General features: G+C 51.8%; 14 protein-coding genes. 4 read left to right on the top strand and 10 right to left on the bottom strand.

From position 1 onward, the window contains the following. Positions 1-101 precede the first annotated feature (101 nt). The 7 genes from C6H66_RS22320 to C6H66_RS26170 all read right to left on the bottom strand — a co-directional run bounded on the left by C6H66_RS22320 (position 102) and on the right by C6H66_RS26170 (position 87,919). Entirely contained in the window at positions 102-521 is a 420-nt protein-coding gene (locus C6H66_RS22320; protein ID WP_105396766.1) for a DUF1795 domain-containing protein, read from the bottom strand. A 2,199-nt stretch (positions 522-2,720) separates the two neighbouring features. Further along, positions 2,721-31,418: a non-ribosomal peptide synthetase gene (locus C6H66_RS22315; RefSeq protein WP_146111100.1), complete on the bottom strand. Its 28,698-nt coding sequence runs from the start codon at positions 31,416-31,418 to the stop codon at positions 2,721-2,723. Next, on the bottom strand, positions 31,387-39,120 hold the full coding sequence (locus tag C6H66_RS27065) for a non-ribosomal peptide synthetase (RefSeq protein ID WP_105396765.1): 7,734 nt from the start codon (positions 39,118-39,120) through the stop codon (positions 31,387-31,389). Before C6H66_RS27065 ends, C6H66_RS22315 begins: the two co-directional genes overlap by 32 nt. A 1,073-nt stretch (positions 39,121-40,193) precedes the next feature. Then, positions 40,194-56,564, bottom strand: coding sequence for a non-ribosomal peptide synthetase (locus C6H66_RS22300; RefSeq protein ID WP_105396763.1), 16,371 nt, complete (start codon positions 56,562-56,564; stop codon positions 40,194-40,196). 1,282 nt (positions 56,565-57,846) lie between these two features. Then, positions 57,847-65,823 carry an amino acid adenylation domain-containing protein gene (locus C6H66_RS26175; RefSeq protein WP_422615630.1) on the bottom strand — a complete coding sequence of 2,659 codons (7,977 nt, stop codon included), beginning with the start codon at positions 65,821-65,823 and terminating at the stop codon, positions 57,847-57,849. Beyond that, positions 65,775-86,912: a non-ribosomal peptide synthase/polyketide synthase gene (locus C6H66_RS22295; protein WP_219847638.1), complete on the bottom strand. Its 21,138-nt coding sequence runs from the start codon at positions 86,910-86,912 to the stop codon at positions 65,775-65,777. Before C6H66_RS22295 ends, C6H66_RS26175 begins: the two co-directional genes overlap by 49 nt. A gap of 869 nt (positions 86,913-87,781) precedes the next feature. Continuing rightward, positions 87,782-87,919, bottom strand: a complete 138-nt coding sequence (locus tag C6H66_RS26170) for a hypothetical protein (protein WP_181150268.1) — start codon at positions 87,917-87,919, stop codon at positions 87,782-87,784. A gap of 663 nt (positions 87,920-88,582) precedes the next feature. On the opposite strand from C6H66_RS26170, the gene C6H66_RS22290 reads away from it, so the two are divergent. From C6H66_RS22290 to C6H66_RS22275, 4 genes are all read left to right on the top strand, one after another. Beyond that, positions 88,583-90,703 (top strand): type I secretion system permease/ATPase, encoded by a 2,121-nt coding sequence (locus C6H66_RS22290; RefSeq protein WP_105396762.1) that lies wholly within the window; start codon positions 88,583-88,585, stop codon positions 90,701-90,703. Then, positions 90,700-92,091 carry an HlyD family type I secretion periplasmic adaptor subunit gene (locus C6H66_RS22285; protein ID WP_181150267.1) on the top strand — a complete coding sequence of 464 codons (1,392 nt, stop codon included), beginning with the start codon at positions 90,700-90,702 and terminating at the stop codon, positions 92,089-92,091. Before C6H66_RS22290 ends, C6H66_RS22285 begins: the two co-directional genes overlap by 4 nt. Next, a complete protein-coding gene (locus C6H66_RS22280; RefSeq protein WP_105396761.1) occupies positions 92,091-94,247 on the top strand; it encodes a type I secretion system permease/ATPase in 2,157 nt (718 codons plus the stop codon). The genes C6H66_RS22285 and C6H66_RS22280 overlap by 1 nt, the downstream gene beginning before the upstream one ends. A gap of 97 nt (positions 94,248-94,344) precedes the next feature. Beyond that, positions 94,345-100,719 carry a TcdA/TcdB pore-forming domain-containing protein gene (locus tag C6H66_RS22275; protein WP_105396760.1) on the top strand — a complete coding sequence of 2,125 codons (6,375 nt, stop codon included), beginning with the start codon at positions 94,345-94,347 and terminating at the stop codon, positions 100,717-100,719. Between the two features lie 485 nt (positions 100,720-101,204). On the opposite strand, the gene C6H66_RS22270 is transcribed toward C6H66_RS22275, so the two are convergent. The 3 genes from C6H66_RS22270 to C6H66_RS22255 form a co-directional block, all read right to left on the bottom strand. Then, positions 101,205-101,420: a putative hemolysin gene (locus C6H66_RS22270; RefSeq protein WP_065391735.1), complete on the bottom strand. Its 216-nt coding sequence runs from the start codon at positions 101,418-101,420 to the stop codon at positions 101,205-101,207. A gap of 448 nt (positions 101,421-101,868) precedes the next feature. Then, entirely contained in the window at positions 101,869-102,057 is a 189-nt protein-coding gene (gene tnpA / locus C6H66_RS26430) for an IS66 family insertion sequence element accessory protein TnpA (RefSeq protein ID WP_219847637.1), read from the bottom strand. 162 nt (positions 102,058-102,219) lie between these two features. Then, on the bottom strand, positions 102,220-102,422 hold a 203-nt coding region (locus tag C6H66_RS22255; RefSeq protein WP_146111099.1), incomplete at its 5' end, for a transposase domain-containing protein.

The raw sequence follows: 102,422 nt of genomic DNA, 5'->3' as shown, positions 1-102,422 counted from the left end.
CCCTGTGGCGGGGAGACGTGCACCGCGTGCTGGGCGCCAACCCGCGCTATCCGGGTGACGATTTCATCGCCAAGTGACATGGTGTTCCTCCTGTCAGGTCATCAGACCGCCTGAAAACTGTGGACAATTGCCAGCAGGGTATCACGCTGACCGTCTTCAAAAGGCGCGGGGGAGGTCAGGTTGAAGGTCAGCAGCAGCGGACCCCGGATTTGCAGTATCACGGTCTGGTACATGTCGCCTTCCGGGCTTTTCCACTGGTAATCCAGACGGCAGGCGGGTTGCTGGCTGAGGGTGATTTCGCCGCGCTGATGCTCCTGGTACCCGGGCAGATGGGTGCAAAACTGTTCCAGGGTCTGTTCATAGTAAGCGTGGTTATCCATGCCGGCGGGGACCGGGGTGCGGCTGACCACCAGATTGATGCCGCTGTCGTCCGGCAGCACAAAGACATTCATGGATTCATCCCGCCAGTTGTCTGGGATAGTCAGTGAGCCTTCATTCATTTGATAGGGGGTGTTTTCCATGTTTTTTCCGTTGTTGATTGAAACAGGTTGTCATGTTCCAGTGAACTTACCTGGCGCGGTCAGATAATAACAATCAGATAACAAGGTTAACTGAACGCATTATCAGGCCAGGGGAGCAGCTCATAAGCTGCCCCAAAGGTTAAAGCGCCTCGGGCAAGTTATGTCAGAACGATGAAAGCGCTGGCAGTTTGTGGCTGACAGTCTTATTGATAACCTGTATGAACAGGCAACGTCGGGGATATGCTATTGCTGTTTAAGCGTCTGGTTAAGATAACTCATCAGCCGTTTTATGTGTTTAATATCCAATCAAGAACATATAATAAAAAATTCAGATTGTCCCGTCTGTTTGGGTGATGAATATTTGATTAACTTAATAAATGTGACATAAATCCCAAATTTTTTACCCCGTTACGTTCACCCAACATCCGAATTTTATTAAACGAAAGCAACAGATACTGTATTAGGCTGTATTTACTTTTAGCGCTTCGATTATCACGGTGGAGTTTTCATTAATCATAAAACGAAAAAAGGTGTACTGACCGTTTTCATGGCCATGAAACTTCTTTTTTATCGCTTTTTGCTACCACCGGCAGGGTTTTAACGCTGTTTTTACTGTCTTTGATTTTTCGTTTTAGTGTTTTTTATTGACTTCGTAACGTTAAGATTCGCTCAGATTAAATCATGTGAGGTGGCGTTTTTCATCTTGTTTGAAAGCAAGGCGTGTCAGAAGTTTTCACTCATTCAGGTAAGATGAGAGACGCTTTATCCGCATATGATAAAACCGTTATTAAAAAGGCGTTTATGGTTTGTCAGTGTCGTTTTAAAAGCTGGAAAACATAGTCAGTGTGTGATGAAAAAACAGCTGAAAACTTTAATGATTAATGGTGAAAATAAGTGATTAAGGCTTTTAAAAACGGGTAAAAAATTCGCTGCTATATTGATATTGGCAGAGAAAACATCAGGCAAAACCGGTCATGAGTTGATTTAACAAAGTGACCGCGTTAATCCAATAATAAAAGTAAAAATATTTAACAGGATTAACCGAATGAAGTTTAAATATTATTAGCCTCTCGGTTATCTGCTCGGGTTTTAACGTTGAGGAGTGAAATACAGGGAAAACAGAAAACCTAAACATCAGTTTAATGGAAACGGGGAAGTTAACTACGTATCAGGAAACGAAAGAACATTAGGTTGATAAAAACTGCTTAATCAAAACCATCTATTAGATGCATTTTTGCTTTAAAAAATAGGAAAAACCCAGGAATGATGGTTGTTTTACCGATGCCATTTTTTTTTAACGTGATTAATTTTCTCTTTTTACTTGTATTTCCAGTTATTAGTGAATGCAAGCGTTTTTTTATCGCTAATTAATTCATCTGGGGATTTAAAAAGTAGGTCTCCCATTAATGCCCATTTTTTAAAAAGTACAGCGTGAATAAAGAGATTTATTCCCTGCTATAATGATTTAAAAGTGAGTATACAGAGAGATTAAAGATTTATATCAAAGGAAAATATGGGTTTAACTCAATAGATACTTTTTTATAAGGATAGTAACTTTCTGGTATTAAAAGTCCATTAACCATTAACAGAAAATTGAAAATAAATCAGCAGGTAAAATAATGTTATTCGGCCTGTTGATATTAAAATATTTTCTCACTGTTATTTTACTGAGTAAGTTATAAACATAACGCAATAAAAAGGAGGGTAAAACGGTTAATGTGACAGGATTTAACTTCTAAACAGCGCGTTGATTATCCGAAAAAGTATAAGGGGGTATCTTTAATCTCATCAAGCCATTGACTGGCCTAATTTATGCGAAAAATAACCTATAGAAATCGCTCAGAATTGAGCGTAAACAGCCTCTGCAAAGATAAAAAGCGGGTATGATTCACGTTGGTTAAATGTAAAACACGATATACCATGATGATTAAACTGAATAAAAACCAGGTATTAAAAGTGATAAAAACAACGGTTAAAACTTGATGCCGATTAAAATCAGAGATTAAAACAATGTTTTTAAAAACAGTTTAAAACCTGCCCGTCATAAAGCTATCAGTGAAAAATGAAAATCGGCTTTGTTTTTGTTAACGCGCATGCACCTTGGGAAAAGGATAAACAAAGAAAAATAATCCGGTATAAGAAATACACCGGATTATCATATCAAGGTTAAATTATTTAAAACGCCTGACTATATCAGTATTACGATGTCTCCTCATCACAACTGATTTCCAACGCCCTATTCAAAGCCTGAGCTAAAACAGTTTTATTCTCATCATCCTCCAATAAACTAAAATGGTTACCCGGTATCGCAATCAGCTCAAGCGAAGTATCAGCTATTATCTGCGCCCAACCTAACGACGGTTCCATGCTCACTGACTCCGATGTTTCATCCTCCATAAAAGAAATAGCGGGAGAAGGCTCTACCGCATAGAACTGATGCAGCGTTATTGCTAATGCTGGCGGCTCATAGTTCGCAACTATTTGCGCGTAATGTTCGATCTGCTCCCAACGTTTTGCGATCACATCAGCATGCAGATTTGCAGGATATAACGCCAATTCTTGTGCCGCTTCAATAAACTGCACAAAATTCAACTCATCGATTCTTCGGTATAACGCCGCAATCTCTTCCGTGTGCCCCTCCCCTGACTGTCGAGCCAGTTCAATAAAGAACCGATATTTAGGTTGTATGATCTGTTCCCCTAAATAATGAGGCGCAGGCACATCAATCAACCCAAGGAAATTGACTGCTTCACCCGCATTCAAAAGCTGCTGAGCAATAGCATAAGCCAATATTCCACCAGAAGAGTAACCACATAGCCGATAAGGTCCTTCCGGTTGAACAGCCTTTATCAAGGTGATCATTCTCGCCGCCTGTTGCTCCATTGTTGCCATCGGTTTTTCGTTAATAGACGGCCAAGGCAGCGCATAAATCGGGTGGTCCGATGGAATATGTCGAGCCAGCCCGAAGACATAGGAGTAATCACCCATGCCACTCGGCACAAAGAACAGCGGCAACCCTGCTCCATCAAGTCGTACCGATATGGCGCTGTTTTGCGGCTGAGACAACAGATCTGAGGTAATTTTCGCAGCCAGTTCAGTCAGCACCGGAAATTGGAACACAGCATTCAATGTGCAAACCAAACCCCGACCAGCGGCAAGATTTATCATTCGCATGGCAAGCAGTGAATGGCCGCCCAACGTGAAGAAGTTGTCATGCCGACTTATTTGTTCAACCCCCAGCAACTCACGCCAGATAGCCGCCAATGCGATTTCCGTTTCCCCTTGCGGCGCTTCATAACTCTGACGGGCAAACGCCTCATTGTCGGGAGCCGGCAAGGCCCGACGATCCAATTTACCGTTCGGCGTTAGCGGAAAAGCATCCAGCCGCACAAAAGCTGACGGCACCATATAGTCAGGTAAAGTGACACTCAAGTGGGTACGCAGGTTATTGGTCAGCCCCTCATCCGCTGGTACCACGACATAAGCAACCAGCCGTTTGTCCTGCCCATCCCCCAGCGCCAACACCGTCGCCTCACGCACCCCCGGATGCTCTATCAGACGTGTTTCAATTTCCCCCGGTTCAATGCGGAAACCACGGACTTTAACCTGCTGGTCGTTGCGGCCCAGGAATTCCAGGTTGCCATCCGGCAGGTAGCGGGCTAAATCCCCGGTACGGTACATACGAGCGCCCGGTTGATCACTAAACGGGTCCATCAGGAAACGTTCAGCGGTCAATTCCGGCCGATTCAGGTAGCCACGAGCAACAGCGACTCCCCCAATGTAAAGTTCACCCGTGACGCCCATTGGGACAGGTTCCCCGTAAGTATCGAGAATATAAATTTGGGTATTGGATATTGGGCGGCCAATCGGTACGTTATCAGCAAAACAGCTCGGGTGATTGACATCAAACACGGTACAACCCACGACGGTTTCGGTTGGGCCGTACTCGTTGATGATGCGTGATCCAGGCGATAATGTCCGCCAAAGTGCAATAGTGGAACTAGGCAGTGTCTCTCCACCCACGATAAAGCAGTGAGCGGGGCATTTTTGTCCCATAGTTTGCAATTTCTGCCCCATTGCCGAAAGATGACCGGGAGTAATTTTAACCAAAGCGCCTGATTCCATTGACAACAACGCAGAGAGCAATTCAACCAGCTCCTGCCCGTCACGGAGCAAATGGATCTTGCCGCCGCACAGTAAAGGCAGGTAAAGACTGGTGACCGTGGCATCAAAAGCTATCGATGACGAAACGATACTATTGAATTGCCTTTCAGTGAGGTAATCACTCCGCGCCCATAGCAGGTAGTTGCAGACACCACGATGTTCCAGCATCACGCCTTTCGGTGTTCCTGTCGAACCCGAGGTATAAATGACATACGCCAGATGTCGTGAAGTGAGTGCCGGTATCTGCGGGTTGTCGTCCTGCTGGTTGAGCAATGCATTTGGGTCAAGTACGGTGCGTTCTGCCAGTACCTTCTCACCCAACGCAGCACGCCCGGCTTTATCCGCCAGCAAAATAACCGGAGCGGCATCAGTCAGAATATGTACCAGACGCTCCCCGGTATAGACCGGATCTAGCGGCACATAGGCGCCGCCGGCTTTCAGTATCGCCAATATCCCCACCACCATTGCCGGTGAACGTGACACGCAAATCGCTACCCGTTGGTCCGGCTCGACGCCCAGAGCAATAAGTTGATGGGCCAGCCGGTTAGCACGGGCATTTAATTCCACATAACTGAGGGTGTGATCTTCATACACTAATGCTATCGCATCAGGGGTTTGCGCCACCTGCTGTTCAAACAATTGATGAATACACAACGTCTCTGGATACGCGGTTTTCGTTGCGTTCCAGGTTTCCAGCAACAGTGTACGCTCCGCTTCCGGCAGAATATTCAATGTCCGTACCGGTGTTTCCGGGGTCTGTTCCAATGCTTTCGCCAGGCTCTCCAGTGCCTGCTGCATATAACTGCATACTCGTTCCGGTTCAAACGGCTGAGCAACTTGGACGGTTAACCCCAAGGATTCGCCAAAATCCTCCACCGACAGCACTAATGGATAATTGGTTCGCTCCTGCGCATCAAGGAATTCAATGCCGTTTACAAGTTCATCCAACGTTGTCGAAAATGCATTGTGTCGATAGTTCAGCAAGCTGCTAAAGAGGGGGATCTCTCCCCGCACACCACTGCAACGCTGGGCCAACGCCAGTGACGCATGTTCATGCGCCAGTAATCCGGCCAGTCGGGTATGGGCGGCCAGCACACTCTCCCGTACCGGCGTATCATCGATGTCCAGCCGCAGCGGCAAGGTATTGATAAACAGCCCCATGCCATTGTCGGCGCCTTCACCTGCCTGCATCCGCCCAAACAGCACGGTGCCGAACACCACTTGCTCCTGATCGCTGGTACGCGACAACACCTGTGCCCAAGCCAGATGGCACAAGGCCGCCAGACTGACCCCCAAACGCCGGGCCTGACCACGCAGACGGTCATTCAGTTCAGGCGCCAGCATCCAGTGGGATTCCGTTACCTGTGAACCATCACGATGCACCTCCGTCAATCCGAATGGCAGCGTGGGGTCGTCCACCTCCGCCAACATTTCAGTAAAGAAGCGGGTATGTTCCTCCTGACTCATTCCCAACCGGGCCTCAGCCACTAAATTACGGAAAGAGACTGGGGAGGTCAGACTCTCCTCCCGTTCGGTAAGATACGCCTGAACCTCACTGTTCATCACGTCCAGCGTGGTATGGTCGCCAATCAGATGATGCAGCAATTGCAGTACTACCCAACGACCATCACTCTCCTGCGCCACCACAAACCGCAACAATGGCGCTTGATCCAGCTCAAGACGATAATGACGGGGATTAAAACGTTGAATCAGCTGATCACAAATCGGCCCATCCGCCGGGTCTAGCGTCAATTCAGTAACCGATAAAGGCGCCTGACGCCAGACGACCTGAGCCGGCACAGACAACTCTTGCCAGATAAAGGCGGTACGCAAAATATCGTGGCGATCAACAACTTGTTGTACTGCCGCCAGATAACGGTCCAGTAGAGTCCGATCAGCAAAGACCATCTGACCGGCTAACAAATAAGGGTCCCCTGCGTTTGCCAGTAAGTGGTGGAACAAAATACCGTCCTGCAACGGCGACAGGGCATAGATATCCTGAATGTTGCTTACTCCGCCCGGCACCTGTCTGACGATGCGGTCAATGTCAGCCTGAGTCAAATCAATCAGCGGCAACATCGCCGGCGTCAGGGCCGTAGTTGCCGAAGTGATGACGTTAGGCGGCACTATCACAGCCTGATGCTGTCCCAATGTTTTCGCCAGGTCTGACAGCACCGGTGATTGGAACAGATCACGCGCCGTCAGCGTCAATCCCAAGTGACGCAGGCGTTCAACCATCCGTATCGCAAGCAGCGAATGACCACCCAAGGCAAAAAAGCTGTCATACCGGCTGACCTGCTCAATCCCCAGTAATTCACGCCAGATAGCCGCCAACGCTATTTCTGTTTCTCCCTGAGGCGCGGCGTAAACTTGGTGGACAAAGGCGTCATTGTCCGGTTCCGGCAACGCTTGATGATCCAATTTACCGTTCGGCGTTAGCGGAAACGCATCCAGTCGTACAAAGGCCGACGGCACCATATAGTCAGGCAAAATGGCGCTTAGATGGGCACGCAAGCTGCTCGCCAGTCCGTCACGGGCTTCCGCCGCCACATAGGCCACCAGCCGTTTCTCCTGCCCTTCACCTCGTACCAATACCGCCGCCTCACGCACCGTTGGGTACTCTGCTAACCGGGCCTCAATTTCCTCCGGTTCAATGCGGAAACCGCGGATTTTAACCTGCTGATCATTGCGGCCCAGGAATTCCAGATTGCCATCCGGTAGATAGCGGGCTAAATCCCCGGTGCGGTACAGGCGGGCATCTGGGTTATCACTGAATGGATCAATCAGGAAACGTTCAGCGGTCAATTCTGGCCGATTAAGATAGCCACAGGCCACGCCATCTCCCCCGATATAAATCTCACCGACCACGCCTAACGGCGCCGGCTGACCATACGCGTCCAACAGATAAACCCGCGTGTTGGCTACCGGTCGACCGATAGGAACGCGAGCGGCTCCCGACGCTAATGCAGTGATACGGTATGTTGCCGTAAAGGTGGTGCCTTCACTCGGTCCATAGCCATTTAATAGCTGTTGTGGCGGACTGGTGTTCAGTACCTGGCCGATAACATGGGGATCAAGGGCATCTCCGCCGACAATCAGCAGCCTTATCTGTGGAAGAACCGGAGACAGCTCCGTCGCTAACTGGTTAAACAATCCGACGCTCAACCACAGAACCGTGATTCGTTGAATTTGTAGATCTTGTACAAACGCCTGCGGCGTCAACAAAGTAGCATGATCGATCACCACTAATGCGCCGCCATTGAGCAACGGCGCCCAGACTTCAAAGGTGCTGGCATCGAAAGCGGGATTGGCGGCAAAGGCTACCCGATCATCCGGCACGATTTCAGCATAGCCATTATTGATAACCAGCCGGACCACCGCACGATGCGGCACCAAGACGCCTTTAGGCATCCCGGTAGAACCGGAGGTGTACATGATATACGCTAATTCGGCGCTGGAACGCGGTAAGTCAAGGTTAAAGCGATCTTCTTCGCAGCCCGTATCTATTTCATCCGCGAGACGAAGCAGCGGCACAGTCAAGTTAGCCGGAATACCCGTCCGCATATCGGTAAGCAACAACTTGGCTGAACAATCACTGATCAGCCAGTTTTTCCGCTCATCCGGCACACTAGGATCTATCGGCACGTAAACGGCGCCGGCTTTAAGAATCGCCAATTGAGCCGCTACCAGTTCCATCGAACGCGCTAGCAGGAGCGCAATATGATCACCGGGACAAACTCCTTGTTCGATCAGTTGACGAGCCAGCCGGTTAGCACGGCTATTTAATTCGGCATAACTGAGGGTTAGCTCTTCATACACTAATGCTATCGCATTAGGCGTTTTCTCCACCTGTTGCTCAAACAACTGATGGATACATAACTTCTCAGGATAGGCGGTTTCCGTGGCGTTCCAAGTTTCCAACAACAACCTACGCTCCGCCGGGGACAAGATATCAATTTCTCCGACCGGCTGTTGAGAGTCAGCCGCCATCGCTTGCAATACTGCATACAGATATCCTACCTGCCGCTCCATTGTCGATGGATCAAACAGGGAGGCGGCAAAATTCAACTCCCCAACAATCCTGCCCTCCTCCTCTGACAAGCTTAGTTCAAGATCAAACTTGACAACATCAACGGCTTGATTGACCGGCGACACCGCCAGCCCCGGTAATCCCCACTCCGTGTTCTCATTGTTCTGCCAGACAAACATCACCTGGAACAATGGGGTATGCGCCAGTCGGCGCGGCGGTTGCACAATTTCCACCACCTGTTCAAACGGTAAATCCTGATGCTCCTGAGCTGTCAATGCGGTTTGCCGAACTCGCGCCAGTAATTCCGTCACCGTCAGTTCACCCGATAAATCCATGCGCAACGCTAACGTATTGACAAAGAAACCAATCAACGGCTCTACTTCCTGACGATTGCGACCCGCGCTCGGGGTGCCAATCACCACATCTTCCTGACCTGACAAGCGCGATAGAACCACCGCCCACGCTGACAACAGCGTCATAAATAAGGTGACGCCGTGCTGTTCACTCAGGCGCTTAAGGGTGGTCGTTAACGCCGCATCCAAGTTAATCGGCACGGACTGCCCAACAAACGACTGCTCCGGCGGTCGAGGCCGATCTGTCGGCAAATCTAGCAAGACTGGCGCATCAGCCAACATTGTCCGCCAATAGTCTGACTGAACCTGAATACGTTCAGCCGATAACCACTGACGTTGCCAGGCGGCGTAATCCGGGTATTGAATCGCCAATGGCGGCAATGGATCGGATTGCCCATCCATAAACGCCGTATAGAGTGTGTTCAGCTCCTGTATCAGCACATTGGCAGACCAGCCATCGGAAATTATGTGATGCAGGGTCAGCAAAAACTGATATTCGTCATCGGTGATACGGATGAGCGCCGCACGAATAAGCGGGCCGCTTTCAAGGTCAAATGACGCATGGGCTTCCTCTACGCTCAAACGCTCAAGAACAACATCAGCATCCGGTATCCCGCGCAGGTCATATTGAGATAATAGTAAGCCGCTATCCGGCTCCAACAGATGTACTTGTGGCTGACCATCTACAGAGACAAAAACCGAACGTAACGCTTCATGGCGGTCAAATAAGGTATCCAGCGCTTTTTGCCAAGCCATGACATCCAATTGTCCAGATAAACGCAGGGCCATCGGGATATGATAAGTTTCACTGACGCCCTCAAGCTGTGCCAAGAACCACAGGCGCTGTTGAGCAAATGACAACGGTAACGCCCCATCACGGGATATCGGCAAGATATTATCCGGTTGACCGGGCCGGGCCTTCATAACCTCAGCAAACGCCCTTAACGAAGGAGACTTAAACAAGGTCGTTAGCGGCAGTTCGATACCCAAAGCCGCTACCCGGTTCATCACCCGCACCGCCAGCAACGAATGGCCGCCCAGAGCAAAGAAATTGTCATACCGGCTGATCTGTTCAACACCTAAGACTTCACGCCAAATCGCCGCCAGAGCCATTTCCATTGCTCCCTGTGGCGCTTCGTAAATCTGACGGGCAACGGCTTCATTGTCTGGCGCCGGTAACGCTTGACGATCCAATTTACCGTTCGGCGTCAATGGCAGTGCATCCAGCCGCACAAAGGCCGACGGCACCATGTAATCAGGCAACTGAATACTCAGATGTTCGCGTAAACGGTTAATCAACCCCTCATCGGCTTCCGCTACCACATAGGCCACTAGTCGTTTTTCCTGCCCTTCCCCTTGCGCCAATACCACCGATTCACTCACCGCCGGGTGTTCCACCAACCGGGATTCAATTTCCCCCGGTTCAATGCGGAAGCCGCGGATTTTAACCTGCTGGTCGTTACGGCCAAGGAATTCCAGATTGCCGTCCGGCAAATAACGGGCTAAATCCCCGGTGCGGTACATCCGGGCATCCGGCATATCACTAAACGGATCAATCAGGAACCGCTCCGCCGTCAAGTCTGGGCGATTGAGGTAGCCACGCGCCACCCCCGCGCCCCCGATATAAATTTCCCCCACTACACCCAACGGCACCGGTTGACCATACTCGTCCAGTAAATAAAGACGGGTGTTGGCTATCGGACGGCCGATACTTTCAATGATTCGGTCGCCTCGCTGTATCGGCAACCAGGCTGAATAGGTGGTCGTTTCAGAAGGTCCATAGAGATTACACAGCCGCTGTATTTGTGTTTCTGCGAAAATCTGTTCAATTAAGGCGCCTTTGAGCGGTTCCCCCGCCAGATTGACAGTATGAACCGACGCCATCAGCGCCTGAGCCTGCAATAACGGTTTCATTGCTGACGGGACTGAGTTGATCAAGGTCACCGGCAGGGCATGCTGCATCAATGACAAGGCACCCTCTACCAGATGAATCGCCGCGCCACGAGACAACGGCATAAAACATTCGAAAATGGACAGGTCGAAACTCATCGACGTCGAGAAAAGCACCTCGTGGATCTCTTCCGTCTCAAAGGCCCGCTGCGCCCAGTACAGGAAGTTAACCGCATTGCGGTGCTCAATCATCACCCCTTTGGGCACCCCCGTGGAGCCGGAGGTGTAAATCACATAGGCCAGATGCCGGGAAGTCAGCGCAGGCACCCGCGGATTATTGTCCGGCTGATCAGGCAGAGTATTCGGGTCCAGTACCGTTAGTCCAGCCAGCGCTTCCTCACCCAGTACAGCCCTGCCAACCTCATCCGCCAGCACCACCATTGGGGCCGCATCATGCAGGACATGTGTCAGACGCGCGCCAGGATAAGACGGGTCTAGCGGCACATAGGCTCCGCCCGCTTTCATCACCGCCAGCAATCCCACTACCATTGCCGGTGAACGCGCCACACAAATCGCCACCCGTTGGTCAGGTGCGACGCCCAGTGCGATAAGTTGATGGGCCAGACGGTTGGCGCGGGCATTTAATTCGGCATAACTGAGGATTTGTTCTTGATACACTAACGCTATCGCGTCAGGGGCTTGCTCCACCTGTTGTTCAAACAACTGGTGAACACATAACATCTCAGGATAGGTAGTTTCCGTCGCGTTCCAAGTTTCGAGCAACAGCGTACGTTCCGCTTTCGGCAAGATTTCCAATGCCCTCACAGGCATGTCCGGCACTCGCTCAAGGGCATCCACCAGACTTTCCAGCGCTCGCTGCATATAACCGCATAGACTTTCAGGATCAAACGGTTGCACGACCTGAGCCGTCAGCCCCAAGGATTCGCCAAAATCCTCCACTGATAGCATTAACGGATAGTTAGTCCGCTCCTGCCCACCAATAAATTCAATACCGCTGATGATGTCATCCGACGCTGCCAGCAAGGTGTTATGCCGATAGTTCAGCAAGCTATTAAAGAGAGGAATTTCACCTTGCACACCGCTGCAACGCTGGGCCAGCGCTAGCGACGCGTGCTCATGTTCTAATAGTCCGGCTAGTCGAGCATGGGCGGCCTGCACGCTGCTCCGTACTGGGGTCTCATCGATATCCAGCCGCAACGGCAAGGTATTAATAAACAGCCCCATGCTATTGTCTGCCCCTTCCCCGGCCTGCATACGCCCAAACAGCACCGTACCAAACACAACATTCTTCTGACCGCTGGTACGCGCCAACACCTGCGCCCAAGCCAGATGACACAAGGCCGCCAGACTGACGCCCAGATGTCTCGCCTGATGACGCAAACGGTCATTTAATCCAGCTGGCAACATCCGGTGAACTTCCGCCACTTGCGAACCATCACGACGCACTTCCGTCAAACCAAACGGCAGAGTCGGTTCATCTACCGCCGCTAACATGTCAGTAAAGAAACGAGTATGCTCTTCCTGACTTACCCCCAACCGGACCTGAGCCACCAGATTGCGGAACGGTGTCGGCGCAGGCAGATTATCCTCCTGGCCTGTCAGGTACGCCTGCACTTCGCGGTGCATCACCTCCATCGTTTCATGATCGCCGATCAAGTGATGATGCAATTCCAGCAACAACCAACGACCATCGGTTTCCCGAGCGATGACAAAACGCAACAACGGCGCTTCGCTCAGGTCGAGACGATGATGACGCGGATCAAAACGCTGGGTTAACTGCTCGCTGACCGGGCCGTCCGCTGGATTTAATGTCAATTCCGTCACCGACAATGGGGCCTGACGCCAGACCACTTGCGCCGGGACTGACAATCCCTGCCAGAGAAACGCGGTACGTAGAATATCGTGCCGATCAATTATCTGTTGAACCGCCGCCAGATAACGATCCAATAGCGCTCGGTCAGCAAAAACCATCTGCCCCGTCAACAGATACGGATCACCTTCATTTGCCAACAGATGGTGGAACAAAATGCCATCCTGCAACGGCGACAGCGCATAGATATCCTGAATATTGGCGATCCCGCCCGGCACTTGCCCGACAATGTGATCAATATCAGCTTGGGTCAAATCAATCAGCGGCAACATCGCCGGCGTCAGCACCGTAGTATCCGGTGTAATACGGTTGTCAGGCACCTGAATTTCATTATGCTGAACCAGAGATTGTGCCAAAATACAGAGTGTCGGATGCTGGAATAATGTTTTTACCGATATACTCAGACCAATACGCCGCAATCGTTCAATCATGCGCACAGCAAGCAGCGAATGACCACCCAGCGCAAAGAAACTGTCATGTCGGCTAATCTGCTCAACACCCAGTAACTCACACCAGACAGCCGCCAACATCGTTTCTATCTTCCCTTGCGGGGCTTCATAGATCTGACGGGCAAACGCCTCCTCCCCCGGCGCCGGCAACGCCCGGCGATCCAACTTGCCATTCGGGGTCTGCGGTAAAGTATCCAGCCGCACAAAAGCTGCCGGTACCATATAGTCAGGTAAAACCGCACTCAAATGTTCACGCAAACGGACTGCCAACCCTTCATTCGCTTCCGCCGCCACATAGGCGACCAGCCGTTTGCTCTGCTCATCCTCCCACACCAGCACCGCCGCCTCTTGCACCGCCGGGTGTTCCTCCAACCGGGTTTCAATTTCTCCCAGCTCAACCCGGAAGCCGCGAATTTTAACCTGATGGTCGTTACGCCCCAAGAATTCCAGGTTGCCATCCGGCAAGTAGCGGGCCAAATCCCCAGTAACATACATCCGTGCGCCAGATACCGGGCTAAAAGGGTCCGGTATAAAACGTTCCGCGCTCAGTTCCGGCTGGTTAAGATAACCCCGCGCCACACCCACGCCGCCAATATACATTTCGCCAACGCCACCCAACGGCACTAACTGACCGTATTTGTCCAGCAAGTAAACGCAGGTATTTTTAAGCGGCCGACCGATAGAACAATCATCGGTTGGAGATAAAATCTCCTTACAAGTCGCTGTTACGGTATTTTCCGTCGGGCCATAAGCGTTCAATAGTCGGGGTCGGTGGAGTTCTCGCACAAACCAGTCCTGAATGGCGCTCTTTTTGACCGCCTCACCGCCAATGATAATGAGCCGGAGACAATCCGGCAGCGGTAATGCATTATCGTCTCTGGCAACCAGTTCGGACCAAAATAACGCCGGTAAAGACAGCACTGTGATACGGTGCTGCCAGGTTAAGGCAATAAACTCCGACATCGACGTCAGCCAACTATCATCACGCATGACCAGCGTGGCTCCGTTGCATAATGTCGAGAAACACTCTTCCACCGAAACGTCAAATGCAAAAGAAGCAAATTGCAACATCCGATCTTGTGCCGTAACCGCATAAGACTCATTAAAACCCAAATGACGCTGATACACCGCCTGATGTTCCACCATCACCCCTTTCGGCTGTCCCGTTGAGCCGGAGGTATAGATGATGTAAATCAGATGCTGCGGCGTCAACGCAGCTACCTGCGGGTTGCGATCCGACTGATCTGGCAAGGTATTCGGGTCAAGTACCGTCAGCCCGCTCAACGCTTCGTCACCCAGCGCTGCCCGTCCAGTCGCATCAGCCAATACCACTGACGGAGTAGTATCATTCAGGATATACGCCAAACGTTCTAGCGGATAAGTTGGGTCCAGCGGCACATAGGCGCCACCGGCTTTCAACACCGCCAACAGCGCCACCACCATCACCGGTGAACGTGACACACAAATCGCCACCGGCTGGTCAGGTACGACACCCAATGCGATAAGCTGATGGGCCAACCGGTTAGCGCGGGCATTTAATTCGGCATAACTGAGGGTTTGCTCTTGATACACCAGCGCCGTGGCTTCCGGGGTTTGCTCCACCTGTTGTTCAAACAATTGATGAATGCATAACGCCTCAGGATAGGTGGTTCCCGTCGCGTTCCAGGTTTCCAGCAATAGCTTGCGCTCCGCCGGGGCCAGAATATCAATTTCTCCGATCGGCTGTTGAGGGTTAACCACCATCGCTTGCAACACCGCGTGCAGATATCCCACCTGTCGTTCCATTGTTGCCGAATCAAACAGGGCAGAGGCATAACTCAGCGCCCCAACAATCCTGCCCTCCTCCTCTGCCAATCCCAGTTCAAGATCAAACTTGACAATATCAAAAGCTTGATAGACCGGTGAGACTGCCAGCCCCGGTAATTCCCATTCCGAGTTCTCATTGTTATGCCAGGCAAACATCACCTGGAATAACGGGGTATGAGCCAGTCGGCGCGGCGGCTGCACAATTTCCACCACCTGTTCAAACGGCAAATCCTGATGCTCCTGAGCCGTCAATGCGATTTGCCGAACTCGCGCCAGTAATTCCGTCACGGTCAGCTTGCCTGATAAACCAATACGCAACGCCAACGTATTGACAAAGAAACCAATCAACGGTTCCACTTCCTGACGACCACGGCCTGCGCTCGGCGTGCCAATCACCACATCTTCCTGACTTGACAAACGTGACAGAACCACCGCCCAGGCTGACAACAGCGTCATGAATAAGGTGACGCCCTGCTGCTCACTCAGGCGCTTAAGGGCGGTCGTTAATTCAACATCTAAGTTAACCGGCACGGCATCTCCGGCAAACGACTGCTCCGGCGGACGGGGCCGGTCAGTGGGCACATCCAATAGAACCGGCGCGTCAGCCAACATTGCACGCCAATAGTCGGATTGAACCTGAACCCGTTCAGCCGACAACCACTGACGCTGCCAGGCGGCGTAATCCGGGTATTGAATCGCCAACGGCGGCAACGTATCCGGCTGCCCAGTCATAAACGCCGTATAGAGCGCGTTCAGTTCCTGTATCAGTACATTGCCAGACCAGCCATCAGAAATAATATGATGCTGAGTCAGTAAAAATTGATATTCGTCATCGGTGAGCCGGATGAGAGCGGCACGGATAAGCGGGCCGCTTTCGAGGTCAAATGACGCATGGGCCTCCTCCGTGCTCAGGCGCTCAAGAACTTCATCAGCATCCGAAACTCCGCGCAGGTCATATTGAGATAACAGTAAGCCGCTATCCGGTTCCAACAGTCGCACTTGCGGTTGACCATCTACAGAGACAAAGACAGAACGTAACGCTTCATGGCGGGCAAACAAGGTATCCAGCGCCTTTTGCCAAGCCATGATATCCAGTTGACCAGACAAACGCAGGGACATCGGGATATGATAAGTTTCACTGACGCCCTCAAGCTGCGCCAGGAACCACAGGCGTTGTTGAGCAAATGATAACGGTAATTCCCCTTCACGGGATATCGGCAGGATGGACGGCAGAATAATGTCCGGCTGTCCCATCCGGGCTTGCATAACCTCAGCAAATGCCTTTAATGAAGGGGATTTAAACAGAGTGGTTAATGGTAGTTCGATACCCAAAGCGGCTACCCGGTTCATCACTCGCATCGCCAATAACGAGTGACCGCCCAGAGCAAAGAAATTGTCATACCGGCTGATCTGTTCAACACCTAAGACTTCACGCCAAATCGCCGCCAGGGCTATTTCCGTTTCCCCTTGTGGCGCTTCATAAGTTTGACGAGCCACGGCGTCACTGTCCGGTGCCGGTAACGCCCGACGATCCAGCTTGCCATTCGGCAGTAACGGGAATGTATCCAGCCGCACAAAAGCCGTTGGCACCATATAATCAGGCAAAACAGCACTCAGGTGGGCACGCAGGCTGTTCACCAGCCCATCATCCTCTGGCGCCACGACATAGGCAACCAGCCGTTTCTCTTGTCCTTCACCCTGCGCCAATACCACCGATTCATTCACCGCCGGGTGTTCCGCCAACCGGGCTTCAATTTCCCCCGGTTCAATGCGGAAGCCGCGGATTTTAACCTGCTGGTCGTTACGGCCCAGGAATTCCAGATTGCCGTCCGGCAGATAACGGGCTAAATCCCCGGTGCGGTACATACGGGCATCTGGGTTACTACTGAATGGATCAACAAGGAAACGTTCGGCGGTCAATTCAGGGCGGTTCAGATAGCCACGCGCCACACCGGCGCCACCAATATATATTTCGCCAATACTGCCTAATGGCACAGGCTGGCCATATCTGTCCAGCAAGTATATGCCAGTATGGCTAACTGGTCGGCCTATAGAACACGCATCTTCCGCGGATAATATCGCCTGACAGGTCGCAATGACGGTATTTTCCGTCGGGCCATAAGTATTTAATAATCGTGGACGAGGCTCTGCCTGCGCAAACCACGCCTGAATGGCGCTCTTCTTCACCATCTCGCCACCAATAATGATTAATCTGAGGCAATCCGGTAGCAATAATGTCCTGTCTCTGGCTGCCAGTTCAGACCAGAACAGGGTTGGCAGAGACATCACGGTGATTTGATTCTGCCGGGCTAAGGTGATAAACGCCGACACAGAAGCCAGCCAACTATCATCACGAATCACCAGCGTGGCGCCATTGCATAATGACGAAAACAATTCTTCGACGGACGCATCGAAAGCAAAAGAGGAAAATTGCAGCATCCGGTCTTGTGCCGTGACGGCATAGGTCTGATTAAAACCGAAATAGCGTTGATAAATAGCCTGATGTTCCACCATTACACCTTTCGGCATGCCGGTAGAGCCAGAAGTATAGATAACATACGCCAGATGTTGTGGAGTCAGTGCAATCCCTTGTGGATTGCTGTCCGGTTGGTCAGGCTGAATATTCGGATCTAATACCGTTAACCCGACCAATGCCTCTTCGCTCAGAGCCGATCGTCCAATCTTATCCGCCAACACCACTGACGGGGCAACATCATTCAGGATATGCGTCAGACGTTCCCCCGGATAAGTTGGGTCCAACGGCACATACGCCCCTCCGGCTTTCAGTATCGCCAACAGTCCCACTAGCATCGCTGGTGAACGTGTTGCACAAATCACTACCCGCTGGTCCGGTACGACTCCCAGCGTAATCAGTTTGTGAGCAAGACGGTTAGCTCTGCTATTGAGTTCAGCATAGCTGAGGATTTGTTCTTGATACTCTAACGCCGTGGCCTCTGGGGTTTGCTCCACCTGTTGTTCAAACAACTGATGAATACATAACATCTCAGGATACGCGGTTTCAGTGGTATCCCACATTTCCAGCAACAGCTTTCGCTCCACCTCTGGCAAAATATTTAATGCCCGCACCGGCGTCTCAGGCCGCCGTTCAAGTGCTTCCGCCAGACTTTCCAGCGCCTGCTGCATATAACCGCATATGCGATCCGGATCAAACGGCTGGACAATTTGAGCCGTCAGCCCCAGAGCATCGCCAAAATCCTCCACTGACAGGGTAAACGGATAGTTAGTCCGCTCCTGCCCACTTAAGAATTCAATGCCCTTCATTGTTTCATCCGGCGCTACCAGAGAGAGGTTATGCCGGTAGTTTAATAATGCGTTGAAGAGCGGCGTACCACTAGCGACACTGCTGCAACGCTGCGCCAGCGCCAGAGACGCATGCTCATGAGCTAATAATCCAGCCAATCGGGTATGAGCGGCCTGCACACTGTCTCGTACCGAGGTCTCATCGATATCCAACCGCAGCGGCAAGGTATTAATAAACAGCCCCATGCCGCTGTCGGCCCCATCTCCCGCCGCCATGCGCCCAAACAGCACCGTGCCAAACACCACTTGTTCCTGCTCGCTGGCGCACGATAGTACCTGTGCCCAGGCCAGATGACACAAGGCCGCCAGACTGACGCCCAACTGTCTCGCCTGATGACGTAAACGGTTATTGAGTTCGACTGACAACATCCGGTGCGATTCCGTCACCTGTGATCCATCACGATATACCTCCGTCAAACCAAACGGCAAGGTCGGTTCATCTACCTCGACTAACATGTCAGTAAAGAAGCGGGTATGTTCTTCCTGACTGACGCCTAACCGGGCCTGTGCCACCAGATTGCGGAAAGGTGTCGGCACTGGCAGACTCTCCTCCTGCCCGTTCAGATAAGCTTGTACTTCACGGTTCATTACGTCCAACGTGGTATGGTCGCCAATCAGATGATGCAACAATTGCTGTACAATCCAGCGGCCATCAACCTCTTGCGCCACCACAAAGCGCAATAACGGCGCCTCGCCCAAATCGAGACGATGATGACGAGGGTCAAAACGCTGGGTTAACTGATCACAAGCTCGCCCATCCGCCGGATTCAAATCCAGTTCCATCACTGACAAAGCGGCTTGACGCCAGACCACCTGAACCGGTACAGACAACTCTCGCCAGATAAAGGCGGTACGCAGGATATCATGGCGATCAACCACCTGTTGTACCGCCGCCAGATAACGGTCTAGCAAAGCGCGATCAGCAAAGGCTATCTGACTGACCACCAGATACGGATCACCTTCGTTTGCCAATAAGTGGTGGAACAAAATACCATCCTGCAACGGCGACAAGGCATAAATATCCTGAATATTGGTCATCCCGCCCGGCACTTGCCCGACGATACAGTCAATGTCAGCTTGGGTCAGATCTACCAGCGGCAACATCTCCGGCGTAATTGTCGTCGTCGCTGACGTAATCACATTCGGCGGCACTGCCACAGCCCGATATTGCCCTAACGTTTGGGCCAGTTCAGATAACACCGGTGACTGGAATAGGTCACGCACTGCCAGTGTCAGCCCCAGGTGACGCAGACGTTCAATCATCCGCACAGCAAGCAGAGAATGGCCGCCCAGCGCGAAGAAGCTATCGTACCGGCTAATCTGTTCTATACCTAATAACTCACGCCAGATAGCCGCCAATGCGATTTCCGTTTTCCCTTGGGGCGCTGCATAAATCTGACGGGCAAAAGCCTCGCCGTCCGGCGCCGGTAGCGCCCGACGATCCAGCTTACCATTCGGCGTTAACGGGAAAGCATCCAGCCGCACAAAGGCTGACGGTACCATGTAGTCAGGCAACATTTTACTCAGGTGAGTACGCAAACTATTCACCAACCCGTCATCCACTGGCGCCGCCACATAAGCAACCAAACGTTTATCCGGCCCATCCCCCAGTGCCAGCACAGCCGCCTCACGCACCGCCGGGTGCTCTATCAGACGTGTTTCAATTTCCCCCGGCTCAATGCGGAAACCACGGATTTTAACCTGCTGGTCGTTGCGGCCCACAAACACTAAATCCCCCTTCGGCAGGTAACGGGCCAAATCTCCGGTACGGTACATCCGGGCATCCGGTCGATCACTAAACGGATCAATCAGGAAACGTTCCGCTGTCAGCTCTGGGCGATTCAAATAACCACGGGCCACACCGGCACCACCCACATACAACTCACCCTCCGCTCCTAACGGCACCGGCTGGCCATATTTATCCAACAGATAGAGGGTTAAATCCGGAATACGCGCACCAATAGGACTGGTTATCTGTTCCACATCATGCGGATTCAGTTCCCGATAAGTCACATGAACCGTTGTCTCCGTGATACCGTACATATTCACTAACTGCGGTGACGTCTCTTCACGCAGGCGATACCACGGCCGTAACATACCGGGTTCAAGAGCTTCTCCTCCAAAGATGATATAACGCAACTGGTCCGGTAATGGGTTATCAACATAACTGGCAATAAAGGCTTTGAAAGCGCTCGGCGTCTGATTCAATACCGTGATACCGTGCTGGCACACGAATTGATGCAGCTCTTGAGGGGAACAGGCAATCGCGTGCGGCACCAGAACCAGTTTAGCGCCGTAACGTAACGCCCCCCATAATTCCCACACCGAGAAGTCAAATGCAATGGAATGGAACAGGCACCAAACATCTTGCCGGTTAAAGTGATACCAGGATTCAGTCGCCTCAAACAAACGCAGAATATTACGATGTTCGACCATCACCCCCTTCGGCGTGCCGGTTGAGCCAGAGGTGTAAATCACATACGCCAAATGCCGGGAAGTCAATGTAGATAGCTGTGGATTACCATCCGGTTGATCAGGCAAGATATTGGGGTCGAGTACAGTCAGACCAGCCAGCGTTTTCTCGCCCAGTGCATCATGTCCGATATCATCCGCCAGCACCATAGCCGGAGCGGCATCGGTCAGAATATGCGCCAAACGCTCCCCGGTATAAACCGGGTCCAACGGCACATAGGCGCCACCGGCTTTCAGTATTGCCAATACTCCCACCACCATTGCCGGCGAACGTGACACGCAAATCGCCACTCGCTGATCCGGCTCTACGCCCAACGCAATAAGCTGATGGGCTAACCGGTTAGCACGGGCATTTAATTCCGCATAACTGAGCGCCTGATCTTCATACACTAACGCTATCGCATCAGGGGTTTGCTCCACCTGTTGTTCAAATAATTGATGAATACATGACACATCAGGATATGTGGTTTCCGTTGCGTTCCAGGTTGTTAACAACAATGTACGCTCCGCTTCCGGCACAATTTTTAACTGATGTACCGACATTTTCGGCGCCTGTTCTAGTGCTTCTACCAAGCTCTCCAGTGCCTGTTGCATGTAGCCGCATATCCGTTCTGGTTCAAACGGCTGGACAACTTGAGCGGTCAATCCCAATGCTTCGCCAAAATCCTCCACCGACAGTACTAACGGGTAGTTAGTTCGCTCATGTGCCTCAAGAAACTCAATACCGTCTATCTGTCCATCTGACGTTGCCGACAAGGCATTATGTCGATAGTTCAGCAAGCTACTAAAGAGGGGGATCTCGCCCTGCACGCCACTGCAACGCTGGGCCAGCGCCAGTGAAGCATGTTCATGTTCTAATAATCCGGCCAGTCGGGTATGAGCGGCCCGTACACTGTCCTGTACCGGCGTATTATCGATGTCCAACCGTAACGGCAAGGTATTGATAAACAGCCCCATGCCATTGTCGGTACCCTCTCCCGTCGCCATGCGTCCAAACAGCACGGTACCGAACACCACTTGCTCCTGATCGCTGGTATGCGACAACACCTGTGCCCAGGCCAGATGGCACAACGCCGCCAGACTGACGCCCAAACGCCGAGCCTGACCGCGCAGGCGATCATTCAGTTCAGGCGCCAACATCCGATGGGATTCCGCCACCTGTGAACCATCACGATGTACTTCCGTCAAACCAAACGGCAGCGTCGGTTCATCCACACCAGCCAACATCTCGCTAAAGAAGCGAATATGTTCCGTTTGACTGACACCCAACCGAGCCTGTGCCACCAGATTGCGGAAAGGCGTCGGCACAGGCAAGCTCTCCTCCTGTCCGTCCAGATAAACTTGAACTTCACGGTTCATCACGTCCAGCGTGGTATGGTCGCCAATCAGGTGATGCAGTAATTGCTGTACCATCCAGCGCCCATCATCCCCTTCCTGTGCCACCACAAACCGCAACAATGGCGCTTGATTCAAGTCAAGACGATAATGACGGGGATTAAAACGTTGAGTCAGTTGATCACAAATCAGGCCATCCGCCGGGTTCAGCGTCAATTCAGTGACCGATAAAGGCGTCTGACGCCAAACCACTTGAACCGGCACAGATAATCCTTGCCAGAGAAAAGCAGTACGCAGGATATCGTGACGTTCAATCACCTGTTGCACTGCCGCTAAATAACGGTCTAGCAAAGAGCGATCAGCAAAAGCCATCTGACTGATCACCAGATAGGGATCACCTTCGCTTGCCAATAAGTGGTGGAACAAAATACCGTCCTGCAACGGCGACAGGGCATAAATATCCTGAATATTGGCCATCCCACCCGGCACTTGCCCAACGATACCGTCAATGTCAGCCTGAGTCAGATCTACCAGCGGCAACATTCCCGGCGTAATTGTCGTCGTCGCTGACGTAATGACATTTGGCGGTACCACCACAGCCCGATGCTGCCCCAACGTTTGCGCCAATTCAGACAACACTGGAGACTGGAACAAGTCACGTACTGCCAGTGTCAGCCCCAGGTGACGCAGACGTTCAATCATTCGTACTGCCAGCAGAGAATGACCCCCCAGCGCGAAGAAGCTATCGTGCCGACTGATCTGTTCAATACCTAACAACTCACGCCAGATAGCCGCCAATGTGGTTTCTGTCTCCCCTTGCGGCGCTGCATAAATCTGACGAGCAAAAGCCTCGCCGTCCGGGGCCGGCAAGGCCCGACGATTCAATTTACCGTTCGGCGTTAGCGGAAACGCATCCAGCCGTACAAAGGCCGACGGCACCATATAATCCGGTAAAATAGCGCTTAGGTAGGTACGCAGGCTATTCGCCAGCCCCTCATCCGCGGGCGCCACGACATAAGCAACCAGACGCTTATCTCGCTCTTGACCCAATGCCAACACCACCGATTCACTCACCGCTGGGTGTTCTACCAATCGAGCCTCAATTTCACCCGGTTCAATGCGGAAACCGCGGATTTTAACCTGCTGGTCGTTGCGGCCCACAAACACCAAATCCCCTTCCGGCAGGTAACGGGCTAAATCTCCAGTACGATACATACGAGCGCCCGGTTGCTCACTAAACGGATCAATCAGGAAACGTTCCGCCGTCAGCTCCGGGCGATTCAGATAACCCCGTGCGACACCACCCCCTCCAACATACAATTCACCTGTTACCCCTAACGGCACCGGCTGACCGTATTTATCCAATAGATAGAGGGTTAGATCCGGAATGCGCGTACCAATAGGACTGGTTATCTGTTCCACATCATGCGGATTCAGTTCCCGATAAGTCACATGAACCGTCGTCTCCGTGATACCGTACATATTCACCAGCCTTGGTGAGGTCTCTTCACGCAGGCGATACCACGGTCGCAACATACCCGGGTCGAGGGCTTCTCCCCCAAAGATGATATAACGCAACTGGTCCGGTAATGGATTGTCAACATAACTGGCAATAAAGGCTTTGAAAGCGCTCGGTGTCTGATTCAACACCGTAATACCGTGCTGACACACGAATTGATGCAGCTCTTGAGGGGAGCGAGCGATCGCATGCGGCACCAGAACCAGTTTAGCGCCATAGCGTAACGCCCCCCATAATTCCCATACCGAGAAGTCAAACGCAATGGAATGGAACAGGCACCAAACATCTTGCCGGTTAAAACGATACCAAGATTCCGTCGCCTCAAACAAACGCTGGATATTACGATGCTCGACCATCACCCCCTTCGGCGTCCCCGTCGAGCCCGAGGTGTAAATGACATAAGCCAGATGCTGTGCGGTTAATGCCGGTACCTGTGGGTTACTATCCGGCTGATCAGGCAAAATATTAGGATCGAGCACCGTTAGCGCAGCCAGCGTTTTTTCATCCAGCGCACTACGCCCGGTATCATCCGCCAGCACCATAGCCGGCGCGGCATCAGTCAAAATATGCGCCAAACGCTCCCCGGTATAAACCGGGTCCAACGGCACATAGGCGCCACCGGCTTTCAGTATTGCCAATACCCCCACCACCATTGCCGGCGAACGCGACACGCAAATCGCCACTGGCTGATCGGGCACAACGCCCAGTGCGATAAGCTGATGAGCCAACCGGTTAGCACGGCTATTTAATTCGGCATAACTAAGGGTTTGATCTTCATACACTAACGCTAGCGCGTCAGGGGTTTGCTCTACCTGTTGTTCAAACAATTGATGAATACACAATGTCTCAGGATAGGCGATTTCCGTCGCGTTCCAGGTTTCCAGCAACAACTTGCGCTCCGCCGGAGACAGGATATCAATTTCTCCGATGAGCTGTTGAGGGTTAGCCGCCATCGCTTGCAGCACCACGTGCAGATATTCCACCTGCCGCTCCATCGTCGATGGATCAAACAGGGCGGTGGCATAATTCAACGCCCCAACAATTCTGCCCTCCTCTTCTGACAAACCCAGTTCAAGATCAAACTTGACAACATCAACGGCCTGATCGACCGGTGAGACTGTCAGCTTCGGCAGTTCCCAGTCCGTGCTCTCATTGTTCTGCCAGGCAAATATCACCTGGAATAATGGGGTATGCGCCAACCGGCGCGGCGGCTGCACAATTTCCACCACCTGTTCAAACGGTAAATCCTGATGCTCCTGTGCCGTCAATGCGGTTTGCCAAACTCGCGTCAGCAACTCAGTCACGGTCAGCTCACCCGATAAATCCATGCGCAATGCCAGCGTATTGACAAAGAAGCCAATCAACGGCTCCACTTCCTGACGACTACGGCCCGCGCTCGGGGTGCCAATCACCACATCTTCCTGACCTGACATACGCGATAGAACCACCGCCCAGGCTGACAACAGCGTCATAAATAAGGTGACGCCGTGCTGTTCACTCAGACGCTTAAGGGCGGTCGTTAATTCAACATCTAAGTTAACCGACACGGCATCTCCGGCAAACGCCTGCTCCGGCGGACGGGGCCGGTCAGTAGGCAAATCCAACAGAACCGGCGCGTCAGCCAACATTGCCCGCCAATAGTCAGACTGAACTTGAATACGTTCAGCGGACAGCCACTGACGCTGCCAGGCGGCGTAATCCGGGTATTGAATCGACAACGGCGGCAACGGATCGGATTGCCCGTCCATAAATGCCGTATAGAGTGTGTTCAGTTCCTGTATCAGCACATTGGCGGACCAGCCATCGGAAATTATGTGATGCAAAGTCAGCAAAAATTGATATTCGTCATCGGTGAGCCGGATGAGCGCAGCACGGATAAGCGGGCCGCTTTCAAGATCAAATGACGCGTGAGCCTCTTCCACGCTTAGACGCTCAAGAACAACATCCGCATCCGGGAGTCCGCGCAGATCATATTGCGATAACAGTAAGCCACTATTCGACGCCAACAACCGTACTTGCGGCTGACCATCAATAGAGACAAAGACAGAGCGTAACGCTTCATGACGGGCAAATAAGGTATCCAGGGCTTTCTGCCAAGCCATGATATCCAATTGACCAGACAAGCGCAGGGCCATCGGGATATGATAAGTTTCACTGACGCCCTCAAGCTGCGCCAGGAACCACAAGCGCTGTTGAGCAAATGATAATGGTAATTCTCCTTCACGGGATATCGGCATGATGGCCGGCAGGATAGTATCCGGTTGCTCCTTCCGGGCCTGCATGACTTCAGCAAATGCCTTTAACGAAGGGGATTTAAACAGGGTGGTTAATGGCAGTTCGATACCTAAAGCGGCTACCCGGTTCATCACCCGCACAGCCAGCAACGAATGACCGCCCAGAGCAAAGAAATTGTCATACCGGCTGATCTGCTCAATCCCCAGAACTTCACGCCAAATCGCCGCCAGCGCCATTTCCGTTTCTCCCTGAGGCGCTTCGTAAACCTGACGGGCAACAGCTTCATTGTCCGGTGTTGGCAACGCTTGACGATCCAGCTTACCGTTAGGTGTTAACGGAAACGCATCTAGTCGCACAAAGGCCGCCGGCACCATGTAATCAGGCAACTGAATACTCAGATGTTCGCGTAAACGGTTAATCAACCCCTCGTGAGCTTCCGCCGCCACATAGGCCACCAGCCGTTTTTCCTGCCCTTCCCCTTGCGCCAATACCACGGCTTCACTCACCGCCGGGTGTTCCACTAACCGGGCCTCAATTTCCCCCGGTTCAATGCGGAAGCCACGGATTTTAACCTGCTGGTCGTTACGGCCCAGAAATTCCAGATTACCGTCCGGCAAATAACGGGCTAAATCTCCGGTGCGGTACATACGGGCATCCGGCACATCACTAAACGGATCGATAAGGAAACGTTCCGCCGTTAAGTCAGGACGATTGAAGTAGCCACGCGCCACTCCCGCGCCCCCGATATAAATTTCCCCCACCACGCCCAACGGCGCCGGTTGACCATACTCGTCCAGTAAGTAAAGACAGGTGTTGGCTATCGGACGTCCGATGCTTTCAATAATCCGGTCCCCCCGCTGTATCGGCAACCAGGCAGAATAGGTTGTCGTTTCAGAAGGCCCATAAAGATTACATAATCGCTGTATTTGTGTTTTCTCGAAAATCTGTTCAATTAAAGCGCCTTTAAGCGGTTCCCCCGCCAGATTAACGGTATGAACCGACGCCATCAGCGCCTGAGCCTGCAATAACGGTTTCATCGCAGACGGGACTGAATTGATCAAAGTCACCGGCAGGGCATGCTGCATCAATGACAGCGCATCCTCCACCAGATAAATCGCCGCACCACGGAACAATGGCATAAAACATTCAAAAATGGACAAGTCGAAATTCATCGACGTCGAGAAAAGCACCTTGCGACTCTCTTCCGTTTCAAAAGCCTGCTGCGCCCAGTATAGGAAGTTAACCGTATTCCGATGCTCAATCATCACCCCTTTAGGCATCCCCGTGGAGCCGGAGGTGTAAATCACATAAGCCAGATGCCGTGAAGTCAGCCCAGATATCTGCGGGTTGCCATCCGCTTGGTTAGACAAAATATTAGGGTCCAGTACCGTTAATCCAGCCAGCGCTTCCTCGCTTAGCGCCACCCTGCCAGCCTTATCCGCCAGCACCACAGCCGGGGCCGCATCACTCAGAATATGTGCCAGACGCCCGCCAGGATAAGTCGGATCTAGCGGCACATAAGCCCCGCCCGCTTTCATCACCGCCAGCAATCCCACTACCATTGCCGGTGAACGCGACACGCAAATCGCCACCCGCTGATCCGGCTCTACCCCTAGTGTAATAAGCTGATGAGCCAACCGGTTAGCACGGGCATTTAATTCAGCATAACTGAGGGTCTGCCCTTCACACACCAAGGCCATCGCCTCCGGAGTTTTCTCCACCTGTTGTTCAAACAATTGATGAACACATAACGTCTCAGGATAGGCGGTTGCCGTGGCATTCCAAGTTTCCAACAACAACCTGCGCTCCGCCGGAGATAGAATATCAATTTCTCCGACCGGCTGTTGAGGGTTAGCCGCCATCGCTTGCAGCACCGCATGCAGATATCCGACTTGCCGTTCCATTGTCGCTGGATCAAACAGAGCGGCGGCATAACTCAACGCTCCAACAATCCTGCCTTCCTCTTCTAACAGGTTAAGCTCAAGATCAAACTTGACAGCATCAACGGCTTGATCGACCGGCGACACCGCCAGCCCCGGTAATCCCCATTCCGTGCTTTCATTGTTCTGCCAGGCAAACATCACCTGGAATAACGGGGTATGCGCCAGTCGGCGCGGTGGTTGCACGATTTCCACCACCTGTTCAAACGGTAAATCCTGATGCTCCTGTGCCGCCAATGCGGTTTGCCGAACTCGCGCCAGTAATTCCGTCACGGTCAGCTCACCGGATAAATCCATGCGCAACGCCAGCGTATTGACAAAGAAGCCAATCAACGGCTCCACTTCCCGACGACTACGGCCCGCGCTCGGGGTGCCAATCACCACATCTTCCTGACCTGACAGGCGCGACAGGACTATCCCCCAGGCTGACAGCAACGTCATAAATAAGGTGACGCCCTGCTGCTCACTCAGGAGCTTAAGGGCGGTCGTTAATTCAACATTCAGGTTAACCGGCACGGCTTGTCCGGCAAACAACTGCTCCGGTGGGCGAGGCCGATCTGTCGGCAAATCCAACAGAACCGGCGCATCAGCCAACATGGCGCGCCAATAGTCAGACTGAACCTGAATACGTTCAGCCGACAACCACTGACGCTGCCAGGCGGCGTAATCCGGGTATTGAATCGCCAACGGCGGCAACGGATCGGATTGTCCGGCCATAAACGCTGTATAGAGCGTGTTCAGTTCCTGTACCAGCACACTGGCAGACCAGCCATCAGAAATTATGTGATGCTGGGTCAGCAAAAACTGATATTCATCATCAGCGATTCGGATAAGACAGGCGCGGATAAGCGGACCACTGTCAAGGTCAAATGACGCATGGGCTTCCTCCACGCTCAAGCGTTCAAGAACCCCATCCGCATCCGGAACCCCTCGCAGATCATATTGAGATAACAGTAAGCCGCTATCCGGCTCCAACAACCGCACTTGTGGCTGACCATCTACAGAGACAAAAACAGAGCGCAACGCTTCATGGCGGGCAAATAAGGTATCCAGCGCCTTTTGCCAGGCCACGATATCCAACTCACCACACAAACGCAGGGCCATCGGAATATGATAAGTTTCACTAACGCCCTCAAGTTGTGCCAAGAACCACAAGCGCTGTTGAGCAAATGACAACGGTAATTCCCCTTCGCGGGATATCGGCACAATAGCTGGCAGGATAGTATCCGGTTGCTCCTTCCGAGTCTGCATAGCCTCAGCAAATGCCCTTAACGAAGGAGACTTAAACAGGGTGGTTAGCGGCAATTCAATACCCAAAGCCGCTACCCGGTTCATTACCCGTACCGCCAGCAATGAATGACCGCCTAAGGCAAAGAAATTGTCATATCGGCTAATCTGTTCAACGCTCAGAACTTCACGCCAAATCGACGCCAGCGCCATTTCCATTTCTCCCTGTGGCGCTTCGTAAACCTGGCGGACAAAAGCGTCATTGTCCGGCGCCGGTAGCGCTTGACGATCCAATTTACCGTTCGGCGTTAACGGAAACGCATCCAGCCGCACAAAGGCCGACGGCACCATGTAGTCAGGCAACTGAACGCTCAGATGTTCGCGTAAACGGTTAATCAACCCCTCGCTCGCTTCTGCCGCCACATAGGCCACCAGCCGTTTTTCCTGCCCTTCCCCTTGCGCTAATACCACAGATTCACTCACCGCCGGGTGTTCCACCAACCGGGATTCAATTTCCCCCGGTTCAATACGGAAGCCGCGAATTTTAACCTGCTGATCGTTACGGCCCAGAAATTCCAGATTGCCGTCCGGCAAATAACGGGCCAAATCCCCGGTGCGGTACATCCGGGCATCCGGCACATCACTAAACGGATCAATCAGGAACCGTTCTGCCGTCAAATCAGGGCGATTGAGGTAGCCACGCGCCACTCCCACGCCTCCGATATAAATTTCCCCCACCACGCCCAACGGCGCTGGTCGACCATATTCGTCCAGTAAGTAAAGGCAGGTGTTGGCTATCGGACGGCCGATACTTTCAATGATCCTGTCGCCCCGCTGTATCGACAGCCAGGCAGAATAAGTTGTCGTTTCAGAAGGTCCATAGAGATTACACAACCGCTGTATTTGCGTCTCTTCGAAAATCTGTTCAATTAAGGCGCCTTTAAGCGGTTCCCCCGCCAGATTGACAGTATGGACCGACGCCATCAGCGCCCGAGCCTGCAATAACGGTTTCATCGCAGACGGGACTGAGTTGATCAAAGTCACCGGCAGGGCATGCTGCATCAATGACAACGCATCATCCACCAGATAAATCGCCGCACCGCGAGATAACGGCATAAAACATTCGAAAATGGACAGGTCGAAATTCATCGACGTTGAGAACAGCACTTCGCGGATCTCTTCCGTCTCAAAGGCCCGCTGCGCCCAGTGTAGGAAGTTAACCGTATTGCGGTGCTCAATCATCACCCCTTTTGGCACCCCCGTGGAGCCGGAGGTATAAATCACATAGGCCAGATGACGAGAAGTCAGCTCCGGTACCTGTGGATTATAATCCGGTTGATCAGGCAAGGTATTTGGGTTCAGTACGGTCAGCGCTTCTTCACCCAGTGCAACCCTGCCAGCTTCATCTGCCAACACCACCGCCGGAGCCGCATCGGTCAGAATATGAGCCAGACGCGCGCCAGGATAAGCCGGATCTAACGGCACATAGGCTCCTCCCGCCTTCATTACCGCCAGCAATCCCACCACCATAGCCGGTGAACGCGCCACACAAATCGCTACCCGTTGGTCAGGTGCGACGCCCAGTGCGATAAGTTGATGGGCCAGACGGTTGGCGCGGGCATTTAATTCAGCATAACTGAGGGTTTGTTCTTGATACACTAACGCTATCGCGTCAGGGGTTTGCTCCACCTGTTGTTCAAATAACTGATGAATACACAACTGGTCAGGATAAGCGACTTCCGTGGCGTTCCAAGTTGTTAACAACAAGGTACGCTCCGCTTCCGGCAGAATTTCCAACTGTCGTACCGGCATTTGCGGTGCCTGTTCCAGCGCTGTCACCAAGCTCTCCAGTGCTTGCTGCATATAACCGCACAGGCTTTCCGACTCAAACGGCTGCACGACCTGAGCCGTCAGCCCCAGAGCATCGCCAAAATCCTCCACCGATAGCATTAACGGATAGTTGGTTCGCTCCTGTGCGCCAAGAAACTCAATACCGCTCATCAAATCATCTGACGTTACCGGCAAAGTATTGTGCCGATAGTTCAACAAGCTATTAAACAGGGGTATCTCACCCCGTACGCCGCTGCAACGCTGGGCCAGCGCCAGTGACGCGTGTTCGTGCGCCAGTAATCCGGCCAATCGGGTATGGGCGGTCTGTACGCTGTCCCGTACTGGGGTATCATCCATATCCAACCGCAACGGCAAGGTATTAATAAACAGCCCCATGCCATTGTCAGCCCCATCTCCCCGCCGCCATACGCCCAAACAGCACCGTACCGAACACCACGTGATCTTGTCCGCTGGTACGCGCCAACACCTGCGCCCAGGCCAGATGACACAAAGTCGCCAGGCTAACACTCAAGCGTCGAGCCTGACTGCGCAAACGATTATTTAACTCAGGCGCCAGCATCCGGTGAGATTCAGCCACCTGCGAGCCATCACGATGCACTTCCGTCAACCCGAACGGTAATGTGGGTTCATCTACCCCCGATAACATCTCGTTAAAGAAACGGGTATGTTCCTCCTGACTCATCCCCAACCGGGCCTGCGCCACCAGATTACGGAAAGGCGCCGGCGCAGGCAGGCTCTCCTCCTGACCTGCCAGATACGCCCGCACTTCACGGTGCATCACTTCCATCGTTTCATGGTCGCCAATCAGGTGATGCAACAGTTGCAACAGAACCCAACGGCCATCAGTTTCTTGTGCCGCCACAAAACGTAATAACGGCGCTTCCCTCAAATCAATACGATGCTGACGCGGATCAAAACGCCGGGTTAGCTGGTCACTAACCGGACCATCAACTGGATTCAGTGTTAGTTCCGTCACCGATAAGGCGGCCTGACGCCAGACTACCTGCGCCGGCACTGACAATCCTTGCCAGAGAAAAGCGGTACGCAAAATATCGTGGCGATCAACCACCCGCTGAACCGCGGCCAGATAACGATCCAACAGCGCCCGGTCAGCAAAGGCCATCTGACTGAACAATAGATAGGGATCGCCTTCATTCTCCAGCAAATGGTGGAACAAAATGCCATCCTGCAACGGCGACAGGGCATAGATATCCTGAATATTGGTTATCCCTCCCGGCACCTGCCCGACGATGCAGTCAATATCAGCTTGAGTCAAATCAATCAGCGGCAACATTGCCGGCGTCAACTCTGTGGTTGCTGGCGTAATGACGTTAGGCGGCACTTTCACAGCCTGATGCTGTCCTAATGTTTGCGCCAGATCTGACAGCACCGGCGACTGGAACAGATCACGCGCCGTCAGTGTCAATCCCAAGTGACGCAAGCGTCCAATCATACGTACAGCGAGCAACGAATGACCACCCAAGGCAAAAAAGCTGTCATACCGACTTATCTGCTCAATGCCCAATAATTCACGCCAAATCGCCGCCAGCGCTATTTCTGTTTCTCCCCGAGGCTCAGCGTAAACCTGACGGGCAACAATTTCATTGTCCGGTACCGGTAACGCCCGATGATCCAACTTACCGTTCGGCGTCAACGGAAAAGCATCCAGCCGCACAAAGGCCGCTGGCACCATATAGTCAGGTAAAATGGCGCTCAGATGAGTATGCAAGCTGTCCGCCAGCCCGTCATCCGCTGATTCCACCACATAGGCCACCAGCCGTTTATTCTGACCTTCCCCCTGTACCAACACCGCCACTTCACGCACCGTTGGATGCTCGGCTAACCGGGCCTCAATTTCTTTTGGCTCAATACGAAAACCGCGGATTTTAACCTGCTGATCATTACGGCCCAAGAACTCCAGATTGCCGTCCGGCAGATAACGCGCCAAATCTCCGCTGCGGTACATACGGGCATCCGGGTTATCACTGAACGGATCGACAAGGAAACACTCGGCGGTCAATTCAGGCCGATTAAGGTAACCATAGGCCACCCCATCTCCACCCACATAAATCTCTCCGACTACCCCCAACGGCACCGGCTGACCATAGGCATCCAACAGATAAACCCGCGTGTTGGCTACCGGTCGGCCAATTGGGATGTTGGTCGCTCCCGGTGCGACTGCATTGATTCGATACGTTGCCGTAAAAGTGGTGCCCTCACTCGGCCCATAACCATTTAATAGCTGTTGTGGCGGATTCGTGCGCAGTACCTGACCGATGACATGCGGATCAAGGGCATCTCCGCCGACAATCAGGAGCCTTATCTGCGGTAAAACCGGAGATAGTTCTTCTGCCAGCTGGTTAAACAATCCGACGCTCAACCACAGAACAGTAATTCGTTGAGCCTGTAGAACCTGTACAAACTCTAGCGGCGTCAGCAAAGTGGCGTGATCAACAACCACTAACGCGCCGCCATTCAGCAACGGCGCCCAAACTTCAAACGTGCTGGCATCGAAAGCCGGGTTAGCGGCAAAGGCCACCCGGTCATCCGGTTCGATTTCAGCGTAGCCATTGTTGATCACCAGCCGGACCACCGCACGATGCGGCACCAAGACGCCTTTAGGTATCCCGGTCGAACCGGAGGTGTACATGATATACGCTAACTCAGTGCTGGAACGCGGTAAGTCAAGGTTAAGGCGATCTTGCTCGTTGTCTATCTTTGTCTCATCTGAGAGACGAAACAGCGGCACAGCCAGATCCGCCGGAATGTCCGCCTGTGTATCGGTAAGCAGCAATCTGGCGGAGCAATCATTTATCAGCCAATTTTTCCGCTCATCCGGCACATTAGGATCTATCGGCACGTAAACAGCACCGGCTTTGAGAATCGCCAATTGCGCCACTACCAGCTCCATCGAGCGCTCTAGCAGAAACGCGACATGATCACCGGGACATATCCCTTGTTCTATGAGTTGACGAGCCAACCGGTTAGCGCGGGCATTTAATTCGGCATAACTGAGGGTCTGATCTTCATACACTAATGCTATCGCGTCAGGGGTTTTCTCCGCCTGTTGTTCAAACAACTGATGGATACATAACGCATCAGGATAGGCGGTTTCCGTGGCGTTCCAATTTTTTAACAGCAACGTCTGTTCCGCTTCCGGCAGAATTTCCAATGCCCGAACAGCCATATCCGGGGTTTGCTCAAGAGCCTCCACCAGACTCTCCAGCGTCTGTTGCATATAACCACATACCCGTTCTGACTCAAACGGTTGCACTACCTGAGCTGTCAGTCCCAGTGCATCGCCAAAATCCTCCACTGACAGCACTAACGGGTAGTTGGTTCGTTCCTGTATGCCAAGGAATTCAATACCGCCAATCAGTTCATCTGATGCTGCCGATAAGGCATTATGCCGATAGTTCAACAGGGCGCTAAAGAGCGGCGTACCGCTGGCAACCCCACTGCAACGCTGAGCCAGCGCCAGTGACGCATGCTCATGCGCCAGTAATCCGGCGAGTTGAGTATGAGCAATCTGTACACTCTCCCGTACCGGGGTTTCATCGATATCCAACCGTAATGGCAAGGTATTAATAAACAGCCCCATACCATTGTCGGCGCCATCCGCTGCCTGCATACGCCCAAACAGTACGGTGCCAAACACGACTTGCTCCTGACCACTGGTTCGCGATAACACCCGCGCCCAAGCCAAATGGCACAACGCCGCCAGACTGACCCCCAAACGCCGGGCCTGACCGCGCAAACGGGTATTCAACTCAGGCGCCAACATCCGGTGAGATTCCGTCACCTGTGAACCATCACGATGCACCTCTGTCAAGCCGAATGGCAGCGTCGGTTCATCCACTTCCGCCAGCATCTCGGTAAAGAAGCGGGTATGTTCCTCCTGATTCACCCCCAGCCGGGCCTGAGCCACCAGATTGCGGAAAGGCACCGGTACAGGCAGGCTCTCCTCCTGACCTGTTAGATATGCCTGAACTTCGCGGTGCATCACTTCCATTGTTTCATGGTCGCCAATCAGGTGATGCAGCAATTGCAGCAGAATCCAACGGCCATCGGTTTCTTGCGCCACGGCAAAACGCAATAACGGCGCTTCACTCAGGTCGAGACGATGCTGACGAGGATCAAAGTGCCGGATTAACTGCTCTCTGACCGGACCATCAACCGGGTTTAATGTCAGTTCAGTCACCGATAAAGTGGCCTGACGCCAGACCACTTGCGCTGGGACTGACAATCCTTGCCAGATAAAAGCGGTACGTAAGATATCGTGGCGATCAACCACCCGTTGCACCACCGCCAGATAACGATCCAACAACGCCCGATCAGCAAAAGCCATTTGCCCCGTCAACAGATAGGGATCACCTTCGTTTGCCAGTAAGTGGTGGAACAAAATACCATCCTGCAACGGCGACAGGGCGTAGATATCCTGAATATTAGCGATCCCGCCCGGCACCTGCCCGACGATGCGGTCAATGTCAGCCTGAGTCAAATCAATCAGCGGCAACATCGCTGGCGTCAGGGCCGTAGTTGCTGGCGTAATAACGTTAGGCGGTACTATCACCGCCTGATACTGTCCCAATGTTTGCGCCAGGTCTGATAACACCGGCGACTGGAACAGATCACGCGCCGTCAGTGTCAATCCCAAGTGACGCAGCCGTTCAACCACCCGTATCGCGAGTAGCGAATGACCACCCAGAGCAAAAAAGCTGTCATACCGGCTTATCTGCTCAATCCCCAGTAATTCACGCCAAATCGCCGCCAGCGCTATTTCGGTTTCTCCTTGAGGCGCTTCGTAAGTCTGACGGGCAAAAGCCTCATCGTCCGGCGCCGGTAACGCACGACGATCCAATTTACCGTTCGCCGTTAGCGGAAACGCATCCAGCCGCACAAAGGCTGACGGCACCATATAGTCAGGCAAAATAGCTTGCAGATAAGCATGCAGACTGTTCACCAGCCCGTCATGGGCTTCCGCCGCCACATAGGCCACCAGTCGTTTATCCTGCCCTTCCCCCCGCGTCAACACCGCCGCCTCACGCACCGTTGGATGCTCGGCTAACCGGGCTTCAATTTCCCCGAGTTCAACGCGGAAGCCGCGGATTTTAACCTGCTGATCGTTTCGGCCCAGGAATTCCAGATTGCCGTCCGGTAGATAACGGGCCAAATCTCCAGTGCGGTACAGGCGAGCATCCGGGTTATCGCTGAACGGATCGGTAAGGAAACGCTCAGCAGTCAATTCAGGCCGGTTAAGATAACCACAAGCCACCCCATCTCCACCCACATAAATCTCTCCGACCACCCCTAACGGCACCAGCTGACCATAAGCATCCAACAGATAAACCCGCGTGTTGGCTACCGGTCGACCGATCGGGATATTAGTCGCTCCCGGTGCGACTGCATTGATTCGATACGTTGCCGTAAAAGTGGTGCCTTCACTTGGCCCGTAACCATTTAATAGCTGTTGCGGCGGACTGGTGTTCAGTACCTGGCCGATAACATGGGGATCAAGGGCATCTCCGCCGACAATCAGAAACTTTATCCGCGGCAAAACCGGTGACAATTCCACTGCCAGACGGTTAAACAACCCGACACTTAACCACAGAACCGTTATTTGCTGAATTTGTAAAGCTTCTACAAACGCCTGCGGCGTCAGTAAAGTGACGTGATCAACCACCACTAACGCGCCGCCATTCAGCAACGGCGCCCAAACTTCAAACGTGCTGGCGTCAAAAGCCGGATTAGCGGCAAAAGCCACCCGATCATCCGGCCCGATTTCAGCATAGCCATTATTGATAACCAACCGGACTACCGCGCGATGCGGCACCAAAACCCCTTTGGGTGTCCCGGTAGAACCGGAGGTGTACATGATATACGCTAGTTCGGTGCTGGAACGCGGTAAGTCAAGGTTAAGATGATCTTCCTCGCGGCCCGTATCTGTCTCATCCGAGAGACGAAGCAGCGGCACAGTCAGATCCGCCGGAATATCCGCCTGTGTATCAGTGAGCAGTAATCTGGCGGAGCAATCACTTATCAGCCAGTTTTTCCGCTCATCCGGCACACTGGGATCAATAGGCACATAAACGGCTCCGGCTTTGAGAATTGCTAATTGCGTCACTACCAGTTCCATCGAGCGCTCTAGCAGAAACGCGACATGATCACCGGGACACACTCCTTGTTCGATAAGTTGACGAGCTAACCGATTGGCGCGGGCATTCAGTTCCATATAACTGAAAGTATTATCTCCCGCTATCAGTGCTATTGCCTCCGGGTTTTTCTCCACCTGTTGTTCAAACAACTGATGAATGCATAACGCCTCTGGATACGCGGTTGCAGTAGCGTTCCAGGTTTCCAGCAACAACTTACGTTCAGCCTCAGGCAACAAATTAAGCTGCCCCACGGGGATTTCATCACTCATCCTTTTTGATGACGCCAACACCTGCAAATGTTCACTCATCCGCAGAATAACTTCCGGGCTCAGTCGATTTTCATCATAGATCCAGCGGAAACCACCCTGCGCATTGATCTGCAACGTCAGCAATTCGCCGGATACTGTCTGATCACACGATTTGTCATCCTGTATCACCGAAACGGCGATCTGCCACGGTCGGCTTGTTCTTAATTCCGGGATAGAGCGCAGTGAAGGAGAACGGGAAAGAAGATCACGACTAAATGTGCGGTGCCGCGCCAATCGAACAAACTCGTTATCCATCCAGTCAGCTACCACAGACCACGGCTTATCAAACGCCACCTCAACAACCATCGGCGCCACCGATGACAAGCCTGTCAATATATCTGGTTTATCTTTTGCCTCGTCCACACACCAGCCGATTTGGAACTCAGTCTGCTGAGTCAAACGCGCAAGATAGATAACGAATACCTGCAACAGTGTCTGTAATGGGTCTTCTCCACCATTTTTTGGCAATGAAGGCTGCCAGGGGCTGATTCCCCATCGGGGTTCTGCCTGTTTTCCAATCATTTCAAAAGGCAACTGGAGTGGTTGCAACGAGGCAAGACGCTCATACCAAAATGGTTCACTGGGTGCGAGTGTTTGAAGGGTATCTTTTACATTCCGCGCTTGTTGTGAGGAGAGTAAAGGAAGCTGTTTACCCGGTCTAAGTTCCGATATATCGGCAAGCTCTCTGGCAGACAACGGATGACCTTCAAGGGTAGCGAATCCCCCAATCCGCACATCCTCACTGCCGGTCGTCACCTGCCAAGCATCCTCCTCCACACTAATCAACGTACCGGGTAGACCATCAGAGCACGTGTTCAACCGCTGAAGCCAGGAAATTTGTACCGGACCCTGCCTCAGTAACAGTTTCGGGCAACCCAATGGATTTAAATAATTCTCCCCAAAATCTAATGCCCGCACTAAAGCTGACAAGACTTCTCCCGACTGCTCCCAACACAAATATCCCCCCCAATCGGGGCGACGTGACCGAGCATAAAAACTCCGTTGCGAGAGATCCTGAGGATAAGTCACCAGTGCGTCGCAACCCAAATTTTTCAGTAGTTCGACAAATCCGTTCTGAGCCGCCTGATAACATTTCAGATTCAACGAGAAAGCATTATCCTGTTCCTCAATCGATACCGGCCATTGCACGGCAATATCGCCGGTATCCACACCGCCTTCAATACAGTGCCAAGAAATAGCGTAATGTGTCTCCCGAGCTAACAACGCCCAAGAGGTTGCATGACTACCCGCATAGCGAGGCAAAGGACTATTATGATAATTAAAAGCCCCGCCACGAATTTGTTCAATTAATGATACTGGCAGGATGATTGGGTTAACGATTGAAAAAAGCCAATCGACAGGCTGTGACGTGATTTGTTCTTGTAATGCATCAACCGAGTTCACACAAACAATCCCTTGTTGGGCAGCCCATGTTTGTAGAACAGTATCAGTAGATAGGACTGCTTGTATGGTATGCCCAGCCGCCAGAATTTGTTCAGCGCAGAACACCGCAAGGGTCGTTCCCCCCACCACAACGCATATTCGTGATGGAATCGATGTATCATACGTATTATGAGTTATATTTTCACATGATATCTGAGAGAGAGCTTGGTCTTTAAGAACATTTCCCGCTGTAGCAATGTTACCTTTCATCTATTACCTCAACGAATCTGTTAGAAATTTGAAAACTGTCATACCCGACAGCCATCACCAATATTTCTTTCTTACTTCTTGCCCCCAAGAAATAAAATCGGACGTATCCGACATCAATTCAAAATATTCAAAAACCGTGTTGTCGCTCGATTAATAACGGCCAATTAGTTATTTTTCATGCTAATACATCCAATAACCGAACAAATAATCGACCTTAATTACACAAATAAAACACTCTATTCTTGTCACTATAATGACATTATTATATTCAATACCATAAAGAAACATTACAAATTACAATTAACATCACCACATATTATTTCATAATAATAAGATAATGTGACATGCATAATAATAAACTCAATAAAATATTGATTATAACGAGATATATTCCAATTAGATCGTTTTGTGATGTTATTTTTCTGACGCCCAGAGATATTTATCAACACGCGGTGCAAGATGGGATTAAATTTAATATTATTCAATTATATACCCCTCCCAATATGACTATTTTACTTGCTATTCTTTGCCATAGAGAACAAGGCGAATTACCCTTCACATATTACGTGTATACGCCGGGCTATCTGCACCGTCCGTATTTGCTGTTCATTTATAAAAACGGCCCGCAACAATTACCCCTAATAGGTAAGGTCTTTAATTATCACGAGCATTTAAAATAAACCCGATATATTCCAAAGCGAGATCATGAAATTAAAGGTAATTAAACCAGCCTATATCACCACCAAAAAACACATTACCATGATCACACCTTCAATTATCTTCTCATAATTATCTATTACAATAAATATTCCCAACAATAACACCACAATTAAAAATATAATTTCGATACCAAGGCAATCAACAAAATAAAATAAAATCAACAATCAAATCCGTTTGAGTTCACACAATATAAAATAGCAACAATAATAACAAAGAAACCTAAAAAAATAACTTATATGGGAATGATAACTTCCCTTATTCTATTTTAATGCATAAAAAATCCGGTATAATAAATACATACCGGATTATCACACTAGAACTAAATAATTGAGTACTTCCTTAATATATCAGTATTACGAAGCCTCCTCGTCATAGTTGATTGCCAACGCCCTATTCAAAATCTGAGCTAAAGTGATTTTATTCTCATTATCCTCCAATAAACTAAAATGGTTACCCGGAGTAGCAATCAATTGAAGTGAAGTATCAGGCATTACCCGCTCCCAACCTAACGACGGTTCTATGTTCACGGATTCTGGCTTTTCATCCACCACAAAAGAAACAGCAGGAGAAGGTTCTACCGCATAGAACTGATGCAGCGTTATCGCTAATGCCGGCGGCTCATAATCGGCAACGATTTGTGTGTAACGTTCGATCTGCCGCCAACATTTTGCAATCACATCAGCACGCTGATTTGCTGGATATAACGCCAATTCTTGCGCCGCAGCAATAAACTGAACCAAATCAAGCTCATCAATTCGCCGGTATAGCGCAGCAATCTCTTCTTTGCACGCCTCCCCTGACTGCCGGACCAGCTCGGTAAAGAAATGATGTTTGGACTGCATGGCCTCTTTGCCAAAATAATGAGGCGCAGGCGTATCAATCAGCCCCAGGAAATTAACTCGCTCGCCAGCACTCAAAAGCTGTTGGGCAATGGCATAAGCCAATATCCCACCAGAAGAGTAGCCGCTTATTCGGTATGGACCTACCGGTTGAACGGCTTTCATCAAGGCGATCATTCTGGCTGCTTGCTCTTCCATCGTTAACATCGGTTCTTCACTGATCGATGGCCAAGGCAGCGCATAAATCGGGTAGCCTGACGGGATATGTTGAGCCAGCCCGAAGACATAAGAATAATCACCCATGCCACTGGGAACAAAGAACAGCGGCAATCCTGCTCCATCAGGTCGCACCGATATAGCGCTGCTTTGCGGCTGAGACAATAAATCTGAGGTGATTTTTACGGTCAATTCGGCCAGTACCGGGAATTGGAACAAAGTATTCAGTGTAAAAATCAACCCTCGGCCAGCGGCAAGATTCATCATTCGCATAGCAAGCAACGAGTGACCGCCCAACGCGAAGAAATTGTCATACCGGCTAACCTGCTCAATCCCTAGCAATTCACACCAAATCTCTGCTAATACGGTTTCCGTTTCGCCTTGTGGCGCCTCGTAAGCCTGACGAGCAAATGCTTCACTATCCGGCTCCGGTAACGCATGACGATTCAACTTACCGTTTGGCGTCAATGGAAAAGCGTCCAGACGCACAAAGGCTGACGGCACCATATAGTCAGGTAAAACAGCACTCAAGTGGGTACGCAAGCTATTCACTAACTTCTCATCCGCTTGCGCCACTACATAAGCCACCAAGCGTTTGTCCTGCCCTTCACCCAACGCCAGCACCACAGATTGACTTACCGCAGGATGCTCCACCAACCGGGCCTCAATTTCACCCGGTTCAACTCGGAAGCCGCGAATTTTCACCTGATGATCATTGCGGCCTAGGAATTCCAGATTGCCATCCGGCAGGTAGCGAACCAAATCCCCGGTGCGATACATCCGTGCATTTGGATTATCGCTAAACGGATCAGTCAGGAAGTATTCCGCGGTCAGTTCAGCACGGTTGAGATAACCCCGCGCTACACCCGTTCCCCCAATATACAATTCCCCCACCGCGCCTAACGGTACTGGCTGCTCCTGAACGTCGAGCAAGTAAACACGGGTATTCGGCAGCGGACGACCAATGATATTGGCCTGCCCCACCCCCTCGTTTAGGCAGGATGTCGTTGTAGTAATCGTAGCTTCTGTCGGACCATAGCAATTAACCAGAACAGGGTATTCGCCATGAACCGATAGCCAGCGTTGTAACTCATGATCAGGTATCGCTTCCCCACCAATGCAAATAATTCTTACGCCCTGATAGATATCGCCTTTATTAACATTTGATATTATCCGCCAGAATTGGGCAGGTATCGCAATGTAGGTAATTTTATAAAACTCGCACAGACGCCAGAACTCCTGCGCACTCAGGAGCCATTGATTTGTCCTTAAGACTAATTGTGCCCCCAGTGTTATTGCGCAAAATATTTCTGATGCACAAACGTCAAAAGAGGGGTTGCAAAATTGTAATATACGGTCAGATGCGTTAAGCGACCACTTCATGTTCAACGAAGTAATTTGACTGACCAGTTGCCTATGTTCAACCATCACCCCCTTTGGCGTACCGGTCGAACCGGAGGTATAAATCACATACGCCAGATGCCATGAGGTTAATTCAGATATCTGTGGATTGCTGTCTGGCTGGTCAGGCAATGTATTCGGATCAAGCACTGTCAGCCCGGTCAGCACGTTTTCACCCAACACGGTACGCCCAACGGCGTCAGCCAGTAAAATAACCGGTGAGACATCGGCCAAAATATGTGATAGACGTTCGCCCGGATAATCCGGGTCCAGCGGCACATAAGCCGCGCCTGCTTTCAGCACCGCCAACAATCCCACTACCATCGCCGGTGAACGTGCCACACAAATCGCCACCCGCTGGTCCGGTTCTACACCTAGCGCAATTAGCTGATGGGCCAACCGGTTAGCACGAGCGTTCAATTCGGCATAACTGAGAGTTTGCTCCTCATACACTAAAGCTGTCGCGTCCGGGGTTTGCTCTACCTGTTGTTCAAACAATTGATGAATACATAACGGTTCCAGATACGAGGTTTCTGTCGCATTCCAAGTATTCAACAGTAACGTACACTCCGTTTCAGGCAGAATGTTCAATGTCCGTACCGGCGTTTCCGGGGTCTGTTCCAGTGCCGCCGCCAAGCTCTCCAGCGCCTGCTGCATATAGCCACATACCCGTTCAGGCTCAAACGGCTGGATAACTTGAGCCGTCAGCCCCAGTGCGTCACCAAAATCTTCCACCGATAAGGCAAACGGATAGTTGGTAAACTCCTGCGCCCCAAGGAATTCAATACCGTCCATCGTTCCATCCAAAGGATCTGGCTGATCATTATGCCGGTAGTTCAACAAGGCGCTGAACAATGGAATGCCATCCAGCACCCCACTACAACGCTGGGCCAGCGCCAGTGAGGCATGTTCATGTTCCAACAATCCCGCTAACCGGCTATGTACTGCCTGTACACTATCACGCACCGACGTATCATTCATATCCAGCCGCAACGGCAAGGTATTGATAAATAGCCCCATACCGCTATCAACCCCTTTCCCCACCGCCATACGCCCAAATATTACGGTACCGAACACCACCTGTTCCTGTCCGCTGGTACGCGACAACACCTGCGCCCAAGCCAAATGACATAAAGCCGCCAGACTCACCCCCAAACGTCGGGCTTGACCACGCAGACGGTCATTCAGCTCAGGCGCCAACATCCGCTGCGATTCCGTCACCTGCGAGCCATCACGATGCACCTCCGTCAATCCGAACGGCAGCGTAGGTTCATCCACCCCGGCTAACATGTCAGTAAAGAAACGGATATGCGCTTCCTGACTTACCCCCAACCGGGCCTGCGCCACCAAATTGCGGAAAGGCGTCGGCGTTAGCAGGCTCTCCTCCTGCCCGTCCAGATAAGCTTGGACTTCACGATTCATCACGTCCAACGTGGTATGGTCGCCAATCAGATGATGCAATAATTGCAGTACAATCCAACGGCCATCGGTTTCCTGTGCTATCACAAAGCGTAATAACGGGGCTTCGTTCAGGTCTAAACGATGGTGACGGGGATCAAAACGCTCAGCCAATTGCCCGCTAACCGGTCCATCGGCTGGGTTTAGTGTCAGCTCAATCACCGACAAAGATGCCTGACGCCAAACCACTTGGGCGGGCACTGACAATCCTTGCCAGATAAAGGCTGTACGCAGGATATCGTGTCTATTAACCACCTGTTGCACCGCCGCCAGATAACGGTCCAGCAAAGTCCGCTCAGTAAAGACCATCTGACCGGTTAATAAATAGGGGTCCCCTTTGTTTGCCAATAGGTGATGGAACAAAATACCGTCCTGCAATGGCGACAGGGCATAGATATCCTGAATATTGGCAACCCCGCCCGGCACTTGCCCGACGATGCGGTCAATGTCAGCTTGGGTTAAATCAATTAGCGGCAACATTTCCGGTGTCAGCATCGTAGTTGCCGGGGGGATCACGTTAGCCGGCACGATTACAGCCTGATGCTGTCCCAACGTTTGCGCCAAATCTGACAGCACCGGAGACTGGAACAGATCACGCGCCGCCAGTGTCAACCCCAATTGACGCAAGCGTTCAATCATGCGTACAGCAAGCAGTGAATGGCCGCCCAACGCAAAGAAGCTGTCATACCGACTAACCTGTTCAATCCCCAGTAATTCACGCCAAATCGCCGCTAATGTCATTTCCGTTTCGCCTTGCGGCGCTACGTAAGCCTGACGGGCGACAGCTTCACTGTCCGGTGCCGGTAGCGCCCGACGATCCAGCTTACCGTTCGGCGTCAACGGAAACGCATCCAGCCGTACAAAGGCTGACGGCACCATATAGTCAGGCAAAATTTTGCTCAGGTAATCACGCAAACTATTCACCAGCCCGTCATCCGCGGGCGCCGCCACATAGGCCACTAGCCGTTTATCCGGCCCATCCCCTAGCACCGATACAGCCGCCTCACGCACCGCCGGATGCTCCACCAGACGCGCCTCAATTTCTCCCGGCTCAATGCGGAAGCCTCTGATTTTCACCTGCTGGTCATTACGGCCTAAGAATTCCAGATTACCGTCCGGCAAATAGCGAGCCAAATCCCCGGTACGGTACATACGAGCATCAGGTTCATCGCTGAATGGATCGATCAGGAAACGTTCGGCGGTTAACTCAGGGCGATTCAAATAACCTTGAGCGACCCCATCGCCACCAACATAAATTTCACCGATCACACCCGGCGGTACCGGCTGACCATACGCATCCAGCACATAAACGCGCGTATTCGCTATTGGCCGACCAATAGGTATCCGGCTCGCTCCCTGTGGCAACGCCTCGATAGGATACATAGTGGTAAAAGTGGTCCCTTCACTCGGACCATAGGCTTGCAAGAGTTGTTGCGGCGGACGATTATCCAGAACCTGAGCAATCACCTGTAAATCGGGGATATCTCCCCCAAAAATTAGGATCTTAATTTGCGGAAGAATGGGAGATAACTCTGCCGCCAACCGGTTAAATAACCCGATAGTCAGCCATAAAACTGTGATGCGGCGCTCCTGTAACGTCAGCACTAACTCCTGTGGCGTTAATAAGGTGGCGCGGTCGATAACCACTAAAGCACCACCGTTAAGCAACGGCGCCCAAACTTCAAACGTGCTGGCATCGAAAGCCGGATTAGCCGTAAAGGCCACTCGATCCTCCGGCCCGATGTTGGCATAACCATTATTAATGACCAGCCGAACCATAGCACGATGCTGCACCAAAACCCCTTTGGGTGTGCCGGTAGAACCGGAGGTATACATGATATACGCTAACTCGGTGCTGGAACGCAGCAAATCAGGGTTGATACGATCTTGCTCTCTGTTCGCGCTTTTCTCATCCGAGAGACGCAATAGCGGAACAGTCAAGTTAGCCGGAATATCAGTCCGTGTATCGGTAAGCAGCAACCGAGCGGAACAATCACTTATCAGCCAATTTTTCCGTTCATCCGGCATACTGGGATCAACCGGCACGTAAACAGCGCCGGCTTTGAGAATCGCCAATTGGGCCACCACCAGTTCCATCGAGCGCTCTAACAGGATCGCAACATGGTCATCTGGACGAATTCCCTGTTCGATTAGCTGATGAGCCAATCGGTTAGCGCATGTATTCAGTTCCGTATAGCTTAAGGTTTTATCTCCCGCTATCAGCGCCATCGCCTCCGGGGTCTTCTCTACCTGCTGCTCAAACAATTGATGAATACATAACGCATCAGGATAGGCGGTTTCCGTAGCGTTCCAGGTTTCCAGCAACAGTGTGCGTTCTATTTCAGGCAGGATGTTCAAGGCGCGTATCGGTGTCTCCGGGGCTTGCTCCAAAGCTTCCACCAGACTCTCCAGCGCCTGCTGCATATAACCGCACAGGCTTTCCGGATCAAACGGTTGCACTACCTGAGCCGTCAGCCCCAGAGATTCACCAAAATCCTCCACCGACAGCACAAATGGGTAGTTGGTTCGCTCCTGTGCATCAAGAAATTCAATACCACTGATCAGTTCATCTGACATTGCCGACAAAGCATTATGTCGATAATTCAACAATGCGCTAAAGAGCGGCGTACCGCTGGCAATTCCACTGCAACGTTGAGCCAGTGCCAGTGAAGCATGCTCATGCGCCAATAATCCGGCAAGTCGGGTATGGGCGGCCTGCACGCTGTCCTGCACTGGGGTCTCATCGATATCCAGCCGCAACGGCAAAGTATTGATAAACAATCCCATGCCATTGTCAGCACCCTCCCCCGCCTGCATACGCCCAAACAGCACCGTACCAAACACGACACTCTGCTGACCGCTGGTACAAGACAACACCTGCGCCCAAGCCAGATGACACAGCGCCGCCAGACTGACACCCAAACGCCTGGCCTGACTACGCAAACGGTCATTTAGCTCAGGAACCAACATCCGGTGAGATTCCGTCACCTGCGAACCGTCACGATGCACCTCCGTCAATCCAAACGGCAACGTGGATTCATCCACCTCCGCCAACATCTCGGTAAAGAAGCGGGTGTGTTCTTCCTGACTGACGCCCAACCGGGCCTGCGCCACCAGATTGCGGAAAGGAACCGGCGCCGGCAAGCGCTCCTCTTGCCCCGTCAGATACGCCTGCACTTCGCGGTGCATCACTTCCATCGTTTCATGGTCGCCAATCAAGTGATGATGCAATTCCAGTAACAACCAACGACCATCCGTTTCTTGAGCGATAACAAAACGCAGTAACGGGGCTTGGCTCAGATCAAGACGATAGTGAGCGGGATCAAAACGCCGGGTTAACTGGTCACTGACCAGACCGTCAGCCGGGTTTAGCGTCAATTCAGTCACTGACAATGGGGCCTGACGCCAGACCACCTGCGCCGGCATTGACAATCCTTGCCAGATAAAGGCGGTACGTAAGATATCGTGCCGATCAATGGTCTGTTGAATCGCCGCCAGATAACGATCCAATAGCGCCCGGTCAGCAAAGACCATCTGGCTGACTAACAGATACGTATCACCTTCATTCTCCAACAGATGGTGGAACAAAATACCATCCTGCAATGGCGACAGTGCATAGATATCCTGAATATTCGCCATCCCACCCGGTACCTGTCCGACGATGCGGTCAATATCAGCCTGAGTTAAATCAATCAGCGGCAACATTTCAGGTGTCAGCACCGTTGTATCCGATGTAATACCGTTGTCAGGTACCCGGATTTCATCATGCTGAACCAGAGACTGTGCCAGAACACGGAGTGTTGGATGCTGAAATAGCATTTGTACTGATACACCCAGACCGACACGCCGCAATCGTTCAATCATACGCACGGCGAGTAAGGAGTGGCCGCCCAATGCAAAGAAGCTGTCATGTCGGCTAATCTGTTCAACGCCCAGTAACTCACACCAAACAGCCGCCAACATCGTTTCTATCTTCCCTTGCGGGGCTTCATAGACCTGACGGGCAAACGCCGCCTCCCCCGGTGCCGGCAACGCCCGGCGATCCAGCTTGCCATTCGGCGTTTGCGGGAAGCTATCCAGTCGCACAAAGGCCGCCGGTATCATATAGTCAGGTAAAACTGCGCACAGGTGTTCGCGTAAATCAGCCGTCAATTTCTCATGCGCTTGTGCCGCTACATAAGCAACCAGCCGTTTGCCCAGCTCATCATCCAGCGCCAGCACCGCCGCTTCCTGTACCGCCGGATGTTCCACCAGCCGAGTTTCAATTTCCCCCAGTTCAACCCGGAAGCCGCGAATTTTAACCTGTTGGTCGTTACGACCGAAGAATTCCAACTCGCCGTCCGGCAGATAACGCGCTAAATCTCCGGTGCGATACATTCGCGCATTGGACACCGGACTAAAGGAATCTGGCATAAAACGTTCTTCGCTCAATGTCAGCCGGTTCAGATAACCCCGTGCCACACCTACGCCCCCAATATACATTTCGCCCACGCAGCCCAATGGCACAGGTTGGCTGTATTTGTCCAACAGATAGACACGAGTATTTCTAATCGGTCGACCGATAGAACGATCATCTGCCGGGGATAAGATTTCTTTACAGGTCGCCGTCACGGTATTTTCCGTCGGACCATAAGCGTTCAATAGCCGAGGCCGGCGGCCTTCCTGCCTAAACCAATCCTGAATAGCGTTCTTTTTGACCGCCTCACTGCCAATGATGATCAGCCGGAGACACTCCGGCAACGGTAATTCGTTGTCTCTGGCCGCCAGTTCAGACCAGAATAAGGTCGGCAAAAACATTACCGTAATACAGCTTTGCCGGGCTAAGGCAATAAATTCCGCCATTGAAGCCAACCAGCCATCATCACGAATCACCAGCGTGGCGCCGCTGCATAATGACGAGAAGCACTCTTCCACTGAAACATCAAACGCAAACGCGGCAAATTGCAATACCCGGTCTTGCGCGGTGATGGCATAGGGTTCATTAACCCCCAGATAACGTTGATACACCGCCTGATGTTCTACCATCACCCCTTTCGGCTGCCCGGTTGAACCGGAGGTGTAAATCACATAGGCCAGATGCTGTGGCGTTAATGTAGTCACTAATGGATTGTTGTCCGGTTGATCAGGCTGGATATTCGGGTCAATTACCATCAGCCCGGCCAGCACCTCGCCACCCAGTGCGGCCTGTCCGATCACATCAGCCAAGACCACTGATGGGGCCGTGTCATGCAGGATATAGGTCAGACGCTCCTCCGGGTAGGTTGAATCCAGCGGCACGTAAGCTCCACCGGCTTTCAACACCGCCAACAACGCCGCCACCATCGCCGGTGAGCGTGCCACGCAAATCGCCACCGGTTGTTCCAGTGTTACGCCACATGCAATCAGTTGATGGGCCAACCGGTTGGCGCAGGCATTTAATTCGGCATAACTTAGCGTCTGCTCTTGATACACCAGTGCCGTGGCCTCCGGGGTTTTCTCCACCTGTTGTTCAAACAACTGATGAATGCATAACGCCTCTGGATATGGGATCTCCGTGACGTTCCAGGTTTCCAATAACAACCTGCGCTCCATTTCCGGCAGGATGTTCAGTGCTCGTACCGGCGTATCTGGAGCCTGCTCAAGGGCCTCTACCAAACTCTCCAGCGCCTGCTGCATATAATTGCATAGACTTCCCGGATCAAACGGTTGCACCACATGAGCGATCAACCCCAATGTAGCGCCATTGTCCTCCACCGACATCCCGAAGGGGTAGTTAGTGCTCTCCTGTTCGCCCAGGAATTCAATCCCCTCCATCGTTTCATCCAAGGGAGTTGACTGATCATTATGGCGGTAGTTCATCAGGGCGCTAAAGAGCGGCGTACCGCTGGCAACCCCACTGCATCGTTGAGCCAGCGCCAGTGAAGCATGTTCATGTTCCAACAATCCCGCCAGCCGGGTATGTACTGTCTGTACACAATCCCGTACCGACGTATCATCGATGTCCAGCCGTAACGGCAGGGTATTAATAAACAGCCCCATCCCACTATCAGCCCCTTCTCCCGCCGTCATGCGCCCAAACAGCACGGTGCCAAACACCACTTTCTCCTGACCACTGGTACACGCCAATACCCGCGCCCAGGCCAAATGACACAACGCCGCCAGACTGACTCCCAAACGCCGAGCCTGACTACGCAAACGGTCATTCAAACTGGCCGTCAACAGTCGATGGGACGCTATCTCCTGAGATCCATCACGATGCACATCCGTCAGCCCGAACGGCAGCGTTGGCTCATCCACCTCCGCTAGCATCTCGGTAAAGAAACGGGTATGCGCTTCCTGATCTCCCCCTAACCGGGCCTGAGCTACCAGATTGCGGAACGGTACCGGGTCAGGCAGGCTATCCCCTTGTCCGGCAAGGTACGCTTGCACTTCACGGTTCATCACTTTCATTGCGGTATGGTCGCCAATCAGGTGATGCTGCAATTCCAGTAAGAGCCAGCGGCCATCGGTCTCCTGCGCCGCCACAAAACGTAACAGCGGTGCCTGACTCAAATTAAGACGATAATGACGGGGATTAAAACGTTGAATGAGTTGATCACAAACCGGGCCATCAGCCGGGTTCAGTGTCAGCTCAGTCACCGACAAGGATGCCTGACGCCAAACTACCTGAGCCGGTACTGACAACTCTTGCCAAATAAAGGCGGTACGCAGAATATCGTGATGAGCAATCACCTGCTGCACCGCCGCCAAATAACGGTCTAACAGAGAACGATCAGCAAAGGCCATCTGACTGACCACCAGATAGGGATCACCTTCGTTTGCCAATAAGTGGTGGAACAAAATACCGTCCTGCAACGGCGACAGGGCATAGATATCCTGAATATTAGCCATCCCGCCCGGTACCTGCCCGATGATACGGTCAATCTCAGCCTGAGTCAGATCAATCAGCGGCAACATTTCTGGGGTAATTTTCGTCGTCGTTGGCGTAATCACATTCGGCGGCACCACCATAACCGGTTGCCGCCCCAGTGTTTGTGCCAATTCAAACAATACTGGCGACTGGAACAGGTCGCGCACCGCCAGCGTCAACCCCAAGTGACGCAAGCGTTCAACCATCCGCACAGCCAACAACGAGTGGCCGCCCAGTGCAAAGAAACTGTCATACCGGCTGGCCTGTTCAATCCCCAGTAATTCACGCCAAATCGCTGCCAGAACCATTTCCATTTCGCCTTGCGGCGCAGCATAAACCTGACGGGCCAAAGCTTCACTGTCCGGTGCCGGGAGCGCTCGGCGATCCAGTTTACCGTTCGGAGTCAGTGGAAACCCATCCAGACGCACAAAGGCTGTCGGCACCATGTAATCCGGTAAAATGGCACTCAGGTGATCACGTAGACTCATCGCCAGCCCCTCATGGGCTTCCGCCGCCACATAGGCCACCAGCCGTTTTTCCGGCCCATCGCCTAACGCCAACACCGCCGCCTCTCGCACCGCCGGATGCTCCGCCAGACGATTCTCAATTTCCCCCGGTTCAATACGGAAGCCACGGATTTTAACCTGTTGGTCATTACGGCCCAGAAATTCCAGATTGCCATCCGGCAGATAACGGGCCAAATCCCCGGTCCGATACATACGCGCATCCGGTTGATCACTAAATGGATCTGTCAGGAAACGTTCAGCAGTCTGGTCAGGACGATTAAGATAACCGCAAGCAACTCCATCACCCCCTACATAAATCTCACCAATCGCACCTGACGGTACCGGCTGACCATAAGCATCCAGCAGATAAATACGTGTATTGGCTATCGGCCGACCAATGGGGATGCGCGTCACTCCCTGCGCTAATGCCGCAATAGGATACATGGTGGTAAAAGTGGTTCCCTCACTTGGACCATAAGCTTGTAATAATTGTTGCGGCGGGCGATTATCCATAACCTGAGCAATCACATGTAAATCGGGTATGTCTCCCCCGAAAATCAGGATCTTAATCTGCGGCAGAACCGGAGATAACTCTGCCGCCAGCCGGTTAAACAACCCGATAGTCAGCCACAGAACCGTGATCTGGTGGGCCTGTAAAACCCGCACTAACTCCTGTGGTGTTAATAATGTGGCGCGGTCAATAACCACTAATGCCCCGCCATTGAGTAACGGCGCCCAGACTTCAAATGTGCTGGCATCGAAAGCAGGATTAGCTGTAAAAGCAACCCGATCATCCTGACCGATTTCGGCATAACCATTATTGATAACCAACCGTGCCACCGCACGATGAGGTACCAACACCCCTTTTGGGGTACCGGTAGAACCGGAGGTGTACATGATATACGCTAAATCGGCGCTGGAATGCGGTAAATCAGGGTTGAGGCAATCTTCCTCTTTGCTCATGTCTGTCTCATTCGAGAGACGAAACAGAGGAACCAAAAGGCCGACAGGAATCTCAGATTGTTCATCAGTAATCAGCAACTTAGCTGAACAGTCATTTATCAGCCAATTCTTCCGCTCATCCGGCACACTGGGATCAACCGGCACGTAAACAGCGCCGACTTTAAGAATAGCCAATTGGGCTACCACCAGTTCTATCGATCGCTCTAGCAAAAGCGCAATATGATCACCGGGACGAACCTCTTGTTCGATTAACTGATGAGCTAGCCGGTTAGCACGGGTATTCAGTTCTGTATAGCTCAGAGTTTTATCTCCTGCTATCAGCGCCGTCGCCGTTGGAGTTTTCTCCACCTGTTGTTCAAACAACTGCTGGATACATAACTGTTCAGGATAGACGGTTTCCGTGGCGTTCCAGGTTTCTAACAACAAGGTACGCTCCGCTTCCGGCAGGATATCCAATACCCGAACAGGCATTTCCGGGGTTTGCTCCAGCGCTTCCACCAGACTCTCCAGTGCCTGTTGCATATAACCACATAGAATTTCCGGATCAAACGGTTGCACGACCTGAGCCGTCAGCCCCAGAGTAGAACCGCCATCCTCTACCGACAGCACAAACGGATAGTTAGTTCGCTCCTGTTCGCCAAGGAATTCAATTCCGGCCATTGTTTCATCCAAAGGATCGAGCTGCTCATTATGGCGATAGTTCAACAGGGCGCTAAAGAGCGGCGTACCGCTGTCAACCCCACTGCATCGTTGAGCCAGCGCCAACGGAGCATGCTCATGTTCCAACAATTCAGCCAGCCGCAGATGCGCCTCCCGCACACTGTCCCGTACCGGGGTCTCATCCATATCCAGCCGCAGCGGCAGGGTATTGATAAACAGCCCCATTCCTTCCCCCACAGCCATGCGTCCAAACAGGACGGTACCAAACACCACTTTTTCCTGTCCGCTGGTACGCGATAACACTTGCGCCCAGGCCAGATGACACAAAGCCGCCAGACTGACGCCCAAACTCCGGGCCTGACTGCGCAAACGGCCATTTAACTCAGGAGCTAACATCCAGTGAGATTCCGTCTTCTGAGATCCATCACGATGCACACCTGTCAGCCCAAACGGCAACGTTGGCTCATCCATTGCCGCCAACATATCGGTGAAGAAATGGGTATGCGCCGCCTGACTCACTCCCAACCGAGCCTCGGCCACCAGATTACGGAACGGCACCGGCACCGGCAGATGCTCCCCCTGTCCGGCAAAATAGGCCCGCACTTCACGGTGCATGACTTCCATCGTTTCATGGTCGCCAATCAAGTGATGTTGTAATTCCAGTAAGAACCAGCGGCTATCGGTTTCTTGAGCGATAACAAAATGCAGTAGCGGCGCCCGACGCAAGTCAAGACGATACTGAGCGGGATCAAAACGCCGGGTTAACTGGTCAATCACTGAGCCGTCAGCCGGATCTAACGTCAGTTCTGTCACAGGCAATCGTGCCCGGCGCAAGACCACCTGCGCCGGGACTGACAATCCTTGCCAGATAAACGCCGTCCGCAAGATATCATGGCGATCAATCGTCTGTTGTACCGCCGTCAGATAACGCTCCAGCAAAGAGCGGTTAGCAAAAGCCACCGGATAGAGCACCAAATAGGGGTCGCCTTCCTGTTCCAACAGGTGGTGGAACAGGATACCGTCCTGTAACGGCGACAAGGCATAGATATCCTGAATATTCGTCATTCCCCCCGGTACCTGCTCGACGATGCGGTCAATGTCAGTCTGAATCAAATCAATCAGCGGCAACATCTCCGGCGTTAGAGCCGTGGTGGCTGGCGTGATGACGTTAGGCGGCACTATCACAGCCTGATGCTGTCCCAACGTTTGAGCCAATGCTGACAGCACCGGCGACTGGAACAGATCACGCGCCGTCAGCGTCAAACCCAAGTGACGCAAACGCTCAATCATCTGCACGCCAAGTAGGGAATGACCACCCAACGCAAAGAAACTGTCATGCCGACTGATTTGTTCAATGCCCAATAATTCACGCCAAATGGCCGCTAGAGTGATTTCAGCCTTCCCTTGTGGAGCTTCATAAATCTGACGGGCAAAATCGTCTTCCCCTGGCGCTGGCAACGCCCGGCGATCTAACTTGCCACTCGGAGTTTGCGGGAAGGTATCCAGACGCACAAAAGCCGCCGGTACCATATAGTCAGGTAAAATGGCGCTCAGGTATTCACGCAAATCAGCCGCTAATCTCTCATTTGCTTCCGCCTCCACATAGGCCACCAGCCGTTTGCCCTGATCGCCATCCAGTGCCAACACCACCGCCTCTTGTACCGCCGGATGTTCCGTTAGCCGGGTTTCAATTTCCCCCAGTTCAATTCGAAAACCGCGAATTTTAACCTGCTCATCGTTACGGCCCAGAAATTCTAAGTCACCATCCGGCAGATAGCGGGCCAAATCCCCAGAGCGATACATCCGTTCGCCGGATACCGGACTAAAAGGGTCCAGCATAAAACGTTCCACGCTCAACGCTGGCCGGTTGAGATAACCCCGAGCCACACCCACGCCGCCAATGTACATCTCGCCCACGCAACCTGCGGGTACCAGTTCGCCATATTTGTCCAACAGATAGATACGAGCATTTTTAGCCGGTCGGCCGATAGAACGGGCATCTTCCGGGGATAGCACATCCTTATAGGTCACCGTCACGGTGTTTTCTGTCGGGCCATAACCATTCAATAGCCGGGGCCGGTGGCCCGCCTGCCTAAACCACGCCTGAATGGCGCTCTTTTTCACCGCCTCACCCCCAATGATGATGAGCCGGAGACAATCCGGCAGCGGTAATCCATTATCTCTGGCAGCCAATTCAGACCAGAATAAAGTCGGCAGTGACATCACCGTAATACGATATTGTCGGGTTAAGGCAACAAATTCTGGTATCGAAGCCAGCCAGCTATCATCCCGGATAACCAGTGTGGCTCCGTTGCATAATGACGAGAAGAAATCTTCCACTGAAACATCAAACGCAAACGCGGCAAATTGCAATAGCCGGTCTTGCGCGGTGACCGCATAGGTGTCGTTAAAACCCAGATAACGTTGGTAAATCGCCTGATGTTCCACCATCACCCCTTTCGGCTGCCCGGTGGAGCCGGAGGTGTAAATCACATAGGCCAAATGCTGCGGCGTCAACGCCGGGATCTGCGGGTTGCTGTCGGGCTGGTTAAGTTGGATATTCGGATCAAGTACCGTCACTCCTACCAGCGCCTGTTCGCCCAGCGCCGCCCGGCCAGCTTCATCAACCAACGCCACTGACGGCGCGCTGTCACTCAGGATATATGCCAAACGTTCCCGCGGATAAGTCGAATCCAGCGGCACATAAGCCCCACCGGCTTTCAACACAGCCAGCAATGCCACCACCATCATCGGGGAACGCTCCACACAAATCGCCACCCGACGGTCCGGTGTGACGCCCAGTGCAATCAGTTGATGAGCCAGTCGGTTAGCACGGGTATTCAATTCCGCATAACTGAGAGTCTGTTCCTGATATTCCAACGCTGTGGCGTACGGGGCCTGTTCTGCCTGCCGCTCAAATAATTGATGAATACATAATGGATCAGGATAAGGGGTTTCCGTGGCGTTCCAGGTTTCCAGTAGCAAGGTACGTTCGGCTTCAGACAACAAATTAAGCTGCCAGACAGGGGCTTCCTCTCCCTGCCTTTGTGACGCTGCCAGCACCTGTAAATGTTCACCCATGCGCAGAACCACTTCCGTGCTCAGGCGATTTTCATCGTAGAGCCAACGAAAACCGCCCTGCGCATTGATTTGCAGCGTCAGCAATTCGCCCTGTGGCGCCTGATCACACGGCCTATCTTCCGCTATGACAGAAACGGCTATCCGCCACGGACAATGAGTTGTCAACGCCGGAATAGCCCATAATGAAGGAGAGCGCGAAAGGAGATCTCGACTAAATGTGTGGTGCCGGCTCAACCAGGCCAACTCGCCATCCAGCCAGTTCGCTGCCACATGCCAAGGCTTATCAAACTCCACCTCAACGACCATTGGCGCCACCGGCGACAAATCTGTCGACTTATCGTTTACCCCATCCACGCACCAACCAATTTGGAATGTCGTTTGCTGAGTCAAACGCGCAAGATAGATAACAAATGCCTGTAACAACGTTTGCAATGGCTCCTCTTCACCATTTTTTGGCAACGGGGGCTGCCAGTCACTGATTACCCAACTGGGTTCCGCTGGTTCTCCGGCGGTTTCAAAAGGTAATTGGAGGGGTTGCAAAGCAGCAAGACGTTCACACCAAAATAATTCACTGGATGTAAACGTCTGGGGAATATTCTTTACATTTTGAGTCGGTGGTAAAGTGTCATTTACTTTGGTTATATTTTCTGACGTCTGAGAGAGGAGTTCAGCTTTTAAAGTACTTCCTGCTTGAGCAATGCTATCTTTCATTTACTACCTCAACGAATCTGTTAGAAATTTGGAAACTGTCATCTCTGACAACCATCACTAATATTTCTTTCTCACTTCTTGCCCCCAAGAAATAAAAACGGACACCTCTGATATCAATTCAAGATATTCAGATGTGGAATGCTATAGCCCAGCTAACAACAACCAATTAACAATTTATTGACATTAATTTTCCTGACAACGGAATAAATAATTCATCTTATAATCCGGAATAAAATATTTTATTTTTGTCTCTGTTTTTTAGATAAGTTCTATTAATTGACTGCAATTTTAATTGACTGACATTGAATTCCATCATTTAAGATGGAATCGTTAACTTTATTTAATTATGTATATAATACCAAGTCACTCCTATATTTTATCTAATTTTCTATTAATATCTAATTAAAATTATTTCAAAAACAAATTAAAAATTTATAAAGATAAAATGAATAAATTAACCCTCAATTATCAAAAAAATTTACTTTGATAATTATCTATAAAATAAATTCTTTATCTTAATAATTAACTAATATTTCAATTACAAATGTAACTTATTCAACATTTACAAGCCATCCTATATATTCAATTATTTGAAGATATAAGCTTGGGCTAAAAGTAATTCATAACACACTATTTTTCAACAAATAAATAATATCGTTAATGTAAATGCCGTAAACAAACTAATACAAGTTCAAATTAAATTCATTATATTGTTTTATAATAATAAGATTATAAAGTCGATATAAACATGACTATATTTAATACCATAAAGAAACAATTTAAAACTAGAAATAGCTTTATTACATACTGTCTTACAATAAACATTAATGCTATAAAACAATAAGCTACGCAATGAATCATTCATTACAAGACAATATCCCCCAAGTAAATCGTTCTACAAGGTAATTTACTTTACGCCCTATGACATTTATTAATTTATAGTTTAATTTCAACATATCAGAGAAATATATAGACATGATATTGGCCAATATTAACAATGGAAAATATATGGCTATTTTCGATATTTTACATTAATTATCCTTAATCATTCATGAAAACAACAATGAAATATATTTTTATATATAGCAAAGAAAATCAGTAAAAAAACAAAGCCAGATTAGATTAAATTACCATCGATGACAGAAAAAACTTGATTAAATAACCCATGTAGAAATTATCAATTCTATTATTCTGTTTTAAAACAAAAACAATCCGGTATAAACAATATATACCGGATTGTCACACCAACGTTAAATTATCCAATATTCCTTACTTATTAGTATCACGCCACCTCCTTTTCAAAACTGATTGCCAGCACCCTATTCAAAGCCTGAGCTAAAACAGTTTTATTCTCATTATCCTCCAATAAACTAAAATGGTTACCCGGCATCGCAATCAGCTCAAGAGAAGTATTAGGCACTACCCGTTCCCAGCCCAACGACGATTCTATGTTTATGGACTCTGGCTTTTCATCCGTCACAAAAGAAATCGCAGGGGAAGGATCTACCGCATAGAATTGATGCAGCGTTATTGCTAATGTCGGCGGCTCATAATTGGCAACTATTTGTGCATAACGCTCGATCTGTTCCCAACGTTTTGCCATTAAATCAGCACGCAGATTTGCCGGATATAATGCCAATTCTTGTGCCGCTGCAATAAATTGCACCAAATTCAACTCATCAATTTGCCGATATAACGCCATCATCTTTTCAGTCTGTTCCTTCCTTGACTGTCTGATCAACTCAGTAAAAAAATGATGTTTGGGTTGCGTTGTTCCTGACCTGAAATAATGAGGAGCAAATGTGTCAATCAACCCCAAGAAATTGACTGTTTCACCCGTGTTCAGAAGTTGCTGAGCAATAGCGTAAGCCAGTATCCCCCCGGAGGAATAACCGCATATCCGATACGGACCGGCTGGCTGAACAACCTTCATCAAGGAGATCATCCTGGTAGCTAACGCCTCCATCGTCGACATCGGCTCCTCATGGACGACCGGCCAAGGCAGCGCATAAATCGGATAACCTAACTGCATATGTTGAGCTAACCCGAAAACATAGGAGTGGTCACCCATTCCGCTGGGAACAAAGAACAACGGCAGCCCTGTTCCGTCAGGTCGCACCGATATAGCCTTACTTTGTGGCTGAGATAATAAATCTGAAGTGATTTTTGCAGCCAGTTCGGCCAACACCGGCCATTGGAACAGCATATTCAATGTACAAACTAAACCACGACCAGCGGCAAGATTTATCATTCGCATAGCGAGCAAGGAATGACCGCCCAACGCGAAGAAGCTGTCATGCCGACTAATCTGCTCAACCCCTAGCAACTCACACCAAATAGCCGCCAACGCAGTTTCCGTTTCTCCTTGAGGCGCTTCGAAAACCTGATGAGCAAAGGCTTTATTGTCCGGTGCCGGCAGCGCACGACGATCCAGCTTACCGTTCGGCGTTAACGGGAAGGCGTCCAGACGCACAAAAGCCGACGGCACCATATAATCAGGCAAAATAGCGCTCAAGTAAGTACGTAGGCTGTTAGCCAGCCCTTCATCCGCAGGCGCCACGACATAGGCAATCAGCCGTTTCTCCTGCCCTTCCCCTTGCGCCAATACCACAGATTCACTCACCGCCGGGTGCTCCACCAACCGGGCCTCAATTTCACCGGGTTCAATGCGGAAACCGCGGATTTTCACCTGTTGGTCGTTACGCCCCAAGAATTCCAAATTGCCATCCGGCAAGTAACGGGCCAAATCCCCGGTTCGGTACATCCGTGCACCCGGCTTATCACTAAACGGATCGATAAGGAAACGTTCAGCGGTTAATTCAGGGCGATTAAGATAACCACGCGCTACTCCCGCCCCCCCGATATAAATCTCACCCACCACGCCCAATGGCGCCGGCTGACCATACCTGTCCAACAAATAAAGACAGGTGTTGGCTATCGGACGACCGATACTTTCAATAATCCTGTCACCCCGCTGTATCGGCAACCAAGCAGAATAGGTTGTCGTTTCAGAAGGCCCATAGAGATTACATAACCGCTGTATTTGCGTCTCTTCAAAAATCTGTTCAATTAAGGCGGCTTTAAGTGGTTCCCCCGCCAGATTAACGGTATGAATCGACGCCATCAGCGCCTGAGCCTGCAATAACGGTTTCATCGCGGACGGGACTGAGTTGATCAATGTTATCGGCAAAGCATGCTGCATCAATGACAAGGCATCATCCACTAGATGAATCGCCGCACCACTGCACAACGGTACAAAACATTCAAAAACGGACAGGTCGAAATTCATCGACGTCGAGAAAAGTACCTCAAGGATCTCTTTCTCCCCAAAAGCCTGCTGGGCCCAGTGCAAGAAGTTAACTGTATTCCGGTGCTCAATCATCACCCCTTTAGGCACTCCCGTGGAACCGGAGGTGTAAATCACATACGCCAGATGCTGAGAAGTCAATGCCGGTATCCGCGGGTTACTGTCCGGCTGGTCTGACAACGAATTCGGATCAAGCACAATCCGCTCCGCCAGCGCCTTCTCACCTAACACTCTACGTCCGACATTATCCGCCAACACCATAGCCGGAGCGGCATCCACCAGAATATGTGTCAAACGCTCACTCGGATAAGCCGGATCTAGCGGCACATAAGCTCCTCCAGCTTTCAACACCGCCAACAATCCCACCACCATTGCCGGAGAACGTGACACGCAAATCGCTACCCGTTGGTCCGGCTCTACGCCTAACGTAATCAGCTGATGGGCCAGCCGGTTAGCACAGGCATTCAACTCCGCATAATTGAGCGTCTGACCTTCATACACTAACGCTGTGGCATCAGGAGTTTTCTCCACCTGTTGTTCAAACAACTGATGAATACACAACGCGTCAGGATACGCTGTTTCCGTGGCATTCCACGTTTCCAGCAACAATCTGCGATCCGCCGGTTTTAGGATATCAATTTTCCCAACCAACTGTTGAGGGTTAGCCGCCATCGCTTGCAGTACCGCGTGCAGATATCCCACATGCCGTTCTATTGTCTGTTGATCAAACAAGGCCGTTGCATAGTTCAGCGCACCAACAATCCTGCCCTCTTCTTCAAACAGGTTCAGTTCGAGATCAAACTTGACGACATCAAAAGCTTGATCGACCGGTGAAACTGCTAACGCCGGCAGCCTCCATTCCGTGCTCTCATTATTCTGCCAAGCAAACATCACCTGAAATAAAGGAGTATGCGCCAGTCTGCGCGGCGGTTGCACAATTTCCACCACCTGTTCGAATGGCAGATCCTGATGCTCCTGGGCCTCCAACGCGGTTTGCCGCACACGCGCAAGTAACTCAGTCACATTTAATTCACCCGATAAGTCAATGCGTAAGGCCAGTGTATTAACAAAGAAACCAATCAGAGACTCCACTTCCTGACGACCGCGACCCGCACTCGGTGTACCAATGACCAGATCTTCCTGACCTGACAAACGCGACAGGACCGTCGCCCAAGCGGCCAAAAGGGTCATAAATAATGTGACACCGTGCTGTTCACTCAAAATCTTGAGGGATTTCGTCAACTCTGCATCCAGATTAATGGGCAATACATTGCCGGCAAACGACTGCTGAGGCAAACGTGGCCGATCAGTGGGCAAATCCAACAAGATTGGCGCATCAGCCAGCATGGTACGCCAATAGTCAGATTGAACCCGCTCCCGTTCAGCCGACAACCACTGACGCTGCCAAGCGGCGTAATCAGGATATTGGATCGCCAACGGCGGCAATGGGTCCGGTTGCCCGGCCAGAAAAGCCGTATAGAGAGCATTCAGCTCACATACCAATACATTGACAGACCAGCCATCGGAAATAATGTGATGCTGGGTAAGTAGGAACCGGTATTCATCATCCGTAAGCCGGATAAGAGAGGCACGGATAAGCGGGCCGTGACTGAGGTCAAATGCCGTGTGAACCTCCTCAATACTCAGACGTTCAAGCATAGTTTCAGCATCTGGTATCCCGCGCAGGTCATGCAGAGATAAAGACAACCCACTATCCGCAGCCAACAGTCGCACTCGTGGCTGACCGTCAACGGAGACGAAGACGGAACGTAACGCTTCATGGCGGGCAAACAAGGCGTTAAGCGCCTGCTGCCAGGCGGCGATATCCAACTGACCACACAAACGCAGTGCCATCGGGATATGATAAGTATCGCTGACACCCTCAAACTGAGCCAGGAACCACAAACGCTGTTGAGCAAATGATAACGGTAATGCACTCTCACGGGATATCGGCAGGATGGCAGACAGTATATTGTCCTGTTGACCAAACCGGGTACTCACCACCTTAGCAAAAGCCGCCAAAGAAGGAGATTTAAACAGTGTGGTCAGCGGCAATTCGGCACCTAAAGCGGCTACACGGTTCATCACCCGCACCGCCAGCAACGAATGGCCGCCCAAGGCAAAGAAATTGTCATACCGGCTGATCTGTTCAATCCCCAGCAATTCACGCCAAATCGCCGCCAGCGCCATTTCCGTTTCGCCTTGCGGCGCTTCGTAAACCTGACGGGCAAACGCGCCTTCGTCCGGTGCCGGTAGCGCCCGACGATCCAATTTACCATTCGGGGTCACTGGAAAAGCATCCAAACGCACAAAAGCCGCCGGTACCATGTAGTCAGGCAATTTCGCGCTCAGATGTTCACGCAAGCTATTGATCAATCCATCATCCGCTTGCGCCACGACATAAGCGACCAGACGCTTATCCTGACTGTCACCCAGCGCTAACACAGCCGATTCACTCACCGCCGGATGCTCTGCCAACCGGGTCTCAATTTCACCCAGTTCAATACGGAAGCCCCGAATTTTGACCTGATGGTCATTACGACCAATAAATACCAGGTTGCCATCCGGCAGATAACGGGCCAAATCCCCGGTTCGGTACATACGCGCACCCGGTTTATCGCTAAACGGATCGGCCAGGAAACGTTCGGCCGTCAACTCTGGCCGGTTTAGATAACCCCGCGCCACACCGGCTCCCCCAATATACAATTCCCCTGCCACGCCCAACGGTACCGGATGACCAACGTTATCCAGCAAATAAAGATGGGTATTAGCCAGTGGACGACCGATAGTCGGATAAGGGTGTGCCGGCTCTATACAGGCCAACGTCACATCCACGGTACATTCCGTTGGACCGTATACATTATAGGCCGTCAGTTGCGGTATTTCGGTTACCGTCTGCCAGGTTTGTACCGGGATGGGTTCGCCACCCACCAACAGCGTCAACGCTTTTTGATGCTGAGACAAACCCGCTGCCAGCAACATCTCTAATTGCATTGGCGTACAATCCAACACATCAAGATTTTTCGCGGCTAAGAACTGTAATAAAGCGGTACCATCGGCCCGTACATCTTGTGGAACAATCACCAGTGTATAGCCATTCAACAGACCCAGTAAGTTTTTCAATACCGAATCAAAGGAAATGCTCGCATTCAGGCTAACCCGGTAAGGCGCAGAGGAAGACGCAAAGATACGCTCTGTCAGCGTTCCATGTAAATTTAGCAACGAACGATGCTCAACCATCACTCCTTTCGGCGTACCGGTCGAACCGGAGGTGTAAATCACATATGCCAGATGCTGTGCAGTCAACGCCGGTATCTGCGGGTTACTGTCAGGCTGGTCTGGCAGGGTATTCGGATCGAGCACTATCAGGTCTGCAAGCGCCCTCTCACCCAGCGCAGTACGCCCGGCGTTATCCGCCAACAAAATAACCGGTTCAGCATCAGCCAGAATATGGGCCAAACGCTCCCCCGGATAGGTTGAGTCCAGCGGCACATAAGCTCCACCCGCTTTCAACACCGCCAACAACGCCACCACCATCGCCGGTGAACGCGACACGCAAATCGCCACCCGCTGGTCCGGTACGACGCCCAGCGTAATCAGCTGATGGGCCAAACAGTTAGCACGGGTATTCAACTCAGCATAACTGAGGGTTTGCTCTTGATACTCTAACGCTGTCGTATCAGGGGTTTTCTCCACCTGTTGTTCAAACAATTGATGAACGCATAACTGGTCAGGATATGCGGTTTCTGTCGCGTTCCAGGTTTTTAACAACAAGGTACGCTCCGCTTCCGGCAAGATTTCCAATGCCCGAACAGGGATTTCCGGCGTTTGCTCCAGGGCCGCCACCAGACTTTCCAGCGCCTGCTGCATATAACCACATAAGTTTTCCGGATCAAATGGCTGCACCACCTGAGCAGTCAACCCCAGGGATTCGCCAAAATCTTCCACCGACAGCACAAACGGATAATTAGTCCGTTCCTGCCCGCCAAGAAACTCAATACCACTAATGATTTCATCCGACGTTGCCGACAAAGTATTATGCCGATAGTTCAACAGGCTATTAAAGAGCGGGATCTCCCCCTGCACCCCACTGCAACGCTGGACCAGCGCCAGTGATGCGTGTTCATGCTCCAATAGTCCGGCGAGTCGGGTATGTGCTGCCTGTACGCTGTCCCGTACCGGGGTCTCATCGATATCCAGCCGCAACGGCAAGGTATTAATAAACAGCCCCATGCCATTGTCGGCGCCTTCACCTGCCTGCATCCGTCCAAACAGCACGGTGCCGAACACCACTTTCTCCTGACCGCTGGTACGCGATAATACTTGCGCCCAGGCGAGATGACACAGTGATGCCAGGCTCACACCCAAACATCGGGCCTGGCTGCGCAGACGATCATTCAACTCAGTTGTCAACATACGATGCGATTGCGTCACCTGCAAGCCATCACGATGCACCTCCGCCAGCCCAAATGGCAGGGTCGGTTCATCTACCTCAGCTAACATGTCAGTAAAGAAGCGGGTATGTTCTGCCTGACTGACCCCCAGACGGGCCTGCGCTACCAGATGGCGGAAAGGTGTCGGCGCAGGCAGGCTCTCTTCCTGACCAGCAAGATACGCCTGCACTTCACGGCTCATCACGTCCAGCGTGGTATGGTCACCAATCAGGTGATGCAACAGTTGCAGTACGTTCCAGCGGCCATCGGTATCCTGCGCCACCACAAAACGCAATAACGGTGCCTGATTCAGGTCAATACGATGCCGGCGTGGATCAAAACGTTCAGCTAACTGGTCGCTAATAAGTCCATCAGTCGGATCTAAGGTCAGTTCAGTCATTGATAAAGCTGCCCGACGTAAAACCACTTGAACCGGCGCAGATAATCCCTGCCAGATAAAGGCGGTACGCAAGATGTCATGGCGATCAACCACCTGTTGAACCGCAGCCAAATAACGGTTCAACAGAGACCTGTCAGTAAAAATCATCTGCTCAATCAGCAGATACGGGTCGCCCTGATCCGCCAGCAAATGGTGGAACAAAATACCATCCTGCAATGGCGACAGGGCATAGATATCCTGAATATTGGCGATCCCACCCGGCACCTGTCCGACAATGAAGTCAATTTCAGGCTGGGTCAGATCAATCAGCGGCAACATCTCCGGTGTGAGTGTTGTCGTTGCTGGCGTAATGACATTCGGTGGTATCACTACAGCCTGGTGACGCCCCAGTGTTTGCGCCAGCTCAGACAACACTGGCAAGTGGAACAAGTCACGCACCGCCAGCGTTAGCCCCAGGTTACGCAGGCGTTCAATCATCTGTACCGCCAGCAGAGAATGACCGCCCAGTGCAAAGAAGCTATCGTGCCGGCTGATCTGTTCAATCCCCAACAACTCACGCCAAATGGCCGCCAACGCGGTTTCTGTCGCCCCTTGCGGCGCTACATAGATCTGACGGGCAAAAGCTTCACCATCCGGTGCCGGCAACGCCCGGCGATCCAGTTTACCGTTCTGGGTCAGTGGAAACGCATCCAGACGCACAAAGGCCGTTGGTACCATATAATCAGGCAATTGTGTGCTCAGATAGGCACGCAGATTGACAGCTAATCGGTCATCCACCTCCGCCACCACATAAGCGACCAGATGCTTGTCCAGCCCATCACCTAACGCCAGTACCTGCGCTTCACTCACCGCTGGATGTTCAGTCAAACGTGCCTCGATTTCCCCCGGTTCAATCCGGAAGCCCCGGATTTTAACCTGCTGGTCATTACGGCCAACGAACACCAGATTGCCATCCGGCAGATAACGGGCCAAATCCCCGGTACGGTACATTCGCGCCTCCGGAACATCGCTAAACGGATCTGTCAGAAAACGTTCCGCCGTCAGTTCAGGGCGGTTCAGATAACCCCGCGTCACACCCGCACCGCCAATATATAGCTCACCGATAGCTCCCAAAGGCACCGGCTGACCATAAGCATCCAGCAGATAAACCCGTGTGTTGGCTGTCGGCGCCCGATAGGAACCCCTGTATCTGCATAGCCTGACGGACAATGCCAAGTCGTGGCGCAAACGGTGATTTCCGTCGGACCATAAGCATTGAACAGCGTTGCCTGACTGCTCAGTGCCTGAAGTAAAGCCGCACTGGGGGCTTCACCACCGAGTATCAATGTCGGTTTTATCGTTATCACTGGCAAATCAGTCCCATCACGCAACAAAGCCGGAGTCAGGCAAGCATGTGTCACCGCTTGTTCCTCCAAATAATGCCAAAGACGACGCAAATCCTGACGAACCGTATCGACGGGAATGTCTAAAGCCGCACCACCGCACAGCGCCATCATGATTTCCCAGACACTGGCATCAAAGCCAAATGAAGCAAACTGCAACATCCGGCTACCGGCACGAATATCGAACTGGGTAATTTTATCCCCGATAAGATTGACCAACCCACGATGCTCCACCATCACCCCTTTCGGCGTGCCGGTCGAGCCAGAGGTGTAAATCACATACGCCAGATGCCGTGCGGTCAATGCAGGTACCTGTGGGTTACTGCCCGGCTGGTCCGGTAGTGAATTCGGATCAAGTACCGTCAGTCTCGAAACTTTCTCACCCAGCGCGACACATCCAGCATTATCCGCCAACAAGATAACCGGCGCGGCATCAATCAGAATATGCGTCAGACGTTCACCAGAATAGGCTGGGTCCAGTGGCACATAAGCGCCCCCCGCTTTCATTACCGCCAGCAATCCCACCACCATCGCCGGTGAACGTGCCACACAAATCGCCACCCGCTGGTCGGGTTCTACCCCCAGCGCAATCAGTTGATGGGCCAGCCGGTTGGCGCGGGCATTCAGTTCGGCATAGCTGAGAGTCTGGTCTTCATGCACCAGCGCTATAGCATCCGGGTTTTTCTCTGCCTGTTGTTCAAATAACTGATGGATACACAACGCGTCAGGATAAGCTGTTTCAGTCGCATTCCAAGTTTCCAGCAATAACCTGCGCTCCACCGGGGCCAAAATATCAATTTCCCCGACCCGCTGTTGAGAGTGAGTCACCATCGCTTGTAGTACCGAGTGTAAATATCCTGCGTGTCGTTCGATTGTCGATTGATCAAACAGGGCGGTGGCATAACTCAAACCACCTACAATCCGGCCCTCTTCCTCAGACAGGTTTAGTTCGAGATCAAATTTGACAACATCAAAGTCTTGATCAGCCGGTGAGACTACCAGCCCCGGTAATTGCCATTCTGTGTTCTCATTGTTCTGCCAGGCAAACATCACCTGGAATAGCGGGGTATGCGCCAATTGGCGTGGTGGTTGCACAATCTCCACCACCTGCTCAAACGGTAAATCCTGGTGCTCCTGTGCCGCCAGTGCAGTTTGCCGCACACGCGCCAGCAACTCCGTCACGGTCAGTTCACCCGATAAGTCAATGCGTAAGGCCAGCGTATTGACAAAGAAGCCGATCAGGGATTCCACTTCCTGGCGACTGCGGCCTGCACTCGGTGTACCAATAACCAAATCCTCCTGACCGGATAAACGCGACAGGACCATCGCCCAAGCTGACAACAGTGTCATAAATAACGTGACACCGTGCTGTTCACTCAGACGTTTGAGAGATGTCGTCAATTCCGCATCCAGCTTGATGGGCACAATATTCCCGGCAAACGACTGTTCAGACGGACGTGGCCGGTCAGCAGGCAGATCCAGCAGTACCGGCGCATCAGCCAACATGGTACGCCAATAATCAGATTGAACCTGGACACGTTCAGCCGATAGCCACTGACGCTGCCAGGCTGCATAATCAGGATATTGAATCACTAACGGGGGCAACGGATCAGATTGTTTCGCCAGAAAAGCCGTATAGAGTGCGCTCAGTTCACGTATCAGCACATTGACAGACCAGCCATCGGAAATAATGTGATGTTGGGTGAACAAAAACTGATATTCATCATCCATAAGCCGGATGAGAGAGGCGCGGATGAGCGGTCCACTATTGAGATCAAATGGCGTATAAGCCTCCTCTGTACTTAAACGTTCAAGTACCGTTTCAACATTCGGGATACCACGCAGATCATGTTGAGACAACGGCAAACCGCCGTCTGGCCCCAACAGTTGCACTTGTGGCTGACCGTTAACGGAGACGAAGACGGAACGTAACGCTTCATGACGGGCAAACAAGGCGTTAAGCGCCTGCTGCCAAGCAGCAATATCCAACTGACCACGTAAATGCAGAGCAACCGGGATATGATAGGTATCACTAACGCCATTAAATTGAGCGAGGAACCACAAACGTTGTTGAGCAAATGACAGCGGCAACATACCCTCGCGGGATATCGACATAATCGCAGGCAATGTCCCGCCTTGTTTATCAAGCCGGGCGCTGATCTCCTCAGCAAAGGCAGCCAGAGAAGGGGATTTAAACAACGTGGTCAGCGGCAATTCGATACCTAAAGCCGCTACACGGTTCATTACCCGTACCGCCAACAACGAATGGCCGCCCAGCGCAAAGAAATTATCATGCCGGCTGATCTGTTCAATTCCCAGTATTTCACGCCAGATAGCCGCCAGCGCAATTTCAGCCTCCCCTTGCGGGGCTTCATAGATTTGACGGGCAAAGGCTTCCTCACTTGGCGCCGGTAAACCCCGGCGATCCAACTTACCATTAGGGGTTAACGGAAAGGCATCCAAACGGACAAAAGCCGCCGGTACCATATAATCAGGCAAAACTGCGCTCAAGTGGGCACGTAAACGGTTAACCAACCCGTCATCCGCTGACGCCGCCACATAGGCAACCAGCCGTTTATTCTGTCCGTCGCCTAACGCCAGTACCAGCGCTTCCCTCACCACCGGGTGCTCTGTTAGCCGAGCTTCGATTTCCCCCGGTTCAATCCGGAAGCCCCGGATTTTAATCTGTTGGTCACTACGGCCAACGAACACCAAATTGCCGTCCGGCAGGTAGCGAGCCAAATCTCCGGCGCGGTACATGCGGGCATTCGGCACATCACTAAACGGGTCGATAAGGAAACGCTCAGCAGTCAGTTCAGGGCGGTTCAGATAACCACGTGCAACACCCGCGCCGCCAATATACAGCTCACCTATGCACCCCAACGGCACCGGCTGACTATCAGCATCTAGCAAGTAAATCTGCGTGTTAGCCGTTGGACGCCCAATAGGCACTTCCGTATCCATATAGTCTGACGGATAATGCCAAGTCGTGGCACAAACCGTTATCTCTGTCGGCCCATACGCATTGAACAGGGTTGCCTGACCACATAATGTCCCCAACAGCGCTGCACTGGGGGCTTCCCCTCCCAGTATCAAAGTCGGTTTTATCGCTATCGCCGGTAAATCAGCACCATCCCGAAGCAGGGCCGGCGTCAGGCAGGCGTGAGTTATCGATTGTTCCTCCAGATAGTACCAGAGGCGGCGCGGGTCCTGACGAACTGTATCGATAGGAATATCCAGACAAGCCCCACTCCCCAACGCCATCATGATTTCCCAGACACTGGCATCGAAACTAAATGAGGCAAACTGCAACATCCGGCTACCGGCATGAATATCAAACTGGGTGATTTTTTCCTGAATAAGATTGACCAGCCCACTATGTTCGATCATGACGCCTTTCGGCGTTCCCGTCGAGCCGGAGGTGTAAATTACATACGCCAAATGCTGTGAGGTCAGCGTAGGTCTCTGCGGGTTACTGCTTAGCTGGTCAAACAGAGTATTCGGGTCGAGCACAGTCTGTTCTGCCAGTACTTTCTCACCTAATGCTGTACGTCCGACCTCATCCACCAACAAAATAGCTGGCGCGGCATCCATCAGAATATGCGCCAGGCGCTCGCCCGGATAAGCCGGGTCCAACGGTACATAGGCTCCACCGGCTTTTAGTACCGCCAACAATCCCACCACCATCGCCGGTGAACGAGACACGCAAATCGCTACCCGTTGGTCCGGTTCTACCCCTAGTGCAATCAATTGATGAGCCAGCCGGTTAGCACAGGCATTCAACTCCGCATAACTGAGAGTCTGATTTTCATACACTAATGCTGTGGCATCTGGGTTTTTCTCCACCTGTTGTTCAAACAACTGATGAATACATAATTGGTCAAGATACGCGGTTTCAGTGGCATTCCAAGTCTCCAGCAACAATTTCCGTTCTATTTCTGGCAAAATGTTTAGCGCCCGTACCGGTGTCTCAGGGGCTTGTTCAAGCACCTCTGCCAGACTTTCCAGCGCCTGTTGCATATAACCGCATATTCTTTCCGGATCAAACGGTTGTACCGCCTGAACCGTCAGCCCCAGAGATTCACCAAAATCCTCCATCGATAGCGTTAATGAATAGTTGGTCCGTTCCTGCCCGCTAAGAAACTCAATACCACTGATGAATTCATCCGACATTACCGGCAAGGCATTATGCCGATAGTTCAACAAGCTATTAAAGAGGGGGATCTCACCCTGCACACTACTGCAACGCTGGGCCAGCGCCAGTGAAGCATGTTCATGTTCTAATAGTCCGGCCAGTCGGGTATGTGCTGCCTGCACACTGTCCCGTACCGGGGTATTATTGATATCTAATCGCAACGGCAAGGTATTGATAAACAGCCCCATGCCATTGTCTGCCCCTTCACCGGCCTGCATTCGTCCAAACAGCACGGTGCCGAACACCACTTTTTCCTGTCCACTGGTACGCGACAACACCTGCGCCCAAGCCAAATGGCACAGCGCTGCCAGACTGACACCCAAATGTCGGGCCTGACTACGCAGGCGGTCATTTAAGGCAGCCGTCAGCATCCGGTGCGATTCCGTCACCTGCGAGCCATCACGATGCACCTCCGTCAAACCAAACGGCAAGGTCGGTTCATCTACCGCCGCTAACATGTCAGTAAAGAAACGGGTGTGTTCCTCCTGACTCACACCTAACCGGGCCTGAGCCACCAGATTACGGAAAGGGACAGGCACCGACAGGCGGTTCCCTTGTCCGGCAAGGTAGACCTGCACTTCACGATTCATTATATCCAGCGTGGTATGATCGCCAATCAGGTGATGCTGCAATTGCAGCAAAATCCAACGGCCATCGGTTTCCTGCGCCGCCACAAAGCGCAATAACGGGGCTTCGTTCAGGTCGAGACGATGCTGACGCGGATCAAAGCGCCGGGTTAACTGGTCACTGACCGGACCGTCAGCCGGGTTTAATGCCAGTTCAGTCACCGACAAAGCGGCCTGACGCAAAACCACCTGTGCCGGGCCTGACAATCCCTGCCAGATAAAGGCGGTACGCAAGATGTCATGACGATCAACCACCTGTTGTACCGCCGCCAGATAACGATCCAACAGAGTCCGGTCAGCAAAGGCCATCTGACCCATCAACAGATACGGGTCACCTTCGCTTGCCAATAGATGATGAAATAAAATGCCATCCTGTAACGGCGACAAGGCATAAATATCCTGAATATTGGCAACCCCGCCCGGGATCTGTCCGATGATAAGATCAATTTCAGGCTGGGTCAGGTTAATCAGCGGTAACATCGCCGGCGTGATTGTCGTCGTCGCTGGCGTAATCATATTCGATGGCACCCCCACAACCAGTTGCTGCCTCAGAGTTTGCGCCAAATCTGACAATACCGGCGACTGGAACAGGTCACGCACCGCCAGTGTCAGCCCCAGGTGACGCAGACGTTCAATCATCCGCACAGCAAGCAGAGAATGGCCGCCCAGCGCGAAGAAGCTATCGTGCCGACTGACCTGTTCTATGCCCAGCAATTCACACCAAATCGCTGCCAGCGCTATTTCCGTTTCCCCCAGGGGCGCCGCATAAACCTGACGGGCAACGGCTTCACTATCCGGTGCCGGTAGCGCCCGACGATCCAGCTTACCGTTCGACGTTAACGGGAACGCGTCCAGCCGCACAAAAGCTGACGGCACCATATAGTCAGGTAACATTTTACTCAGGTGAGTACGCAAACTATTCACCAACCCGTCGTTTACTGGCGCCACCACATAAGCAACCAAACGTTTGTCCTGCCCATCTCCCAGCGCCAGCACAGCCGCCTCACGCACCGCCGAATGCTCTATCAGACGTGTCTCAATTTCCCCCGGTTCAATGCGGAAACCGCGGATTTTAACCTGCTGGTCATTGCGGCCCAAAAACTCCAGGTTCCCATCCGACAGGTAGCGGGCTAAATCCCCGGTACGGTACATACGGGCGCCCGGTTGATCACTAAACGGATCAGCCAGGAAACGTTCCGCCGTCAGTTCAGGGCGATTCAGATAACCCCGTGCTACACCGCCGCCCCCAACATACAACTCACCGGTTACCCCTAACGGCACCGGCTGACCGTATTTATCCAACAGATAGAGGGTTAAATCCGGAATACGCGTACCAATAGGACTGGTTATCTGCTCCACATCATGCGAATTCAGTTCCCGATAAGTCACATGAACCGTTGTCTCCGTGATACCGTACATATTCACCAGCCTTGGTGAGGTCTCTTCACGCAGGCGATACCACGGTCGCAACATACCCGGATCGAGGGCTTCTCCCCCAAAGATGATATAACGCAACTGGTCCGGTAATGGATTGGCGGCATAACTGGCAATAAAGGCTTTGAAAGCGCTCGGCGTCTGATTCAACACCGTGATACCGTGCTGACACACGAATTGATGCAGCTCTTGAGGGGAGCGGGCAATCTCGTGTGGGACCAGAACCAGTTTAGCGCCATAGCGTAACGCTCCCCATAATTCCCATACCGAAAAGTCAAACGCAATGGAATGGAACAGGCACCAAACATCTTGCCGGTTAAAGTGATACCAGGATTCAGTCGCCTCAAACAAACGCAGGATATTACGGTGCTCAACCATCACCCCCTTCGGTGTCCCTGTCGAACCCGAGGTGTAAATCACATACGCCAAGTGCCGGGAAGTCAACACGGGTATCTGTGGGTTACTGTCCGGCTGATCAGGCAAGGTATTGGGGTCAAGCACAGTCAAAGCGGCCAGCGTTTTCTCGCCCAGCACATCACGTCCGATATCATCCGCCAGCACCATAGCCGGAGCAGCATCGGTCATAATATGTGTCAAACGCTCCCCGGTATAAACCGGGTCCAACGGCACATAAGCGCCACCGGCTTTCAGTATTGCCAACACCCCCACTACCATTGCCGGCGAACGTGACACGCAAATCGCCACTCGCTGATCCGGCTCTACGCCCAGCGCAATAAGCTGATGAGCCAGCCGGTTAGCGCGGATATTTAATTCGGCATAACTGAAGGTCTGCTCTTCATACACTAACGCTATCGCATCCGGGGTTTGCTCCACCTGTTGTTCAAATAGCTGATGAATACACAACTGGTCAGGATACGCGGTTTCTGTCGCGTTCCAAGTTTTTAACAACAACGTACGCTCCGCTTCCGGCAGAATTTCCAATGCCCGAACGGGTATTTCCGGCGTTTGCTCCAGGGCCGCCGCCAGACTTTCCAGCGCCTGCTGCATATAACCGCATAAACTTTCCGGATCAAATGGCTGCACCACCTGAGCAGTCAACCCCAGGGATTCGCCAAAATCTTCCACCGACAGCACAAACGGATAGTTGGTCCGTTCCTGTCCGCCAAGAAACTCAATACCACTGATGATTTCATCCGACGTTGCCGACAAAGTATTATGCCGATAGTTCAACAGGCTATTAAAGAGCGGGATCTCCCCCTGCACCCCACTGCAACGCTGGGCCAGCGCCAGTGACGCGTGCTCATGCTCCAATAGTCCGGCGAGTCGGATATGGGCTGCCTGTACGCTGTCCCGTACCGGGGTTTCATCGATATTCAACCGCAACGGCAGGGTATTAATAAACAGCCCCATGCCATTGTCAGCGCCTTCCCCCGCTACCATGCGCCCAAACAGTACGGTACCAAACACCACTTTCTCCTGACCGCTGGTACGCGATAATACCTGTGCCCAGGCCAGATGACACAGCGCAGCCAGACTAACGCCCAGACGTCTCGCCTGACTGCGCAGACGGTCATTCAGCCCAGCAGTCAACATCCGGTGTGATTCCGTCACCTGCGAACCATCACGATACACTTCCGTCAAACCAAACGGCAATGTCGGTTCATCTACCTCAGCTAACATGTCAGTAAAGAAACGGGCGTGCTCTTCCTGACTGACCCCCAACCGGACCTGAGCTACCAGATTGCGGAAAGGAGCCGGCGCCGGCAGGCGGTTCCCTTGTCCGGCAAGGTACGCTTGCACTTCGCGATCCATCACGTCCAGCGTGGTATGATCGCCAATCAGGTGATGCTGTAGTTGCAGTAAGATCCAACGTCCATCGGTATCCTGCGCCACCACAAAGCGCAATAACGGCGCCTTACTCAGGTCAAGACGATGATGACGTGGGTTAAAACGTTGAGTTAACTGGCCGCTGATCGATCCGTCAGATGGCTCCAACGTCAGTTCAGTCACCGATAAAGTGGCCTGACGCCAGACTACCTGAGCCGGTGCGGATAATCCCTGCCAGATAAAAGCCGTACGCAAGATGTCATGGCGATCCACCACTTGTTGAACCGCGGCCAGATAACGATCCAGCAGCGACCTTTCAGCAAAGGCCATCTGACTGACCACCAGATACGGGTCGCCTTCGTTTTCCAACAAATGATGGAACAAAATACCGTCCTGCAATGGCGACAAGGCATAGATATCCTGGACATTAGCGATCCCGCCCGGCACCTGTTCAACAATATGGTCAATCTCAACCTGAGTCAGATCGATCAGCGGCAACATTTCCGGGGTGATTGCAGTAGTCTCCGGTGTAATGACATTAACCGGTACCATCACAATCTGGCGCTGCCCCAGTGTTTGCGCCAGTTCAGACAGCACTGGAGATTGGAACAGATCACGCACAGCCAGCGTCAGCCCAAGGTTACGCAGACGCTCAACCATCCGTATCGCAAGCAGCGAGTGACCACCCAAGGCAAAAAAGCTGTCATACCGGCTGACCTGTTCAATCCCCAGTAATTCACGCCAAATCGTCGCTAGGGCCATTTCCGTTTCGCCTTGCGGCGCTTCGTAAACCTGACGAGCAAACGCCTCTTCGTCCGGTACCGGTAGCGCCCGACGATCCAACTTACCGTTCGGGGTCAACGGCAACATATCCAGACGCACAAAGGCCGACGGCACCATGTAGTCAGGTAAAATGGCTCTCAGATGGGTACGCAGGCTGTTAGCCAACGCCTTACCCGCTGGCGCCACGACATAAGCGACCAAACGCTTATCTTGCCCGTCACCCAGCGCCAACACCGTAACGTCACGCACGTCCGGGTACTCTGCCAGACGGGTTTCAATTTCCCCCGGTTCAATACGAAAACCACGGATTTTAACTTGCTGGTCGTTACGGCCAAGGAATTCCAGGTTGCCATTCGGCAGATAGCGGGCCAAATCACCGGTACGGTACATACGGGTACCTGACAGTGCACTGAAGGGGTCCGGCATAAAACGTTCCACACTCAATGCCGGCCGGTTTAGATAACCGCGAGCCACGCCAACACCGCCAATATAGATTTCACCCATACTGCCCAGCGGCACAGGTTGACCATATCTGTCCAGCAGGTAAATACAGGTATTTTTAACCGGCCGGCCTATAGAACAAGCATCTGCCGGCGATAATATCTCCTTGCAGGTTGCAATCACGGTATTTTCAGTCGGGCCATAGGTATTTAACAGCCGCGGCCGATGGGTTTCTTGGGTAAACCACGCCTGAATTGCGCTCTTCTGTACCGCCTCACCACCAATAATGACTAACCTGAGGCAATCCGGCAGCGGTAATGTGTCGTTTCTGGTCGCCAGTTCAGACCAGAATAACGTCGGCAGAGACATCATCGTGATACGGTTTTGCCGGGTTAATGTGATGAATCCCTGTACAGAAGCCAGCCAACTATCATCACGAATGACCAACGTCGCGCCGTTACACAATGACGAGAAAAATTCTTCTACCGAAGCATCAAAGGCAAAAGAAGCAAATTGCAACACCCGATCTTGCGCAGTCACCGCATAGGTCTCATTAAAACCCAGATGACGTTGATAAACCGCTTGATGCTCCACCATTACCCCTTTCGGCATACCGGTCGAACCAGAGGTATAGATGACATAAGCCAGATGCTGCGGCGTCAACGCAGATACCTGTGGGTTGCTGTCCGGTTGATCCGGCAACGTATTCGGGTCAAACACAGTCAGCGCGGCAAGCATCTTCTCACCCAATGCGGCTCGCCCGCCTTGATCAGCCAATACCACTAACGGGGCAGCATCATTTAATATATGCGTCAAACGCTCGCCCGGATAGGTTGGATCCAGCGGAACATAAGCCCCACCCGCTTTCAACACCGCCAACAACGCCACCACCATCGCCGGTGAACGTGACACGCAAATCGCCACCCGCTGGTCGGGTACGACGCCCAGCGCAATCAACTGATAGGCCAGACGGTTGGCACGGGTATTCAACTCGGCATAACTGAGGGTCTGCTCTTGATACTCCAACGCTGTCGCGTCAGGGGTTTTCTCCACCTGTTGTTCAAACAATTGATGAACGCATAACGGGTCAGGATACGCGGTTTCTGTCGCGTTCCAGGTTTCCAGCAACAGCTGGCGCTCCACCGGTGCAAGGATATCAATTTCACCTACCGGTAGCTGAGGGTTAACAACCATCGCTTGCAGTACGGTGCGCAGATATCCTACCTGCCGCTCAATGGTCGGTTGATCAAATAGGGCCGAGGCATAACTCAGCGTCCCCACAATTCTGTCATCCACCTCAGACATGTCCAGTTCGAGATCAAACTTAACCCTATCAAGAACTGGCTCAACAGGTGAGACAGCCAGCCCCGGCAATCGCCATTCTGTGTTCTCATTGTTCTGCCAAGCAAACATCACCTGAAACAGCGGCGTATGCGCCAGTCGACGCGGCGGTTGTACAATTTCCACCACCTGTTCAAATGACAAATCCTGATGCTCCTGTGCTGCTAATGCGGTTTGCCGTACACGCGCCAGCAACTCAGTCACGGTCAGCTCACCCGATAAATCCATGCGCAAGGCTAGTGTATTGACAAAGAATCCGATCAGCGATTCCACCTCCTGGCGACGACGGCCTGCACTCGGTGTACCAATAACCAGATCTTGCTGGCCTGACAAACGCGACAAGACCACAGCCCAGGCGGACAACAGCGTCATGAACAACGTGACACCCTGCTGCTCACTCAGGTGTTTGAGAGATTTTGTTAATTCCGTATCCAGATTGATGGGCACAACATTCCCGACAAACGACTGCTCAGACGGACGTGGCCGATCTGTCGGCAAATCCAGCAGAACTGGCGCATCGGCCAACATAGTACGCCAATAGTCAGATTGAACCTGGACACGTTCAACCGACAACCACTGACGCTGCCACGCGGCGTAATCCGGGTATTGAATCGCCTGCGGGGGCAGCGGATCAGATTGTGCTGCCGAAAAAGCCGTATAGAGGGCGCTGAGTTCGCGTATCAGCACATTGACAGACCAGCCATCGGAAACAATGTGATGCTGAGTGAGCAGAAACTGATATTCATCATCCGCGAGCCGGATGAGAGAGGCACGGATGAGCGGTCCACTACTGAGATCAAATGGTGTATAAGCCTCTCCGGCGCATAGACGTTCAAGTCTCGCTTCGGCATCCGGGAGCCCTCGCAGATCATGTTGAGACAACGGTAACCCACTATCCACAGCCAACAGTTGTACTTGTGGCTGACCGTCAACGGAGACAAAGACAGAGCGTAACGCTTCATGACGGGCAAACAAGGCGTTAAGCGCCAGCTGCCAGGCAGCAATATTCAATTGACCTCGTAAATGCAGAGCGACTGGAATATGGTAGGTATCACTGGCGCCCTCAAACTGCGCCAAGAACCACAAACGCTGTTGAGCAAATGACAGCGGCAATTTCCCCTCACGGGATATCGGCACAATAGCGGGTAATATACAACCCTGTTCACCCCTCCAGTTATTCACCGCCTCAGCAAAAGCTTTCAAAGAAGGCGACTTAAACAATGTGGTTAACGGCAGTTCGATACCGAAAGCCGCTATCCGATTCATCACCCGAACCGCCAACAGCGAATGGCCGCCCAAGGCAAAAAAATTATCATGCCGACTGATCTGTTCAATTCCCAGCACTTCATGCCAAATAGCCGCCAACGCAATTTCAGTCTCCCCTTGCGGGGCTTCATAGATCTGACGGGCAAAAGCTTCCTCACTTGGTGCCGGTAAACCCCGGCGATCCAACTTACCATTAGGGGTTAACGGAAAGGCATCCAAACGGACAAAAGCCGCCGGTACCATATAATCAGGCAAAACCGCGCTCAAGTGGGCACGTAAACTGTTAATCAGTCCGTCATCCGTTGGCGCCGCCACATAGGCTACCAACCGTTTATCAGCCCCTTCATCCAAAGCCACTACCAACGCTTCACTCACCGCCGGGTGCTCCATTAGCCGGGCTTCAATCTCCCCCGGTTCAATCCGGAAGCCACGGATTTTAATCTGCTGGTCATTACGGCCGACAAACACCAAATTACCGTCCGGCAGGTAACGGGCCAAATCTCCAGTGCGATACATCCGGGCATCTGACGCATGACTAAACGGATCTGCCAGAAAACGTTCAGCAGTCAATTCTGGACGGTTCAGATAGCCACGGGCAACACCTGCGCCGCCAATATACAACTCACCCACTCCCCCCAGCGGCACCGGCTGACCATCAGCATCCAACAGATAAACCCGTGTGTTAGCTATTGGGCGCCCGATAGACACCTCGGTATCCGTATAGTCTGGCGGACAATGCCAAGTCGTAGCACATACCGTCATTTCTGTCGGACCATATGCATTGAACAGATTTACCCGGCCACTCATAGCCTGAAGCAACGCCACACTGGGCGCTTCACCCGCCAGTACCAATGTTGGTTTTATCGTTATCGCCGGTAAGTCAGTACCATCCCGAAGCAGGGCCGGTGTCAGACAGGCGTGCGTCACCGCCTGTTCTTCTAAGTAACTCCAGAGATGGTAAGGATCCTGACGAACTGTATCGGCAGGGATCGCCAAGCTAGCCCCACTACTCAACGCTATCATGATTTCCCAGACACTGGCATCAAAACCAAATGAAGCGAACTGCAACATCCGGCTGGTTACTCGCATGTTAAGCCGGATAATTTGTGCCAAGGCCAGATTGACCACTCCACGATGCTCCACCATCACCCCTTTTGGCGTACCGGTCGAACCCGAGGTGTAAATCACATAGGCCAGGTGTCGTGAAGTCAACTCCGGTATCTGTGGATTGCTATCCAACTGGTCAGAATGGGTATTTGGATCGATTACCATCAGGTCTGCCAGCGCCTTCTCCCCCAACGTTGTACGTCCGACATTATCCGCCAGCAAAATAGTTGGCGCGGCATCCATCAGAATATGCGCCAAGCGCTCGCCCGGATAAGCCGGGTCCAACGGTACATAGGCCCCACCGGCTTTTAGTACTGCCAACAACCCCACCACCATTGCCGGTGAACGTGACACACAAATCGCCACCCGCTGGTCCGGCTCTACGCCCAACGCAATCAGTTGGTGAGCCAACCGGTTGGCACAGCTATTCAGTTCTGCATAACTGAGAGTCTGATTTTCATACACCAATGCCGTGGCATCCGGATTTTTCTCCGCCTGCTGTTCAAACAACTGATGAATACATAACTGGTCAGGATACTCAGTTTCAGTGACATTCCAGGTTTCCAGCAACAGTTCCCGTTCTACTTCTGGCAAAATATTCATTGCCCGTACCGGTGTTTCTGGAGCATGTTCAAGAGCCTCGATCAAACTTTCCAGCGCTTGTTGCATATAGCCGCATATCCTTTCCGGATCAAATGGTTGTACCGCCTGAGCAGTCAGCCCCAGGGATTCACCAAAATCCTCCACCGACAGCGCTAACGGATAGTTGGTACGTTCTTGTCCACCAAGAAACTCAATACCGCTAATGATTTCATCCGACGTTGACGGTAAATCACTATGCCGATAGTTCAACAGGCTATTAAAAAGGGGGATCTCACCCTGCACATCGCTGCAACGCTGGGCCAGCGCCAATGACGCATGCTCATGCGCTAATAATCCGGCCAATCGGGTATGTGCTGCCTGCACACTATCCCGCACCGGGGTCTCATCCATATCCAGTCGCAACGGTAACGTATTGATAAACAATCCCATGCCGCTGTCAGCCCCGTCTCCCGCCTGCATCCGCCCAAACAGCACAGTGCCGAACACCACTTTTTCCTGTCCGCTGGTACGCGACAATACCTGTGCCCAAGCCAAATGACACAGGGGGGCCAGACTGACACCCAAACGTCGAGCCTGGCTGCGCAAACGGTCATTCAAAGCAGCCGTCAGCATCCGGTGCGATTCTGTCACCTGCGAGCCATCACGATGCACCTCCGTCAAACCAAACGGCAGAGTCGGTTCATCCACACCAGCCAACATATCGGTAAAGAAACGGGCGTGTTCTTCCTGACTGATACCTAGCCGAACCTGAGCCACCAGATTGCGGAAAGGGACTGGCGCCGGCAGGCTGTTCCCCTGTCCTGCAAGGTACGCCTGTACTTCACGATTCATCACATCCAGCGTGGTATGGTCGCCAATCAGGTGATGCATCAGTTGCAGCAGGAGCCAACGGCCATCAGTTTCTTGCGCCGCCACAAAGCGCAATAACGGTGCTTCGTTCAGATCGAGACGATAATGACGCGGATCAAAGCGCTGAGCTAACTGGTCGCTAACCAGACCATCAACCGGGTTTAATACCAGTTCAGTCACCGACAAGGTGGCCTGACGCAAAACCACCTGCGCCGGAACTGACAGTCCTTGCCAGATAAAAGCAGTACGTAAGATATCGTGCCGATCAACTACCTGTTGCACCGCCGCCAAATAACGGTCTAACAGAACCCGGTCAGCAAAGGCCATTTGACTCGTCAATAAATACGGATCACCTTCGTTTGCCAACAAATGATGAAATAAAATACCATCCTGCAACGGTGACAATGCATAGATATCCTGAATATTGGCGATACCGCCCGGTACTTGTTCGACGATAAGATCAATTTCAGGCTGGGTCAGGTTAATCAGCGGCAACATCGCCGGAGTGAGTGTCGTCGTCGCTGACGTAATCACATTCGGCGGCACGACTACAATCTGATGCTGTCCCAGTGTTTGCGCCAGTTCAGCTAGCACCGGCGATTGAAACAGGTCACGCACCGTCAACGTCAACCTAAGATGACGCAGGCGTTCAACCATTCGTATCGCAAGCAATGAATGACCACCCAAGGCAAAAAAGCTGTCATACCGGCTGACCTGTTCAATCCCCAGTAATTCACGCCAAATTGCCGCCAGCAACATCTCCATTTCTCCTTGGGGTGCTGCATAAACCTGACGGGCAAAGGCTGCATTGCCCGGGGCTGGCAGTGCCTGGCGATCCAACTTACCATTAGGAGTTAACGGAAAAGCATCCAACTGCACAAAGGCCGTCGGCACCATATAATCAGGCAAAATAGTTTGCAGGTGAGCACGCAAACTGTTCGCCAGCCCGTCACCCTCTGGCGCCACCACATAGGCAACCAGGCGCTTGTCATGACCATCACCTAGCGCTAATACTGTGGCTTCTCGCACCGTCGGATGTTCTATCAGCCGCGCTTCAATTTCCCCCGGCTCAATTCGGAAGCCCCGGATCTTAATCTGCTGATCATTACGACCGACAAACAACAAATTGCCATCCGGCAAATAACGCGCCAAATCGCCAGTGCGGTACATCCGAGCATCCGGCGTATCACTAAACGGATCCGCCAGAAAACGTTCAACGGTCAGCTCAGAACGGTTCAGGTAGCCACGGGCAACACCCGCACCGCCAATATACAGCTCACCCACGCCCCCCAACGGCACCGGCTGACCATCAGCATCCAACAGATAAACCCGCGTATTAGCCGTTGGACACCCGATAGGCACCTCTGAATCTGCGTAGTCTGACGGACAATGCCAGGTCGTGGCACAAACCGTTATCTCTGTTGGTCCATACGCGTTGAACAGCGTTGCTCGACCACACAATGCCCGGAGCAGCGCCACACTGGGGGCTTCACCTCCCAGTATCAAGGTCGGTTTTATCGTTATCATCGGTAAATCAGCACCATCCCGAAGCAGGGCTGGTGTTAAACAAGCGTGCGTTATCCCCTGTTCCTCCAGATAACACCAAAGGCGGTGCGGGTCCTGACGAACGATATCAACAGGAATATCCAAAGAAGCACCTCCGCACAACGCCATCATGATTTCCCAGACACTGGCATCAAAACCAAATGAAGCAAACTGCAACATCCGGCTACTAGCGTGAATAGCGAATTGGGTGATTTTATCCCGGATAAGATTGACTAATCCTTGATGTTCAACCATTACTCCTTTCGGCACACCAGTCGAACCGGAAGTGTAAATCACATACGCCAAATGCTGTGAAGTTAATGCCGGTATCTGCGGGTTACTGTCTGGCTGGTCGAATAAGGTATTCGGGTCAAGCACAATCTGTTCTGCCAGTACCTTCTCACCCAACGCTATACGTCCGATATTATCTGCCAACAAAATAGTCGGGGCGGCATCCATTAGAATATGCGTCAGGCGCTCGCCAGAATAAACCGGGTCCAGCGGCACATAAGCCCCACCAGCTTTTAACACCGCCAGCAATCCCACTACCATTGCCGGACAACGCGACACACAAATCGCCACCCGCTGGTCCGGCTCTACACCCAGAGTAATTAACTGATGAGCCAGCCGGTTGGCACAAGCATTCAGTTCCGCATAACTGAGAGTCTGGTTTTCATACACTAACGCTGTCGCGTCCGGGGTTTTCTCCACCTGTTGTTCAAACAACTGATGAATACATAACTCATCAGGATAGGCAATTTCCGTGGCATTCCAAGTTTCTAGCAACAGCGTGCGTTCTGTCTCCGGCAGGATGTTCAGTGCCCGTACAGGTGTCTCCGGGGCCTGCTCAAGGGCCTCCACCAGACTTTCCAACGCCCGTTGCATATAGCCACACACTCGTTCTGAATCAAACGGCTCAACAATTTGAGCAATCAGCTCCAGTGCATCACCAAAATCCTCCATTGATAGCACTAACGGATAGTTGGTCTGCCCCTGTTCCTCAAGGAATTCGATGCCATTGATGATTTCACTTGAAGCCACAGATAATGTGTTATGCCGGTAATTGAACAGAGAACTAAAAAGTGGCACTCCCCGCTGCACACCACTGCAACGCTGAGCCAACACCAGTGAGGCATGTTCATGATCCAGCAACTCAGCTAACCGGTTATGTGCTGTCCGTACACTGTCCCGTACTGAGGTATCATCCATATCCAATCGCAATGGCAAAGTATTGATAAACGGCCCCATGCCGCTATCAGCCCCTTCTCCCGCCTGCATCCGTCCAAATAGTACGGTGCCGAACACGACTTTCTCCTGACCACTGGTACGTGATAACACTTGCGCCCAAGCCAAATGACACAACGCCGCCAGACTCACCTCCAAACGTCTCGCCTGACGACGCAAACGGTCATTCAGCTCAGGGGGCAATATCCAGTGCGCCCCCGTCACTAACGAACCATCACGATATACCTCCGTCAGCCCGAAAGGTAACGTCGGTTCGTCTACCTTAGCCAACATGTCAGTAAAGAAATGAGTATGCTCTTGTTGACTTTCCCCTAGCTGAGTTTGAGCCACCAGATTGCGGAAAGATGCTGGCGCAGGCAAGTTATCCTCCTGCCCAGCAAGGTGCGCCAGCACTTCCCGATTCATCACTTCCATTGTTGTACGGTCGCCAATCAAGTGGTGCTGTAATTGCAGTACATGCCAGCGACCATCGGTTTCCTGCGCCACCGCAAAGCGCAACAACGGGGCCTGACTTAGCTCAAAGCGATACAGACGCGGGTCAAAACGTTGAGCCAATTGCTCACCGGCTGGACCATCAGCTGGGTTCAATGTCAGTTCAGTAACTGATAAAGGCGCTTGACGCCAAACCACCTGAGCCGGTGCGGATAATCCCTGCCAGATAAACGCGGTCCGCAGGATATCATGGCGATTAATGACTTGTTGTACCGCGGCCAGATAGCGGTCCAACAATTCCCGGTCAGCAAAAATCATCGGATAAGCCAACTGATAGGGGTCGCCTTCCTTTGCCAGCAGATGATGAAACAAAATGCCGTCCTGCAAGGGCGACAGAGCATAGATATCCTGAATATTGGCGATCCCGCCCGGTACTTGTTCAACAATATGGTCAATGTCAGTCTGAGTCAGATCAATCAACGGCAACATCGCCGGTGTGAGTTCCGTCGTCGCCGTAGTAATAACGTTCGACGGCGCCACCACTGCCTGATGCCGCCCCAATGTTTGGGTCAATTCTGATAGTACAGGGAATTGGAACAGGTCACGCGCGGCCAGTGTTAATCCCAAACTACGCAAACGTTCAATCATCTGCACACCAAGCAGTGAATGACCACCTAACGCAAAGAAACTGTCATGGCGACTTATTTGCTCGATCCCCAGCAACTCACGCCAGATAGCAGCCAGCGTAATTTCCATCTCACCTTGTGGCGCCTCATAAACCTGACGAGCAAAAGCTTCCACTCCCGGCACCGGTAACGCCCGGCGATCCAACTTACCGTTCGGGGTCAACGGAAAAGCATCCAGACGCACAAAGGCCGACGGTACCATGTAGTCAGGCAACCGAACACGCAAATGTTCACGCAAACTATTAACTAACTCATCATCAGCCCGCGCGACCACATAGGCAACCAAACGCTTGTCCTGCCCGTCCCCCATCGCCAGTACTACAGATTCACTTACCGCAGGATATTCTATCAATCGGGCTTCGATTTCCCCCGGTTCAATACGGAAGCCACGAATTTTCACCTGCTGGTCATTACGACCAATAAATTCCAAATCGCCACCCGGCAGATAACGAGCCAAATCCCCAGTGCGGTACATGCGTGTATCGGGTTTATCACTAAACGGATCGATAAGGAAACGTTCAGCGGTCAATTCAGGGCGATTAAGGTAACCACGGGCCACACCAGCACCACCAACATATAACTCACCCTCCGCCCCCAACGGCACCGGCTGACCATATTTATCTAACAAATAGAGTGTTAAATCGGGAATACGGGTGCCAATAGGACTTACTACCCGCGCCACATCATGGTGATCCAGTTCCCGGTAAGTGACGTGAACCGTGGTCTCCGTGATGCCGTACATATTCACCAACTGAGGTGATCTCTCTTCACGCAGGGCATACCACGGTTTCAGAATAATGGGATCGAGGGCTTCCCCGCCAAAAATGATATAACGCAAGCAGTCCGGTAATGGATTGGCGACATAACTGGCAATAAACGCTTTAAAAGCACTGGGGGTCTGATTCAACACCGTGATACCGTGCTGACACACGAATTGATGCAGTTCTTGAGGTGAACGGGCGATCGCGTGCGGTACCAAAACCAGTTTAGCGCCGTAGCGTAAAGCTCCCCATAATTCCCACACCGAGAAGTCAAACGCAATGGAATGGAACAGGCACCAAACATCTTGCCGGTTAAAGTGATACCAGGATTCAGTCGCGTCAAATAAACGCTGGATATTACGATGTTCCACCATCACCCCTTTCGGCGTGCCGGTTGAGCCGGAGGTGTAAATCACATAGGCCAAATGCTGTGCGGTCAATGCCGGTACTTGTGGGTTACTGTCCGGTCTATCAGGCAGGATATTCGGATCAAGCACCGTCAATCCTGCCAACACCGCCTCTCCCAGTACATCACATCCGGTGTTATCCGCCAGTAAAATAGCCGGAGTAGCATCAGTCAGAATATGTGCCAGACGCTCACCCGTATAAACCGGGTCTAGCGGCACATAAGCGCCACCCGCTTTCAGCACCGCCAACAATGCCGCCACCATTGCCGGTGAACGTGACACACAAATCGCCACCCGCTGGTCCGGTCCGACACCCAATTCAATCAACTGATGAGCCAGCCGGTTGGCGCGAGCATTTAACTCAGCATAACTAAGGGTTTGTTCTTCATACACTAACGCTATCGCATCAGGCGTTTTCTCCGCCTGTTGTTCAAACAACTGATGAATACATAACGCGTCAGGATACGCGGTTTCCGTCGCATTCCAGGTTTCCAGTAACAACGAACGCTCAGTCTCAGGCAACAAATTAAGCTGCCTGATAGGAGTTTCATCCCCCTTTACTTTCGACGATATCAATACCTGTAAATGTTCGCTCATTCGCTGAACGACTTCGGCGCTCAGACGATTTACATCATAGATCCAGCGAAAACCACCCTGAGCATTTATCTGGAGAGTCAGTAATTCACCATGCACCTCCTGATCACACAGTCTGTCATCCCGTATCACAGAGACGGCAATCCGCCACGGTCGGCTTGTTGTTAACTCAGGGATAGCACGCAGTACAGGAGAATGAGAAAGGAGATCACAACTAAATGTATGGTGCTGTGCCAACTGAGCAAGTTCGTCATCAATCCAGTCAGCTACCGCGCACCAAGGCTTATCAAACGCCACCTCAGCAACCATCGGCACCACCGGCGAAAAACCGGTCAACATATCCGGTTTATCTTTTGCCTCATTCACACACCAACCAATCTGGAATTCAGTCTGCTGAGTCAAACGAGCAAGATAAATGACGAATGCTTGTAACAGCGTCCGCCATGCCTCTTCCTCACCGTTTTTGAGCAATGAAGGCTGCCAGGAACTCATTGCCCATTTGGGTTCTGCCTGTTTCCCGACGCTTTCAAAAGGTAACTGAAGGGGTTGCAAAGCAATAAGACGTTCACACCAGAATGATTCACTGGGTGTCAACGCCTGAGGGATATTCTTCACGTTCTGAATCTGTTGTGAAATATCATTCACACGGTTTATGTTCTCTAATGTTTGAGAAGGGAATTCAGCTTTAACAATTCTTTCTTGTTTAACAACGCTATCTTTCATTTACTACTACCTCAACGAATCTGTTCGGAATTTGGAAACTGCCTTGAATGACAGTTATCGCAAGGGTTTTTCTTTTATTTCTTGCTCCCAAGAAATAAAAACCGGCACGCTTGACATCAATTCAAAATATTCAGATATTAGATGTCATAGCCCGGTTAATTACTATTTATTAACAATTTTTCGATGCTAATTTTCTGACAACGAAATAAGAATTTCATATTATCATCTGAAATAAGATATTTAACCTTTCCTATTTCCTTAGATAAATTAAATTAATTTTTTAAATTTTCACTGGACAATACCAAATTATATAACCAAAGATGTAACTGTTAAGGAAAATACCAAAAACAGATCAATATAAATTAAAACAAAATTAACCCACCCTAATAAGGATTATTTTTAGGCCATTATTATGAATATGTAATAGGTAACTAATATACTGTTATGCACTTAGATGATTATTCAAAACTCCCTCTACATCAATTAAAATAAACTCTCATAGATGCCTTTCAAATGCAATAGTCTCAACTTACAGCATAATACTATATATTTCAGATTTGTTACTTAAGTGTTTGTATTTAACAATAAAGTAACAAAGTGGATATTCCAATTACAATTCATTTTCAGACTTGTCTTATTTCCTATAAGCCGTTATTTTCAATAACAATCTGACTAATCAGAAAAATAATAAAATAGATGGATTTCAAAAGACAATTATTATGGGGAATGAGAAAATATGGTTTGATATTCTCTCTATCTAAACAGGATTATTAAAACAATCTCTTTTATTACTCTATCTTAATAAAAATCCAATACAAACAACATATACTGGATTATCACGCCAAGGTTAACTTATTAATATATTAGTACTATGTCACCTTTCCTTCACTACTGATTGCCGGTGCTATATTCAAAGCCTGAGCTAAAGCAATTTTATTCTCATTATTCTCTAACAAACTAAAATAGCTACCGGGTATCGCAATCAGCTCAAGAGAAGTATCAGGCATTACCCGTTTCCAGCCCAACGAAGATTCTGATGCAACGTTATTAATGATGCTCGTCTACTTCCAATTTTTGCGTGTGACCATATCAGTATTCAAATCTGCTGATTCATTACCCAACTGAGTTCTGTTCACTCTCTGGCTGTTTCGACAAGGTAACTGAGGAGGTTGCAAAATAGTTAGTGGTAAAGGGTCATTTACGACCTAAACGAATTTGTTAGAAATTTGAAAATGGTCATTCCTGACAACCATCACCAATATTTCTCTCTTAACTTCTTGCTCTCCCTAAAAAATAAAAACGACATACTTAATATCAATTCAATATATTCAGACACTGAATGCTATAGGCCAGATTAATAACGAGAAATCAGCAACGAATAATTAACATTTTTTTGACACTAACTTTTCCTCAATGGAATAAAAAATTAATCTTATGATCCAAAATTATATATTCTATTTTCATTCTTATTTTTAGGATAATATCGATTAATTAACTGCAATTTTATTAATTTTAGCTTGCATCCACCTATAAAAATGGCATATATTCAAATTAAAGCCTATGCTCTTAATACAGATTATTATTAATTGACTCTGCGATACATCATCTTGCGGAGAGATTTTTTTTTATGCCAACAACGTGAGAACGGTATCACGTGAGGGAAAATTACAATGAATAAGGAAAATATATCCGCCAATGCCGATGCATTACCATCCGCTCTTAACTGCTGCCGATTATTATTACAATTAGCTAAAGGTGAGGCTCAGGAACCACAGCCTTTGCTCTCTCACGGCAAACTGAAACCTGCAATAAAAGAGTACGGCAAGGCACATGATGTTGATCTGGCATTGTGCCGTTTAAAATTCTCCAAGTTAACTCCGAAGCTACTGCCCCTAGCCTTTCGCGACAAACAAGGGGGATTTGTTGTATTAGCGCGCCTTTCCACTGATCAAGCCCTGATCCAGTCTCCTTATGCCGTTTCACCCGAAGTGCTCTCCATCAACGAGCTAGAAGCCAGATGGAGCGGGGAGGTGATCCGGTTAGGGGAAGCTTCCCTCCGGTTCGATGTCTCTTGGTTTATACCTGCGTTTATCCATCATCGCCGCCTCCTCGGCGAGGTGCTGCTTTTTTCCCTAATGCTTCAATTACTTGCCCTAGTCACCCCCCTGTTTTTCCAAGTAGTGATGGACAAAGTGTTGGTACACAAAGCGCTGTCCACCCTGGACGTACTGGTAATAGTGCTGGTGGTGGTTGGGCTGTTCGAGGTGGTACTCCGGGGGCTGCGCGAATATCTTTTTGCCCACACCGCTAACCGCATCGATATCACCTTGGGGATCAAGCTGTTCCGGCACCTACTCGGCCTCCCCCTTCTCTACTTCAAACACCGTCAGGTGGGCGCTATCATCACCCGGGTGCAAGAGCTGGATAACATTCGTGACTTCCTGACCGGCTCCATGCTAACCCTGTGCGTAGACCTAGCCTCCGCCTTTGTCTTCTTCGGGGTAATGGCCTGGCTATCGCCGTCCCTAACCTGCGTGATACTGGCGATATTACCTCTCTATTTCTTGCTGGCCTGGTTTAGCTCCAAACCGTTGCAACAGCGCATCGAACAACAGTTCCAGACTGCGGCCCTCAATACCTCATTCCTGAACGAGTCCGTCAGCGGCGCTGAAACCATCAAGAGCCTGGCGGTAGAACCCAGGATGCAACGGCGCTGGGAATCCCAGACCGCGAACATGGTCGAAGCCGGTTTCCGCACTCAGACCCTCAACAACTTCATCAGCCACGGGGTTATGCTGCTACAGAAGACGACCGGCGTCGGGATTATCTGGCTGGGCGCCAACATGGTGATCTCTCTGGAACTCACCATAGGCCAACTGATCGCTTTCAACATGATGGTATCCCACATCAACCAACCCATCGCCAAACTAATCGACCTGTGGCAACAGTTTGTCCAAACCCGGGTCGCCGTCGACAAGCTCGGCGACATACTCAACCTTCCCGTCGAGCAGGAGCAAGGGAACATCCGTCCTCAACAACCACTCTCCGGTGATCTGCAAATACGCAACCTGGTGTTCCGCTACCAGCCCCATCAAACCCCAGTGTTGCAGGGGATTACCCTGCATATCAGATCCGGCGAGAACTTAGGCATAGTCGGCCCTTCCGGTTCGGGTAAGAGTACTCTGACCTGCTTATTACAGAAGCTCTATGCTCCGGACGAAGGGGAGATCTTAATCGACGGCATTCCTCTACACCAGCTAGACCCCTGCTACCTGCGCAGCCAGATTGGGGTGGTACTACAGGAGAACTATCTGTTCAATCGTAGCGTACGCCGCAACATAGCACTCAAAGATCCTTCCGCCTCGCTGGAGAAGGTGATGACAGTCGCTAAACTGGCAGGCGCACATGACTTTATCCTGCAACTACCTCTGGGTTATGACACGGTTCTGGCCGAGGCTGGCAGCTCCCTATCGGGAGGACAGCGCCAGCGCATTGCCATCGCCCGCGCACTGATGGCCAACCCTAAGATCTTGATCTTCGACGAGGCGACTAGTGCCCTCGATGACGAATCACAGGCGCTGATCCAAGCTAACATGGCTGAGATCGCTCTAGGGCGTACCGTCATCATCATTGCCCACCGCCTGTCCACGGTGCGTCACTGCGACCGCATCATCACTTTGGAGCAGGGCCATATCACCGAATCAGGCAGCCATCACCAGTTGCTGGCTAAGAAGGGCTGCTACGCCAGATTGTGGCAGATGCAGCAAGAATTACGAAAGGAGACGGCATGATATCGTTCAAGAAACACCTAAAAACCGTCCTCCTGGCCTGGCGTCGGGAGCGTAACGCTCCTAAAGCGATGAAACGCACCCGCGACGAGTACGAATTTCAGCCCGGCTATCTGGAGATCGTTGAACGCCCTCCCGCTCCTTGGGCAAGGTGCACAGCGATAGCATTGACCCTATTTCTGCTGGTAGTTCTACTCTGGTCCATTGTCGGTCGCCTAGATATCCATGCCAACGCCACAGGCCGGCTGCTGGTGTCCAGCCACTCTAAGGTGATCCAGTCCCTTGAACCCGGCGAGATTGTGGCGATTCATGTACGTGACGGACAAAAGGTTAAGGCCGGGGATGTGCTGATCAAACTCAACCCCATAGGAGTCGAGGCCGAACTGAGAGAGCGGCAGGAGCAACTAAACTTCAAGCGGTTGGAGCTGGCCAGACTACAGGCCCTGCTAACCGAAACCCCCACTGAGCATTTCGCCGTACAGGAAAGTATACCGCCGGCACAGGTCGAACTAGCTAGAGAGCACTTGGTCAGCGTCTGGAAAGAGATGGTCGCCAATTTAGAAAGCCTGGACGGAGAGATGAACGTCAACCAAGCGAACCAGAGTGCGCGTAACGCCGATATCACTGAGCTGGAAAAACTGCTAACCAATATCAAAGTGCGTCTTGAGGCCCGTCGTACCTTGGCCGCCAGCAAGCTACTGCCAAAAGTCGAGCTACTAGAACAGGAGAAGGAAAAACTAGAGATCGAACGCATCCTTTCTCAACAGTACGCCGAGTTGGCCGTCCTCAAGGCGCAATATCAGGTACTAGAGGAGAGCCGGAACCGCTACCTGACCAAGACCCGCCGGGAATACTACGACCAGTTGAACGAAGCTCAAACCGCCGTCGCGGTCATGACACAGCAATTGATAAAGGCCGGCGAAAAACAGCGGCTCCAGAGCCTACGGGCGCCGGTCGACGGCGTGGTGCAACAGTTAGCGATCCACACTCTGGGAGGCGTAGTGCAATCGGCCCAACAGCTAATGGTGATCGTGCCCGATGATACCCCCTTGGAAGCCGAGGTGATGGTGTTGAACAAAGATGTGGGGTTCGTGCGCGCAGGCCAGACGGTGGAGATTAAAGTCGACTCATTTCCCTATACCCGCTATGGCACTATACGGGGTAAGGTCGCCCACGTCTCCAAGGATGCGGTCAAGGATGAACAACTAGGCTTGGTATTCCCCGCACAGATCCGGATGGAACGCTCCTCCATCGCAGTGGACGAACATGAGGTACCGCTACAGGCAGGCATGAGTATCACCGCCGAAATCCGCACTGGTGAGCGGCGGGTGATCGACTACCTACTCAGCCCACTGCAACAGTACCAGTCCGAAGCATTGAGGGAACGATAATGTCAACCATCGAATCTATTCTGTCGGAACCGATCATCGTCGACGAGTCCAAGGATGTAACGGATGGCGGCCTACTGGCTCTGGCTCATGCCGCCCGCCATTTCAACTTGGCGGTGGAACCGGAACAACTGAGCCACCGTCTCGGACGCACCCAAGGGGTCTCGAACAGCCAAGACCTGTGTCGCTGCGCCAAGTGGATCGGCCTGAGAGCACGCCCCATCACCACAGATATGAGCCGTCTCAACACTCTGCCTGTTCCTATCCTGCTGGATACGGAACAGGGCTGGCTAGTGCTAGAAAAAGTCGAAGGCGAGTTAGTGACCTTGTATCAGCCAGGCACAGGCAAGACATCTCGCTATCCCCGGTCCGTCCTCGCTAGCCATTGGCAAGGCGGCGCTGTGCTGCTGGCGGAGGCGACCGAACCGCCGAAACGGCAGAAATTTGGCTTCGGCTGGTTCGTGCCTTCCATCCGTAAGCATGTCAGCCAGTTCAGGAACGTGATCTTAGTGTCTCTGATGCTACAAGTGATCGCCTTGGTGACTCCCATACTGTTCGAGAATGTGATCGATCGGGTGCTGGTCAGCCGCAGTCTATCTAGCCTGCAAGTGCTAGGAATCGCCATGTTGACCCTGGCTTTGTTCGAGCCCGTCTATGGATTCCTTCGTTCCTGGCTATTCACCAACCTCGCCAGCAAGGTCAACTCCGAGCTCTCCAGCCGCCTTTATCAGCACCTAACATCCCTGCCTATGGGCTATTTCCAGCAACGTCAGACCGGAGAGATCATCGCCCGGGTGCGCGAGATGAACCAGATCCGTCAATTCCTCACCGGTTCGGCGCTGACTATGGTACTGGATCTGGCCTTTGTCGGCCTGTTTGTAGCCGTGATGTTTCTCTACGACACCGAGCTAACTTGGCTGGTGCTCGGTTCCCTGGTGCTCTACTTCCTGTTCTGGCTGTGTATCGGGCCCATACTGCGCGCCCGGGTATTGCGGGAATACGAGTTAGGGGCCGACAACACCGCCTTCCTTACCGAGTCGGTCACCGGCATCGAAACCATCAAAACCAGCGCCACCGAAGCCAGCTTCCTACACCGCTGGGAGCGGCAGCTATCCGCCTTCGTCCGCGCCTCATTCCGCGCCAAAGTGGTGGGAATTCTGGCTGGTCAGGGGATCGACCTAATCCAGAAGCTAACCTCCGCCCTGCTGCTGTGGTGGGGCGTCACTCTAGTCATGGAGGGCAAGCTCAGCCCAGGGGAGCTGGTGGCTTTCAACATGCTTTCGGAACACGTGACCCAACCGATTCTGCGTCTGGCCCAGATCTGTCAGGATTTCCAGCACACCCTGATCTCGATGCGCAGAATCGGCGACATTCTTGATGAGGAGGGAGAAAGCGGCAATGGCGGACTGGCCTCCGTACCCAAACTACAGGGAGGCGTGAGCTTCAAGGGCGTGCGCTTTCGCTACAACGAGGACGGTCAGGAGGTGTTACGCAACCTCAACATCAAGATTCATCCCGGCGAATTAGTCGGTATCACAGGTCCGTCCGGCTCGGGTAAATCCACCCTAGCCCGACTGTTGCAGCGCCTCTATGTGCCCCAACACGGCCAGGTGTTAGTGGACGGGATTGATTTAGCGATCGCAGATCCGGCAGCGCTGCGCCGCAACATGAGCATAGTGCTGCAAGAAAGCGTGCTGTTTGCCGGCACCATCGCAGAGAACATCCGCTTGTGCCGACCCCAAGCCAGCGATGCGGAGGTGCATGAAGCAGCGACTCTGGCCGGCGCCGATAGTTTTATCAAAGCGCTGGACCGAGGCTATGAAACCCAAGTCGGAGAACGTGGCGGCCAGCTTTCCGGTGGGCAACGCCAACGCATCGCCCTGGCCCGAGCGTTGCTGACCAATCCGGGAATATTGCTACTGGATGAAGCCACTAGCGCCCTGGACTACGAGTCGGAAGCAGCGGTGATGGCTAACCTACAGCGCATTGCTCAGGGCCGTACAGTGATCAGCATCGCCCATCGTCTTAATACCCTGCGCCATGCCCAGCGGATTCTAGTGATCGACCAAGGTCAGGTAGTCGAACAGGGCAGCCACGAGCAACTGCTTGCCTTGGACGGACTCTATGCCCGGCTGTGGGCCTTACAGATGAAGGATTGAGTCCCAAATCGCAGACGGCTAATCGTGCCCGCTATAGTCATTCTTAAGAGCTATAACCCATAAATACCAAAGTAGGATTTTCCTAAGGAGAACCATCATGCCCAATAACAGCTACCAATCGCTGCTCGCATCTGCGCAAACGACCCTTAAAGAGATGCGGCACAAACCGAATATCAAAGAGTTGATCCAGACGATCAAGCAAGGGTTTAATGAAAATAATCATAAGTGGACCTCTAAGCTGATCAACAAGCAGAAAATATTGGAACACATGCTGGAGAAAGACGCTTATATACGCTACAGCAATGACCAGCCGGTTGGCGTCAGTGGCCTCAATGAAGGTGAGCAACGGTCATTTATCAATTATATCAAGGCACTGTCTGCTCGTGCCACCAAGGTCGATATCTTGGTACAAAACAACGAGAAGGCGGCGCTGTCTTCTCAAACCGATACCATCCTCAGCAATGCCGATGCCTTCCAAATGCTTCCCAAGGACTTCGAGCAACGCCATAGTATCCGAACCAATATTGGTGCGAGACTAACCATCAACGTTGACAAGGCACATTTCAACTCGCTTGCTAATGCATTGACCCAATTGTTCAATGATGACAATCGTGGCTGGTTGGAGCAGGCCAAAATCATGGGCCCGAAAAATCTGGGACGCCGTACCGACCAGGCAGTGATTTACCTTTCTAGCGCCGGAGTCGAACATGCTCATGCTATCGGCAATCAGCTCAGTGAGCTGCTACCGGCGACGGCCTTTATCGAACACACCCCGACTGGTATGTATCGCGTGGGCAAAGGCATTGCCTACTCTGAAACAGTTGCAGGTGAATCAAGCAGTCATGGTCAGTCCCGAGCACGACTGATCGCGGCTGCGGGCACAGAATCCTTACTTACCAATACTCCGATCGAAAAGACCCTATCGAGAACCTTGCAAACGCACGGGTACGATATACGCAATCCAGCGCTGCTAGCGCAAGCGATACGGGCTCGCAATCTCAAAGGGAAGCTGGCGTCCATGATTGATGGAGTCCTGCCCCGCCAAGGCAGCACCGATATCCAGCAGTTCGCCATCGATCCTGTATCGTTCGCCAGATCCAACACCATCAGCGCCGAGACATTGGCTAGAGCGGAGAGCTTCCCGGCAGAGGGACATGCCCAACTGGTGAAAGTTAAAGCAGGATTATACGAGCTCGAATACTCTGCTCAAAGCACACATAATGCCTCCAAAGGCAACATCGGCAGCGTGCCCGCGTATTTCCTCGGCTACAACAGTTCAAACCAAGCCAACGCGATACCAACCTATGTGGATATCCCTAAACATGCGATGCCGGGGAGTTTTCTGTTCACTGGAACGTTGTCGGGATGTTCGCTGGTGGTGACCACCCTTGACGCTGAGACTTACCGAGTCTACCACGATAGTCGAGTCAACAGTTCACTGCTGTATGACAACGTAGTCATGGCAGTGGACTATAAGGATTATCAGGCGGCTGGCAACACTAAAGGCTTCGCCGCGGCGTACATGCAATACATTAATGGTGAATGGCAACTGGTGTTTCAGCGCCAGGAGTATCAGACAGATGGTAAAACGCTCTGGCCGAAGTCGCGCAGCGGCGAAGAACCCATATCAATCCAAGTCGCTAACAGTCAAGTGGCTGAGCGTAACCAAGCCCAGTTCGCTACTTACCGTGAGCGGATTCATCAGCAACTGAAAAAGATCGCTACTCAGTTCGGCGTGCCCGTCGAAGGGGTCTCTGATGGTGTCTACAAAGAGGGAGAGTTCTCTCCTCATCATCCGGCGATTGCCGCGTGGATTGAGCTGCGTGATAAGGTTCAAGCCAAAATCACGGCAGACACTCAGCAGTTGGTAGACCAACGAAACGAACTCTATCAGGCCCGAAGCGGTACCAGAGAAAATTTCCAGCTGGCCCTGATTGACCAACAGATAAAGCAGATCAATATTACGCTGGAGTACTACAAAGCGCGATACGATTCAGTCTTACATGAAGTGTTCTCCGTCGAACAAAGCTGGTTATGGCAGCAAATCAAGTCCAAGAGCGGTATAGCGGTGCGGATTGACGATACGGCCATCCAGAGCGGCGGTAAGGAGCACACCAGCAACGTGGCCGGGCGTTACGCTACTCTCGAAGCTTACCAACGAAACAGGCTAGGCGCCGAGTTTACTGATGGCTTACGCAACTTCCAAGATATCAGTATCCCAGGTTTTAACCATAAGATGTCGGCCCTAGAGATGAAAAGCCTGTTTCTTGACGGCCAACTTACCCCTAAACAGCAGGGTGCCTTGAGCAGCCGCATCACTGAAGCTAGCCGGGCCGAGTATATCAACAAAATACTGAAGCAGACCGCGGTGTTTAGAGAAGATTTTCGTCGGGCTGGTAGCAGCTTCAATCGTCTGGCGCCACAAGATTTTTATCTGTCGTTGGTCGGAGACGTATCTGGCGGCCGTTGCTATCCCTTGGTCAGGGCGATGGCAGTGGCGCTAGCCAGCGGTGGCGAGGCGGGTATCAATAGTCTGGTAGAAAAACTCTTCTTGGCCGCAGCCTCCCCTAAAGCAGGGAGTTCCACGCTGCTAAAAAACAGTCTGGCAAGATTGCACTCCAATATTGAGGCCATACAAGCATCAACGTCTCAAGGGCAGATGACATTACCCGAGGTGGTTTCCCTGCTGGAAAAGGCGACCAAAACCTCGATGTTCGCGCTCAATACCCAGAATCACGCGATGATGGTGGGAAGTACGGTTGGATATGAAGGGCGCCGTTACTATTTCTATGACCCGAATGTCGGGATTTTTGCCTTCAACGACGCGACCAGCTTCTTCAAAGCCATGAAGAACCACTTTGTAGGACGCAAACTGGCCGCTCACTACAGTTCACTTGGCAGCTTGTCGTCCCCGGTCTTCAATCTGGAGAAGATAGATGCAGGCAAGATGGCTGAGGTGCCGGTGGGTAACGGCCTGAACGTGGCTGACCTGACCCGTCCCGGTGAACTGGCCGCGGTCATAGAGCAACAGCGGCAGGTTAAGCACACGGTTGACGCCCAGATACGGATTACCGAGGACACCCAGTTACGCTCCGCGTTGGTGATCCTCGATGCCGAGCAATGGGGGGCAAGGTTCAACCAAGCCAATACACGGCTCACTCAGGAAAACAATCTTGACCAGCGCTGGATACCGATAATTAGCAATACCGAGGATCAGGGCGAAGGCCGCTACCGAGTCCAGTTCATTAATCGCGACCAACCGGAAAAGACCCGTTGGGTAAGCAGCGGTGATGCCACCTTTATCGAATTCCGCCGCTTCATCAATGAACATCTGCTCACCTTGGGCCAACATTTCATCCCCGAACGCGGCCAGATACGCCCCAAAGGTAAGGGCGGCGAGGCAGCTTCGGTTGATGGACTGAACGCCGGGTTTGCGATACAGACATTGATCCAGTGGTTTGCCGACAAGAACCGCAATGATGCGGCACATGGAATCGCTTCGCCCGACCTGGCCACCGCACTCAAGGTCCACAGCTACCTCAACTTTGTTCAAATGGCTCATGGTAACGTGCAAGATATAGCCAAAGTCACCTCACTGGTGCGTACAGCGTTGCGCGGCGAAGTGGCGGCAGCCGAAACCTCGTTAAAGAACTTTGCTTCGAGCTTGGGCCACACCGTCAACGAAGGTGCCAGTGTATTGTTTGGTGGCATCATGATTGGTTTGGATGCCTATGAGCTGGCCCACGCCGAGAATGATGTACAAAAGGCCGTATTCGGTACCCAGCTAGCGTTCGACTCGGCCAATTTTGTTACCGGTACCGCCGGGATGGGAGCCGGGTTTATCGGTGCTTCAAAAGCCGCGGCGATACTCGGTGGGGCCGGGGTGATCCTTGGCGGGCTCTCGGTAGGCTTTACGGGGCTGGCTCAAGCTTTTGGTGCGGTCGCCGAGGATGCCAAGGCGGTAGGCCGTTATTTTGATACCGTCGACAAGGCGTACAAAGGTAATGGCTATCGGTATGACAACGAGAAGAAAATGTTGGTGCCTCTGCCCGGGGCTGTGATCAAAACTCTGGATCTACGCAAGAATCAGATCGACTTCGACAGTCAATATATTTACCGCACCCATTCAGGCTCTACCGGTTCGGGAAGAAGCAATTATTTCTTCTGGATCGGCGACTTTCCAAGGATGGTCCATGACCGCAGCCAGGCGATCGAGGTACGTAGTGGAATCGGTTACAAGGAAGTTTCCCACAGACTCAACCACAGTGGCAGCAACGTGCTGATCCTGCCGGGTACCCCCAAGTCCTTTATCAGTTACAAATACATGCAGCTCCCTGGCGTAACTATGCGTCATGATGCCGGTTTTGACGTAATCCGCAGGCTCGAAGAGGACTATCGATTCGACTACGACTTCTACATCTTTCCGGGGGAGGTCACGATCCGTAGGATTCATCAGGAGTATGTGGCGACCCCCATCGAAGTGGTGCTCGACCAGCGCGACCGGCAAATAATCGTGCCCGAGCTACCCAAAGAACTGCATGGCTACCTGCATTACGAGATCAAGGGCGCAGGTGGCAAGTACCTGATTGAGCTGAAAGAAGGCACCAGTGTGAAGCTCTTGAGCGACGTCCCGCACGACTTGGCCGGTAGTGCGCCGTCGCGCTGGATCATCGATAGCAGCCAGCTTGCCAGTGACAGTATCAACATCACGAAGGACCGACTGGTAGTTGGTGGGGTGGTAGTCGAACTCGACCCTGCCCGGAAGGAGCCGGTGCTGGTGGTCAACCGCAACGGCGAGGTGCGCGAAGTCGACTTCGCCAGCCTGACAACTCAAGTGATAAGCGAAGATGCGAGCAAATGGCAGGTACCCGGCCAGCAACTTGAGCAGCACCTGAGTGATCTCGCCAAGGCGCATCAGTTGCACGGGCAGTATGTGGTGGTGGAGAACTACCAACACAATGGGCGCGATGTTGGTCGGGCATTCTACGACATAGCCAACGAACGGATGCTGTTCACCGACACTCCCCACGAACAGGCCAGACATGCCCAACTGGGTGCGGTGATGGGCGACCATGCCTATTTCTACGACGCCGACAACGCGGCAGCATGGCGGGTAGACATCACCACCGGACAGGTCGACGCGCAATTTGAGCCCTGGTTCAACCAGAATGCGGGCCAGATCAGTCGGCTATGGCAAGAGGGGGATGCCGTCTACCTGACGCGCCGTTATCAGCTAAAAGAGAAAGAAGCTGAACTGAACTATCGGCTCTTTGATGACCGAATGGAATTAGTCAGTTCGGTGAGTGATGATGCACTACTCCAGTTTTCGGTACGTACCAGTCGGCATGGTGATGAGCTCAAAGACATACTCCAGGGCTACGAAAGCCATAGCACCCAGCGTGAAACTCCGACGTATACCCTAGGCGCACGGCTGATCCAACCGACCAAGGCAGTGCAACAGGTCGATACCGGCACGCACCTGATCACGGCCAAAGGCGAGATCTTGCTGCGAACTAACAACAACGAGTTGCAGCTAGTTGGCGTTGACAAAGGCTGGCAACAAAGCAACTTGGCCCAACTGCCGCAAGCGCTCGCCAAACTCGCCGACCAGTGGCAGGCCAAAGGGGTACTGACCTTGCAGGACAGCAAGGAGCCAAGCTGGTTTGATATCGGCAGCGGTCAGGTATTTTCGGGTAATGGCATCCCTGTCTCGAATAATCTGCACTTCGTGGGGATCGCCGCAGGCGAAAAAGCAGCGTATGTGTACAGCCCAACGACCCAAGCGCTGTACCAAATCAAGGATAGCAACGCACAAATATTCAATAGGTTCACAAGCGTAGAGCGCGTCGGTTCTTCTCTTCTGCTTCAAGGCGGGGGGGTAGGCGGCGGCAAAAACGAACTGACACCACCGCTCATTGCCGGTGTCGACAGCGTAGTGCTGCATGGCGGAGCCGATAGCGATACCTACCATTTCAGCCAGGCGATGTGGTCCCATTACCGTACGATAATCATTGACAACGACGACCAAGGCCAAGCCCTAGACCGCTTGGTCCTACCATCGACTGATCCGAGGAGCGTTCTAGTGAACCGCCGCGATGACGACTTGATGTTCACCGATGCCAACAATGGAACAACCGTGGTGGTGCGTCAGGTATTTGGCAGCCAAGCTATGACCCATCGGCATCTGCAAGTCGAACTGGAAAATTACAAATCGGAGATCAACGTGGACCGCCTGGTCAAGAACTTTACCCAGCAGGATCACGCTAAAAGAGGACTGGTGGATCTATCTTGGGCTAGTAAGAGCCCAGCCACGGTGACTCATTCAGTTGACGCTGTTCCGGGTGCGGAGAGACCGAACCTAACCAAGCTGAGCGGGGCTATGGCTTCGTTCTCTGATGCCGGCGGCGCCCGCGAATACCTGCCGCAAATACGTCAGGCTTCACAGGCGGCGCTGGTACCATCACTGTCCTAAGGTAATACCAGAAACAGCAGAAGGGGCAAAATGTCCCTTCTCAGACCGCTGCAAACCTCGTTCAAAAGGGGGTGTCACAAAAGATTCGTGTTATCCGTTAAGATCTGAGTTCCTCCTTTAAGCGCAGATCTTTCATGCCCTTATTCATTCGAAAACTGGAACCGTCTGTTCACACCAAATGTCAGTTTGTTAAAGCGCAACATCTGTCTGATTGGATGGCTCTCTTTTATGGGATCATAAAAAGACGCAACACTTAAACGTCTGGCGCATTTAAATTTGAGATGTATTTTGGTCAATCAGGGGATTACACGACACCAGACTTTACATACCAAAGGATAAAACCTGAAGACTTCAGGGCACTGACACCGCTGATCTACGCCCATGTAAATCCCTATGGGATATTTGAACTGGATATGAATACAAGATTACCCACAGAAGTAACCGCTTAAAGGCCCCAGCCACAACTGTGGCTGGGGTAACTCTCGTTATTTTTTGTCACCATTGTACATGCGGAAAAGAGTCCATTCTTCAATGATCGTTCCGTTTTTGAAAACGCACAGACCCAACTCACCGCCATCTTTTTGAGTGACAATCTGACTTTCGCCGCCAAGTTTACCGCAGAACACCGAAGCCGGATTTGGCATTGCCACCGCAATCGTGCTAAAGCTGAAAAACAAAGTCGCTAGAATAGCTTTCTTCATCTTATTTACCTTTTTCAAAAGATACTTTTTAAATATGCCTTATGAGCGACAAAAAATAAGCTATTTTTGTCGCTTGTTCGATTTCAAAAGATACTTTTTAAGTATGTCTCATGAACGACAAAAAACAAGCTACCCTTGTCGCTTGTTTAATCAAAATAGCCATTTTCTTTGACCATTGATATCCTGATTTTGTCGCTCAGAGTGAGATGATTTTCAACAAAATTAATGTCTTAATGATATTTTCCTTCTCTCTCAACATTAGGAAGGATTAACTAATTATCTACGACAACTCTGATACAAAGCGACAAATGGATTAAATAGGAGTTAGAAGCTGGGACCCTAGATTTTTCCGTGGGATCGTCGAGTAGTCTTTGGGGGTTGAGGTTCAATCGTGTAGAAAACCACGTTAAAAGTATGCTCCGGGGTATATCGGCTACGGCTCATGGTATCAGTCTCCAAGTGAAGATAAGGAAGCGGTAGCGTGCATGGACCGAAGGGGAAGAACAAAGTGAGATGACCGGACGTTTACAAAACTCAGCTGATGCTGTTCACAATACTGTTTTCGGGTCAGGCCACTGTGGCGCCATTGGGTCACATGGTGTTGTTTTTGCTCCGGGGTATATCGGCTACGGCTCATGGTATCAGTCTCTAGGTGAAGATAAGGAAGCGATAGCGTGCAGGGGCCGGAGGGGAAGAACAAGGTGAAATGACCGGACGTTTACACAGTAAGCCAGAGCAGATTGAAGGTAATGTTCCGGTGGACTCACCTTGCGTTGTCAGATAACAACAAAATGGGATGTTAACGGAAGGGATTCTCAGGCCAGGGCAGCAGCTCATTCAACCGATTGTTCGGCCAGACAGGCAGCCGGCTGAGGACATCACGTAACCAGACCCAGGGCTCATGTCCGTTGGCCTGAGCGGTTTCCAATAGGCTCATTATCATGGCCGCCCGTTGTCCCGCGGGCAGGGAACCCGCAAAAAGCCAGTTCTTTCGCCCGAGCG

Origin of the sequence: Photorhabdus hindustanensis (assembly GCF_002968995.1) — a bacterium.
In the GTDB taxonomy this organism is placed as follows: Bacteria; Pseudomonadota; Gammaproteobacteria; order Enterobacterales; family Enterobacteriaceae; genus Photorhabdus; species Photorhabdus akhurstii.
The sequence above is the reverse complement of the archived record's forward strand: the minus strand, read 5'-3'. Positions and strand labels throughout refer to the sequence as shown.

Bases quoted from the DNA above. Each gene is read 5' to 3' on its own strand.
- C6H66_RS22285 (WP_181150267.1), top strand. From the start codon at position 90,700: ATGATATCGTTCAAGAAACACCTAAAAACCGTCCTCCTGGCCTGGCGT.
- C6H66_RS22320 (WP_105396766.1), bottom strand. From the start codon at position 521: ATGGAAAACACCCCCTATCAAATGAATGAAGGCTCACTGACTATCCCA.
- C6H66_RS26170 (WP_181150268.1), bottom strand. From the start codon at position 87,919: ATGCCTGATACTTCTCTTGAGCTGATTGCGATACCCGGTAGCTATTTT.
- C6H66_RS22295 (WP_219847638.1), bottom strand. From the start codon at position 86,912: ATGAAAGATAGCGTTGTTAAACAAGAAAGAATTGTTAAAGCTGAATTC.
- C6H66_RS22290 (WP_105396762.1), top strand. From the start codon at position 88,583: ATGAATAAGGAAAATATATCCGCCAATGCCGATGCATTACCATCCGCT.
- C6H66_RS22300 (WP_105396763.1), bottom strand. From the start codon at position 56,564: ATGAAAGATAGCATTGCTCAAGCAGGAAGTACTTTAAAAGCTGAACTC.
- C6H66_RS22270 (WP_065391735.1), bottom strand. From the start codon at position 101,420: ATGAAGAAAGCTATTCTAGCGACTTTGTTTTTCAGCTTTAGCACGATT.
- C6H66_RS22280 (WP_105396761.1), top strand. From the start codon at position 92,091: ATGTCAACCATCGAATCTATTCTGTCGGAACCGATCATCGTCGACGAG.
- C6H66_RS27065 (WP_105396765.1), bottom strand. From the start codon at position 39,120: ATGAAAGGTAACATTGCTACAGCGGGAAATGTTCTTAAAGACCAAGCT.
- C6H66_RS22275 (WP_105396760.1), top strand. From the start codon at position 94,345: ATGCCCAATAACAGCTACCAATCGCTGCTCGCATCTGCGCAAACGACC.
- tnpA (WP_219847637.1), bottom strand. From the start codon at position 102,057: ATGAGCCGTAGCCGATATACCCCGGAGCAAAAACAACACCATGTGACC.